This window comes from Pedobacter sp. Leaf194 (genome assembly GCF_001423945.1).
Lineage (GTDB): Bacteria > Bacteroidota > Bacteroidia > Sphingobacteriales > Sphingobacteriaceae > Pedobacter.
In genome coordinates this window covers 1-87120 of the sequence record NZ_LMPU01000002.1, presented here as the reverse complement: position 1 = coordinate 87120, position 87120 = coordinate 1, and the positions used below count along the sequence as shown (strand labels likewise).

Below are 87120 nucleotides of genomic sequence, written 5' to 3'. Positions count from 1 at the left end.
CACGTGGGAGAGTAGGTCGGTGCCAAATCTTAAACTGCATAAAATGCAGCTTAACAAGAACCCTTGCAGTAACAACTGCAGGGGTTTCTTCGTTTAAAAACTTAAACGCAAAGACTAAAGCGGAAAGACTAAAGTTGAAAGGCCGAGTATGCAAAGACTAAAGCTGAAAGACTAAAGTTAAAAGGCCAAAGCGAATTCATTGGCTGTTTTACTGGCGGGCAAGGTAGTTGGCCGTGCTGGCGGAAACAGGCGGGCTTAGGTACCACCGGAACCGGCTTCCCTAAACCCGATGGCAGCGGAAATCCTTTTTGGCTGCACAAAACTTTCACTTCCGGCAGCACACGAAGCCCAAAAAGATTGTAGCAAACAGCGGGGCTGCAGCACCTATGGAAAACCACCGTTCGTTTTCCAAAATTTTAACCTGTGTGTTTAGCTAATCGAAAGGTTAGATGAGCGCTTTTTGAGTTTAGGAAAAATGTTTACCATTATCAATTTGCAAAGTAAGAATGGTGCGGAATACAACCTGGCTTAAAATGTAAGATAAGTTGCGTTTTTTATGCGTATCAATGTACATACTCTTCACTACTTATATCATATTTAAAACTGAATTAGGCCATTTGTGTTAATATTGTAAGGTTTGCCATATTATTTGGCTATCTTTGCTAATAACAAATATATAACCACAGATAATGAGTTTTTTTGCAGATAAAAGAAGGGAAGTAATGGTGCATATTGAAAAATATATGCTTGAGATGATGGATACCTATCTTAAACCAATTGACACAAATTGGCAGCCGTCTGATTTCTTACCCGATTCTACAAGCGACACATTTTTTCAGGACATTAGAAATTTAAGAGAAAATGCTAAGGATCTTTCTTACGATTTAGTTGCAGTTTTGATTGGTGATACAATAACGGAAGAGGCTTTGCCGACATATGAATCCTGGCTTGCAATGGTTCAAGGGCCTAGTATGAAGGAAGATGGTGGTTGGATGAAGTGGAACAGGCATTGGACTGCAGAAGAAAACAGGCATGGTGATTTGTTGAACAAGTACTTATATCTTTCTGGGCGGGTTGATATGCGGCAGATGGAAATTTCTACGCAATATTTAATCGCTGACGGTTTCGATATCGGTACCGGTCATGACCCGTACAGGAACTTTATTTATACAAGTTTCCAGGAAATGGCCACGAACATTTCGCACCGTAGAGTAGCTTCTCTGGCCAAAAAGGATGGAGATACTTTACTATCAAAAATGTGTGGTGTAATTGCTTCTGATGAGGCAAGGCATGCAAAGGCTTACAAAGATTTTATGAATAAGATTTTTGAAGTTGACCCTAATGAAGCAATGATTGCTTTTGAAGACATGATGCGTAAGAAGATTGTGATGCCTGCTCATTTTTTACGTGAGGTTGGCTTGAAAATTGGGCAGACCTTTGGCCACTTTACGGATGCTGCACAAAGACTTGGTGTTTACACTGCGGTAGATTATGTAGAAATTATGCAGCAGCTTATTGAAGATTGGAAAATTGAAGGCATGCGTGACCTGGATGAGGCTGGTGAAAAAGCTAGAGATTATATTATGAATTTGCCGGCAAGGCTTTTGCGGGTAGCGGAACGAATGAAAAACCCAACTATCGATTATAAATTTACCTGGATAGCTGGTTAAATTACTGATAAACTTTTTTAAAGCCACGATTTTTTAATCGTGGCTTTTTTTGTTTTACATGTTTCTACGGTACTGTCCGCCTACCTCATATAATGCCTTGCTAATTTGTCCTAATGAACAGACTTTGCAAACCTCCATTAACTGTTCGAAAATGTTTTCGCCCGCAATGGCCGATTTTTGAAGCTTTGTGAGGAGATATGCCGACTTATCTTCATTTCTATCTTGAAAGGCTTTTAACGTTTCTATTTGATATTGCTTTTCTTCTTCAGTAGCGCGGATTACTTCGCCCGGAACAATTGTTGGAGAACCGTTTTTATTTAAGAAGGTATTAACGCCAACTATTGGGTACTCGCCGGTGTGCTTTAATGTTTCGTAATACAAACTTTCTTCCTGGATTTTGCCACGTTGATACATGGTTTCCATTGCACCTAATACGCCTCCACGATCGTTTATGCGCTTAAATTCTTGAAGAACAGCGTTTTCTACTAAATCCGTAAGTTCTTCTATAATAAATGCGCCTTGTAACGGATTTTCATTTTTTGCTAATCCTAATTCCCTGTTTATGATGAGCTGAATTGCCATTGCCCTGCGTACTGACTCTTCGGTTGGCGTGGTAATGGCTTCATCGTACGCGTTTGTATGCAATGAATTACAGTTATCATATATGGCGTACAGGGCCTGCAAAGTGGTCCGGATATCGTTAAAATCTATTTCCTGAGCGTGAAGCGAGCGCCCGGATGTTTGAATGTGGTATTTTAACTTTTGGGATCGATCGTTTCCTTTGTATTTATTTTTAATTGCTTTAGCCCAAATACGCCTGGCCACGCGGCCAATAACTGCGTATTCCGGATCGATGCCATTGGAAAAGAAAAATGATAAGTTTGGCGCAAAATCATCAATATGCATGCCCCGGCTAAGGTAATATTCTACAAATGTGAAGCCGTTGCTTAATGTGAATGCCAACTGCGAAATCGGGTTTGCGCCTGCCTCAGCAATGTGATAACCCGAAATTGATACAGAATAGAAATTCCGCACTTTTTCATCAATAAAATATTTCTGAATATCGCCCATCATCCTCAAGGCAAATTCTGTTGAGAATATACAGGTGTTTTGCGCCTGATCTTCTTTGAGTATGTCTGCCTGGACGGTTCCACGGACTGAACTGATTGCATAGGCCTTTATTTTTGAGTAGATTTCCGAAGGTAGCACCTCGTCGCCTGTAACGCCGAGTAGCATAAGCCCTAATCCGCTATTTCCTTCTGGCAGTGTGCCGTTATAGCTTGGCCTCGGGATATTTTTTGATTTGTATATCGCATCTATTTTTTCGGCTACTTCAGCTTCCAGTCCGTTTTCTACTATGTATTTTTCACATTGCTGGTCTATGGCGGCATTCATGAAAAACCCCAACAACATAGGTGCAGGACCATTTATCGTCATTGATACGGATGTAGAGGCAGCACATAAATCAAAGCCTGAATATAGTTTTTTCGCGTCGTCTAAAGTGGCAATACTCACGCCCGAGTTACCAATTTTGCCATAAATATCCGGGCGAACATGTGGATCTTCGCCATATAAGGTTACCGAATCGAACGCTGTAGACAAACGGTGGGCGGGTTGACCCAACGAAACGTAGTGAAAACGCTTATTTGTCCGTTCAGGCCCGCCTTCTCCGGCAAACATTCTTGTTGGGTCTTCTCCTTCCCGTTTCAACGGAAACACACCCGCCGCGTATGGAAATTCTCCGGGAAGATTTTCCGTAAGCAGCCAGTGCAAAATATCACCCCAGTCTTCATAACGGGGTAGGGAAACTTTTGGAATGCTAAGCTTGGATAACGACTCGTAATACAAGGGCTGTTTAATTTCTTTATCACGCACTTTGTAGATAAAAAATTCTTCTTTGTAACTGCGTTTGGTTTCAGGCCACTGGCGGAGTAATCGTCTACATTCGCCGTCCAATTGCTCTTCGAAATGCGTGTATGCTTCTTCCAGTCCGGGACCAATTGCTAAAGTTTTATTTTCATCCGCCAGGTTTATTACACCTTTAAGCTGATACATTTTTCTGGCAATCGCTACTTGTTTATCAACCCATTCGTTGTAAATCTGGCTGGATTCTGCAATCTCTGCCAAATAACGAATCCTATCCGGCGGTATAATGTAAATCTTTTCTGATTGCTCGGCCGTTAATTCCATTTTTGCATGGAAATCTGTTCCTGTTTTAACTTTTATCTGTTCCATTAAGGCCACAAACAAATTGTTCATGCCAGGGTCGTTGAACTGCGATGCCATAGTTCCATACACCGGAATTTCTTCATCTTTCGCATCAAAAATATTATGGTTGCGCTTGTACTGTTTACGAACGTCCCTTAATGCATCTAAGGCACCTCTTTTGTCAAATTTATTGATAGCGACAAGGTCGGCAAAATCAAGCATGTCAATTTTTTCCAGTTGAGTGGCAGCGCCAAATTCTGGTGTCATCACATACAAGGAAACATCACAATGTTCGGTAATTTCTGTATCAGACTGGCCGATACCGGAAGTTTCCACAATTATTAGATCATAACCAGCAGCTTTACAAATATCTATGCTTTCCTGAACATTTTTGGAAAGAGCGAGGTTTGCTTGTCGTGTTGCAAGTGAGCGCATGTAAACCCGCGGATTGTTAATGGCGTTCATGCGTATGCGGTCGCCAAGTAAAGCGCCGCCAGTTTTACGTTTGGAAGGGTCTACAGAGATAATTGCTAATGTTTTATCCTTAACCTCCACAAGAAATCTTCTAACCAACTCATCAACCAGCGATGATTTTCCGGCACCGCCGGTTCCTGTGATGCCTAAAATAGGAGCACTATTATTTTTCGAAAGCTTTTTTAGCTCGTCTACAAATGTTTGAGCGCCTTCCGGATCGTTTTCTGCCACCGTAATTGCGCCGGCAATTGCTTTAACATCTTTGCCTGGAATGGTTACTAATTCATCTGTAATGATTGATTTAGTAACAAAATCCGTTTGTATGAGCATATCATTTATCATTCCTTGAAGGCCCATTCGCCTTCCGTCATCAGGAGAATAAATTTTAGAGATGCCGTAGGCTTCCAACTCTTCAATTTCTGATGGTAAGATAACGCCACCACCGCCGGCAAATATTTTAATATGGCCCGAGCCACGTTCCTGAAGCAAATCGAACATATATTTAAAATATTCAATATGTCCGCCTTGATAAGAAGTCATTGCGATACCTTGAACATCTTCCTGAATGGCACAGTTAACAACCTCATCAACAGAGCGGTTATGCCCCAGGTGTATCACTTCAGCGCCTGATGATTGCAGAATTCGACGCATAATGTTTATCGTTGCGTCGTGCCCATCAAAAAGAGAAGCAGCGGTTACAAAACGGATTTTATTTTTTGGTTTGTATATTTCTACTTGTTGCATATTGCGGTATTTTGGAGAAAAGATAAATCTTTCCTTAAATATATTTGGTTGCGCAAATGTAAGAATTACTTATTATCTGGCAGATGATTAATAGCATTGATACTGATTATAAATAAAAATGCCCCAAAAAGCGTGTAACCTTCCGGGGCAATGAATTGCTGATGAATGGATTATTACTTGTTAGTAATCTCCGTTATGGGCTCACCAACGCAACCGCTTGGCATTTGAATGTGCAATAAAGCTGCGAGGGTCGGCGCTATATCAGTCATATAATGTGTTTTATTTGATGCACCGGGTTTTATTCCCCAACCCATAAATACTAAAGGAATGTGCGAGTCGTAAGGATTCCAGTTACCATGTGTAGTACCGGTAGCACTGCCGTTAAACCAGTTTGGATCGAGAATGTAGTAAAGGTCGCCACTTCGGCGGGCATTGTAACCATTCGTAATCATTTTCTTCTGCACTTCTGGAATTGTAGCTAATGAAATTCTTGATATATCGACAACGTTCGCAAAGCCGTCCATTCGTTTTAAGAATTCCATTGATGCTGATTTAATAACATCGAAACTAACTGTTCCATTGTCGGTTTTATCATGATCAAAAATTATCTGGTTATTCATTGATTTTAACACTACATTGTTAACCTTAAATTTATCGTTTAAAAAACTGTTTAATTTAAAAACGATATCCCTGTCGCTCACGGTGCCGCCCGGAAGCTTGTTCTCTTTCATGAAACCTGGGACGTGTGCTACGCCATGGTCTGCACTTAAAAATATAGTGTAATTCCCTTTCCCAACCTTTTTATCAAGATAGTTGAAAAACTCTTCAAAATCTTTGTCTAGGCGGAGATAGGTGTCTTCTGCCTCAATTGAATTAGGACCGTACGCGTGGCCAACATAATCTGTTGCTGAACAGCTTACTGCTAAGAAATCGGTGATGTTATCCTGTCCTAAATCTTCTGATAAAATTGCAAGCTTCGCTAAATCAAGCGTTATTGTGTTTCCATAAGGCGTACTTCTAATGGCATCGAAATTTTTGTCGATGTTTTGAGTGAGCTGATGTGGAAATGTACTTGTTTTACCTTCATAATCTTTTTGGTCGGCGGTACTGTTTACGTACGATGCTATTGGATACAGCGTTTCCCAGTTCTTTGCGTAAAATTTATTCGCTAATTTAAGTTTGTTGTAGTCAGCAATCCAGCTAGGAACTTCTTTCATATAGTATGAACTGGTAATCCAGTTTCCTGTGCTGCCCTGGTACCAATAAGCTGCGTTTGCGGCATGGCCAGCCGGCAAAATAGACCCTCTATCTTTAAGAGAAATTCCAATTACTTTTCCCCTAAAGTTTGTAGCCAATCTCAATTCGTCAGTAATTGTAGTTGCCAATAAATTTTTTGGCGACATATTTCCCTCGTTCGATGGCGTGCTGCCTACCGTAACAACGGTCGAATCCTCTGTACAATAAACGTTCTTTTTGGTTTCAGGATTGTACCAATCGTTACCCACAATTCCGTGGATGGCCGGTACAGAACCTGTGTAAATAGAGCTGTGCCCAACTGCAGTGTACGTTGGCGTGTATGGAATGAAAGTATTTTCTACCGAGAATCCTTCGTTAATTAGTCTTTTAAATCCACCGTTAGTGTACCGGTTATAGTATCGATAAAGGTAATCCCAGCGCATTTGGTCTACCACTAAACCAACAACCAATTTTGGTCTGGCAACTTCAGCGGGGAATGTTTTAACAGGAGTTGATTTTTTTGTTTGAGCTGAAACTGTTGTGAGCGATAAGATAGACAGGGAAACGATTAAGCTCGAAATTTTCTTCATTCTAATTTATTTTAAACGCTAAAAGTAATAATTTTTAGATGAAGAATTTTTGAACTTTCTGTAAAGTTTTTATAGTGCTTCGGCCACTACGAAAGTGCTGCCACCGATGAAAATCAGATCATTTTCACCCGCATGACTGATCGCAGTCGCTTTGGCGTCCGGCACTGACTGGCAAGCAATTCCCTCCAACCCAAAGGCGGCTGCCTGCTTCTGGAGTTCGCACGTTTCAAGGCCACGTTCTATGTGTGGCTTGCAAAAATAATAACTTGCGTTTTTTGGCATTAACGATAATACTTTGGTGATGTCCTTGTCTTTTACCATCCCGAAAACGATGTGGAGGCGCTCATACTGCGTCTGTTCTATATTTTTTATCACCTCCGTTATGCCAGCCTCGTTATGGCCGGTGTCGCAAATCATCAGCGGGTTTTTGCTTAAAGTTTGCCAACGCCCCTGTAGGCCTGTAAGTTTTTTAACCTGAGCGAGCCCGTCGTAAATTGATTTTTTCGCAACCTCAAGTCCGCTATGCTCATTTAAAACATCAAGTGTTTTTAATACAGTCAAAATGTTTTTTGGCTGATACAAGCCTGTTAAGTCAGTCTTTAATTTTTGATATTTAAGTGTGTTCTTTTCATAAACTGATAGTTGTAGTTTATTGTTTTTAACGGAAATATCCCGAGCTTCTAGATCATCATCTGCGAAAAATATCTGGGCGCTCTCAGCTTTTGCTTTTTCAACGAAAATGGGTTCAGATTCAGGGTGAGTTTCACCAATAACTACAGGGATTCCTTTTTTTATGATCCCGGCCTTTTCGCCCGCAATCTCCGGCAAGGTGTTTCCAAGCATATTCGTATGGTCGATACTGATGTTTGTAATCACAGAGATTTCTGGCGTGATGATATTTGTTGAATCCAAACGACCCCCAAGGCCAACTTCTATGACTGCAATATCCACCTGGTGCCTCGCAAAATGTTCAAAGGCCATTGCAACAGTAGCTTCGAAAAATGAGGGTTCGATTTCAAAAATTAGCTTCTTATTCGTTTTAACAAAAGATTTAACTTCAGCTTTGCTTATCATTTTCCCGTTTATACGAATTCGTTCGCGAAAATCTTTCAGATGGGGTGAGGTATATAATCCGGTTTTGAAACCCTGAGCCTGTAAAACAGAGGCCAGCATGTGCGATGTAGAGCCTTTGCCATTCGTACCTGCAACATGGATGCTTTTAAACTTATTTTGTGGATTGTTTAAAGCTTCACAAAAAATGATTGTATTGGTTAAGTCTTTCTTAAACGCAGCGGCACCAACCCTGGTAAACATGGGTAATTTACTGTAAAGGAAATCCAGCGTTTCTTGATAGTTCATCCTTTTTAATAAAGAAAATAGAAATGGGTAGGCTTATTTCACTTTGAAGTTAAACACGACTACACCTGTTTGGTTATCGGTGCCAACATCTGATTTACTTAACGACGAATTTAGCACGGCCTGAATACACTTGTTAACTAAATCAGTATCTGTAATAGTAGAACCTTTTAACTCCTGATTTGCCCTTGTTATGTCTCCATTTTTGTTGAAATAGATTCTGATGGCAATTTTGCCGGTTTTCTGTCCGTCATCTTTAGGTATAACGAGATTAGAAAAGCGCCTTAACTCTATTGGTTTATTTCCGAAGCCTGAACCCCCGTTACCATAATTATTAGCCAATGGGTCACCATTTACCGAGCCCTGATTCCCAGGAGTGTTTCCAGTTCCATCGCCGCCGCCCTGACCGGTATTTTTCTTGCCTTTGTATAACGCATTCTGATTAATAACCGGCTTTGAAGGTTTTTCTTCTGCTGTAGTTGTCGGGGTAGTTGTAGTTGGCTTCGTTTTTTTCGTATTTACACTGATTGCATCTTCTGTATTCTGTGTCTGAATCTCCTTATCACTTGTTTGCGATTCGGTATTTTGCGTAACCTTTTCTTCCGGCACAACTTTATCTGGCCGCTTATTGTTGGCGTTTGGATCCGCAGATGGTTCCTCGATACTTGTATAATCATCACCCATGCCGGTTTCAGCAGTCCCATAATTCACAACCATCCCGCCCATACCCAAATCTTCGGGTGGCTCGAAAGAATTAATCACAATTAAAAAGCTAATCGCAAGCAAAAGCCCCATTATTCCGGTAGAAATTGCGACGGCTTTTGGATAATTATTTTCTTCTTTGTAATTCATTATTTTTTCGGCTCAACAGCTAAAACAAGTTTTAATTTCAATTTGTTCGCTACATCGTAGGCAACCATTATATTTTCTGCAGGAACATTTTTGGCCACATATAAAATAATGGTCATATCAGGCGCCAGCTTTTGGTAAGCTTCAATAGCTGATTGCAGACTTTCTGCAGTTGCTGGTTTTTTATCAACGAAATAATTTAAATTCTCGTCTATACTAACTGTAACTGCTTTTTTAGCTGTAGACTGTTGTCCGCTGGATGATTGCGGCAATAACAACTTAACCACCTGTGGATTTACGACCGCCGATGCCAATAGAAAAAACAGCATCAGAAAGAACATTATATCATTTAATGCCGATGTATGTACTTCTACCGAGCCTTTAGTTCTTTTTCTTAAATTCATTATTTACCCGGTTCTTCTAATAAATCAATAAAGTCAATTGCATCGGTTTCCATTTTAAGAATGATTTTTTCGACCATTATGTTTAAAATGTGGTATAAAACATAAGCAATAATACCAATAATTAAACCCGTTGCCGACGTAATCATTTTGGTGTACAAACCACCAGAAATTGTACCGATTTCAATTGCTCCTTTTATTGATACCTGATGGAAAATGGTAATTACCCCAACAATTGTACCCACGAAGCCAAGCATTGGTGCAATACCAGCAACAATACCTAAAATACTTATATTTTTTTCGAGTTTTGAAACTTCTAATTTTCCAACGTTTTCAATTGCACCTTCAATATCTTTAATTGGACGCCCAATTCTTTTTAGCCCTTTTTGCAACATGCGGGATAGGGGCGAATTGTTGTTTCTTAAAAGGGCAGAAGCACCTTCCAAATTTCCAGACTGTATGTAAGATCTGATCTGAACCATTAAATTTGATTCATCCTTTGTAGATTTTTTAATTGTAAGATAACGTTCAACGAAAATAACCAATGCCAGGAAGGCTAAAAAAGCCAACGGAATCATTACCCAACCACCTTTGAATAACAGATCTATAAAATGCAATTCCGGTGCCGGTTGTGATAATGTCGGGTTTAAGGCATTTGCCGTGTCTTGAAGCGCTTGCGTGGTGTCTTGAATTAATAAAGTTATCATTATGGTTGTGTGTTGTTTTTTATTTCTTTAACGTAAAATCCTTCACCTTTTAATCTCTTTTGAAGGATATTCTTTTGTTTTTCAGCTTCATCTTTTGTGGTAAAGCTGGCAATGCTGACTTTTTTTCTTTTGCCTTCCATCTTTGCAATGGTTGCATTAAGGCCAATTTTCTTCACTTTATCGATATATCGTTGCGCAGCAGCTTCAGTTGCGTAAGAAACTGAAATTACATGAAACATCGATGTTCCCGGAGCAGCTACGGTTTGCTTTTGATTAGGCGTGATATCTTTTCTGCTAACCGTATCAGCCATTGCCGATACCTGATTTGCCCTTAAAATACTATCGGTTTTTGCGATCGAATCTTGTTTGGTTTTTGTTGCATCGGCCTTGTTTACATTTGCAGAATCTACAACTTTAGCAACCGATGGCGATGCTTCCACTGTTGCTGAATTTCCGAACCATTCCGGTTTAACAAAGTACGCGATTGCGACAAGTAAAATTAATACAAAAAGGGCAATCCATACCTTTGGCCAAACCGATTTACTTTCTTCTTCGTGGATTTCGGTATAGTCAAGCGGGTCGTTACCAAATCGATTTGGATGCTCCGCATGCTGTTCTTTTATAAACTCGGGAGCCTCGATAACTTTTTCGACTGTTGATGAATCATCCTCAAGGTTTACGTAGGTTTTAGGAAGTTCGGATTCTGGTTGATGGCCAAACCGATTTGGATGTTCCTGATGTTGCTCTTTTACAGACTCAGGCACAGCAACTTCGTCATGCTTAACATCGGCAGTTGACGCTGACTCCACATTTGAGTTGGCAAGCGTATGCTTCAAATCATCTTTAACCTCATCTAATTCTATGTTTTCGATTAGAGGATGTTTTGCTTCTTTCTGAGGCAAATTATTGGCAGTTAAATGTGTGTCCTTACCCGGAGCTTCCGCAATTTCATCATAAATTTCATGCGCTGTTTCAGGGTTGGTTTGAATTTCCTGCTCTGTCTTCTGTTGTACTGGTGGCTCTGCCGAAACTTCAGTTTCTGCTATCGCTGGTAAACCATAAAACTCAGAACCATAATTTATAGCCTTAGATGGTTCGAAACTTAAACCTTCGTGCTCAGTAAAAAATAAGCGACCTATGTTTTCAAGCTCAGCCTCGTGGTCAATCTCCAAACGCTTGTTTACATCCTCAACAAATTGAGCAATGTAATATGCTGCGCTTTCAGCTGAAATACTCCTTTTTTCGGAGATAAAGGTTTGCAGCAAGTTTTCATTCTTAACATCGCTGGTAAATTGCAGGCTATATCCCGGAGGTAAAAACGATTGTTTTTCCTTGTCGTATCTGCCAGCAAATTTCTTTTTAAAAAAGGTACCAAGGCCGGTCAAGCCAACCGAAGTATTTTGCTGTAAGAGTTCTGAAAGGTATAATAAGATATCCATTCCGGTAAAATTAGCGTTTTATTCTAAATCGACACAATAATAAATTAACGTGCTTAAAAAGAATAGGTTAGGCCACCAAACACGTTAAAGCCGTTTACCTGGTAAAATAAGTACCTGCTGTAATTGGTATTTAAGATGTTATTAGCTTTAGCGAAAACTGAGAATTTGTTGTTTATGCGATACTCTGCTCCAAGGCCCAAATCTACAAAACCTTTAACGGTTTGAATGAGTTCGATATTGGTATTTGGAACTACATACTGGCTTGCCGGAACCGGTGCGCTCGTATATATCTTTGCTTTAACATCATCCTGAATTACTACTGCTGCATTAAAGCTCAATTTTTTGTTATAAGTGTAAAGGAAATTAGAACTCACTTTTAAACCTGGTTTAAACCAGCTATAGGTTTCAGATGCTGGCTTGTAGTCGTCTATATTTAATTTACCGGTCCATTTTAAAGCGTCGCTAACCTGAACCGAAATTTCACCTTCCAAACCAGTTATTTTTGCTTTCCCAAAATCATAGATTACGTCGAATTTATTAAAATCGGTAAAGTTGTTCACAAATAAAGGCATGTCATCAATTTGTTTCATGTAGAAACGTGCTTTGTAGCCAAAACCAGGGCCGCCCGTGCCTTTTATTCCTGCACTAATGCTTAATTTTTCAACCGTGTTCTTAATCAGGATGTTGTTATTTAACCATGGATTTTCATCTGTAAAAGTTTTCATCGAATTGCGGTTTACATCTCCTTTTACTTCTCCGAAAACCTGTAAATAGTCAGGAATTAATGTAAAATCTGCGGTAACAGCTGGGAAAATCCTTGTGCTGCTGTAGGCTCCGAATTCCTGAACGAAATTAATGCCGGCGGTAACTTTTGCCCCTTTTACCTGTAAACGGATATAAGGGTTTAAACGCAAAAGATTATTTCCTACGCTTGTTGCCAGATCCTTGGTATTGCCAAATTCGGTTGATGCTGCGAGCCCTAAATTTAAAGAGTTAATCCGCTTGTTTAAATACCCGTTTAAAGTTAAATAACTTTCTTTTGCACTAAATTTGTCGTTCCATACGTAGCCATTCGCCTTCACAGCATAGCTAAAAGCATCAGTATCTTCCTTATAATTTCTTATCAACTCTCCTTCTGCCTCAAATAATGTTAGGGCTTGCTTTTGAGGATTAGGGTTTAAAGCAGGACGATCATTATCGATACCGTAAAAATACAAACCATTGCGCTCGAAATTGATTCGGCCGCTAATTGTATTTTCATCCATAATGCTCCGGCCAAAAAGGCTAAATTGCTGGTTGCTGCTGTTCTGCTTGTTCAGTTTACCTTCCTGACTGAAGTGTTTAAAATAGCCACCAACCTGTAGGGCAGGGTCGCGGCCCATATTTACATAGACCTCGCCGAGCAAAGTTGCCAGTGAGCCAAAGCCACCTTTTACGTAATTGTTTACTAACTCAGTTTGTTTTTCATCAACCAAGGCCTGCGCCTGAAGCTTCTGTATATCACTGTTAATCTCAAGTTTTCTATCCGTTACACTATAGTTAAGTTTCGCCTTATAGGTTTTAACATCATCCAAATTCGGACTTCTCCGCAGTTTAACGGCTTCAGCTAAAATTGGTTTGTAAGGACGAACAACCTCTATCTCTTCACTAACCGCCGCTTTCTCTTCCTGTTTCTTTTCCTGCGCCTCAACTGTGATAAATCCGGCAGCAAAAATGAGCGTACTGTATATATATTTATTAAACTTCATGATTTTACTTCTTCGGGGTTAGTTTTTCTAATTTTTGTTTTGCCGTAGGGATGATGTCATCTGTTTTATTATCATAATTATCGATAATGCTTAGCAGTGTACTTTTCGCCTGCAAATTGTCCTTGAGAGCAACATAATTGTCTGATAATAAGATGAATGCTTTAGCCACCCAATAATCGTATGATGCCATGTTGTTAATTAAATCGAAACAGGTTTTTGATGAAGTTTTATAATCACCTTTCGTATACTCCAGAAAAGCAAGGTTATACTTGGCTTCTGCAGCGGCAATTGTTTTTGTACTGGCCACAACATTTTTAAATTCTTTTACGGCCGTGGTTGTATCGCCCTTCAATAAATAAGCTTTACCAGCATATAAACCCGAACTGTTTTTTTCTTCCTCTGATGCTTTTTCAGACTCCTTGGTCAGCTGTGCATATTTTATCATGTCGTCAGCCGAATTTAGAGCAGTATAAGCTTTCAACAAATTATTAATTGCATAACCGTAATGTGCTTTATAATCAGTAGTAGTTTCCAGACGCTTCAAATAAACAATTGCTTCGTTATACTTTTTCTGGTCTAGAAATACTTTAGAAATACTTAATAACGAGCGCTCTGTATAATCACTTGTCCAATCATTTAATATGTATTCATAATCTGCAATAGCATCTTCTGGCCGGCCTAATTTAACCAATGATTCTGCCCTGATGAATTTTCCCTCCTTATCATGAATTGCTTTCGGGAACTTATCGAAGTAAGCATTAATAGCCTGTAAAGCACCGTTTGCATCTCCTTTAAGGTATAAATTATTGGCAGCGGCGAAAACAATGTTATCTTGTTCTGCATTAGAATAATTACCTAGTGGTGTTGTGCCGGCATAGCTGATAAAGCCATTCGCATCGCCTTTATCGATGTAGATATTTTTGATTGATTCCATTGCCTGCTTAGCTTCATCGGCACTTGGATAATCACGAATAACTTTTTTGAATGATTCTAAAGCAGCATCGTCCTGATCCTGATTGTATTGTACCAAACCAATGGTTACCAACGCTTTTGGAACATAGCTGCTACGAGGATACTTAGCAACCAAACCAACTAAATCGGTTTTAGATTTTTCTAAATCACCTTTGTTAAAATAAGTATAAGCCGTTTCAAAGCCCGCGTCGTCGGCATAATTTGAGTTTGGAAAGCGTTGCAGCAAAGTTTGCATGGTTGCAATTTTAGTATCGTACTGGTTTTCCAAACCTTGTATCATACCTTTTTGAAAAATGGCATAATCTTCAGCACTTGTTTTGCGACTAATTATCTTATTATAATTATTCATCGCATCGCCATAACTCTTATTAACAAAGTATGAATCTGCTAAACGAATTGTTGCATCATCAACCGTTTTCTGGTCTTTATCATTTCCTGCCAAAAACTTCTCGAAGTAGGTAGCCGCTTTGCTGTATTTCTCATCTTCGAAAGCGGCGTATGCCAACGCATAATTCGCAAAGTTATAAACGCCCGTTTTATCGGCATCAGGCATTTTTAAAAATTTCTCGAATGTAGCAACCGCTTCACCATATTTTCTCAGTTCGTACATCGATTCTGCTTTCCAATAGGTGTTTAAGGCATGTATCTCATTATCTTCGGGAAATTTATCAGAACGCAAGAACATAGACAAGGCATTCGGGAATGCTCTTTCATTGTAAAATTCAAGTCCGCGGAAATAGGTAACTTTCTGATAAGCCTCTTTTGCCTCTAAGTTTTTATCGGGGATTGGCTCGAGGATATCTACGGCAGCCTGATAGTTTTTTGTGGTAAGCAATACTTCACCCAAAAGAATTTTTGCTTCGTTTATTTTCTTTGATTTTGGAAAAGTTTTTAAGAAAGTTTGTGTCGCATCAAGCGCTTGCTGATGAAAGTTCAACTCATAACTTAATTTCGCATAATTTAACCATGCTTCTTCCTGTATAGCCTTGTCGAAATCTAATCGCGAAGCCCTGAAAAAAGCACTTTGGGCTTTTTCTTTATTGCCCAACTGGATAAATGCTTTTCCTAAAGTGTGCATACCATTTTGAAGGTAAACATCATCCGTGTTCAATTTTTCCAATACAGCAACCGCCTGCGTGTATTTTTTATTCTGAAACAAGGAATAGCCATACTGGTAAATAAAGAGATTGTTTTTTACTTCGCTTTTATCTTTTGCGTAAAACGATGCAAAATATTTCTCAGCATTTTTAAAATCTGATTTTGCAAAGTAAGAAGCCGCCACCAAACTCAGCATTTCGGGCTCAAATTGTTGTTTAGTTTTCGCAATGGCTGGGAGCGCATAGCTTATTACATCATCATAACGTTCATCCAGGTAATACATAGAGGTTATGTAATACGGATAACTTGCTTCATAGGTAGGCGAGCCTTTAAGTTTTTCGAAATTGGCTAAGGCTGTTTTATACTCTTTGTTTAGGTAGTTAATGTAGGCAAAATAGTAAGTAGCACTTTCCTGAAATTCACCCTCTTCTTTTTTAACTTTTTCAAAAAGGGGTTCGGCTTTCTCATAATCCTTTAACTGGAAATACGAATAGCCTTGCTTAAACTGATATTCATTTCTTTGCTTTCCGGATAGGGTGGAAGGATCGGTTTTTTCAAACCATTCTAGCGCTTTTTCATAATTCTTTTGATTGAAATAGGTCTTTCCAACATAGAAATAAGCAAGTTTTGTATTTGGATTTAAAGGGTAATCGCGAATAAAGGCTTGAAATAAACTCTCTGCATCGCTGTTTGTAAGTTCCAACGCACAAACAGCTGCGTAGAACTTTGCATTTTCTTTCAGCAGCGATAGTTCTGCATTACTTTCTGATTGCGATGCGGGTTTAATACGTTGCTGTTCTACAAGTTTAAATTGCTGCGATGCGGCTGTGTATTTTTCTTTATCTAATAATTCTAACCCCGTTTGATAGTTTTTATTGAGGTTTTGCACCGCACTAACTTGTGCATATGTGCTAAAACTTCCTGCTAAAATTAGCGGAATCAGTAAGTATTTTTTTTTCATTCGTATATCTTTTCAATGGTAATGCGCCATCATAATTTCGCTATAACAGCACTTTATCAGGTGGTGTTTGTTGCAACGGTTTCAAAAATGGTCGGTACTAAATTAGAAATAGTATCAAAGCTTATCAACAGAAGTAATTAACATCTGTTAATAACACAAATTAACGACAGGAATTTTTATTTGGTATCAGGGAAGTTAGATTGTGGAAAATTTCGCTGGTTTTAGCCCTGGCTTGCCAACAAGTAAAGAACAGCCATTCTTACGGCAACACCATTTTCAACCTGCTCGAGAATGATGGATTGCTTGCTATCTGCAACGTCGCTGGTAATTTCAACACCACGGTTTATTGGGCCAGGGTGCATTACAACAATCTCTTTGTCCAGATTATCCAGAATCTGTTTATTCAATCCGTACATCATTGCATATTCCCTTAACGATGGGAAGTATTTAATGTCTTGGCGCTCGAGCTGGATGCGAAGCATATTTGCTACGTCGCACCAGTTTAGTGCTTTTAGCAGGTTGTGTTCAACCTTTACGCCAAGTTGATGAATGTGTTTTGGTATTAACGTAGTTGGGCCGCAAACCATAACTTCGGCGCCTAAACGCTGCAGGCAGAGGATGTTGGAAATGGCAACCCTTGAGTGTAAGATATCGCCTACGATAACAACTTTTTTCCCCGCAACATCACCAAGTTTCTGGCGGATAGAAAAGGCATCGAGCAAAGCCTGGGTTGGATGTTCGTGGGCACCGTCTCCTGCGTTAACAATTTGAGCTTTAACATGTCTGCTCAAAAACTGACCCGCACCGGCGTATGGATGTCGCATCACCACCATATCAACTTTCATCGAAAGGATATTGTTAACGGTATCAATCAATGTCTCACCTTTGCTTACTGATGAAGATGATGCCGCAAAATTTACAACATCTGCAGAAAGCCTTTTCTCGGCCAGCTCGAAAGACAGTTTGGTGCGTGTTGAATTTTCAAAGAAAATATTGGCGATTGTAATGTCACGAAGTGATGGAACCTTTTTAATCGGCCGGTTAATCACTTCTTTAAAATTATCTGCAGTTTCGAAAATCAATTCGATATCATTCCGGTTAATATCTTTAATACCTAAAAGATGTCGGGTTGATAGTTTGTCTGCTGCCATTTTTTATTTATTGTTTTTCGGATAATAAAATCACTTTATCTTCTGCACCTTCGTCGGCCCAACTTACTTTAACATGTTGAGAATCCAGGCTATCTACCTGTAAGCCGATATAGTTAGGCTCGATAGGTAAGTGTCTGCTAAATCTTCTGTCAATTAGCACTAAAAGTTCAACTTTTTCAGGCCGCCCATAAGCTAAGAGGGCATCCATCGCTGCTCTTATTGTTCGTCCAGTCCAAAGCACATCATCAATAAGAATTACTTTTTTTCCTTCAATTATAAAATCAATTGAATTGCTGCTAGCCGTTACAAGACCGTCTTTGCGGCGAAAATCATCTCTGAAAAAAGTAATGTCGAGGTTTCCTTTTAAGATTTTCTTATTTTTTAAAATGCTCTGTAGTTCGGATTGAATGCGGTCTGCCAAGAAAATGCCTCGGGGTTGAATCCCGATTAAAACGGTATTTGCGAAATCGTCGTGATTTTCAATTAGCTGACGGCAAAGTCGCTTAATTGTTATCTGAATTTTTTGTCCGTCAAAGATTGTTTTCTTTTGCATTGAAGAAGGATTGGGCAAATATAGGCAAAAACACTAAAGTTGAAAGCAGAAAGTTAAAAGTTATCAGGTAAAAGGACAAAGCATTTGATTACTAAACTGTTGTATTTATATATCTTTTTAGCTAATCAATCTTCAAACATTAACAGCTAATTTACTGCGTTATACTTCCTGTAAATAAAATGCATTGCCCGCATCAGCATCATGTTAAATTACATGAAGTTGAATTCTACCGGTAGTTATACTTCGCTTAATACTTTATATTTGTATATGGAGCCAGTAATTTTTTTTGATGGTATTTGCAACCTTTGCAACGCCTCGGTGCAGTTTGCAATCAAGCGGGATTCGAAAAAAGTTTTAAGGTTTACGGCTTTACAAGGTGTTTTCGCTCAATCAGTTTTGCCTGAATACAATCTAGATTTAACGAAAATAAATTCAATTTTGTTGCTCGACGAGAACCGGATTTATACTAAGTCATCAGCCGCGTTAAGAGTAGCAAAGAAACTCGATGGATTATGGCCCCTATTATATAGTTTAATTATTATTCCGAAATTTATAAGAGACTGGCTTTATGACATCGTCGCTAAAAATCGTTATAAATGGTGGGGCAAGCAGGAGGTTTGTTGGGTGCCAACGCCGGAATTAAAGAGCCGGTTTTATGATTAATTTTCCAGGTACCTTTTAGAATAGGTTATTCCCATCAAATCGTAACGACTAAACTGCGATTTCAACCTTCTTTGAAAGTCTGGATAATTCTTTTTCTCTTTTGGGCTCCACAAAATTTCGCTTAAGGCATCGAGGCGTGGAAATAGCTGATATTGTACTTTTGCAGGATTTGTGATGTATTCAGTCCACAAACAACCCTGGCCACCCCAAATATAGCTTGTTTTTTCTGCGCTTAACGCTGCAGGAAGGGGTTCATAATTGTATACATCAATCAGTAACGACGGTTTACCTGCGGTTAAACTATCTTCTTTCACAAACTGTGCATGGTTAAAGTACATTTTGTTTTCTGGAGTCATGATGGCTTTGTGACTTTGGTTGGCTGCGTCAATTCCCCCTTTTTCCCCTTGCCAGCTCATCACTACGGCATTTGGCGCCAATCCACCTTGCAAAATTTCATTCCAGCCGATAATTGTTTTTCCTTTAGCATTCACAAATTTTTCTATCCTTCTGATGAAATAACTTTGCAGTTCGCTCTCCGTATTCAGTCCGTTTGCTTTCATTATCTGCTGGGAAACTGAGGAGCGTTTCCACCAAACTTTCGATGCCTCATCGCCACCGATGTGAATGTATGGCGATGGAAATAGGTCCATTACCTCTGTTAAAACATTCTCAAGAAACTTAAAAGTGGTATCAGATGCCTGAAGTACATTGTTGTACTTATTCATCATGCCCCAGGTTTCCGCAACGCTATACTTTTTATTGGGTTCTGTGCCCAATTCTGGATTGGCAGCAAGAAGCGCCATACTATGCGCAGGCATTTCAATTTCGGGGATAATGGTGATATAACGTTTTGCCGCATAATCTACCACATCTTTAATTTCCTCTTGTGTATAGAAACCGCCATGTTTAATGCTGTCTGTTTTTATGATGGCATCCTTCGGTGTAATTTTTATCTCGGCCGGAAACACCTGGTATTTTATGTTTTCATTTCCCTGGCCAGGCCATAAACCAATAATGCTTCCATTGCGCCATGCCCCAATTTCTGTCAGCTTTGGATATTTTTTAATTTCGATTCTCCAGCCATGGTCGTCTGTTAAATGCCAGTGAAAATAGTTCATTTTATGCAGGGCCAGATAATCAATGTATTGTTTTACAAAGGCCACATCAAAAAAATGCCTGCTAACATCAAGATGCATTCCGCGGTAATCGAAACGAGGATAATCAGTAATGGAAACGGCCGGAATTTGAAGTGCGGCAGCTTTTGCATTTGGCAATAACTGAATTAAGGTTTGTATAGCATAGAATACGCCTTGAGCAGACGATGCGGAAATCTGAATTTGCTTATTGTTGCAATTGAACTCATAAGTATCCGGATTGGTTGGATTTAAATTACCGATAGCCAGCTTGATTACATTTGTATTCATGCCGGATGTTGTATCTCTGCTTATTGCAATTCCATAATACTTTGTTAAATAATCATTTAAGAAATTAATGCTGTTTAACAGTGAATCAGGGGCAATTATTTTTGTACCGCTGTTTATTGTAAAAGGAGGTGTAGCAGGATTTAAACTAACTTGCACCGGCTGCGGAATGATATTCACTTCCTGTGCAGAGAGTTTCCAGCAAAAGCCAATAAAAAAAAACAAAAAGATAATTTTTTTCATAACGAGTCGGTTTTCCTTTTCAAAAGTAATAATTATAGGCGTTTGAAATGAAAGCCTTTGGTAAAACGAACTACTTATGTTACATAAACCCGATGGGAGGGAAATCCTTTTTGGTTGTGCGATTAAACAGGTTTAGCACAAAAGTAGCCCAAAAAGATTGTACAAACAGCGGGACTGGCCTTTCCGAAGCGTGCTTGCATTCGTTTCCAAATTATTTGTGCTGTATATAACATTTTAAAGTGTTAAATACATTTCGCCTTCTCTTAAATGCGTCAATCGGTGCTAAGTGTTTCTACCTTTTGCGGATTTTTGGGTAAAAAAAATCCCGATAACTTTCGCTATCGGGATTAATATTATCAGTTAAAAAGAACTAGCCTTTTTTAGCTTTGCTTTCTTCGCCTTCTAATTGCGATTTCAATTGAGCCAATACGTCTAAATCTCCTAAAGTAGATTTCTCTACAGAATCTTTAACTTTTTTAACTGCAGTTACAGCAGCTTTAGCTTCTTTTTTCTTAGCATTTCTTTCTTCTGCTACTGCTTCAGCTTTAACTTCTTCCCAAATACGAGCGTGAGAAACAACGATGCGTTTAGCTTCTTTGTTAAACTCGATAATTTTGAAATCGTTAGTTTCTTCTGCTTTAACTGAAGTACCATCTTCTTTAACCATGTGTTTAGTTGGTACGAAACCTTCTACACCGTATGGTAAAGCAATAACAGCACCTTTATCAGTTACTTTAACAACAGTACCTTGGTGAACCGAATCTAAAGTAAAGATAGTTTCGAAAGTATCCCAAGGGTTTTCTTCTAATTGTTTGTGACCAAGGCTTAATTTGCGGTTGTCAACATCAAGTTCTAAAACAACAACGTCTAATACATCACCAACTTTAGTGAATTCGTTAGGGTGGTTTACTTTTTTAGACCAAGATAAATCAGAGATGTGGATTAAACCATCAATTCCTTCTTCGATTTCAACGAAAACGCCGAAGTTAGTCATGTTTTTAACCGTTGCTTTGTGCTTGCTTCCAACCGGGAATTTAGCAGCAACTTCTTGCCATGGGTCGTTAGATAATTGTTTAATACCTAAGCTCATTTTGCGTTCGTCTCTATCTAAAGTTAAAACTTCAGCTTCGATCTCATCACCAACTTTTAAGAATTCCTGAGGGTTTCTTAAGTTTTGTGACCAGCTCATTTCAGAAACGTGAATTAAGCCTTCAACACCTGGGATAATTTCTAAGAAAGCACCGTAATCTGCAACAGTAACGATTTTTCCTTTTACTTTAGAACCAACCTGAATGTCTGCACTTAGGTTTTCCCAAGGGTGTGGAGTTAATTGTTTTAAGCCTAAAGCGATACGTTTTTTCTCATCATCGAAATCTAAAACAACTACGTTGATTTTTTCATCTAATGATAATACTTCTTTTGGATGCTCTATGCGGCCCCAAGAAATATCGGTAATGTGAAGTAAACCATCAACACCACCTAAATCGATGAACACACCGAAATCAGTAATGTTTTTAACAGTACCTTCTAATACCTGTCCTTTTTCTAATTTAGAAACGATTTCTACTTTTTGGCTTTCTAAATCGTCTTCAATTAACACTTTATGAGAAACAACTACGTTTTTAAACTCATGGTTAATTTTAACAACTTTAAATTCCATTGTTTTACCCACGTACACATCGTAATCGCGGATAGGTTTAATATCAATTTGAGAACCTGGTAAGAAAGCTTCAACGCCCATGATATCAACAATTAAACCACCTTTAGTACGGCTCTTAACGAAACCATTGATGATTCTATCATTTTCAAGAGCCTCGTTAATCGCTTCCCAAGATCTTTGGGTTTTTGCTCTTTTGCGAGAAAGGATCAACTGACCGTTAGCATCTTCTGGTGCTTCAACGAAAACGTCAACTGAATCGCCGATTTTTAGATCTGGTGTATCACGGAATTCTGAAGTAGAAACTAAACCGTCTGATTTAAAACCAACGTTTAATACTACATCTTTGTTGTTAATTGAAACAACGATACCGCTAATAATTTCACCTTTAGTGATCTGATTAAACGTTCCGGCGTACATATCTTCAAACTTTTTACGGTCTGCATCATTGTAATTACCGAAAACTTTTTCATCTGCATCCCAGTCGAAATCTTCGGTTGGTGTTGCTAATGATGATTTGATCGATTCGATCGAAACTGAATCAGCTTCTGATTCAATAGTTTCTTTTTCAGTCAGGCGTCCGCCTTCTCCCTGAAGTTCAGCTGTTTTTGCTGCTAATTCTTTTTCTGCTACTTGTTTTTTAGCCATTAATTAATTATCTCCTTTTTTCCCTATTTAGGGACTGCAAAGGTAAAACTTTTTTAATAAATAGAAAAGATTTTTTTAATAAATGTTGCTGATTTTAAGGTTATTAGAAAAGGAGTAGCAACTATTTAGCATCAACTATCAAGATTGGATGCAGAAAATAGACATTTGTAATTTCACGCCCGCAGACAGATTTTAGCAAACCGGAGAATTTTATTTATAGATTGAGCTTAATGATTTGGAAATGAGCGTCAAGTATTTCTTCGCATACAGCGGCCCCGTTATTCGCTATAGCCCCGGAAAAAAATCGGGGCTGCCGCTGCTACCGGGTTTAAAAACAACAGATAGTACCACAAATTGCAGCAGGCAATTACTTTTTGGTAAATGTACCTCTTGTAAAACCTTCGCCAATTAAGGTGTTTTCATCCCTAATCAAAAGCATTATTGTGTTTTGCTGGTCGTATAACTTTATCATTTCTCCGTCTATTACATATTTCGATGTAAAAACAGAATCGGTATAAGCATCAGTAACGGTAACAGAATCTTTCGATTTAAAGTTGAAAGTTTTGTACTGAATATCTTCGTTGCTGGAAAAAGTGCCAGAAACAACCTTCGCCTGTATAAAAGTAATGAAACAAAAATAACCGATTACAAGGATTACAATTACAGAAAACGCAACCAAAACCTTGTTTCCACTCGCATATCTAATGGAGAAATACAGAACAGTAAATAAAATTAAGGCAACAATTACAAAGAAAACAATGCTGGCATAATCTTTAGTTTCTTTTGGTACCGAAGCCGCAATGGTTGATGCTGATGCTGCTGGTTTATTGACAGGAGAAACCCTAACCAAAAATTCTTTACTAGCCCAGCCTTCGCCATTGGTAACTTTTATTTTAAAGTAACTTGCATTGCTCGAATCCAGAACCGCAACATTTTCACTTTCGGGCAAGTAGCCAATAACTTTACTTTTTGGGTCTGCCTGTGCTCTTACCCTTAAGTTATCGGTTGTAACCCGGTAAATTACATCTGCCGTTGCTGTGCTTTGAGTTTGCTGCGGCGTTTTGGATTCAGTTTCACTGGCATGGGCTACTGGCGTCGCCGTAATTTTTTCTACGAAATCTTTGCTCACCCAACCTTCGCCATTTCTTAATTTTACTTTATAAAATTTATCATTGGAAGCATCTAAAACAACAATCTTTTCATTCTGTGAAATATTTGCGATAACCTTGCTCTTCGGGTCGCTGGTTTGCCTAACGCGAAGCTTGTCTGCTTTCACACGATAAGTATCCTGTGCGATTGCAAGATTTGAAAATATAGAAAGCGCAATTAGTAAAAAGAAAGTTTTAAGCATAATGTTTGGATTTCTTCAGGCAGGTTTATAACAAAATTTCATCGACGCTTGGAACAAACATCGTGCTAAGCGTTCCAAAATTATGAAATACTTTTAAATTGAGGGTAGAAAAGCCGTAGATATTGGTTCGATATGGTTACCAACTCCCGCCGGTTCCGCCACCGCTACTGCTTCCACCTCCCCAACTACTGGATGATGATGACGATGATGAGCTGCTGCTCGAAGATGAAGAACCCGAAGATGAGCTAGACTGGACAAGCATTGGCAAAGCCACCCAACTAATAAATTCGGTTTTTTTGCAGAAACTACATTCATTTACCACTTTCGCTTTACCAGCGTGGCTGTAAGTTGCGGTTGTTACGGGAACTTGCTTGTCTAACTGGTAAGTTCTAAAGCTGCAGTCAGGGCACTGGATAAACGTATCGTATTCTTCAGCTGGCCATTGTTTAATAACATGTTGCTTTCCGTCACTGCTTTCCCAGATATCGTAATCATAAACCTTAACCATTTCTTCTTTACGTTGCCCCGCACTTAAAAATGGTTTGCCTTCTACATTCACATCCCTATCCACCCGAATCATTTCCTTTTGCTTCTCATCTAAAATGGGCTTAAAACGATAGATATTTTTGCTGCGCTTAAACAGGTAATTCAATAGTAGAATTAAAATCAGCGGTGAAAAAATAATCAGCCAAAAATTCTTTCTATTAAAAGAAGTTACCGCTTCAAAGAAATTTTCGTCATCATTATGATTTTTTCTCAATGAGGATAGGTAATATAGATATCGAAAAAATAATGCAATGGCCAATATACCGTACAATATGAACGGTGCATGTACCAACTTAATATTTTGGAGAAAACGAAAGCCATCGAAAAAAACGACAATAAAAATGCAGGCGAAAACCACAATAAAAAGGCCCACACATCCATTTGCTATTTTCTTTTCGAGATTGTAGTTATCGCCAGCTTGTTTGCCAACATTGCCTTTCGCCTGGCGGTTAATTAAAGTAAACACGCCAAAAAATAGAACGGCAATTGCAGCTATGTAGAGCCAACTTTTATCTGATGAGTTTCCGCCAGCCTCCGGTTGTGTAAATAACTGATTCAATTCGGCCTCATTATCCGGATTGAGAATAACCTTGCCGATGGCCTGGATGGTATTAATAATTCCGGTACCGAAATCATTTTCTCTAAAGGCGGGCAGTAGATTTTGCTCAGCAATATGCTTTAACTTAACATCAGGCAATACTCCTTCCGTTCCTGTGCCGGTTATAAATCGATATTTCCGGCGGTCTTTAGCGATGAACAGCAGCAAACCATTGTTGCTGGTTTTCTGCCCAATTCCCCAGGTGTTAAAAAGTTCGTATGCAAAATCAAAATCCTCTTTATCCTTTTCAAAATCGTTCACAATTACTACTGCAACCTGAACATTTGTTTTTTGCTCAAAATCGGAAATTGCGCTGTTGATTTGGTTTACAACATCTAAAGTTAAAATTCCATCAGGGTTACTTACCCAACCACCACCATCTTTTTTAGGGTCTGGAATTTCGTTTACCCGATAAGGCTTTTGGGCGTATGTTGTTACAGCAAGGGTAGTGAAAAGAAATAATAGAAAAGCTTTAAGCAGGCGAGTTCTAAGCATTATATAGATAATTTTCCGGTTACGAAGCTTTTTTAAAATTTACGTTACCCTTTTAAAATTCTGGCGAGAACGTTGTCCAGTTTAGACTTATCTTTTACATAAGGTGCTAAATCGAAAAGTTTAACGCCTTTAAATTCTATCGGATGACTCTCGCTTTGGAGCGAAATATACCCAGATCTTAAAGGTGTTCCATCAACTTTTACTTTTGGGTCGTAGTTAGAAACATTTCCGCCACCAATTTGAGGCTTTGTGTATTCTAAAACCACTTCTCCATCGATGATGTGTTTAATAACAGAATCGCCCAGCACCAGGAATTCTGCCGTAACCCATTGGTCGCCAGCGTATGTTTTAGATTTGGAATCCAAACAATGTTGCGTAAATAGTTTCCCCTGAAAATCGATTTGTGTACCAGGCGTACAAACATTGCTCGTGTGCCTGTCGTGCTGCCCATCGCCACCCAGAATTTGGCCTTCAATTGAAATTGGGAAATCCTGGTCCTTAAGCATCGTTGCAGGATTTTGGCAATGTAACATGGCGCCACTATTTCTCAATGCCCATCCTTCGCCGCCCTTGGCCTGCTCACCAACAAACCTGTATGTTACCTTTAATAAGTAAGCCGAAAATGGTTTTTTGTAAAATATGTGCCCATACTGCTGGTCAAAGGTATTATAGCCATCATAGCTTACCTTCATTAACCCATCTTCAACGCGAAACGTGTTTGCGTAGTTGTCTTTATATTCGTGCTTGGAAATTTTTACATTCCAGTCTTTTAAATCTTTTCCGTTAAAAAGGTTAATCCAGCCTTTTTGAGCATTTGCATTTAACGATAGTATTGCAAGAAGAAAAAGTAGGAGGGTGGTCTGTTTAAATTTCATATTAGCAAATGGGTTAAGTGCTAAAAATATGAAAAAATAAAATGATGTGTTGTTAATTAGTCATTAATGGTGTAACTTTTTCAAGTGCAAAATCGAGTTGCTCCTCTTGGGTTAAATCGGTATTATCCAGAATAATGGCATCTTCAGCTCTAACCAGCGGACTTGCTTTTCTGGTTGTATCGGCATAATCGCGGTGGGCCAGGTTTTCAAAAACCTCTTCTAAAGTTGTTGTATTATTGCCTTTATGCTCAAGTTCTTTAAATCTTCGCTCTGCTCGGATTTTCGGGTCTGCCGTCATGAAAAATTTTAACGGTGCATTTGGGAAAACGGTAGTGCCAATATCTCGGCCATCCATAACAATGTTCTTCGATTTGCCCATACGTTGCTGCTGTTTTACCATTTCGTGCCGAACAATTTTGTGAGCAGAAACCTCGCTTACATTTTCAGAAACAGGCATTAATCGAATCTCGTCAGAAACCTCTTCGCCATTTAAAGTGATGTGGGATTCATAATCGCGGGAATGAAAGTTCAATTCAATATGTTGCAATGCGTCTGCTACCAAATCATCATTAGAGATATCAACGCTGTTTCTTAAAAAGAATAACGTAACGGCACGGTACATTGCGCCGCTATCGACATAAATAAAGCCTAATTTTTTTGCTAACGCCTTCGCTAATGTACTTTTTCCGCAAGATGAATAGCCATCAATAGCGATTACAAGGTTTTTTTTCATCGTGCAACAAAGGTAAAAAATAGAAACACAATCATGAATTTTTTGCTATTGAGGAATAGCTATTTTTTGAATTTTGCGATCCAGACAGAAGTGTAAGGGTGTAGCCAACCCTCGTGTTGCAAATACCAAAACAGACCTTCATCTATTCTAAAAGCGAACAAACCGTATAGAAAGTGATTAGCATTATGGGTTGTGTAGTTTTTACGGTAATGAAAATAGGTTACCAGTGTTGCCTTTTTCTGGTCGCCCTCATCCGTAATTTCCAATGTTGATGGATCGAAAGCTGCTGCAAATCGAAAATTTCCATTAAAACGCTCGCCCCATTTGTTCCAGGCAACTTCGTTTTTGCCCTTACGGTTTAGCATTGCCTGAATATCCGGAGCACTCAGGTAGTCATCATCATAAAAAATTCTGGTTTTGCTTTTCTTTGGAAAAAGAAGGTAAAAATTTTGAATACTAGCCTCAGGAAAAGGGATAATGTCTCCGACGGTTATAATTAGTAAGGTACCGTAAATGGCACACTTTTCTTTGAATCTTAAGTGGTAGCCACTGTTTATCTGCGCTTGAAATGCTGCTGCATTCCGGTTGTACTGGCGCAGATTATAAGGTGTAGAGAAAGCAAATATCGCTAAACCGGCAAGCAAAGTTATGGTTACAAAGCGGCGGCTTTTCCCCTTAAAAAAGGCTATTGAGGCTAGAATAAGCGTAATTACAAAGAAATAAAAAACATGCAGAGAATAGCAGAACGTCCAAAGTGTGAGGAAAAGAAAAATTAAACAAATAGTGATAAAGGCTATTGTACGTAAGACATAACCAAGTTTTTGACCGAAAGTTTTTAATGTCATGGGGCGTTTTAGCTAAGCGCTTGTTGGAATGATTTTTTGAAGTTAAAATTTCTTGCTGAATAAACAAAATTACTAAAAAGCCTTAACTTTTATTTAAAGGTTATTGAGCGGTTACTTTGACTTATATTTGGGCGATTATTGTAAGAATTTTTGCAAGATATGCAACCAGATAGAGAGGCAATTTTAAAAATCGCGACCTTTAAAACATCCAGAAGTGGGGGCAAAGGTGGGCAAAATGTAAACAAGGTATCGAGTAAGGTTGAACTAATTTTCAATCCAAATCAAGCTGATTTTTTTACTGAGCAAGAAAAAGCACTAATCGCTATAAAGTTGGAAAACAGGATAGACGCAGAAGGTTTTATCCACATCGTTTCGCAGGAAGACAGAAGTCAGCTTCTAAATAAAGAGAAAACAATTGTAAAACTGATTGAAGTTATTAAAAAGGCGTTACACGTTTCAAAACCAAGAAAGCCGACGAAAACACCCAAATCTGTGATCGAGAACAGACTAAAAAACAAAACGGTTAAAGCCCTTAAAAAAGAAAGCCGGAAAAAACCCGGTATATACTAATCTCAACTTCCGAATCTGTAATACAAACTTAGTCCGCCATAGTTTTGCGCCTTTGCTACACTTTTAACTTCTTTAGTTTTGAAGATGATGTTAAAATCTGCGGTAAACCTTTTGGAGCTGTAGTTTACACCAAATTGTTGCTCAAATACAATTGGTTTAACTTCAAAAGTAACAGGACTATTGTTGTTAAAAAGACTTCCCTGTATGGTTGCATCGTAAGCAACAATATTTAATTGTGGCTTAGCATAAAAGAAAAACTCCGAATTATTTAAACTTTTGGTTTTTGAATCGCCGATAACGGCATTGTGGTAAGCACTGTTGAAAAGCTGATTTAGTTTGCCTGCACGAAAAAGGAGGGATGTGCCGAGGCCGCTGAAAGTGGTCCCTAAATTTACATAACCCTGGCCGCTAAAATCGACCGCATTATCGCTTGAGCGATGGATTAACTTGCTGTAATTGCCGGATAAGTTAACTGCAAGTTCATTTTTTACCTGGTATTCCCAGCCAGCAGGTGTGTAAAACCCCACTGTTTTATGAAGGAACTTTTGTGCGTCTTCTGCGAGCGAGTTTGGGCCTACAGTACCAATCTCAATACTGGTTTTCAATACGCTCTCTTTTACATAAAAAATTGAATAAGCCGCTCCTGCGTACAAATAGCCGGCAAAAGGTCTATCCTGATCTTCTTTTTTTGCAACCTGCCCCCAATATGGCGTATACATTTTTTGGCCGCCAGAAATTTCGTAAGTTTTCTTCTCTATCTTTTCATTGACTTTGTCTGGATTAATTGCCCTTCGGAAATAAATAAAAAGTCCATTGGTGTAATATCTATCATTTAATGTGGCCAAGTATGCATCATTCTCTGTTTTAAAACCGAACTCGTTTTTAAAGTTTTGAGCTCTTGCAGCATCTGCAACAAACAAAATTGTAAGAAAAGCTAAAATCAATTTCATAAAAAAGTCCCGATGAATTATCGGGACTATAAATGTATCTATTGTAAACGACTTTCTTATTTAAGAGATTTAAATAAATAAAGAATATTACAAACTAGTTAACTATCGGTGCAAGTTTGATACTCAAATCAATCGGCTTTTTGACCTTATTTTTAAGTAAAGCGAGTTCTATTACTTCACTCATCTCCGAAACATAATGAAATTTCAAATCCTTAATATAGCTTTCTTTAATCTCCAGAATATCTTTACGATTGCTTTTGCAGAGAATAATTTCCTTAATGTTTGCTCTTTTAGCAGCTAGTATTTTTTCCTTGATTCCACCAACCGGCAATACTTTTCCTCGAAGCGTGATTTCACCAGTCATCGCTAAATGCTGTTTAACCTTACGTTGTGTAAACGCCGAGGTTAGTGCTGTTAGCATGGTAACCCCTGCTGACGGGCCATCTTTTGGTGTTGCCCCTGCAGGCACGTGTACATGGACATCCCAGTTATCGAATAAAGTGTAGTCTATGCCAAACTCGTTTGCATGTGCACGCAGATAAGCGAGTGCTATCACTGCAGATTCTTTCATAACATCGCCCAAATTGCCGGTTAATGTTAATTTTCCTTTGCCAGGACTTAAACTCGATTCAATGAACAAAATGTCGCCGCCAACGCTGGTCCATGCCAAGCCTGTAACTACACCAGCCACTTCGTTGCCTTCGTACAAGTCTTTGTCGTAAATTGGAGCGCCAAGTATGCGTTCTACATCATCCTCTGTTAGCGTAACATTGTATGCTTCTTCCATTGCAATTTTAGTTGCAACGCCACGCACCAGTGAACCAACTTTTTTCTCCAAACCCCTAACACCACTCTCGCGCGTATAGTCTTCAATAACCTTTTCTATTAAAGCAGGTTTAAACGTAATATCTTTTAGCTTTAAGCCATGATTTTCTTTCTGCTTTGGCAATAAAAATTTCTTGGCAATCTCTATTTTCTCTTCAATTGTGTAGCCGTTTACTTCAATAATCTCCATACGATCTAACAACGCAGGCTGGATGGTGCTTAAAGAGTTCGCCGTTGCGATGAACAGGATATTGGATAAATCATAGTCCATTTCCACATAATGGTCGTAAAAAGCATTGTTTTGCTCAGGATCTAGAACTTCAAGCAAAGCCGATGAGGGGTCGCCTCTGTGGTCGGTACCAACTTTATCAATCTCATCCAAAACAAAAACCGGATTATCGGCACCTGCTTTCTTGATTGATGAAATAATGCGCCCAGGCATCGCACCAATGTAAGTTTTCCGGTGTCCCCGAATTTCTGCCTCATCACGGATACCGCCTAATGCCATGCGCACATATTTGCGTCCTAGAGCTTTCGCGATTGATTTTCCCAATGATGTTTTACCAACTCCCGGAGGGCCAACAAGACACAAAATTGGTGCCTTCATGTCCCTTTTAAGTTTTAGTACAGCCAGGTATTCAATAATCCTTTGTTTAACTTTTTCAAGACCGAAGTGGTCTTTATCTAAAATCCGTTGCGCCCTTTTAAGGTCGAAGTTATCTTTTGTAAACTCGCTCCATGGAAGGTCAAGCAGTAATTCCAGGTAATTAAGCTGAACAGAGTAATCTGGCGCTGCTGGGTTCATCCGGCCAAGTTTATCCAATTCCTTATCGAAATGTGCATAAACCTCTTTAGACCATTTTTTCTTTTTCGCTCTTTCCTGTAACGCATCAAATTCCAGGTCTGCAGAGTTGCCACCCAATTCTTCCTGAATGGTTTTTAGCTGCTGGTTTAGGAAATAATCCCGTTGTTGCTTATCTAAATCGGTACGAACTTTTGACTGGATCTGATTTCTTAACTCCAGCATCTGAAGTTCGACCATTAAAAGTTCCATAACTTTTTGCGCACGTTCCAGCAAGTTATCCATTTCAAGGATTTTTTGCTTATCCGCCATTTCGGCATTCATGTTTGATGAGATGAAGTTTATCAAAAACGAATTGCTCTCAATGTTTTTTAATGCAATGCTGGCTTCGCTTGGAATATTAGGCGAAAGCTGAATGATCTGAGCAGACATTTCCCTGATGGAAGCGATAAGCGTTTTAAACTCCTTATCGGTTTTAGTTTTTTGCTCTTCAAATTTCTTAACAGATGCTTTAATATAAGGCTCGTTTTGCACTTCGCCTAAAAGGCTGAAACGCTGCTTGCCCTGAATAATAACCGTCGTGTTGCCATCTGGCATTTGCAACAACTTTATAATATTTGCAACTGTACCAACAGTATTTAACTGCTCAAAAGTTGGGTCTTCTATCGAAACATCTTTTTGAGATACAACACCAATAATCTTGTTTCCCTTGTAGGCTTCTTTAATTAATTTAATAGATTTATCTCTTCCAACGGTAATAGGAATAACCACACCTGGAAATAAAACGGTATTACGCAAAGGCAGTATCGCTAAAATTTCGGGTGTTTCCTCATTATTCATGTCTTCCTCATCTTGCTGAGACATTAATGGAAAAAACTCTGTATCCTCGTTAATAATTGGCATCGCGTTATTAAAATCAAATATATCTTGTTTACTCATTCTCATTTTATGAAACGACAAACTGGCAGTTTTATCGCAGGTAATTTGTGTGTGTTTACTTTGGATATAGTAAATTCAACTCTTGTGCCAAAGTTGTTTTAAGTTGATGTTATCTTAAAATTGATGTGATGTTATGATAAAAAGGCAGTTGAATTTAAATTATTCGCCAAATATCATATATCAGAATTTTTAGCGTTAAAGCTATTGTTTAATTGATTTAGTGAATGTAAAAAAATTAAACCATTTTATTTTCTAAGAATTGAATTATATTGCGTGACTATTTTATTCAATTATTTGTAATGAAATTTTAGATTTGTTAACTTATTATCAGTACATGAATTATATTAAACAAACCATTTTAGGTTTAATCATTTTTTCTTCCAGCAGCAGTTTTGCACAAAATGGCAATGATAAAAAGGTGATGGATGCGATGCTAAAGGGAGACTACAAAACAGCTGTAACCCAGTTGGAAAAGGCTGATACTAAAGATCCAAATAATGTTAATACCCTAAAAATGTTGGGTTATTCTTATTTTCAAAATGGCGATTATGAAAATTCGATTAACACTTACAGCCGTTTAGTCTTATTGAAACCAGCTGAAGTTTCGGCTTATTATTACCGCGGAAAGGCTCGTTTGAATATTGCTAACGACCCGAAGGAATCTTTAAACAGCATGCGTGAAAATTTCTATGTGGCCGCGATTAAAGATTTTACAAAAGCGAGTGAACTAAGTGGGGAAGAAGATACTCAGATGCTTCAAAACAGAGGCCTGGCTTACAAAGATTATGCAATTTTCAGATCATATAAAGCTAAAAAAGCAATAGAAAAAACAGCTTGTGTAACGTTGTTCAATAATTCTATAGCCGATTTTCAAAAGGTGCTTACGCTGCAACCGTCAAGAAAAGACATTTTGGATTGGATTGCTTATGATAAAGCGCAGATTGCCAGTTTAAAATGAATTAAACCAACCGCAAAGAAAAAGGCTTGAAATTAATTTCAAGCCTTTTTTTATTTAAGCTTACCTGTAATTTGATAGGTTTTTTGCGCTAAAAGTTTTATTTTTTGATGCTTCCGAATTTCGTATAAACTATCGGGGTAATAAACCAGTGTATCACCCGAAGAGTACAAAATGTTCTTATTTGATATCACAATTTCCACACGGTTAACCTTGTTGCCCGTTTTGCCAATGCTAACGTTTTTTACGGGAATTTTTTTATTGTCAGAAGTATAACGCTCAAGCAAGTTCGATTTTTCTATTTTGAAACTGCCTTTCCACGATGCTTTATTAATATCTGCATTGCTAAAAATGGCAAGCTCTTTAGTCCAATCCTTAATTTTAATTGTTTTCTCTTCAATTTTGCCATTAACCGAAACTGCCTTAGTTACATCAGGGTTGAGCTTTTTTAGCCTTACAGCCTCTTTTTTAAAATAACCTGAAACATCAAAATATAAAAAGTCAGTATTCGCCTTCGATTCTTCACGCTGGTTACAGCCCGCCAAAGCGAAAGCAAATACTGCAAGTATCATTTGTTTCCTCATTATACCAAAACATTGCCCGTCATTTCTTCAGGAATTGCTACACCAAGAATTTTTAAAACTGTAGGTGCAATATCGCCAAGTTTTCCATCGGCAATAGTTTTATAGTCATCATCAATCAAAATACAAGGCACCAGGTTGGTAGTGTGTGCGGTGTTCGGAGAGCCATCGCCGTTAACCATAAATTCTGAGTTACCATGGTCTGCCAGTAAAATGAAAGAGTAACCGTTCTCTAAACCTTTTTTAACAACAATTTCGGCACATTTATCGGCTGTTTCAACCGCTTTAATTACGGCAGAAAATACACCTGTATGGCCTACCATATCCGGGTTGGCAAAGTTTAGGCAAATAAAATCGGCCCAACCCGTTTCCATTTCTTTGGTAATTGCATCTGTAATTCCTGCGGCGCTCATCTCAGGTTGTAAATCATATGTTGCCACTTTCGGAGAAGGAACTAAAATGCGCTTTTCATTTTCAAACTCAGTTTCCCTTCCTCCCGAGAAAAAGAAAGTAACATGAGGATATTTCTCTGTTTCAGCTATTCGAATTTGATTCTTACCGTTTCTGCCCAAAACTTCGCCTATGGTTTGCGATAAATCATCCTTAGTGAAAATTACATTTACCTTTTCGAAGCTCTCATCATAAGTGGTCATTGTAACATAATACAATGGCAATTTATGCATTTGTTGTTCAGGAAAATCTTTTTGTGTTAGTGCCGTTGTAATTTCGCGGCCTCTATCCGTACGGAAGTTGAAACAAATAACAACGTCATCGGCTTTAATGGTGGCCGTTGGTTCTCCATCTGGGTTTGTAAGCACAATCGGTTTGAGAAATTCGTCGGTAACACCATTTTCATACGATTTTTGTATTGCAGCCAAAGCATCGTTGGTTTTTTCTCCAATGCCGTTAACCATCACATCGTAGGCTTGTTTAACGCGTTCCCAACGGTTATCTCTATCCATCGCATAATAACGGCCAACCATTGTTGCTAACTTAGCATTGCTGTTTTGAATGTGGTTTTCAAGGTTTGTAATAAAACCTAAACCAGAATTTGGATCGGTATCGCGTCCATCGAGAAAAGCATGTATAAATGTATTTTGAACGTTCGATTCATTAGCAGCATCACATAAAGCCTTCAGGTGTTCGATATGTGCGTGTACACCACCGTTTGACACGAGGCCAATTAAATGTACGGCCTTATTATTAGTTTTTGCGTACTCGAAAGCCGCCACTAAAACCGGATTATTATGCAGTTCTCTATCTTGAATCGCTTTATTTATTCTTCCTAACTCCTGGTAAACTACGCGGCCCGCACCTAAATTCATGTGGCCAACCTCAGAGTTTCCCATTTGCCCGGCAGGTAAGCCAACCGCTTCGCCCGACGCTTCTAATTTCGAGTTTGGGTATTTTTCAATTAAAGAGTCGAAAAAAGGTGTATTTGCCGCAAAAGCCGCGTCAGAATTATCGTGTTTTCCATAACCCCAACCATCAAGAATTATAAGCGCAAGTTTTTTGTTTTTCATTCGAATTGTATTTAATCTGAAAGGATTTGTTGTAATCTTCGTTGTGTTCTTCTTTAACTAATTAAATAATTTTAAAACATTTTGATAAGGGCTATGTTTTAATATTTCTTTACGAGCGCAAATATAGCTTTATTGAAGCTTAAACAAATTAAGAAATCCTTTTTTGATAAGCTAATGGCATAATTTTAGCTATAGGGTCATTATAAAATACAGAAATGATCCGGAGCTTATTTTTATTTTTCATAGCGCTAACACCAATATATCGTTCTATTGCCTTCCAGGCTGATATTATTGATGATTTATCTTCTTATTTCAAAGCCGGAAATTCTAAAGAAATTGCTAAAAACTTTGCACCAACCATCGAACTGATTATTATCGATGAAGAAGATGTATATTCTAAAGCACAGGGTGAACAAATTCTGAAAGATTTTTTTAGTAAACATAATCCTGTAAAAACAAGCATTTTCCATAGGATTAATAACAGTCAAAACTATAGGTTTGGTGTTATTTTAGTGAGCACATCAAAAGAAACTTACCGGGTTTCCATTACGATGAAAAAGTTTAACACAGCTTTTTTAATTACCGAATTGCGGATAGAGCCTTCTAAAGAATAGCTTTGCGCAATTATTCATTTCCATTCTTACTAAAATTGGCTTCTGCTAAATAATTCTTACTTTTGGGGCTTAATTATCGAATTTTGGATAGGGAACTTATAGCTCAATTTATAAAAAATGCACTCGCCGAAGATGTCGGAGATGGCGATCACACGTCACTTTCAACCATTCCCGAAGGTACACAAGGCAAAGCTAAGTTATTGATTAAAGAAGACGGCATTTTAGCTGGCGTAGAACTTGCCCTGCAAATTTTTGCACAGGTCAACCCATCGCTTGAAGTTGCGGTTTTCATAAACGATGGTGCTCATGTTAAAGTGGGGGATATTGCCTTAACTGTTTCAGGAAGCACACATTCTATATTAATTGCCGAGCGATTGGTGTTAAACTGCATGCAGCGAATGAGTGGTATAGCCACGAAAACCAGTAAAATTGTGCAGTTGCTTAGCGATACAAAAACCAAACTTTTAGATACACGCAAAACCACACCCGGTTTACGCTACCTCGAAAAATGGGCAGTAAGAATTGGTGGGGGAGTAAACCACCGGATTGGCTTGTATGATATGATTCTGATCAAAGACAATCATGTAGATTATGCTGGCGGGATACAAAATGCACTTGCTGCGGCAAGGAAATACCTTCAGGAAAAAAACAAATCATTACAGATTGAAATCGAAGTTAGAAATCTATCAGAACTTAATCAGGTAATTGCAGCGGGTGGCGCAGACCGCATTATGCTTGATAACTTTAATTTCGACGATTTGAGAGCGGCAGTTGCCCTTATAAATGGGCGTTTCATTACCGAAGCTTCTGGCGGAATTACTGAAGAAAACGTAGTCGATTATGCAGACTGCGGTGTTGATTACATCTCGATGGGCGCACTTACGCATTCGGTAAAAAGCCTCGATATGAGTTTAAAAGCATACTAATCTGTGAATTCATATAAAAAGAAAAGCTTATTTTTTGTATCATTGTAGGCTATGGTTACGGTTTATTCTCTCACAGCTCTATTAGTTGCTTACCTGTTTGGGTCTATTCCAACTGCGGTTTGGCTGGGGCAGGCTTTTTATGGTGTTGATGTAAGGGAATATGGAAGTGGCAATGCAGGTGCTACCAATACTTTCAGGGTATTGGGTAAAAAAGCGGGTATCGCTGTAATGATAATTGATATTGCCAAAGGTTACACCGCAACCAATCTCGCCTATCTAATTGGCATGTCCGTAACGGGTCCCCAAAATTCTGTTGTATTTGTAAATTACCAGTTGGCGCTCGGTGTAACGGCTGTTATGGGGCATTTATTTCCTGTATTTGCTGGTTTTAGAGGTGGTAAAGGCGTGGCAACACTTTTTGGAATGATTTTAGCAGTGAACTTCGAAGCATCTATGCTTTGTGTTCTGGTTTTCGTGGTGGTATTGCTTGCAACAAAATATGTTTCTCTAAGTTCGATTTGTGCCGGTTTCACTTTTCCTTTAAGCGTAGTCTTCCTGTTTCAGGTATCTATAAAATCGGAAGTTTTGTACGGAATGGTTGTGTGTATTCTGATTCTAGTAACCCATCAAAAAAATCTCGAAAGATTGCTGAAAGGCAAAGAGTCTAAAGTGTATTTGTTTAAGAAAAAGGCTAACTAAAACTTACAAAACACAATTATGAAACATAATTTAAGCTTGCCTGTTATATGGGTAACGCTTATGATTCTGTTCATAGTCACTTATCATTAACTTATGAAAAAAATATTTTTAACGGCCTTTGCTGCCGCTACACTCTTGTTCAATTCTTGTTCTACGGTGCCTTTAACTGGCAGAAGCCGTTTAGATTTGGTTAGCAATGACCAGGTTCTTCCTATGGCGTTCCAAGCCTATGGCGAATTTTTAAATGAGAACAAATCCACTGTTTTGCCAGCATCGAATGCTCAAACCTTAAGAGTAAAAACAATTGGAAGCAGGCTGATAACTGCCGTTCAAAGTTACATGAACAACAACAATTACGGCAATTTGATTAAGGATTATAAGTGGGAAGTGAATGTTGTACAAAATAATGAGAAAAATGCATGGTGTATGCCGGGAGGTAAAATTGTAGTTTATACCGGAATTTTGCCAATTACACAAGATGATGCAGGTTTGGCGACCGTAATGGGGCATGAGATTGCCCATGCCATTGCAGGCCACTCGGCAGAGCGTATGTCTCAGGAGCTAGCTGCACAGGGTTTAGGTGCCGCCGCAGGTGCTGCATTATCAAAAAATCCGCAGGCGCAATCTATATTTAATGCAGGTTACGGTATTGGCGGACAAGTTGCGATGTTGAAATTTAGCCGCAACCAGGAGTTAGAAGCCGATAGATTGGGTTTAATATTTATGGCAATGGCCGGATATAATCCTCAAAGTGCAACCACATTTTGGAATAGAATGGCATCTGCATCGCAGAGCGGACAAAAACCACCAGAGTTTTTAAGCACGCACCCAAGCGATGCAACACGAATTGCACAGATTCAAAAATATTTACCTGAAGCACAACAGTATTACAAAAAATAATATTGAATGCTGATAAAGGAAAGCGGAAAGTTGGTGAAAACCGATTTTCCGCTTTTTTATTTATTAAAAAGCCAACCCTCAATATTGAATTTTTAGAAGTTATTAGTATCGTTGCCCAAAACTTTTAATATTGCGCTTGCTTTCAGTAAGCATTCGTCATATTCTTTTTCCGCATCCGATTCGTAGGTAATTGCGCCTCCAACCTGAAACGACAAGTACATTTTTTGTTCATTATAGAGAATGCTTCTTATGATTACATTAAAATCAAATGCCCCATCGGGATTAATACAGCCAAATGATCCTGAATAAACACCTCTTCTTGTTTCTTCATATTGCTCAATAAGCTTCATCGCCATCACTTTGGGCGCTCCAGTCATTGAGCCCATTGGAAAAGCATTTTTTATCGCATCAATAAAATGGACTTTTGGGTCGAGTTCACAGCTTATTGTAGATATCATTTGATGAACCTGGGGAAAAGTGTAGATTCCAAACAGTTCATCTACTTTTACGCTGCCTTTTACAGCCGACTTTGTCAGGTCGTGACGGACGAGATCAACAATCATTACATTTTCCGCCTGTTCCTTTGCGTCGTGCTTAAGCCGTTCTTTTATTTGTTGGTCTTCGGCAAAATCAGTACTTCTTCTCGCTGTTCCTTTTATGGGTTGAGAAATAAGTCTGGATCCTCTTTTCGAAAGAAACCGCTCTGGCGTTGCCGATAAAATATAGCGTTCGTAAAGTTTGAAATAACCTGAAAACGGCGTTGGCGAAATTTTATTTAAAAGGGTGAAGGTTTCAACCGGATTGATTTTAGCATTTTCTGAGAAAAACTCCTGACAAAAATTGACCTCGTAAATGTCACCTTGCAGAATATGTTTTTTCAAGGCATTTACTTTCGTAATGTACTCGTTTTTAGAAATCCGCTTTTGTATGGATAATTCAGGCATATCCTCAACTTGAAAAAGCTTGATATTTTCAATTTGCCCCAGCACAGCCTCATCGCCAAGAATAACTTCAAGTTGGTTATTTCTACTTACAATTAAATATTGAGGCACGAAAAAGTAAAGTTCAGGAAATGTGAGCCTATCTGCATTTTCTGATTTCAAATCTTCAAGCTCATTTTTTAAATCGTAGCCGAAAAATCCAAAAAGCCATTGTTTGTGCGTTTCATAAAACTGTTTCAGCAGCTCAAAACCATTCCCTTCCGCCGATTTTAGCTCGGCCTTACATCCAGCAGCTAAAACAAACTCGTACTCAGAATAATCATCTTTGTAGTTGTTAGAATCCAAAAAGCAGCATACATCGAATTGATTTGCCCAATGCAATGCCTTTTGTTTAAAATTGGCAGTTATTAATTGTTTTTTCAAGTGGGTACAAAGGTAAATTATTCTAAACCTCAAACAAACAAAGCAACCCATATGGATTGCTTTGTCATTTCTGTTTTCAAAATATTTGAATGGGCCACATTATGGCGCCAATTGTGTGTTCTTAACGTAATTCTAATGTTTGAGCCCTATCTGGTCCAACGGAAAGAAACTTAATTGGTACTTCAAGTTCTTTCTCTAAAAATGCGATGTAATCATTTAATTTATCGGGAATTTCCTCTACGGTTGTAATCTTTGTCACATCGGTAGCCCAGCCGTCGATAGCCTTCAAAACTGGTTTTGGTTCAATCGAAATGATGTCGTAAGGCATATAATCGATTGTTTCGCCATTGTATTCGTAATGCGTACAAGCATAAATCGTATCGAAGGTATCCAATACATCTGCCTTCATCATTATTAATTCGGTAACACCGTTTAACATAATGGCATATTTTAAAGCAGGTAAATCTATCCATCCACAACGGCGGGCACGGCCTGTAGTTGCACCGAACTCGTGACCTAACGCACGTAAGTTTTCGCCAACTTCGTTATCCAGTTCTGTAGGGAAAGGGCCGCCACCAACACGTGTACAATAGGCTTTGAAAATGCCGTACACAGCGCCAACTTTGTTTGGTGCAATGCCTAAACCAGTACAAGCACCGGCAGTTGTTGTATTGCTGGAGGTAACGAACGGATATGAGCCGAAATCAACGTCGAGTAACGTTCCCTGCGCACCTTCCGCTAAAACAGCTTTTCCCTGTTTTAAATAACCATTTACGAAATGTTCGCTATCTACATGCGGGATGGATTTCAAGAATTCAATCGCCTCGAAGAACGATGCTTCTTTCTCTGCAAGCTCATATTCAAATCCTTCGTAATGAGAAAGTATTTCGGTATGCTTTTCTACCAATTTTTGGTAGCGTTCTTTAAAATCAGGAAGGGTAGTATCGCCAACACGCAAACCATTACGGCCGGTTTTGTCCATGTAGGTTGGGCCAATCCCTTTTAATGTTGAGCCAATTTTATTTTTGCCCATCCTTGCTTCGTTTGCAGCATCTAATAACTGATGGGTTGGTAAAATTAAGTGTGCTTTTCTGGCGATTACTAATTTGCCCTGGGCAACAGGATCATGCCCGGCCTTTTTTAAGTTATCTAGCTCTCTTTTCAAAATAATCGGGTCGATAACAACACCATTGCCGATAAGGTTCATGGTTTTTTCGTTAAAGATTCCTGATGGAATAGTGTTTAAAACGAATTTTTTGCCATCGAATTCCAATGTATGTCCGGCGTTTGGACCACCCTGAAAACGGGCAATAAGGTCATATTTCGGACTTAGAACATCAACGATTTTTCCCTTTCCTTCATCGCCCCATTGCAGGCCGAGAAGTACATCTACTTGCGTCATTATTTAAAAATTAAGCTGGTTTTATTTTTTTTTAATTGATTTAATTTGCTGCAACTTTTGCCACAGAAGCGGCATTTTCGCTCACTTTTCTGGCCATACTGCAATCAGAACAGAAACCATAAAGATTTAATGAATGGTGTTTTACATCGAACTTTAACAAATCGCCAACCATGGTTTGTATCTGATGGATTCGGGGATCGCAAAACTCTACCACTTTACCACATTCAATGCAAATTACATGGTCGTGCTGGCGATAACCATAAGATTTTTCGAACTGAGCCATGTTCTTTCCAAACTGATGCTTGGTAACCAAATCACAGGAAACTAAAAGTTCTAATGTATTGTAAACAGTAGCACGGCTAACGCGGTACTTTTGGTTTTTCATGTGGATGTAGAGGGTTTCGACATCAAAATGGTCATTTCGCGAATAAATCTCTTCTAATATTGCGAAACGTTCCGGTGTTTTACGCAGATTTTTGTTCTCTAGATAAGCCTCAAAAATCTTGCGAACCAGCTCATTTGTTTTTTGTTCAGACATAGTTTTTAAACTCCTCTCAAAGGTATGTAAATTGTTTGATTGTTCAACTGTTAGATTGTTGAAATGTTGTAATAAGTAGGGTAGAACTGGTTTCAGCGTATCCGTCAAAATTGTTGGTTAGTAGGCAAATTCAAGGCTGATAAAAAAATGATTGGTTATTGTTGAATAAGTTCAACAATAACCAGTAACTATTTAATAATAACGGATAATCGATAATTTATTAAGCATCAAACCTGGTTACCCCGGTTACACCTTTAACCTCAAGTAAATTTTTAATCAGGTTTTCGAGGTGCTCCGTGTCATTAACAAAAATCATAATCGAACCATCAAAAATTCCTTCATTTGTATCAACAGTAATGGAGCGCATATTCACTTTAAAATCATTAGAAATTACTTTAGTGATGTTATTAATCAGTCCAACATCATCAATTCCAACAATGCGAAGCCCTGTTAAAAATGTGAGTTCCTGCTGTTTGTTCCATTTAGCTTTAACGATTCTGTAGCCATAATTCGCCATGAGCTGGGCTGCATTAGGGCAGTTTGTTCTGTGTATTTTTATGCCTTCGCTAACGGTAACGAATCCAAAAACATCATCTCCGGGAATAGGATTACAGCAAGCCGCCAAGGTATAATCTATTTTCTGCAGGTCCTCTCCAATAAGCAAAATATCGTTTTCCGAACCCTTCATTTTGGTTTTTACCATGTCTACCGTAAGGTTTTCAGGGCGTTCGGGACCGCGGTTTTCTACTTCTTTTTCGCTCGAGAGGTATTCCTTAATATCCTTAAGTTCTATCTTTCCTAAAGCTACGTTAACAAACAATTCTTGTGTAGAAGGCAGCTTGAAAAAGTAGCTGATTTTCTGTAAATTATCGGTGTTGTATGTTATTTTTAATGATTTCAGCTTTCGTTCCAGAATCTCTTTTCCGGCTTCGGCAATTTTTCTTTTTTCCTCTTTTAATGAAGATTTAATTTTTGATTTTGCCTTGGCGGTAACTACGACATTAAGCCAGTCTTCTTTAGGTGTTTGCTTGCTCGAGGTAATAATTTCTACCTGGTCGCCATTTTGCAGTTTATAAGAAATCGGAACCAGCTTATGATTCACTTTGGCTCCAATGCAGGTTGCGCCAACATCTGTGTGTATTTCGAAAGCAAAATCCAAAGCCGTTGCACCCAGCGGTAATTGGATAAGAGCACCTTTCGGCGTAAAAATAAAAATCTCATCCGAGAACAGGTTCATCTTAAAATCGTCCAAAAAGTCGAGCGCATTCGCCTCCGGATTATTCAGCATTTCCCTTACTTTCTGAATCCATTGATCCAAACCGTTGTCGTTACTCGATTCTTTATACTTCCAGTGTGCCGCAAAACCTTTTTCGGCAATTTCGTTCATCCTTTGCGTTCTGATTTGGACCTCAACCCATTGCCCACGCGGCCCCATCACTGTGGTATGAAGCGATTCGTATCCGTTCCCTTTCGGCGAGGAAACCCAATCACGTAACCTGTCAGGATTGGGGCGATACAAATCGGTTACAATTGAGTATGCTTTCCAGCAATCTGCCTTTTCGTTTTCATAAGCGCTGTCTAGAATAATTCTAATGGCGAATAGATCATAAACCTCCTCAAAAGGAATGTTCTTTTTCTTCATTTTATTCCAAATGGAATGGATAGATTTCGGTCTGCCGTAAACATCAGCCACCAAACCTTGCTCGTGCACAATTTCATCAATTGGTTCTACGAACTTTTTAATGAACATGTTGCGTTCTGCTTTTTTCTCGTTTAACTTTTTCGCTATGAACTTGTAAGTTTCGGGCTCCAGATATTTCATAGAAAGATCTTCAAGCTCTGATTTTATAGCGTATAAGCCTAAGCGGTGGGCAAGCGGTGCATAGAGATAAATGGTTTCTGATGCAATTTTAAGTTGTTTATGCCTTGGCATGAAATCCATGGTACGCATGTTATGCAACCTGTCTGCCAGTTTTATTAAAATCACCCTAACATCGTCGGCCAGGGTCAGCAGCATTTTTCTGAAATTTTCGGCTTGGAGAGAGCTGTTTGTATCAAAAACCCCCGAAATTTTAGTTAACCCATCTATAATTTTCGCCGTCTTCTTCCCAAATTCCCGCTCAATGTCTTCAAGCGTAATGTCTGTGTCTTCAACTACATCATGCAATAGCGCACATACAATAGAAGTTGTACCCAAGCCAATTTCTTCGGCTGCAATTTGTGCCACAGCAATTGGATGATAAATGTAAGGTTCGCCAGATTTTCGGCGCATATCTTTATGGCTTTCAAGGGCCATATCAAACGCTTTTCTAATTTCCTTTTTATCTCCTTTTTGCAAGGTTGATTTGCTGGCACGGAGCAGTGCCCTATATCGTTTTAATATTTCCTGTTTCTCTGCCTCTAAATCAATCACTAACTCTGTTTTCATTTGTATTTTTTGCGTAAAAATTGCGTCTTATTCTCGAATAAAACTTATATTAGTTTTCTAAAACTCCTAATATATGAAATAACACCTAACTTTGTTGAGGTATAAATTTATGAAATTTAAAGGGCTAATCATTCTGTTTATTGTCATGATTTTTAGTGTTTCACTAAAAGCCCAGGATAATAGCGCACCCGTGTTTCCCAAACTGGGGAAAACAGATACGATACGTGTAGCATCAACAAATGATAATGGAATCATGATTCCGTGGATGCAGCTTAATGATGTTTCCATTTTTGCGGCAAGGATTTGGAAGTCGCCGCAGGAGCAGGCTGCTTTTAACCGGTTACGATACAATGTTTTAAAGGTAATGCCTTACGCTTTATTTGCAAAAAGAAGGTATGAACAGCTGGAGCGTGATTTGCTCACGGCGCCAGAGAAAAAAGATCAGAAAGTATTGGTTAAACAATGCGATAAAGAAATTAAAGATATGTTTAATCGTGAAATCAAAGATTTAACGATAACTCAAGGCCAGATTTTAACAAAACTAATTGATAGGGAGGTTGGCCGTACCACTTATGATATTATTAAACAAACAAAGGGTGGTTTTGCAGCATTTTCATATCAGATTATTGCCCGCGTTGTTGGTCATAATCTAAAAAGTACTTACGATAAAAATGAGGATAGGGACATCGAATCCATTATCAGGTCTTCAGGCTTTTATCAATAACCGCAAAAAATGAAGGAAAATATTCCGAATATCTATTCATTTAAGGTGAAAAAGATTACAGGCGAAGATCAGCTTTTATCAGCCTATAGAAATAAGGTGGTACTCATTGTAAACACGGCATCAGAATGTGGTTTTACACCCCAGCTGGGCGAATTACAGCAATTAAAAGATGAAATTAACAATCCTGATTTTGAAATTCTAGGTTTTCCAACAAATGATTTCGGGAAGCAAGAGCCATTAAACGGGAACGAGATAAGTTCTTTTTGTGAGATAAATCATGGTGTAAAATTTCCCGTTTTCGATAAAATTATGGTTCGTGGCGCACAGGCGCATCCATTATATCAGTTTCTGAGTGATAAGAAGTTAAATAGCAAGTTAAGTTCAACACCGAGGTGGAATTTCCACAAATATCTTGTTAATCAGAAAGGCGAAGTTGAAGATTATTTTTTCCCTTTTACAAAGCCGTTAAGTTCTAAAATTAAAAAGAAAATTCAGCGCCTGCTGGAAAACAATACCAGGTAAATTAGATGAAGTTAGATATTTTAGTAATAGCAGTTCACCCGGATGATGCAGAACTCTGTTGTTCGGGAACAATTTTAAAGCATATAGCGTTAGGTAAAAAAGTTGGAATTGTCGATTTAACCAGAGGCGAATTAGGAACAAGGGGAACAGCAGAAACCCGCGATGAAGAAGCAGCAGATTCTGCAAAGATTTTAGGCTTGCATGCCCGGGAAAATTTGCGGTTCAGAGATGGCTTTTTTCAAAATGACGAGCATCACAGACTGGAAGTAATCAAGATAATCAGAAAATATCAGCCAGAAATTATCTTAAGTAATGCGCTGGAAGACCGGCATCCCGACCATGGAAGGGCTGGTGACCTCGTTTATGATTCAGTTTTTTTATCGGGCTTGCCGAAGATAGAAACTTCATTTAACGGGGAAATACAGGAAGCTCACCGCCCCCGTTTGCTGTTACAATTTATTCAAGACAGGTATTTAAAACCTGATATTATTGTTGATATCACCGAACATATGGATACCAAAATCAAATCTATTCAGGCTTTTAAAACTCAGTTTTTTAACCCCGAAGTTGATGGATTGGACACTTATATTTCTTCTCCCGAATTTTTTGAAACCGTTATCGGACGTTCAAGAGAATTTGGGAAAAGCATCGGCGCAACCTTTGGCGAAGGCTTTACATCCCGAAAGCTGCTTGGCGTTAATAATCTCTTTGATTTGAAGTAACTCCAGGTATCGCTTTAATACAGCTTTAAAACGCGGATTAAGCGCTGGTAATCTGTCAGGCTCATATAGCATTATTTTTTTTGTTGATGATGCTAGCCGGCTTATTTTTTCAATGCGCTTGATAATCTGCCGTCTATTGCGAAGGTTTTCTCGCAAAACTTAAACAGGTTGAAAATCCTGCTATTTAACGTCCCTTCAACAAAATCGCTGCTTGTTTGTTAGTTTTAAAACGACACTAATGGCGAATATAATCTCAAATCTAAAAAACGCGTATAATCTTTTTAAGCACATAGATTTCGAAAAGCTCGGATCACTGTCGAAAAAAATTGATCTGCCTAAAATGGTTGAAACCATTTCCAGTTTAGATGAAAAGCAACTGTCTGGAATGATGAAAATGATGGGCGGAGATAGGAAAACAAAGGAACTTCCTCCTGTTGAGGGGGATTTTTACCACCTTGGTGACGAGGCGCTTAAAGATGAAGACCGAGCATTACAACTTAGGGTTAGAGCTTTTTTAGAAAAGGAAGTGAAGCCCATCGTAAACGAGTACTGGAATAGGGCAGAGTTTCCTTTCGAAATTATACCAAAACTGGCAGAACTTAATATCTGTGGTTTAACCTATAAAGGCTATGGATGCCCGGGAAAATCCAATTTGATGGAAGGCATTTTGGCCATGGAAATGGCAAGAATAGATACATCGATTTCAACTTTTTTTGGCGTGCAAAGTGGTTTGGCTATGGGTTCAATTTACCTTTGTGGTTCAGAAGAACAGAAACAAAAATGGTTGCCATTAATGCAGCAATTTAAAATAATTGGTGCTTTTGGTTTAACAGAACCCGAGGTAGGCTCAGCTGCAGCTGGTGGCTTAACAACAACCTGTAAAAGGCAAGGCGATAAGTGGGTGTTAAACGGCCAAAAAAAGTGGATAGGCAATGCAACATTTGCCGATATTTTGGTTATTTGGGCTAGAGACGAAGATGACGACCAGGTAAAGGGATTCATCGTAAAAAAAGATAATCCAGGTTTCGCAGTCGAGAAGATGAAAGATAAAATGGCGCTTCGCATTGTGCAAAACGGTATAATTACTTTAACCAACTGCGAAATAGACGAAGCCGACAGGCTTCAGAATGCAAATTCATTTAAAGACACGGCCAAAGTTCTGCAAATGACCAGAGCCGGCGTAGCCTGGCAGGCTGTAGGTTGCGCAAGAGGTGCCTACGAGAATGCGCTGGAATACACCAGAACGCGAAAGCAGTTTGGTAAGCCAATCGCTTCATTTCAACTCATTCAAAACCATTTGGTGGAGATGCTCTCGAACCTCACAGCCATGCAAACTTTATGTTTCAGGCTATCTCAATTGCAGGATCAAGGTTTGCTTAAAGATGAACATGCATCGCTTGCAAAGGTTTTTTGCTCGCTGAGAACGCGTGATGTGGTTAGCAAAGCGAGAGAGGTGATGGGTGGAAATGGAATTTTGCTTGAGTATAATGTTGCCCGTTTTGTTGCCGATGCGGAAGCAATCTACTCGTACGAAGGAACAAAGGAAATAAATACGCTGATTGTTGGGCGGGCAATAACCGGATTTTCGGCTTTCGTTTAACGAAGAATACGAAGTCTGTCCATGAAATCGAACAGACCTCGCAAAGCTAGAAAGGGTACTTATTAAAAATTACCTGGCTCATTGCACTTTTTTCAAATAGTGCGATGCAGGATTTATTAAACGCGGGGTCAAAATTCACGTCGCCGGGTTGCAATTTTTCTGGCACCTTATTGCCAGCCAAAAAGTAATAAACTTTGGTATTGCCATATTTTGTGTGTGGCATTAAGTTGCCGTATTCTTCAAGCTCCTGCCAAATTGTGTCTTTTACCGTTACTATGTAAATTCGCTGAACGGGGCCGGTGTTATTGGCATTTCTGAATTTAGCGATCTCTTTAAAGCCCGCTTTCATGTCATCGATGCCGGGTTGGCTAAGCGTGTCCTTCACCATGAAAAACACCAATATAAGTGCTAGCGCAGCTATAACATAGGCAATTACTTTGTTATTCATGTTTACAATAAAGGCAATATTTTTTCCATTACCGTCAAGCCCTGGTCAATATGTTGTTTCTCGATACACAGCGCCGGCCTAAAACGGATTGTGCGATCACCGCAACCTAAAAACATTACATTGTTTGCTAAGCCCTCCTTAATAAACAAATTTCGGATCTCTTTATCGGGAAAATCGAAAGCGCACAGCAAACCCTTTCCACGAACATTACTTATCGAGTCAAATTTTTGCGCAAGTTTTTCAAGGTTTTGTTTAAGATAATTGCCAATGTTTGTCGCATTATCGCACAAATTGTCTTCCTCAACAATTTGCAAAATTTGAGTTGAACGAACCATATCTACAAGGTTTCCGCCCCAGGTGGAGTTTATCCTGCTTGGAACTTTAAAAACATTAGTTTCAATTTCATCCACTTTATTTCCCACTAAAATGCCACATACCTGCATTTTCTTTCCAAATGCAACGATGTCGGGTCTGGCTTTCTCGCTAAAATGCTGATGACACCAAAATTTCCCGGTTAAACCAACGCCGGTTTGTACCTCGTCGTAAATTAAAAAGGCATCATTTTCATCGGCGATTTCTCGCAGTGTAACGAGAAATTCTTCCCTTAAATGGTTGTCGCCACCTTCAGATTGAATTGGCTCAATAATGATTGCACATATGTCATCTTTAAAGTCGAGAAATGCCTGCTTAACCTGTGCTATCGACAATTCTTCAGACTGGATAGCATGATTTAAATTGCCGGCTTCTAAAGGAAATTTAACAATTGGGGTTGTTACCCGTGGCCAGTCGAACTTGGCGTACCACTTGGTTTTATCCGGCAAAGTGTTCGTTAAGCTCAATGTATAGCCGGTTCTCCCATGAAATGCTTTTTCAAAATGCAAAACCTTAAAGCCCTTTTCTTCAGTATAACCTTTAGCAAAGTTCTTTTGCACTTTCCAATCCATAGCTACCTTAATTGCATTCTCTACTGCTAAAGCGCCACCGGCGATAAAAAATGCATGGGGCAAATAATCGGGGATACCTACCCGGGAGAATGTTTCTACAAACTGGGCATATTGCTGTGTGTATACATCAGAATTAGAAGGATTCGCCATTGCAGCGAGCAGCAGGTTTTTTTTAAATTCCTCATCGTTAATCATCTTTGGATGGTTGTAGCCGAGGGGCACAGAAGCAAAACAGGTAAAGAAATCTAATAAAGTTCTGTTGTACTTTGAGTCGTAAATATAAGCACCATTACTTTTTTCCATATCGTAGGTTAGGTCGAACCCATCTGCTAGGATATGCTTATTTAATGATTCGTTAACCTGGTTGGCTGGCACTGTTAATTTATACATAAACGGAGATATTGGTGTATCTCAAATTTACAAAAATGTGTCTGAATAGCAATTTTAAGGGCTTTTTGAACCCCGGTACAAAAAATAGCTTTAAACAGTTTAAAGTTGGTTTATAGACAAAAAGCAGTTTCGGACTTAAGCATTGTGGAAAACTTTTTCGTTGAATTTAGCAAAGGATGGCTTTTTACGACTGACACGAGCTAATTTTTCTCGTACCATTTTGGAACAGGAATGTAATTATCCTCCCAGATTATCTGATCGTCATCGTCATTGTATCCTGCTGAAATAAAGTCGATTCTTGGAGCTTCTTCAGAAATTTCGCTTTTAAACTTATATGCGTCGACAGACAAATAGTGATATAGTTTTTCCTGTTCGCTTTTATTTTCTGCGAGTAAAATCAGCGCCTTCTCGCCAGTTTCCAAGGTAATAACCAATGTGCCCTTAACTTTCATAACTTCCGCTTTTTTATGAATACGTTTTTTTATGCCTAAAAGTTTTATTTTTAAGAATTGAATTTATCCTTCATTCCAAAAATACCCAGCAAGCCGCCAGTATGAATAGCTAAAATTCTTTCATCAGCAGAAATAGTACCTTTCTTTTGAAGATCTGTTATCGCAAAAAACATCTTCGAGGTATACACAGGGTCGATGAGCAAGCCCGTTTTGGAAATAAAATCTTTAATGAAAGTAATCAGCTCAGGCGTTGTTTTCGCATATCCACCAAAATGATAATCGTTGTGGAGTACTAAATTGGGGCAGTCTGCCGTGTACTTAGTTATTTCATCTCTAATAAAAAAGCCATTCTTTAGAACGGGAACAACGTGTACTTTTGTTTTGAGATTGTGTTTTTTTACCCCTTCTAAAAGGCCTGCTGCGGTTGTACCGGTTCCGGCAGCACAAAAGATATGGTCGTATTCACCGTCAAGTTCGTCTATTATTTCTGCACAACCTTTCACCGCTTCGGCAGATGCCCCACCTTCATCAATGAAAAAAGCATTCTCATCATTTAGAAAGCGGGTGTTGAACAAGGCAGCTTTGTTCCTGTAACTTTCCCTGCTAACAAAAATAAGTTCCATTCCATAGAGCGTACAAAGCAGCAACATGTCATTTTTAACTTCTTCGCCACGAACAAAGGCGGTAGCTTTTAAACCGCTTCTCGATGCAGCGGCCGCAGTTGCCACTAAATGATTGGAAAAAGCTCCTCCAAATGTTACCAAATGATTTTTATGCTCCGCTTTAGCTTTTTCCAGGATGTACTTCAGTTTTCTCCATTTGTTTCCGGAAATGTAAGGATCTATTAAATCATCCCGTTTAACATTTAAATCATTAAATGCCATTAATTTTATTTTATCTACAGGACTGTATATTTTTTCAAACACGTGTAAAAATAAAAAACACCTGCAATTTGCAGGTGTTTTTTTGTTACTTATTCAAATAATTAGTTATTTGAAATATATTTTCCTTACTAGATAAGGAAAAAAATTAAGAACGATCTTTACATTCTGAGTAAAATTTTTCATAGATAAAATGATTAGGTATGCATTAGTCAGCAAATAGCAAGCCAACTTTTTTCTGGTGGGGTAGATTATATTAAATTTAACTTATTTTTAATGATATGTTGATTTGAAATTTAAGCCATTAAAAATTCTCTGAGTTTGTTTTGCTAAAAGCGCAACACCTGTTATAAAGGTGGTTGATTTCGGTTTGTTTTGCTGTTAAGATTTTCATTTTGAGGGCGTTTTACTTTTTTTTGATTATTCAAAGATACGGTATCATTGTTAATTCCATGTTACCTAACCATCATTTTGTGCTTAAAGTATATATAAAGCTCACTTTCTTCTTAATCCTATGGCTAAAAAAAATCACGTTTCTATGAAAGTTTTACGGGCTTAGTAATTCATCCGAAGCGTGGTTCTTTGTCCTTATTATAAAATGAATCGAAAATCTTGGGTTTAAAAGATTATTTTTGCGGGATGGAAAAAGTGGTTGAATTGCAGGAATCGGAAGAGCAGGAATTATATGAACATTTAAAAATAATTGTTGATAAGGGGCAATCGCTTCTTCGAATTGATAAATTTTTGATGGTTCGTGTGGAAAATGCTTCACGAAACCGAATACAGAATGCAATTGATGCTGGAAATGTCCTGGTGAATCAGAAGCAAATTAAGGCCAGTTATAAAGTAAAACCTGCCGACGAGATTTCCATAGTCTTACCACATCCTCCCCGTGATACCGAAGTTTACCCGGAAGATTTGCCGCTTGATATTATTTATGAAGACAGCGATTTGCTTGTTGTAAACAAGGCAGCAGGAATGGTCGTGCATCCTGGTTTTAACAATTATACCGGCACACTTGTAAATGCACTGGCCTTTCATTTTGAGCAACTGCCTCAACTGCCGGGAAATGATGGAAGACCTGGTTTAGTGCACCGGATTGATAAAGACACGTCGGGTTTACTGCTTATCAGTAAAAATGAAAAATCTATAACGCATTTAGCGAGGCAGTTTTTCGATCACAGCATTACCAGAAAGTACATCGCTCTAGCTTGGGGCGATATTGAAAGCGATGGATCGGTGAGCGGATACATCGGAAGAAGTGTTAAAGATCGCCGTGTCATGGATATTTATGATGATGAAGAAAAAGGGAAGTGGTCTGTAACGCATTATAAAGTTTTGAAGCGCTTAGGCTACGTTACGCTTATTAGTTGCGAACTGGAAACCGGGAGAACACATCAAATCCGAGCACATATGCAACACATTGGCCATCCATTATTTAATGACGCGATGTATGGTGGCGATAAGATTTTGAAAGGAACTACGTTTAACAAGTACAAACAATTTGTGGATAACTGTTTTGAATTACTACCCAGACAAGCGTTGCATGCGCAAAGTTTGGGTTTCATTCATCCAAATACAAAAGAATACATGTACTTTGAATCGCCACTTCCTACCGATTTTAAGGCCGCATTAAATAAGTGGGAAAATTATATAGCTGCCTCTTAATTATGTCGCAACCTTACCTTTTATTTAATGATGAATTTCAATTAGTTGATACGCCTGTTTTAACCGCTTCAAACAGAGGTTTCAAATTTGGAGATGGACTGTTTGAGAGCATGCGCATGATTAAGGGAAAACTGCAATTTGCAGATTTACATGCCGACAGGCTTGTTGCGGGCATGAAAACCCTTAAAATGGAAGGACATGCTTTGATGGATGATTACTTCATCAGGCAGAAAACAGCAGACCTCGTTAAAAAAAACCGGTGGAGCGGGAATGTGCGTTTCCGACTTTCTGTTTACCGGCAGGGCGCCGGCGTGTACACACCAGAAATTAATAAAGCAGGTTATGTTTTGGAAGGCGTAACATTAAAAAGCGATGCTTACGAGTTAAACAATAAAGGTCTAATCATAGATGTTTTTGATGAATTAACTAAACCTGTTAACAAGCTTTCTAACTTCAAAACCTCGAATGCATTGTTGTATGTAATGGCCGGTATATTCAAAAGCCAAAATCGCTTAGATGAAGCTATAATTTTGAACCAGCACGGCTTTTTATGTGAAAGCATAAGCGCAAACGTTTTTGTTGTTTATGATAATAAAATTTACACACCCGCTTTAACCGAAGGTTGTGTTAGTGGCGTTATGCGCACAGCGATTATGCAGCTGGCTAAAATGAACGATTTAGATTTAATTGAAGCGCAGATTAATCCAGAAATTTTAAGGGAAGCCGAAGAGGTTTTTATTACAAACGCAACACAAGGCATTCAATGGGTAATGGGTTATGGCAGGAAACGATACTTTAATGAAGTTTCTAAATTTCTTATCGAAAAATTAAATGCGCTTTAGCTGATTGCAGTTACCAGTTTTAATTCTTCAAATTCCTAAATTCGCGGACTTAAGTGAATTACACAAGTAAGCTGCCAAGCAAAAAAATCCGTCCTCAACCGCCTGTTAGGTCAGCCTCATTCCTCTTAAAAAGTCTTCAATAAGCATTCTCTTTTTTCCTTCATATTGAATATCCAGAAGTTTAATGAAGCCGTCTTTGGTGGCAAACTTTAGAAATGTCTTTCCATCGGTCAAAAATCCGCCAGCAGCAATACCGGGTTCTTTATCTTCTATTTCTGCTTTGAAAATTTTCAATACCTTATCGTTTAATATTGTAAATGCAGTTGGGTAAGGACTTAAACCTCTGATAAGATTGTGTACTTGTTTAGCGGAATTATTCCAGTCTATTTTGCAATCCTCTTTAAATATTTTAGGCGCATGCTTTAACACATCGATTTGTGGCTGCGGTTGTTCTGTAAAATTGCCACCTTCAATTGCTTTTACTGTTTTAACTAACAGGTTTGCACCGATAATCATTAATTTATCGTGCAACTCTCCGGCAGTTTCATCATCCGCAATTGGCGTGCTGTCGCTCAAAATGATATCGCCGGTATCGATTTCGTGTGTTAGAAAAAAAGTAGTTACACCGCTTTCCTGTTCTCCGTTAATTATTGCATGATTTATTGGTGCGGCACCCCGATATTGCGGCAACAAGGAGCCGTGTAAATTGATAGTTCCTTTCGGTGGCATATTCCAAACCACTTCGGGCAACATTCTAAATGCTACCACAACTTGTAAATCAGCCTCATAAGATTTCAGCGTTTCGAGGAACTCCGGATTTTTAAGTTTCTCGGGTTGCAACACTGGAATTCCTTTTTCAACAGCATATTTTTTTACTGCACTTTCATTTAGTTTTTGGCCTCGTCCTGCTGGCTTATCAGGAGCAGTAATTACTGCTACAATATCGAATTCGGCTTTAACCAGGGCATCTAAAGAGGCTACCGCGAAATCAGGCGTGCCCATAAAAACTATTTTCATGAGAAAGGTGTTGTGTGTTTGTAAATAACGAGAAGCGTTAGATTAAGTTTTGCAAAATAACTAAAAAAAATCATCCTTAAAGGTAAAAATGGTACAAGGCAAAGATGTTGTAAAGGCTAGTGGATTGGTTTACGTAACTGATTCTATGCCTGGATTTTACAGAAAGGGTAAACCTGGCAAGTTTTACTACGAAGACAAAAATGGCCACAAAATTACCGATGAAAAACATCTTGACAGGATAAAATCATTAGTTATTCCTCCTGCCTGGCAAAATGTTTGGATTGCCAACAAGCCAAATGCATACCTGCAGGTAACCGGTACCGATGCGGCCGGAAGGAAACAGTACAAATATCATCCAAAATGGACAAGCAGACGTTCCGAAGATAAGTATTTTAGGTTGTACGAGTTTGGTAAGGCACTACCTGAAGCCAGAAAGAGGTTGATGAAGGATTTGAACCGAAAGGAGCTCGACGAACGCAAGGTTTTGGCCATATCGGTAGATGTACTGCAAAAAACATTAATTAGGGTTGGTAATGAGAGTTATAAGCAGCTTTATGGCTCTTTCGGACTTACAACCTTAAGAGATAAGCATGTAAAAATTAACGGCAGCAAAATTAATATCGATTTTATCGGCAAAAAAGGCGTGCGCCAAAACGTTGAGTTGAACGATAGAACATTGGCCAAACTGGTTAAAAAATGTCGCGATATTCCTGGTCAGGACTTGTTCCAATTTTACTCTAACGGGAAAGAACATCGGGGAATCGACTCCGGAAAAATCAATAACTATATTAAAGAAATTACGGGCAGCGATTTTACAGCTAAGGATTTTAGAACCTGGGGCGGCACCCTCGAGGCATTAAGGCAATTTTCGAAATGTAGTGCCGATGAAAATTTTAACCTCAACAGTAAAAAAACAGTTGTTAGTGTTCTAGATTGTGTGGCCAAAAAGTTAGGCAACACACGGGCCGTGTGCAAAAGTTCTTACGTATACCCTTTGTTGATTTCGGCCTACGAGAATAATGAACTCGAGAAATACATGAAGAAGATGAATAACAAAAAAGCCATCGGAAAACTTAGCCTCGAGCACGATGAGAAAGTGCTGTTATCTTTTTTAAAATCGACGGGAAGCAAATAAAAACATTTTATATTTGTTTCCCTTTATGCACATAAATTTTCAAGCTAAAAACGATTTATTTAATATTCTGATAGAAGAATCAGAGATGCCGATTGGCTTATATGTTGGTCGGGATATGATTATCTCTGTTGCGAATAAAGCCATGCTAAACGCCTGGGGTAAAGATGACTCCGTAAAAGGGATGGAGCTGGCAGCTGCATTGCCTGAATTAGAAGGTCAGCCTTTTATTCAGATTCTCAAAGACGTTTTCGAAACCGGAACCCCTTACGAAGCTAAAGAAGATAAAGTAGAACTAATGAACAATGGTGTTTTACAAACGTTCTATTTCGACTTTATTTATAAGCCACTAAAAGACGACAAAGGCAATGTTTGGGCAATTTTGAACAACGCAACCGATGTTACCGAACTTGTAAATGCGAAGCAACAAGTTAAGGAAAGCGAAGCACTTTTTCGCCAGATGATTTACGATGCGCCAGTGGCAATTGGTATTTTGCGGGGAACAGACCTCATTATTGAGGATGTAAATGATGAGCTGCTAAAGATTTGGGGTAAGAATAAAGACATAATTGGTTTAAAACTTATTGAAGGATTGCCAGAAATAATTAATCAGCCCTTTCCTAGGTTGTTAAAAGATGTTCTGGAGAGTGGGGTTGCTCATTACGGCTACGAAACCCTGGCAAGACTTGAACGTAACGGAGTTTTAGGAGATTACTATTTCAACTTTGTTTATGACCCAATACGTGATAAGAATGGAGCAGTAAGTGGTATAATGGTTGTAGCAAATGAAATTACTACACAGGTTATTTCCAAAAATGCCTTTAAAGAAAGTGAAGCAAGATTTCGAAATCTGGTGCTCGAAAACCCAATGCCTACTGCGCTATACGAAACGGAAAACATCGTCATTAAGATTGCTAATAATGAAATGTTAAAGCTGTGGGATAAAGATATTAGTATCATCGGAAAAACGATGGCTGAAGGCATTCCAGAACTTGTTGGTCAGCCATTTATTCCGCTTCTGCAAGAGGTATTCCGTTCTGGAATTGCCTACCATGCAGACCAGCAAGCGGCCAATTTAATGGTTAATGGAGAACTTAAAGAGCGATGGTTTAACTTTACCTACAAACCTCTTCGCGATGCTGAAGGCAGCGTTTACGCGATTTTACACGCAGCCATTGATGTTACCAAGCAGGTACAGTTACAAAAGCAAAAAGACGAATTTTTAGGCATAGCAAGTCACGAATTGAAAACGCCTGTTACCAGCATTAAAGCTTATGCCCAGGTGCTGGAAAGGATGATAAGGAGCGAGGGCGACGAAAAGAAGGCGAATATGGTGAAGCGTATGGATTTACAGTTGAACAGGCTAACAGGTTTAATTGGCGATTTGCTGGACGTGACCAAAATTCAATCTGGTAAAATGACTTTCAATCCCGTAAAATTTGAATTTGATTTTCTTGTACAGGATATTGTTGATGATGTACAGCATACCACTTCCCAGCACAAAATGAACGTTGAACTGGCTAGTAATGCTACAGTTTTTGCCGATAAGGAGCGGATTGGACAGGTGATTATCAACTTCTTATCTAACGCAATTAAATATTCTACAGATGCGAACGAGATTTTGGTAAGGAGTTATGTAAAAGAGGGCGAGGTTATTCTTAGCGTTCGAGATTATGGAATTGGTATATCTGAAGAACTACAGCATTTAGTGTTTGACCAGTTTTATCGCGTCAGCGGAAACTTGCAGCACACTTATCCTGGATTAGGATTAGGTTTATATATCTCTTCAGAAATTGTGAAAGGTGAACGCGGAAAGATATGGCTGGATAGCATTGAAAACGAAGGTTCTACTTTCTATTTTGCGCTAAAAGTTGATTACACCAATTAGTAAATCAGTGTAATCAAACTCGAGTTATTCTTTAGGCGCTTTTTTGATGGAGTGAACTGGCTGTTCCTCATTTTCTCTCCGCTCAGCCGGGTTTGGCGTTTTAACAGGTTTGTTTGGCGTACTGTCGTTAGGTTTTCTAACCGTTTTCTTATCAACAGGCGCTCTCCCCTTCGGTACTTCCTCTTCGTAGTTGCTTCCGGGTTTATCACTTTTAACTTTTGGTCCGCTCATAATATTGATGATTGAATTTAAACTAACAACTGCTTTAAAACTTACTTATTGCGAGTTATTCAGTTGTTTCAACATTAGAACAACTTACTGTTAAACATTGTTTGAATTCTGTTAGCGGTAAATCTTTTAGTTGTAAAGCAAATATTTTTTGCGCATGGTTTTATAGGCGGAAAGTCCCGGTTCCCAGCTTGCCCTGATTTCCTGCTCACTTTTGCCGGCAATTACCTGCTTTCTAAAATCTGCCACGCCAACCAGGCGCTCAATTGGCATGGTTTGGTTACTTAATGTCGAATTAAAGAAATCTTCTTTTCTCGGTGATGCCTTGTACAGGTCTATTAACCAGGTGATGTTGATTTTCTTTTCTTTCCTTAAAATGTTTGTGTCGTAGTTTCTCAAATCAATTCCATAACAAACCTGATCCTTAAAAATTGGTGTTTCTGCCATCCCTTTTATCCCGGTAGGTGTATATGAAAAGTTATAAATTCCTTTTAAATAAGGCGCACCAATTACGGTAAACGGAAATTGTGTACCACGACCATGATTCAGGTAAATTCCTTCGAACAGGCAGGTGCTTGGGTATAATAAAATGGATTGTTGTGTGTTTAAGTTTGGAGATGGTTTCACAGGAAGCGTGTATTCCATATCGTGATTGTAGTTGGCGTTTTTTATAATCGTAATCTTACATTTCACCTTGTCTCTTAGCCAGCCCTCGCCATTTAGCATTTGCGCATACTCCGCAATTGTTAGGCCATGCGCCATTGGAATAGGTTGGATGCCTATCCCTGATTTAAACTGAGGATCTAAAATAGGTCCATCAATCAAATACCCGTTTGGATTTGGCCGGTCTAAAATTAAAAGTTCTTTATTATTTGCTGCGCAAGCCTCCATAACATGTTGCAGGGTGTTTATGTATGTGTAAAAACGAACGCCCACATCTTGAATGTCAAAAATCATGATGTCGATATCAGCCAAGTCCTCTTTTGTCGGCGTACTGTGCTTTCCATAAAGAGAAACAGCTTTTATTCCGGTTTTTGCGTCTACAGCATCGTTAACAACAACACCTGCACTTGCGTCGCCCCGGAAACCATGCTCAGGACCAAATATTTTTTGAATTTTTACGCCGCGTTTTAATAAACTATCAACCGAAGTAGCGGCTCCAATTATTGAAGTTGGGTTTACCACCATGCCAACACGTTTTCCTTTTAATAAAGGCAAATACTTTTCAGTTTGTTCTGCGCCGGTTTTAATGGTTTGATTAGCCTTTATTGGATGCAAATTTACATGGTCGCCTTTAGTTGTAGCATGCGGGTTTTGCCCACAAGCAGAAAGCGCAATTAAACTGGCAAGCGCAAAGCTGATACTGGTTTTCATATTCGATAGGTTTAGTCATTTTTAATCAACAATAAAACAATTTAGCACTTTTTTGATTATTGTTGTAAGCGTAGTGAATTTTTTACCAACGCTTATTTATTTTCAAAAGTGCCATTTTTAAAAAGGATTTGAGCATTTTTGCCACAACAAATTTATCACCTTGAATTTCGAATATTTTATAGCCGGGCGAATCGCCATAAAATCAGAACGAACCTTTTCCAAGCTCATCGTTCGTATCGCAATAGCAGGCGTTATGCTGAGTTTGGCGGTAATGATCCTCTCGATAGCGATAATTAAAGGGTTTAAAACTGAAATTCAGGATAAAGTTCGCGGGTTTTTGGGTGATATTCAAATTACGCGGTACGACTTAAACAGTTCCTTTGAAAATTCACCTTTCGTGTTGGATAAGAAAACCCGCAAGCAACTGGAAAGCAATCCAAATACACAATATTTCTATCCTTATGCTACAAAACCTGCAATTATTTCTGCTAATGATGAGATAGAAGGAATAAACTTTAAAGGTGTTGATAGCACTTACAATTGGGAATATATCAAGCAACATATCATCAGCGGAACGATAATAGATTTTTCTGATAGCACCGCTGCAATGCAGGAGTTACTGGTTTCTAATTACACAGCAAACCGGCTGAAACTTGAAACAGGCGATGATTTTATCATGTATTTCGTTCAGAATCAACTTCGTCCACGCAAATTTAAAATTGTAGGGATTTATGATATTGGCGTTGAAGACATTGATAAAGGCTTTGTTTTAGGAAACCTGAACATCGTAAAGCGCTTAAACAACTGGAAACCTGAAGAAATTGGCGGCATAGAAATCAGAATTAAAGACTTTAATAAACTTAAACCGGTTGCCGATCATGTTTTTGAAGAGTTGCCGCAAAGTTTACGCTCTTATTCCATCAAAGAAAACTTTCCAAACATTTTTACCTGGCTGGGTTTGCTCGATGTAAATACAAATGTGTTGCTGATTTTGATGCTTATCGTTGGAGTTATTAATATGATTACGGCTTTGCTGATAATGATTTTGGAGCGAACAAACATGATAGGAATGTTGAAATCTTTTGGCGCCAGCAACTGGAGCATTATGAAAATCTTTCTTTACAATGCGGCTTACTTAATTGGAATCGGATTATTGCTTGGAAATATTTTAGGCGTTGGTTTAGGCCTGATTCAGCAGTCTACCCATATTTTTAAATTAGATCAATCTTCATATTTTCTTGCCTACGCCCCAATAGAGCTTCATTTTATCGACGTACTGGGCTTAAACGTTATAACGGTTGTTGTTTGCCTTACGGTGCTAATTATTCCGTCATTGCTAATAAGTAAGGTTTCTCCATTAAAAGCAATTCGATTTAAATAGGCTTAACCTTTAGTAATTTCCAACGTAACAACCTTCGGGAGATCTGGTTTCGCTTCGTCGGTTTGCGATACTTGTTTTAGTTTTACCCAATATTTAGCGTTACCGGTAGTAAAGGTAATGTTATCAGTTGATCCGATTTCGGTACAATTGCCAATACAAAGGCTAAAATTTTGTATGTTAAAATCAGTTTGAACCTTAAGCGAAACCACTGCATTGCCTTCACGCACACAAATTGCCTCTTTAGGGCAGCGACTATCGACTATGTTTGTAATTGTAAAGGTAGAGGAGCCAATTTGCTTTTTGCTTTCGCCAATAAACGCGACAGTCTGATTGAGCGATTCGCCCTTTTTCTTACACCCGGAGCTGAGTATAAGCAGCGTGATGAAGCAAAAGTAAAAAACTTTCATTAATTATTTTTCTTGATAAGATTGTATTGATAAATTGTGGTGAGGCAGTTCTGAGCAGGGTCTTTGCAAAGTGAAATGGTTTTTTTCAATATCAAACTATCTCCTTTTATTTGATAGCTGTAGTTTCCGTTTAAAATCCTGTTCCAGTCGAAATCTGCGGTGTAAATATTTGCATCAGAGAAAACCAGCAAATTGTTTTCCAATTTAAAATTTCCTGAACCGCTGGTTGGCTTATCACCTGCCTTTACAATAAAATTGCCGCTGTTGAAACTAATCTCGGTAGGGCTGTTGGGTATCAATTGATAGGTTGAGGGCCTTACAATGAGTTCGCCGATGTAAGTTCCCTGAAGGGGTAAATTTTTATCAGCAGACTTTTTACAACCAAAAAATAGTACGGTTAAAATGGCTAAAGCCGCCAGATGTTTCTTCATTCTCTAAAATTTACACTAAAACGTTCAGCGAGGTGAAAACGCTACAATTAAAGCAAAATCCAATCGTTATTCCCCTGAACGGCATCAATAATTTCGGTTCTGGGCTCAAGGTTTAAGTATGGATAGCTGACTTTTGATAGGTATAAGCCTGTTGGGTGCGCAGGCAAAGATAGCTTTGATGCTTTTAGATTTATGAGCTCACTTTCAAATTCATCCACGCTTAATTCGCCTTTGCCTACCATCAAAATTTTCCCCATTGTAATGCGAATCATTTTACCCAGAAACCGGTTGCTCGCAATATGGAACCGAAACCTGTCGCCCTTTGGGTTTACAAATAATTTTGCCTCCATTACATTGCAAATGGTGTGTTCATACTTATCCGGATGGGTGCAAAAGGCTCTGTAATCTTTATATTTTGGCAGAAGCGCTACCACAGCTTTCATTTTTTCAAAGTCGAGGTTTTTCAATTGATAAAAAGAGCTCTGGTTACTTAAAAACGGGTCTTTATAGGTGTGAATAAAGTAATCATATTTCCGTTGAACGGCATCAAAACGGGCATGGGGTTTTCCCTCCATTTTAGTAATATTAAAAACCGCAATGTTATATGGGAGTGCCTTATTTAATATGTAAAGAAGGTCGAACTCAAACGCCTGTTCTATATCTGCGTGAAAGAAAAACTGACTGGCATGTACGTGTGCATCGGTTCGGCCGCAACCAATAATCGGGATTGGCGTTTTCAAAATCTTGAAAAGTGTTTGTTCTATAACCTCCTGAACGCTTTTAACGCCTGGCTGTTTTTGCCAGCCACTAAAATGTTGCCCCTGATACGCAATGTGAAAGAAATACCTCATTTTTCGAGTGCAATTTTACACAAATTTTAGCTGAGGAAATATTAAATCCTAATTTTGCTTAATAAATCATAAAATGAATCCTAAAAACTGTCCTTGCGGTACCGGGTTGCTCTATAAAGATTGTTGCGAGCCTTATCATTTAAAAGTGAAAACCGCAGCAACAGCTGAAGCTTTAATGCGTTCGAGATATTCGGCATTTGTTGTAGCACACGGAGATTATTTATTTGAAACCACACATTTAAGCAAGCGAAAACGAAACTCAAAGGCCGACTACCAGAAGAGCGCAAAAGGTATCAAGTGGCTTAAACTGGAAATTGTTTCTGCAGAGTTTGACAAAGTAGAGTTTAAAGCATTTTACTTAAACAACAAATTCGGAACAGAGGTGCTGCACGAAAAATCAAATTTTAAATTCGAAAACAACAAATGGTATTACGTCGATGGCCAGTTTTACCCTTGAAAATAACTATTTCGAAAACTCAGATTAATGCAACTGAGCCAGGCTTTAAAAGTCTTAAAGTCGAGGTTTACCCGCTGATTTACTAAAAAAATTCAGTTAATTATCTATTTCCAGGGTGAGTTCAATTTTGCCTAAATTGGTTTTGTATACATCTAAAGACACCAGGTCTAGCCCATAAATGTCGAACTGATTTTGTTCTGAAGCAGAGAATGATAAAAATCTTTCCCTGATTTCAATTAAAACCAGTTTTCGTGAAAAACCAATCGAGGAGAATAAATGAAATGATGTTGGCTCTGCCAGAGGATAGTCTACAGCAACTGTAATCTCGTGTTCCGGAATCACAATTTCATCGGCATCAATCAAATTTAATATTTCCTCATTAGCCCTTCCAATATTCACCCATGGAATAACGCCACCGTCAACGGTTTGGGTTGCGATAACATTAAAGGTAACAATACTTATCAGGTTTTTTGGGCCTGCATTATCATTTGTTGCTGCATTCATATCAGAGTTTCTTTGCCTCATTCCAGTAAATATCCATTTCCGCAAGGGTCATGTCTGCCAGGGCTTTACCATTTTCTTTGGCTTTATTTTCGAGATATTGAAAACGTTTGATGAACTTTTTATTCGTTTTCTCCAGTGCATTTTCCGGATTTATGTTGATGAACCTGGCGTAATTAATTAAGGAAAAAAGAACATCGCCAAATTCAGACTCCGCTTTTTCTACATCAATTGCGGTATTGTCTGTAACGTTAAATTCTGCTTTAAACTCTTGCAGTTCTTCTTCAACTTTCTCCCAAACCTGATTTTTATCTTCCCAGTCAAAACCAACTCCTCGGGCCTTTTCCTGTATGCGGGAGGCTTTTACCAAGGCTGGCAGCGAACCGGGAACGCCTGCAAGCACCGATTTATTCCCTTCTTTAAGTTTAATTTGCTCCCAGTTTCTCTTTACATCTTCTTCGTTTTGTACCTCAACATCACCGTAAATATGTGGATGACGGTTTACCAGCTTATCGCAAACGCCATTTAATACATCAACAATATCGAAATGGTTGGTTTCTGAAGCAATTTTGGAGTAGAAAACCAAATGCATCATTACATCGCCTAATTCCTTTTTTATCTCATTCAAATCGCCTTCCAAAATTGCATCGCTGAGTTCGTAAGTTTCCTCAATGGTAAGGTGACGCAATGTTTCCATGGTCTGCTTTTTATCCCAGGGGCACTGAGTACGCAGCGTATCCAAAACGGTAAGCAAACGGGTAAATGCATCGGCAGGATTGTGCGCAACGGCAGGAATCGGATTATTCGGCATGTTGTAAAATTTATCGAACGCTAAAATACCAAACCCAGGCGATTAAGAAAAATTGAAATGGTATTCTGAACCACAAATATTTTATTCCAGGACCAGGTTTATATAAATCTTCGTAATTAATTTGATGTTTCGCAGCATAAATATTTGCTGGCAGAATTGCTAGAAAGAACAAAATTAACGCAATACCAGCATAAAACCGGGTTTCTTCTATACATAAGCAAATGCCTAGGAGTATTTCGAGAACACCTGTGAGCACGACGATTTCTACTTTTTTTGGTATGAAAAGCGGAATCATAGCAGCCATTGATGTTCTAAACTTGAAATGGCCAATTGCAGTAAATAATAACATTACAGCCATGGCAATATTTCCTGCGAAGATACTGCCTTTATCAAATGCGGTATGATTACCAAAGCCGAGCAAGGCAACGTAAACGAGAAGTAAAACAAAAAGGGGTTTCATCTACCGAATCTACAATGATTTTCTGAATTTGTTTTATGCATTTGAATCTGCCCGGCGAATTTCCGACAAGTCTTTTGCCTGCCTTCTGTGTTTTAGAGATTCGCATCGAGTCACTAATTTTTAAGCAATTCAGATTAATTGCAATTTTATTTTTAAAGGCTCCCTGCAGTTGCGTTTTCTGGCGGAGAGGCTACTTTATCAAATTAAATGCAATTAAGATTGTAGCTACAAAAAGAACCACCAAACCTGATAGAAACACGAAGTCGGCAACTTGTTCGAGCTTTTTACTTTCCTGGCGTTCTCTGCGCATGGAGATAAAAGATAGGATGCAACTCGTCATAAAAAACATCACTGCCGCTACCGCAAATTCATCAATTAAAGAACCATCGGTTAGGTTTAGTTTTCTCAGTGAGGTTAGTACGATAAAACAAATCCCTAATAAATTGGCTGATGTGCTTAGAATATGTGGCGATCTGTTTTCGGGCATCGTTAATCTTTTTCCTCTAATTTAATCTTTTTTGTAATGCGGTAAACACGTTTCTTTTTATCGGGCTTATGCTCTTCACCCATCAAAATTCCCCATGGTTTAAGCGTGTCTACCCGGTCGAAAATAATTTTTAACATAGCCAGATAAGGTATGCATAGGAACATGCCCGAAATACCCCAAATCATTTCGCCCACCACTATTCCTATAAAAGCAAATAAAGCGTTGATCTTAACTTTTGAACCCACAACTAAAGGCATGAGCACATTACCATCAATGGCGTGTACACCAACAAACGCTACTAAAACCAATAAAACTTTACCCGCTCCGGCTGTTGCAAATGTAATTAGACAGCTAACCAGCAATGCGAAAAATATGCCCAGATAAGGAACGACATTAAAAATCCCTGCCACTAAACCCAACAGAACTGCATATTTAACACCTAGCAAACTTAAAATCGCTATCATTAAAACGGTAACGATTAGCATTTGCAAAAATAAGCCGATAATGTATTTTTTAATGATGTATTGAATCTGACTGACAATTTCAGTTACTTTCTCTTTATGTTCCGCTGCAAAAACAGATGTTAAAAAGGTGAATAAAATTCTTCGGTAGTTTAAGATGAAGAAAGTAAATAATAGCGTGAAACCAAGGAACAGCAGGGTAGAGGATAGCGTTGCTAACGTAGTAGCCACAATTGCGGCGCTTGTAGCCAGGGCTTTTTCAGTGCTGTCGTTTAAATATGCCAGTTGTTTCTGCGAATCTACATGGAAGGTTTTGGATATCCAGTTTTGCAATTCATGGTAAGAAACATTTGCTTTTTCTTTTAAAAGCGGCCAATCTTTCCACAAATCACTGAGTTGATTTCCAAAGAAATATATAATTCCACCAATTACGGCAATCATCAAGATAACGGAAACTATGGTTGATAAGCTGCGTTTGAATTTAAAGCGTTGTTCTAAAAAGTTTCCAACGGGAAGCAGCAAAATCGCCATTAAGAAAGAAAAAAGCAGCGGTGCCAGCAACGAATGGCCGAGAATGGCGATGTATGTTAAACTAATTAAACAGAAAAGAACGAGGGCGAGTTTTGGTAGAAAAGATAGTTTTTCTTTCATAATGTTTTAAAATCCTGTTTAATACAAAATGCCCGACTAATTGTTTCATTACTCGGGCATTTAAATATAGCAGAATATTTGCTAATCGCTACTCGCTTTATCTAATAGTGAAATATCTTCAGCCGATAAACTTAAATTTGCGGCTTGGGTAAATGATTTCAATTGATTTAAATCGGTTACACTTGCAATTGGCGCAGTAATAGATGGATGTTGAATAAGCCAGCCGAGCGCAACCGCGGCTGGTTCGACGCTATGTTTATCAGCAACTTTATCTAAGGCATCTAAAATTCTGAACCCTCTTTCATTCAGGAATTTTGTAATACCGCCACCTCTTTTACTTTTGTCTAAGTCGTTTTCGCTGCGGTATTTTCCTGTTAAGAAACCACTCGCAAGCGAATAATAAGTCACCACGCCTAGTCCGTGCTCCACACAGATTTTTTCGTGTTCCTGTTCAAACTCCTGTCTGCCGTACAAATTATAACCTGGTTGATAAACTTCGTATCGGGGCAAATTATTCTTGGCAGAAAATGCCAGTGATTCTTTCAGCCGCCCGGCAGAAAAGTTCGATGCGCCAATCCAACGTACTTTACCCGCTTTAATTAAGCTTTCGTATGCGGTTAGCGTTTCCTCAACAGGAGTTGTTTCATCATCGAAATGTGAAAAATAAAGATCGATGTAATCCGTTTGCAATCGGGAGAGTGAATGCTCAACTTGGTTTATGATGTAATCTTTCCTGAGCGATTTTCCACTGCCCATATCCGAACCAACTTTTGTTGCAATAATAACCTCTTGCCGCTTGTTGTTCTTTTTCAGCCAGTTACCGATTATGGTTTCCGATTCGCCGCCATTATTTCCTGGTACCCAACGGGAGTATACATCAGCAGTATCTATAAAATTGAAACCGCTGTCTATAAACTGGTCTAAAATTTCAAATGATTTGTTTTCATCGATAGTCCAACCGAAAACGTTTCCTCCGAATACAATGGGCGCTATATTTAAATCTGTTTTTCCTAACGTTCTTTTTTCCATAACATAAAGTTTGATTTTAAATTAACACATGAAGCATGTTGTGGTTTGAACCGGAGGTCGGAATTGTGTCAGAATTGGTAAGCAGGCCGTGTTAAAAATACCTCTTTTGGCTTGTGACAGGTTTAGTATTTTGCTTAAGCAACGTAACTAATCAGTAACTTTAATAATTCCAATTCCTTTTAAAGCCCGCAACATTTCGCGTTTGCCTGGTGCGCCGGGGAGTTTCTGTATCGTAAAGCCACATGCTTTTACCGCCCGTTTTAGCTTCCCTGTTATTGCATAGGTTACAAAGGTTCCGCCGGGTTTTAAGAAACTGCATGCTTTGGCAATGATTTCATCGCTCCACATCTCGGGTTGGTGCTGCACCGAAAACGCATCGTAATAAATTACATCGAACCGTTTTTCTGTGTTGAATTGTGCCAGCGTAGTGTGCGCAATTTCAAGTGTGCAAAGCGAAGTTAGTGATTGTTCAGACTTCAAACTCTCCTCATAATTTGATAGAAAATTTGTCCATATTTCTGCCGGAACATATGCGGAATAGCCCGTTTGGTTAAGCACTTCAGTTGTTAAGGGAAAAGCTTCAATACTGGTATAATTTAGTTTAATGTTATTATCTGTGGAATACTCAAAACTCAAAATGAAGTTTAACCCCGTTCCGAAACCCACTTCTAAGATCGATATCTCCGACTTTCCTTCAGCCGTAAACTCTAGCCCGGCTTCGATAAAAACATGCTTACTTTCTTGCAGTGCACCGTGCTTGCTATGATAATGTTCGCCGATCGTTTCATTGTAGAGCGTATTCGAACCGTCTGCGGTTTGGGTTATAATATTCATAGTCAGTTTGTTGGAGTTATAATGTCTTTATGGTGAAATTGCAAATATAGCATCAAGCTAAGTTTGTGCGGTGTTAAAACACGGATTTTATAAACTCTTTTCGATTTAAGCTTTTATCTTTGGAGTTTCAGCTTAATATGGATATTGAATCTTTCAGAGAATATTGCTTAAGTCTGCCGGGTACAACCGAAGGAATGAAGTGGGAACATCTTTGTTTCATGATTGAAGAGAAAATCTTCGTTATTGTTGCAATTGATGAAGGCAATAGTTTTTCAATTAAATGTAATCCTGACGACTTTGACGGCCTTACCGCAAGAGCAGGCATTGCTCAGGCTTTTCATATGGCAAAACGCCAATGGATTCAAATTGCAAACCTCAATGTTTTAAACCACAACGAACTCAAAACCCGCGTTGCCGATTCAAGAGCACTGGTTTTGGCAAAGCTACCTAAGAAAACACAAGCCAGGTACCTTTAAAATTTGCGCCAAACCTTACTGTTTGCTATTGTCTTTTTTGATGCCTTTATCTGCATTTATTTCTTTCGATTTCATAATGTTGAAACGGTACATCTCTTCAATGCCAACAAGCTTTCGGCTGCATTTATCTATATCGGTTCCTTCTTCCCATAAATAAGGGCGAAAGCTGTATGTTTTTGTGCCATCTAAATTTCCGATAAATTGGTCCCAGCTGTTCCAGCGCAAGCCTTTGTAAAATTTAGATAAGTCGCTATCGAAACAGAAGACAAGAAATTCGCCATAGCCGGCGCCTAGTGGTTGCCAGGTTAAACTGTTGGGCTCCAGATAGTAAACGTTTTTAATGTCTTTTCCTAAACCGCCATAATTAATCGCAAAAAAACCACCAACGGCATCATCAGCAATCAACAGGTACGGTATTTTGTCGCCATACTCTTTTATCGTTTTACCTTTATTCCACTCTGCGATGTTTCTATTTAAGCGTTCACTTCCTGAACCTAAAATCCTGATCCAGCCATTGTCTACCATGATTCCTCCGGTATTAAAAATAACCGAGCCCAAAGTGGCATAAGTAGAAACCTGTGCGTTGTGTAGTGTTTCCCTGGCTTTGGCCGAATCAACAGGCAAAACTTCAACTTTATTTTTTGCAGAATCAATCCACTTTTTAACAAGTGGCCAGGCCGGGTCCGTTTTGTTAATTAATGCATCCAAACTAATCAGGTTATCTTGTGCTAAAACAATTCCTGAATTCAGCATTAAAGCAACAACAAATACTATTTTAGATAAGACTTTCATTTTTATGCTTAAGTTTTTTCAAAGATATGATGATAATCAGGATTTTCTGAACGAACTCCGTTTTAAATTAGCTGTGCAAGTTTATGGAAAGCTTATTTTATCCAATGCGCCCTTTTAATGTACATTATCCAAACTAACTAAATACCACAAAATAAAACGTCCCGAATAAATCGGGACGTTCGCATTATAGGTTTGATATTCCTCTCCGGGATGAAAATCTTGATGGAGTTGCTAAGCGTCTATCCGATGAGCATAAGCTTGGAAATATTCGCTAGCGTGAAATTACCACATTCTAATTCTATCTTCTGGTTTTTTGTATAGTTTATCTCCAGGTTTAACATCGAAAGCGGTGTACCATGCATCCATATTAATAGGCGCACCAATTGTACGGTACGGACCTGGAGAATGTGGATCGGTTTTAATTAGCTGCGCAGCACTTTCAGGTAAAATGTTGCCTCTCCAAACTTGTGCCCAGGCCAAAAAGAAACGCTGATCTGGTGTAAAACCGTCAATTTTCTCTGTGCTTTTTCCTTGCTTGGTCATTTTAAAAGCAGTATAAGCTGCGTTTAAACCACCCAAATCGCCAATGTTTTCGCCCATTGTTAGTTTACCAATTACATGTACGGTATCCAAAACCGTATAAGCATCGAATTGCTCGCCTAAAGCTTTGGTTTTTGCATCGAACTTTGCTTTATCTTCTGCAGTCCACCAGTTTTTTAGGTTTCCTTCTGCATCATACTGGCTACCACTATCATCAAATCCGTGGCTCATTTCGTGGCCAATAACTGCACCGATACCGCCATAGTTAACTGCATCGTCAGCATTCGGGTCGAAGAAAGGGAACTGTAAAATCCCGGCAGGGAAAACAATTTCGTTTAAAGTTGGTGAGTAATAAGCGTTAACAGTTGGTGGTGTCATGCCGAAACGAGTACGATCTACCGGTTTACCCAATTGGCCAACTGATTCATTATAGCCCCAAATGCTTGCATTACGCAGGTTTTGGAAGTATGTATCTTTATTTATCGCTAAACCATCGTAATTTTTCCATTTGTCAGGATAACCAACTTTTGGCGTAAAGGCATTTAGTTTTGCCAAAGCTTTTTGTTTGGTTTCAGCACTCATCCATTCCAAACCATTAATTCTGATTTCGAAAGCTTTACGTAAATTCACAATCATCTGGTTCATGCGGGCTTTAGCTTCTGGCTTAAAATATTTTGCCACATAAAGCTGACCCAATAATTCGCCAATAGTGCCATCAGTTAATGATGACATGCGTTGCCAGCGTGGTGTTTGAACTTTTTGGCCTGTTTGTGCCTGCGTGAAAGCAAAACTCGCTTTTACGAATGGAGAACTCAAGCTTGACGCAGAACTTTTAATTAAGTTCCACTCTAAATAAGTTTTCCAGTCCGCTACCGGAACCGATTTTAGCATCCCATCTAAGCTAGCCATGAATTTTGGTGATGAGACTAGAACAGTATCCTGACCTTTAATTTTAAATTTAGGCAAGTAGGTTGCCCAGTTAATATCCGGCGTTTTTTTATTTAATTCGGCCACCGTAAGCTTATTGTAAGTAGCATAAGGGTCACGCATCTCTAAACGGCTCATTTGTGCCTCAGCGAATTGCTTTTCAATTTTAAAAACCGTTTCTGCTTTTTGCTTTGCTGCTTCGGGCGTACTTCCAGTTAATGTAAAAAGCGTGGTCATGTACGTATTGTAAGCCTCGCGGATTTTCACACTACGCGTATCGTCTTTCAGGTAATAGTCGCGATCTGGCAAAGTTGTGCCGCCCTGACTAATATTTACCATGTATTTGTTCACGTTTTTACGATCCTGGCCAACGCCTATTCCAAACATACCGCCGCCTAAACCATTGGTACGCATGTAAGCAACCTGGTCTAAAACGCCCTGAACATCTTTAATTTGCTGAATTTTTGCCAAATCGGCTTTGATAGGCGTGTAACCTAGCTTTTCGATGGTTGCGCTATCCATTGCTGCAGTGTAAAAATCGCCAACGCGACGTTTTATAGAACCTGCGGGAGCAGATTTATCAGCAGCAGCGTCTTCAACCAAAGATTTTACAGCGTTGATATTAAAATCGCGAAGCTCGTTAAATGAGCCCCAACGCGTTTCTTTAGCAGGAACAGGATTGTTTTTTACCCATGCACCACTCGCATAGGTATAGAAATCATCGCCAGGCTTAACGGATAAATCCATGTTCGCAGGGTCGATAAATTTTTTAGTGGTTTGTGCGTTAGCAGAAAAGCCAGCAGCGACTATACCGAGTGCTGCAAAATATCTTTTCAAATTTTGGTATTTCATTCGCTTATTAAGTTAGTTTAACAGCGAAATTTATAAAATACTAAGCAATATTGAAACAATATACCAAGAATATTACTTGTTAAACCAGTAGTAAATTTTTGTCAAGCCAAACCTTCTCAGGAATTCGGCAGGCGAAAAGTGGAATTTAAGGGATTTCATGACTTTAATTCTTTTATACACTATTAACATTTTTTAACATAATTTATTGTGCGCTTATAAAAATTTTCGCTATTAAGAATGAATCAGAATAAACTTATAAATTTGAGTTATTGCATGCGTAGCGTTACAGGATTTCCTGAAAGCAGTTAAAATTTAAATTGGATATCGCCCTGCTGGCATTGAGGACATTTGAAAACCGTGTTGCAGGCGGTAGAAATAATTCGGGGCGTAAAATATTTCGTATCTAAACCTAACACATCAGCCTCGATTGCTGAACAAATTTTTTGCCCCGTGATGGTTTAATGTTGATAATGCTACAGCCCGGGCCACTTAAACACGACAAAGCGAAAAACCCGGAGGCCATTTTTTCTTTGGCCGAGGATTTGCAGCGATGGCGGGAACAAAGCGTCCGAAACGAACTGGTGTTGCTTTTCAGAAAAGAAAACAGTAAATAAATGAGTCAATCCAACCACAAAGACGATAGCTGTTGCGCTACCAAAGCCAGCCAACATAGCCACGAACATAACCATAACCATGAAGGAGGCGAAGAACATGACCACGATCATGGTGGAGACCCTTCTGCTTTTAAGACCTATTTGCCCGCAATTGTAACCTTGGCAATGTTGCTTATCGGTATAGCTTTCGATAATATTTTCAAGCTAGAGGCTTTTCAAGTCATTCGGCCTTATTGGTACATTGTTGCCTATTTACCTGTTGGTGTTCCGGTTTTAAAGGAAGTTTGGGAAACCTTTAAAGCCAAAGATTTTTTCACGGAGTTTTCGCTAATGTCTATCGCTACTATTGGTGCATTCGCAATTGGCGAATATCCGGAAGGGGTAACTGTAATGCTCTTTTACACCATTGGAGAACTTTTTCAAATGGCTGCGGTTAACCGGGCAAAGCGAAATATTTCTGCTTTATTAGATGTTCGTGCAGATGTTGCCAGCGTATTGCGCAACGGAAGATATGAAACCATAAAACCTGAAGGCGTTGAAATTGGGGAAACCATACAGATTAAAGCGGGTGAAAAAATTCCGCTCGATGGCGAGATGCTTTCGGATGGAAGTAGTTTTAATACCGCGGCGCTTACTGGAGAAAGCAAACCGAAAACCATTGCTAAAGGCGGTAGTGTTTTAGCAGGAATGCTTAATCTCGATAAGGTTATCGAAATAAAAGTAACAAAGCTTTTTGCCGATAGCGCCTTATCCCGTATTTTGGAAATGGTTCAGAACGCCACCACACGCAAAGCGAAAACTGAACTATTTATCAGGAAGTTTGCCAAGGTTTACACCCCGATTGTCTTTTTTTTAGCACTCGCTTTGGTTGCGATACCGTTTTTAATTTTAGGTAAGGATTATCATTTTCAAACCTGGCTATATCGTTCTCTGGTTTTTTTGGTTATTTCCTGCCCTTGTGCACTGGTTATTTCTATCCCGCTCGGCTATTTTGGTGGTATTGGCGCCGCCTCGGCGCATGGCATTTTATTTAAAGGCTCTAACTTTTTAGATTTAATTACCAAGCTAAATACCGTTATTATGGACAAAACCGGAACACTTACGAAAGGTGTTTTTCGGGTTCAAAAAGTGGAAAGTGCTATTGATAAAGAGGAATTTTTAAGTTTGCTTACCGCATTAGAGGCAAAATCTACGCATCCAATTGCGAAGGCAATTGTTGAGTATGCTGGCGAAAAGGAAATTTACCCGGCAGAACACATTGAGGAAATTAGCGGAATGGGCCTTAAGGGAAGTGTGAACGGTAAGCAAGTGCTGGCCGGAAATGCTAAGCTTTTAAGTAAATTTAATATCAGTTTCGATTCAAAAATTGCAGATATTGAGGAAAGCATTGTTGTTGTAGCGGTAAATGGTGCCTACACAGGCTACGTTTTAGTTGCCGATGAAATTAAAGAAGACGCTGCTGAGGCGATTAAACAATTGCAATTAAATGGCGTACAAGATGTGGTGATGTTAAGCGGCGACAAAACATCTATTGTTAAAAAAGTTGCAGGTATGCTGGGCATAAATTCCTATTTCGGCGATTTGTTGCCAGAGGATAAGGTGGCCAAACTCGAAGAGATTAAAAAGGACAAAACAAGGGTGGTTGCCTTTGTTGGCGATGGTATAAATGACACACCGGTTTTAGCAATTAGTGATATTGGCATAGCGATGGGCGCTATGGGAAGCGATGCTGCTATTGAGACGGCCGATGTGGTTATTCAAACGGATCAACCTTCGAAAATTGCGACCGCGATAAAAATTGGTAAAGCGACCAAAAACGTGGTCGTACAAAATATTGTATTGGCTTTTGCTGTTAAAGCATTGGTTCTAATTTTGGGTGCAGGTGGTTTGGCCACCATGTGGGAGGCCGTTTTTGCTGATGTTGGCGTTGCGTTATTCGCAATTCTCAATGCAGTCAGAATTCAAAAAATGAAGTTTTAATCATCGGAAAATTAGTTAAATGATTCGTTATGAATTAGCAGGCGTTTTAAAAGGAATTAGCGGAAACGGCTAACTTTGCGATGAAATATTGTTTTTGCTTTTTCAAATCAAAAGAAACAGCTCACATTTCTGGCGCCTCGGGTAAAGCAACATACTGAAATGAGCCAAACTTTTGGCTTTATGCTTTAGTCTTTCAGCTTAATTAGCTATTTTTGGGGCTTTTACTATAATTCATGAGCATTTCCACGCATTACAATCCTGCAGAAACAGAAGATAAATGGTATAGCTATTGGCTATCCAAAAAGTTTTTCCATTCCGAACCCGATGAACGCGAGCCTTACACAATCGTAATTCCGCCGCCGAATGTTACCGGAGTGCTGCACATGGGGCATATGTTAAACAATACGATTCAGGATGTATTAATTCGTAAGGCTCGCATGCAAGGCAAAAATGCTTGCTGGGTTCCTGGAACCGACCACGCATCTATTGCTACCGAAGCAAAGGTTGTTGCCATGTTAAAGGAGCAGGGCATCAATAAAAAAGACCTTTCACGCGAAGAATTTTTAAAGTATGCCGGGGAATGGAAGGAAAAATACGGTGGTATTATTTTAGAACAGTTAAAGAAACTTGGTGCAAGTTGCGACTGGGACCGCACCCGTTTTACGATGGAGGAAGATCTGTCTGCTGCGGTAATCGATTCGTTTATTCACTTGTATAAAAAAGGTTGGATTTACCGCGGAATCCGCATGGTCAACTGGGATCCGGCTGGCAAAACAGCAGTTTCTGATGAAGAAGTAATCCGTAAGGAAGTAAACCAGAAACTGTACTACATTCGTTATAATATTGTTAGTGGCGATAATGCGAACTACGGAAACCAGTCTGCGGATTATCTGGTTGTTGCAACAACCCGGCCGGAAACAATTATGGCAGATGCCGCAATTTGTATAAACCCGAACGATGAACGCTTTACGCACTTAAGAGGTAAAAAAGTTTTCGTGCCTTTGGTTAACCATGAAATACCGGTAATTGAAGATGAATATGTTGATATTGAATTTGGTACAGGTTGTTTAAAAGTTACGCCTGCACACGATTTGAACGATTATGAGCTTGGCGTTAAACACAATTTGCCGGTTACCGATATTTTAAATGACGACGGCACATTGAACGAACTGGCGGTTATTTTAGTTGGCGAAGACAGGTTTGTAGCCCGAAAAAAAATCGCCAAAATGTTGGAAGAAGCCGGTCATCTGGATAAGGTTGAAGATTATAAATCGCAGGTGGGTTTTTCTGAGCGAACCGATGCAGCCATTGAGCCAAAACTCTCTATGCAATGGTTTGTGAAAATGAAAGAAATGGCGCAGCCTGCTTTGGAAGATGTTTTAAATGGTGAAGTAAACCTGATTCCGAATAAATTTGAAAACACTTACCGCTACTGGATGGAAAACGTTCGCGACTGGAATATTTCCCGCCAGCTCTGGTGGGGACAGCGCATTCCGGCTTGGTATGATGATAAAGGGAACTGGGTAGTTGCTAAGACTAAAGATGAGGCTTTAGAGGAGTTCTGGAAGAAAAAACATTTGGATGAAAGCTATTCGGAAACCGAGAAAGCTGGATTTAAGCATCAATTGGAACCTTTTCTAAAACAAGATGAGGATGTGATGGATACCTGGTTTTCGTCATGGCTTTGGCCGATTTCTGTTTTCGACGGTTTTAAAGATCCAGGTAATAAAGACATTAACTACTATTACCCAACAAATGATCTGGTTACAGCACCCGAAATTTTGTTTTTCTGGGTGGCCCGTATGATTATGGCTGGACATGAGTTTATGGGCAAAAAGCCATTTACCAATGTTTATTTAACAGGAATTGTCCGCGATAAATTAGGGCGTAAAATGTCTAAATCTTTAGGTAATTCGCCCGATCCTATTGGCTTAATTGAAAAATATGGTGCTGATGCGGTTCGCGTAGGGATGTTGATGTCGTCTCCGGCAGGAAACGATTTAATGTTTGACGAAAGCTACTGCGAACAAGGTCGTAATTTTGCCTCGAAAATATGGAATGCATTTCGCCTGGTTAAGGGATGGAAAATAGACGAAAACCTGGAAAATCCGAACACACAAGCGATAAACTGGTTTGAAAACCGTTTTAATGAGGCCTTAGTTGAGATTGAAGCTAACTTTAAACAATATCGCCTGTCGGAAGCGTTGATGATAACCTATAAACTGGTGTGGGATGATTTCTGCGCATGGTATTTGGAAATGGTTAAGCCGGCTTACCAACAGCCAATTGATGCAGAAAGTTACAAAATAACAATCGCCTTTTTTGAGAACATCATAAAGTTACTGCATCCAAATATGCCATTTTTAACAGAAGAATTATGGCATGATGATTTGTTTGCGGCACGTGACGAAATGGATTGCTGCATTGTAGCCGAATTTCCGAAAGGAGGCTCAATAGACGATAAATTATTGAAGGATGCTGAGGTGATCAAAACCGTGGTTGCAGAAATTAGAAATGTTCGTAACCAAAAGCAGATTTCGCCAAAAGAAGCTCTGCCACTGAGTTTGAAAGTAAATTCTGATATCGATTACGAAAAATGGTTAAACATCGTTTTCAAGCTGGCTAACGTTTCTGAAGCTGAAATTGTAAATGATAAAATCGCAGGTGCTACCGCTTTTATGGCTGGTAAAGACGAATTTTTTATTTCCTTAACAGAAAACATTGATGTTGATGCAGAGCGCATCCGCTTAAACGCAGATTTAGTTTATTTAAAAGGTTTCTTAAAATCTGTGGAGGCAAAACTCAGCAATGAGCGTTTTGTTCAAAATGCAAAGCCAGAAATTATTGCCAACGAACGCAACAAAAAGGCCGATGCCGAAGCTAAAATCAACATAATTGAAGAAAGCCTCGCAATGTTAGGATAATTTTTGTGCTAAACCGTAAAATTTAGTAAAGCCCTTTAGAAAAATATTCTGGAGGGCTTTTCTGTTATGCATTTTGTTTCTTTGGATTGTTTTGCCCTCCTTGCGTTTTGCAACATTAAAGAATTTTGGCAAAACGGCCGCCTTTCCAAGCGTTTCTAAATTGTTACCAAACTCATTCTGTTCTGTTGAGTTAAACTCTTATTTTGGCATTGTATAAGGCTTACGGGTTTTCTAACCATCATTTCTATAAAAAAACATAATGAAACTACAGATTTCTATTGTTGCAATTTTACTTTCATTATTCTTATCTGGGTTTCAAAGAGAACCAAAACATTTCATTGCTCTGGGGATTGTGGCTCCGATAGAAAAAGATAGTTTAGTAAGCGCCTCAGGATTCGGTTTGATCGGAGAATCTGTTGGGAGAATGATAGCTCCATCGTTATCGGAAGAAAAGTTTAAACTAAACCTTAAAGCCATATCAAAACTCAAAACGAAACTCTACATGTGTAACGTCATGTTTCCTGGGCAGATGAAAATAGCTGGCCCGAATGTTAAGGAAAATGTGGTTTTGGACTATGTTGATAGTTTATTTCAACGTGCGCAGCAGGCAAAAATTACGCTTATCGTACTTGGCAGTGGCACAGCAAGGCGTTTGCCAGATGACTACGATGTTAAAAAAGCTACGCTGGAGTTTGCTTCGCTCTGCAGGAAAATTGCAGGCGTTGCTGCAAAATATAAAGTGAAAATTGCTTTGGAGAACCTTCAAAGTAAAGAAACCAATTTTCTTAATACTGTGAAAGCTGCAGCAGAAGTGGTAAGACTGGTTGACCATCCTAACTTTAAGCTGAATGCAGACATTTTTCATATGCGTAGAGAACATGAATCTCCGGAAAGCATTGTCAATGCCAAAGATTTGCTTATTCACTGCGAAATTGCGGAAGATGAGGAACGGACATTGCCTGGCATTAAAGGTGATGACTTTACAGATTACTTCAAAGCGTTGAAAACGGCAAATTATCGCGGGCCGGTTTTTGTTGAAGCAGGAAGCAGTTATTCGGATGCGCAGCTAAAATACTGCGCTCAGTTTTTAAATCAACAGATTGATAAAGTCTACAAAAATTAATAACATTAGTCAATTGCTATTATCCACATTATGGAAAACTCCAGGAGAACATTTATTAAGCAGTCTGCAATTTTTGCAGCGGCCACGTACGCGGGTACGATGGGTATGAGTGCAAAAAGTTACGGCCGGATAATTGGCGCCAACGATAGGGTTCGGGTTGGCGTGGTTGGCTTTTCCGACCGCTTCAAAGATACCTTGCTGCCATGCTTTTTAAACCATAACAAAGAACTTAACTTCGATATCGTCGGACTTTCAGATTTGTGGAATTACCGCAGAGATTTAGGTATTACGCATTTGAAGCAAAAATTTGGACACGATATTAAGGCTTGCAGAAATAATGAAGAGCTTTACGCTACCAAAGATTTAGACGCGGTAATCATCAGTACGGCCGATTTTCAACATGCATTGCACACCATTGAGGCCGTAAAAGCCAATTGCGATGCCTATGTAGAAAAGCCTTTTGCCGAAACAATGGATGATGCAAAGGCAGCGCTAAAAGCCGTGAAAGCTACGGATAGAATTGTTCAGATCGGGTCGCAAAGAAGGAGTGGCGAGAACTATGCTAATGCTGCCAAATATATTCAGGATGGAAAATTCGGACCGATTACAGCAGTGGATTTGGTTTGGAATGTAAATCAACCTGGCCGCTGGCGCAGGCCGGATTTGGTTGCCAGGCTTAAAGAGGAAGATATCGACTGGAAGAGATTTCTTTTAAATCGTCCAAATGAAGCCTTTGATCCAAGAAAGTATTTAGAATATCGTTTGTTCTGGCCATATTCTTCAGGGATGCCGGGCCAATGGATGTCGCACCAGATTGATACCGTGCACTGGTTTACCGGTTTAAAACATCCAAGAAGCGTTGTTGCAAACGGCGGAATTTACACCTGGAAAGATGGTCGCAGAAACTGGGATTCGATGGTGGCTGTTTTCGATTATGGTATGCCTGAGGCTGAAGATGGTTTTCAGGTAACTTTTACTTCCCGCATGCAAAATAGCGTTGGCGACGTGGGTGAAGTATATTATTCAAATGGCGGCGAACTAAACCTGATTACCAATAAAGTTTCACCAAAAGGTGGATTGAGGCAGCAGGAAGCCGCTGCGATGGGCATGAAAGCCAATTTGTTGCCCGAATTTGATTTAAGTAAAACAGAAATTAAAGCGGCAACCGGTGCTAATATGGGCGGCGACATGCTTACTTCCGGGCACATGAGAAACTGGATGGAATGTGTTCGTAGTCGGAAAACGCCGAATGCACCTGTAGAAGCCGGCTATTCACATTCAATTGCTAACATCATGACAAATGCTGCCGTTCGTACCGGCGCTAAATCCGTTTTCGATGAGAAGCGCCAGGAAGTAATAGCAAATGGAAAAGTTTTTAAATATTGATACTCAAAGCCTCGCAAACACGATAAAAAGATAGAACACGATCATCATGATAAAAATCAAAAAATATAGTATCCTAGCCCTTTCCTTAATCAGCTTATCGGCTGCTGCGCAAAAAGTAAAGCCACTTTTTGATGGTAAGACATTAACCGGCTGGAAAGCCGTAGCCGGTGCTGCCCCTTACAAGGTCGAAGATGGCGCAATTGTAGGCACCATGACCAAAGGAACGCCAAATTCATTCTTGATTACCGAAAAGGAATACGGTGATTTTATTCTTGAACTGGATGTAAAGCTCGAGGGGGAAACCACGAATTCTGGTGTTCAAACCCGTAGTCACCTTAAGCCGGAGGGCAATAACGGCAAAGGATTGGTTTTCGGCAGGCAGGTAGAAATAGACCCAACACCAAGAGCGTGGACAGGCGGCGTTTATGATGAAGCGAGAAGATTATGGTTGTATCCGCTCGAGCTAAATCCATCAGCAAAACCCTTGTACAAGAAAAATGAATTTAATCATTACCGGATTGAAAACATTGGCAATGAGCTGAGAACCTGGGTAAATGGAACACCCGTTGCCTACGTGATTGACACGCTCGACAAAGCTGGGTTTATTGGCTTACAGGTGCATGGAATTGGCAATGAATTAGGCAATGATGGTAAAAAGGTTTACTTTAAAAATATCAATATTCAAACAGAAGGTTTAAAATTTAAATCTCTCCCGAAGGGGATTTATGCCGTGAATTTAACGCCAAATAATTTATCAGCTTACGAAAAATCGGAAGGTTACAAGCTTCTGTTCGATGGTAAAAGCAATGCCGGCTGGGTTGGCGCTTATAAAACTGCTTTTCCGGCAAAGGGTTGGAAAATCGAAAACGGCGTAATCAGCGTAGAGCCATCAGGCGGAGCAGAATCTACGAACGGTGGCGATATTGTTACCAGGGAGGAGTTTGCAGCTTTTGATATGTCGTTCGAATTTAAACTGACACCCGGCGCAAACAGCGGTGTAAAATATTTTGTTACCCTGAGCGAAAAAAATACCGGTTCTGCAATTGGTTTGGAATACCAGGTTTTGGACGATGTGCTGCATCCGGATGCAAAACTAGGTAGGGATGGGAACCGCACTTTGGCATCGTTATACGATTTAATTACGGCAAAAAAGGAACCTCGTTACCTAAGGCCGATTGGCAGCTGGAATAATGCCAGATTGGTCGTTTATCCAGATAACAAAGTTGAACACTACCTTAACGGCGTGAAAGTTTTAGAATATGTTCGTGGCTCGGAAGCGTTTAAGCAACTCGTAGCCATTAGCAAATACAAAGACTGGAAAAATTTCGGTGAGGCGTCAAAAGGACATATTTTACTTCAGGATCATGGTAATAAAGTAGATTTCAGAACCATTAAAATTAAGCCATTGTAAATGCATCGTCGTTCCTTCATAAAAAAGTCGGCATTGTTTGGTACCGGTATTTTAGCAACTGAAACTGTATTGGCTAACCTGAATTTGAACCGTGAAAAAATCATCAATATTGCGATGATTGGTTGCGGAGATAGAGGTAAAGGTGTGCTTTCTGTTATCGCATCAATGCCTGCAAAATTTAACATTGTAGCCTATTGCGACGTTTTGGATTTTCGCCTGGAAGAAACAAAAAAGTATGTTCCGGCGGCTGCGAGGCGGGTTAAAGATTATCATAACGTTTTGGATGATAAATCAATCGATGCAGTTTTTATTGCGACGCCTTTGAGCGAACATTTTAAAATTGCAAAAGATGCTGTGCTGGCGGGTAAGCATGTGTACGTAGAAAAAACCATGACTTATAACATTGCAGAGGCTTTAGAACTGAGGAGTTTGGTTTTGAAATTTCCAAAACAGGTTTACCAGGTTGGTTATCAATATCGGTATTCGCCTTTATATTTCCGCGTTAAGGATATGATTAAAACTGGCTATCTGGGTAAAGTTTCGCAGGTAGATTGCCGCTGGGACCGGAATGGGAATTGGAGGCGAAAAATTGCCGACCCAAAATTAGAGCGACAAATAAACTGGCGCATGTACAAACAATATTCCGGCGGTTTAGCGGCAGAGCTGCTCTCGCATCAAATAGATTTTATTAACTGGGCGTTTGAAACGCAGCCAGATGAAATTACAGGCACCGGTGGAATCGATGTTTTTAAGGATGGACGCGAGACTTATGATAACATTCAATCGGTGCTTCGGTATAACAAAGCCGGGATGATTGGTAATTTCGGCGCCACTTGCGGAAATGCTCATGACGGTTATCTTTTTAAAATAAAAGGGACTAAAGGCTCCGTTTCTCTGCTTACAAATACAGGGATTTTTTATCCGGAGCAGGAAACAAAAAAAGAATTGGGCATTGTAGATGGCGTAACCGGCGCCAGTAAAATTGTTGTAAACCAGGATGGTGGCATCCCGATTCTCGATAAACCAACAATGGATGGCACAAACTATGCACTCGAGGAATTTTATGAATCGATTATCTCCGGAAAAGTTCCTGCATCAAATGTAAAAACGGGTACGCAAGCGGCCATTTGTGTAGCCATGTGCAATGAGGCAATTTATTCTGGCAACAAACAGCTTTGGAAAGCCGGGTACAGCATCTAAATTAGGGGGTGATTATTAAGGGAAAATTGTAGTTACAAATCTGCGTATTCAGGCATTTCCGGCGTAAAAGCAAAGCTTCCTTTGGCTAAATCCATTTTGGCATACACGTGTTGAAGTCCGTTCGTAAGTACAATCCATTTAGCTTGGTGGATGGAATTGTACCGCGAAGCCTGCTCAAAAACAGCCTGTGTAATTTTAACTTTTGGCGCTTTGCACTCTATCAGCATCAGCTTTTCTCCTGCGCTGTTATAAACCAAAATATCACTCCGTTTTTGAAGTTGATTTAAAATTAATCCACCCTCAATTTGAATAAGCGTTTTTGGAAACTTTTTGCCTGCAATTAAATTTTGGATAAAATGCTGCCGAACCCATTCTTCCGGCGTTAACACCAAGTGCTTCTTCCTTAATTCATCAAAAATAAAAACAACATCATCTTTCCGGGTTATTTTAAATGGATATGGCGGAAGATTTAGTGGGGTCGGGGTAAACATTTTTCAGTTGGCGGTTCTCAGCAGAAAGAATCTCGTTAACAGTTTAGCAATAAACTAATTCAAACAAATTAAGGAAACAAAGTTAATATTGTTTGCAAACATTTAATAAATCCTAAAAGCTAAATTGTAATTTTACGGCAATGACTGCTGCCGAAATTATTAAAGACCTCAAAAGCCGGAAATTTAAACCGGTGTATTTACTGCATGGCGAAGAATCGTATTACATAGATCAGGTAACTGATTATATTGAAGATAAGTTGCTTAGCGACGCTGAAAAGGGTTTTAATCAAACTGTTTTGTATGGCAAAGATACCGACATGGCAACTGTTTTAGGTGCCGCAAAGCGATATCCTATGATGTCTGATTATCAGGTTGTTATCGTGAAAGAAGCTCAGGATTTGAAATGGGGAAAAGAAGATGCCAGCAGTAAAGAGGCAGAATTTGTATTAAACTATTTTGAGAAACCTTTGTCAAGCACAATTCTGGTTTTGGCGTTCAAATACGCAAATTTTGATAAGCGTAAAAAGATTTACAAAGCAATTGCTAAAAGCGGATTAATTTTCCAGTCAGACCCGGTTAGGGATTATAAACTGGTGCCCTGGATTGAGGAATTTGTAAAAGATAAAGGTTATAAAATCGACCAACAGGCATCTGTACTGATGGCTGAATATTTAGGAACGGATCTTTCTAAAATTGCGAATGAGATAGAAAAACTGATGCTAAATGTTGCTAAAGACGTTACAATCAATAGCGATTTGGTTCAGAAAAATATTGGCATCAGCAAAGAATACAATGTGTTCGAACTCCAAAAGGCCCTGGCCATTCGCGATGTTTTAAAATGCAATAAAATCATTAACTATTTTGCAAGCAACCCGAAAGCAAATCCAACGGTTATGGTAATGGCTAATCTGGGCGGCTATTTTACCAAGCTGTTAAAATATCATTACATTCCAAACAAAGCTGATGCCGCATCTGCACTTGGTGTGCCTCCGTTTTTTGTGAAGGATTACGAATCGGCAGCCAGAAACTACAATACAGGCAAAGTTTTTCAGGTCATTAGTCTGCTTAGGGAATACGATTTAAAAAGTAAAGGCTTAGACAGTTCAGGAAATGTGAATGATGGCGAACTTTTAAAGGAACTCGTTTTTAAAATTATACATTGATGTTAGCTTAGTTGTTAAGGTGGTGAATTTATCAATAGTGAAGCTGATTTAGCAGCCATGAAAAGCCCCGATTTACGGGTTTAAGAATTAACATTACTAACCGACAAAGTAAATAACCCATTAAAATAAATAACCGATATGCTACAGGGATTAAGAACAATAGTTTATTACGTTGGCGATTTAGAGGCTGCAAAAGAATGGTATAAAAAAGTATTTGAAATTGAGCCGTATTTTGATGAATCTTTTTATGTAGGTTATAACGTTGGTGGTTTCGAATTGGGATTAAATCCTGATGATACGGGTTACAGTAACGGCAACCATTCCATTACCTATTGGGGTGTTGCAGATATTAAGCAAACATTTACCCGCTTTAAAGAACTGGAAGTAGAAATACATGAGCAACCAAATAATGTTGGCGGCACGGTTTGGGTTGGAAGCATTTTCGACCCCTTTGGAAACGTTATCGGACTTATAGAAAATCCGGAATTCTCCCATTAGATTTCTTTTTGAGGCGAAATTCTTAAAATAAAGCCTTTGTAACTTAAAAGTTATTTCAAATACCGTATCAAAACCTGTCGGCAGACTATATTTACGGTTAAATCAACTAATTTGTTATGAAGAAAAATTTACTCAGCATTTTATTTGCTGTTTCTGCCATTGCTTGCGTTCAGGCGCAGGTGAGACAAGGCGGAGGTGCTGCAACAACCGACTCCACGCGGAGAGCGCCGGGCGCAGCCCTGGGTTCGGGTGTTAGAGCGCAGCCTAAACCTTACGATCAGGTTATTACAAGCAAAACATCAACCAGAAGGGGAATGATAACAACGCATAAACTGGAAGATAAATTCTTCTTTGAAATTGCGGATTCCACTTTGGGAAGAGATATTTTGGTTGTTAGCCGTATTTCAAAGTCTGGCGCCGAAGTTAGAGCGGCACAGGGGTATGCCGGCGACCAAATCGGAAGCTCGGTTATCCGTTTCGAGAAAGGACCGAACAATCGCATTTTCATGCGGAAAATAAGTTACAGAACTTACGGTCCTGATAGCACCACGTCAATGTATCAATCATTGAAAAATTCAAACATTCAAGCCATTGCGGCTTCGTTTAACATTGCCGCATATACTCCTGATAAAAAAGGAAGCGTAATTGATGTTACCGAATATCTTAACAGTGATAACGATATTTTTTATTTCAGTTCTCCGGCTGCGAAAACCCGTTTCAGGTTAGGTGCGCAACTTGCTGATAGAAGTTATGTTGTTGCTTTGAGAAGTTTCCCGATGAATGTGGAAATTAATACAGTAAAAACTTACAGCTTAACTGCAGCCCCAAACCCATTTGGTGGTGCTGCTCCGGCTGGGATGGGCGGTGGTGCCTCTGCAGGTTCATCAACTATCGAACTAAATACGTCACTGGTTATTCTGCCTAAAGTACCAATGAAAGCCCGCTACTTCGATCCTCGTGTAGGTTATTTTGCTGTTGGTTATACCGACTTCGACTTAAATCCACAGGGTGTTAAAGAAATCGAGTTAATTAAAAGATGGAGACTGGAGCCGAAACCACAGGATTTAGCCAAGTATAAACGTGGCGAACTGGTAGAGCCGGTTAAACCAATTATTTTTTACATCGACCCGGCAACCCCGAAAAAGTGGGTTCCATACTTAAAAGCTGGAGTTGATGATTGGGCAAAGGCGTTCGAAAAAGCAGGTTTCAAGAATGCAATTATGGCCAAAGAAGCGCCAACTGCAAAGCAGGATTCTACCTGGAGTATTGATGATGCTAGCCATTCGGCAATCGTTTACAAACCTTCTGAAATTGCAAATGCAAGCGGTCCAAGTATTTCAGATCCACGAAGTGGTGAGATTATGGAAAGTCATATAAACTGGTTCCATAACGTACAAAAACTGGTTCACGACTGGTACATGATTCAAACTGCAGCTGTAGATCCAAGGGCTCGCAAAATGACTTTCAGCGACGAATTGATGGGCGATTTGATTCGTTTTGTATCATCTCACGAGGTTGGTCACACTTTGGGCTTACGCCACAACTATGGCTCAAGCTCTACTGTTCCTACAGAAATGTTGAGAGATAAAAAATGGGTTGAAGCAAACGGCCATACACCATCTATTATGGATTATGCCCGTTTTAATTATGTGGCTCAGCCTGAAGATAACATCTCATCCAAGGGCTTGTATCCACGTATTGGTGATTACGACAAATGGGCGATTGAGTGGGGCTACAAATATTTCCCTGAAACCAAAAATGCACAGCAGGAAGTTCCGATTTTGAACAAGATGACAATCGAATCTGCTAAAAACCGCAGGTTATGGTTCGGTACTGAAACCAATCCTGATGATCCACATTCGCAGAACGAAGATTTATCAGATAATGCAATGAAAGCGAGTTCTTATGGCATTAAAAACCTAAAAGTAATCTTAAGTAATTTACCTGTGTGGACTAAAGAACCTGCTGACGGATACGACAATTTAGCAAACATGTACGGTCAGTTGACTACCCAATTCGGTCGTTATATGGGCCATGTGACCAAAAATATCGGCGGTGTTTATGAAAATCCAAAAACAGTTGAGCAGGCTGGAGCAGTTTACGAACGTACGCCGGCCGCAACACAAAAAGAGGCGATGAACTTCTTAGATGTGCAGTTGTTTAAAACACCAATGTGGATGATTGATAAACCGATTTTAGATAATATTGATCAAGACGGTTTAGAGGTTGTTGGTAGATTGCAAAACACAACAATTAACAGGTTGTTGGGTACAAATACGTTAACAAAGTTGATTTCTGCAGAAGCTGCGGATGGCGCAAGTGCCTACAAAATTACCGATTTGTTTGGTGATTTAAACGCTTCGATTTTTACCGAATTGAAAACTAGTCAGCCTATAGATGTGTATAGAAGAAATCTTCAAAAAATGTATGTTGATAAATTGATTTCAATCGTTAAACCTGGACCAGCGCCTACCGCTATTAACGCGATATTAGCTGGTGGGGGTAGAGGTGGAGCTGCTCAGGGTGGTATCACAGCTTCGCAAAGCGATGTGCTTTCTGTTGTAAAAGGCGAATTGAAATCCTTAGACGCTACGATTAAAACTGCTGCAAACTCTGCAACTGGTTTAAGCAAATATCATTTAGAAGATCTAGCGGGCAGAATCGACGATGCGCTTGATGCTAAAAGCAAATAACAAATAATTCGACTATTTAAAAAGGCTTCCTGAATTTTGAAGTGCACCCGAAAAGTTAGACAAATTTAATTTAATTAATAATATGATGAGCTCGGTATTTAACCGGGCTCATTCCTTTTAGATTAAGTTTGATTCTGTCATTGTTATAATACCTGATATACTCTTGATGTCTTTTCTAAGTTCTTCGATATCGTCATATTTATTCAGGT

74 protein-coding genes and 1 pseudogene are annotated in these 87120 nt (G+C 39.1%); 28 read left to right on the top strand and 47 right to left on the bottom strand.

Features of this window, described 5'->3' with window-relative positions:
• Positions 1 to 689 precede the first annotated feature (689 nt).
• Positions 690 to 1670 (top strand): acyl-ACP desaturase, encoded by a 981-nt coding sequence (locus ASG14_RS06920; RefSeq protein ID WP_056870346.1) that lies wholly within the window; start codon positions 690 to 692, stop codon positions 1668 to 1670.
• Positions 1671 to 1724: 54 nt separating this feature from the next.
• On the opposite strand, the gene ASG14_RS06915 is transcribed toward ASG14_RS06920, so the two are convergent.
• The 11 genes from ASG14_RS06915 to pyrR all read right to left on the bottom strand — a co-directional run bounded on the left by ASG14_RS06915 (position 1725) and on the right by pyrR (position 18157).
• Entirely contained in the window at positions 1725 to 5096 is a 3372-nt protein-coding gene (locus tag ASG14_RS06915) for a methylmalonyl-CoA mutase family protein (RefSeq protein WP_056870345.1), read from the bottom strand.
• Between the two features lie 173 nt (positions 5097 to 5269).
• A complete protein-coding gene (gene pafA / locus ASG14_RS06910; RefSeq protein WP_056870344.1) occupies positions 5270 to 6922 on the bottom strand; it encodes an alkaline phosphatase PafA in 1653 nt (550 codons plus the stop codon).
• A gap of 69 nt (positions 6923 to 6991) precedes the next feature.
• On the bottom strand, positions 6992 to 8281 hold the full coding sequence (locus ASG14_RS06905; RefSeq protein WP_056870343.1) for a folylpolyglutamate synthase/dihydrofolate synthase family protein: 1290 nt from the start codon (positions 8279 to 8281) through the stop codon (positions 6992 to 6994).
• 33 nt (positions 8282 to 8314) lie between these two features.
• Positions 8315 to 9130: a hypothetical protein gene (locus ASG14_RS06900; protein WP_056870342.1), complete on the bottom strand. Its 816-nt coding sequence runs from the start codon at positions 9128 to 9130 to the stop codon at positions 8315 to 8317.
• Positions 9130 to 9531 (bottom strand): biopolymer transporter ExbD, encoded by a 402-nt coding sequence (locus ASG14_RS06895; RefSeq protein WP_056870341.1) that lies wholly within the window; start codon positions 9529 to 9531, stop codon positions 9130 to 9132. Before ASG14_RS06895 ends, ASG14_RS06900 begins: the two co-directional genes overlap by 1 nt.
• On the bottom strand, positions 9531 to 10235 hold the full coding sequence (locus ASG14_RS06890; protein ID WP_056870340.1) for a MotA/TolQ/ExbB proton channel family protein: 705 nt from the start codon (positions 10233 to 10235) through the stop codon (positions 9531 to 9533). The genes ASG14_RS06895 and ASG14_RS06890 overlap by 1 nt, the downstream gene beginning before the upstream one ends.
• Complete coding sequence (locus tag ASG14_RS06885) at positions 10235 to 11674, bottom strand: SPOR domain-containing protein (RefSeq protein ID WP_056870339.1); 1440 nt, start codon at positions 11672 to 11674, stop codon at positions 10235 to 10237. The genes ASG14_RS06890 and ASG14_RS06885 overlap by 1 nt, the downstream gene beginning before the upstream one ends.
• A 53-nt stretch (positions 11675 to 11727) precedes the next feature.
• Positions 11728 to 13422, bottom strand: coding sequence for a TonB-dependent receptor (locus ASG14_RS06880; protein WP_056870338.1), 1695 nt, complete (start codon positions 13420 to 13422; stop codon positions 11728 to 11730).
• 4 nt (positions 13423 to 13426) lie between these two features.
• A complete protein-coding gene (locus ASG14_RS06875) occupies positions 13427 to 16453 on the bottom strand; it encodes a tetratricopeptide repeat protein (RefSeq protein WP_056870337.1) in 3027 nt (1008 codons plus the stop codon).
• A 221-nt stretch (positions 16454 to 16674) separates the two neighbouring features.
• A complete protein-coding gene (locus tag ASG14_RS06870; RefSeq protein ID WP_056870336.1) occupies positions 16675 to 17604 on the bottom strand; it encodes an aspartate carbamoyltransferase catalytic subunit in 930 nt (309 codons plus the stop codon).
• Between the two features lie 7 nt (positions 17605 to 17611).
• The gene (gene pyrR, locus ASG14_RS06865) at positions 17612 to 18157 is read right to left on the bottom strand and encodes a bifunctional pyr operon transcriptional regulator/uracil phosphoribosyltransferase PyrR (RefSeq protein ID WP_056870335.1); all 546 of its coding nucleotides are present in this window, start codon (positions 18155 to 18157) and stop codon (positions 17612 to 17614) included.
• 213 nt (positions 18158 to 18370) lie between these two features.
• On the opposite strand from pyrR, the gene ASG14_RS06860 reads away from it, so the two are divergent.
• Entirely contained in the window at positions 18371 to 18820 is a 450-nt protein-coding gene (locus tag ASG14_RS06860; protein WP_235528534.1) for a thiol-disulfide oxidoreductase DCC family protein, read from the top strand.
• Here the strand turns inward: ASG14_RS06860 and ASG14_RS06855 are convergent.
• The 7 genes from ASG14_RS06855 to ASG14_RS06825 form a co-directional block, all read right to left on the bottom strand.
• Positions 18817 to 20484: a beta-N-acetylhexosaminidase gene (locus tag ASG14_RS06855; protein ID WP_056870334.1), complete on the bottom strand. Its 1668-nt coding sequence runs from the start codon at positions 20482 to 20484 to the stop codon at positions 18817 to 18819. The genes ASG14_RS06860 and ASG14_RS06855 overlap by 4 nt on opposite strands.
• A gap of 370 nt (positions 20485 to 20854) precedes the next feature.
• On the bottom strand, positions 20855 to 22789 hold the full coding sequence (gene rpsA / locus ASG14_RS06850) for a 30S ribosomal protein S1 (protein ID WP_056851431.1): 1935 nt from the start codon (positions 22787 to 22789) through the stop codon (positions 20855 to 20857).
• Between the two features lie 367 nt (positions 22790 to 23156).
• Positions 23157 to 24140, bottom strand: coding sequence for an SH3 domain-containing protein (locus ASG14_RS06845; protein ID WP_056870333.1), 984 nt, complete (start codon positions 24138 to 24140; stop codon positions 23157 to 23159).
• A 136-nt stretch (positions 24141 to 24276) separates the two neighbouring features.
• Complete coding sequence (locus tag ASG14_RS06840) at positions 24277 to 25779, bottom strand: YgcG family protein (protein WP_056870332.1); 1503 nt, start codon at positions 25777 to 25779, stop codon at positions 24277 to 24279.
• Between the two features lie 44 nt (positions 25780 to 25823).
• On the bottom strand, positions 25824 to 26654 hold the full coding sequence (locus ASG14_RS06835; RefSeq protein WP_056870331.1) for a DUF1080 domain-containing protein: 831 nt from the start codon (positions 26652 to 26654) through the stop codon (positions 25824 to 25826).
• A 52-nt stretch (positions 26655 to 26706) separates the two neighbouring features.
• Positions 26707 to 27387 carry a (d)CMP kinase gene (gene cmk / locus ASG14_RS06830; RefSeq protein WP_056870330.1) on the bottom strand — a complete coding sequence of 227 codons (681 nt, stop codon included), beginning with the start codon at positions 27385 to 27387 and terminating at the stop codon, positions 26707 to 26709.
• 59 nt (positions 27388 to 27446) lie between these two features.
• On the bottom strand, positions 27447 to 28232 hold the full coding sequence (locus ASG14_RS06825) for a hypothetical protein (protein ID WP_056870329.1): 786 nt from the start codon (positions 28230 to 28232) through the stop codon (positions 27447 to 27449).
• A gap of 159 nt (positions 28233 to 28391) precedes the next feature.
• On the opposite strand from ASG14_RS06825, the gene arfB reads away from it, so the two are divergent.
• Positions 28392 to 28802, top strand: coding sequence for an alternative ribosome rescue aminoacyl-tRNA hydrolase ArfB (arfB, locus tag ASG14_RS06820; RefSeq protein WP_056870328.1), 411 nt, complete (start codon positions 28392 to 28394; stop codon positions 28800 to 28802).
• A gap of 2 nt (positions 28803 to 28804) precedes the next feature.
• On the opposite strand, the gene ASG14_RS06815 is transcribed toward arfB, so the two are convergent.
• Together ASG14_RS06815 and lon are read right to left on the bottom strand one after the other, a co-directional pair.
• Positions 28805 to 29752: a lipid A deacylase LpxR family protein gene (locus ASG14_RS06815; RefSeq protein WP_056870327.1), complete on the bottom strand. Its 948-nt coding sequence runs from the start codon at positions 29750 to 29752 to the stop codon at positions 28805 to 28807.
• Between the two features lie 94 nt (positions 29753 to 29846).
• Positions 29847 to 32318 carry an endopeptidase La gene (lon, locus tag ASG14_RS06810; protein ID WP_056870326.1) on the bottom strand — a complete coding sequence of 824 codons (2472 nt, stop codon included), beginning with the start codon at positions 32316 to 32318 and terminating at the stop codon, positions 29847 to 29849.
• A gap of 334 nt (positions 32319 to 32652) precedes the next feature.
• Here lon and ASG14_RS06805 point away from each other — a divergent pair, with 334 nt between their 5' ends.
• Complete coding sequence (locus tag ASG14_RS06805) at positions 32653 to 33276, top strand: tetratricopeptide repeat protein (protein WP_056870325.1); 624 nt, start codon at positions 32653 to 32655, stop codon at positions 33274 to 33276.
• A 50-nt stretch (positions 33277 to 33326) separates the two neighbouring features.
• Here the strand turns inward: ASG14_RS06805 and ASG14_RS06800 are convergent, their stop codons facing one another.
• On the bottom strand, positions 33327 to 33845 hold the full coding sequence (locus tag ASG14_RS06800; RefSeq protein ID WP_235528533.1) for a hypothetical protein: 519 nt from the start codon (positions 33843 to 33845) through the stop codon (positions 33327 to 33329).
• An 11-nt stretch (positions 33846 to 33856) separates the two neighbouring features.
• Positions 33857 to 35377: a 2,3-bisphosphoglycerate-independent phosphoglycerate mutase gene (gpmI, locus tag ASG14_RS06795; protein WP_056870323.1), complete on the bottom strand. Its 1521-nt coding sequence runs from the start codon at positions 35375 to 35377 to the stop codon at positions 33857 to 33859.
• 215 nt (positions 35378 to 35592) lie between these two features.
• Here gpmI and ASG14_RS06790 point away from each other — a divergent pair, with 215 nt between their 5' ends.
• The 4 genes from ASG14_RS06790 (at position 35593) to ASG14_RS06775 (ending at position 38516) form a co-directional block, all read left to right on the top strand.
• Positions 35593 to 35991 carry a DUF4783 domain-containing protein gene (locus tag ASG14_RS06790; protein ID WP_056870322.1) on the top strand — a complete coding sequence of 133 codons (399 nt, stop codon included), beginning with the start codon at positions 35593 to 35595 and terminating at the stop codon, positions 35989 to 35991.
• 83 nt (positions 35992 to 36074) lie between these two features.
• Positions 36075 to 36917: a carboxylating nicotinate-nucleotide diphosphorylase gene (gene nadC / locus ASG14_RS06785; protein WP_056870321.1), complete on the top strand. Its 843-nt coding sequence runs from the start codon at positions 36075 to 36077 to the stop codon at positions 36915 to 36917.
• Positions 36918 to 36968: 51 nt separating this feature from the next.
• On the top strand, positions 36969 to 37616 hold the full coding sequence (gene plsY / locus ASG14_RS06780) for a glycerol-3-phosphate 1-O-acyltransferase PlsY (RefSeq protein ID WP_056870320.1): 648 nt from the start codon (positions 36969 to 36971) through the stop codon (positions 37614 to 37616).
• Positions 37617 to 37709: 93 nt separating this feature from the next.
• Positions 37710 to 38516 (top strand): M48 family metallopeptidase, encoded by an 807-nt coding sequence (locus tag ASG14_RS06775; RefSeq protein WP_056870319.1) that lies wholly within the window; start codon positions 37710 to 37712, stop codon positions 38514 to 38516.
• A 92-nt stretch (positions 38517 to 38608) separates the two neighbouring features.
• Here ASG14_RS06775 and ASG14_RS06770 read toward each other — a convergent pair whose 3' ends face one another.
• From ASG14_RS06770 to ASG14_RS06755, 4 genes are all read right to left on the bottom strand, one after another.
• Positions 38609 to 39880, bottom strand: a complete 1272-nt coding sequence (locus ASG14_RS06770) for an anthranilate synthase component I family protein (protein WP_056870318.1) — start codon at positions 39878 to 39880, stop codon at positions 38609 to 38611.
• Between the two features lie 121 nt (positions 39881 to 40001).
• Positions 40002 to 41282: an adenylosuccinate synthase gene (locus ASG14_RS06765; protein ID WP_056870317.1), complete on the bottom strand. Its 1281-nt coding sequence runs from the start codon at positions 41280 to 41282 to the stop codon at positions 40002 to 40004.
• A 40-nt stretch (positions 41283 to 41322) separates the two neighbouring features.
• Positions 41323 to 41820, bottom strand: coding sequence for a Fur family transcriptional regulator (locus ASG14_RS06760; protein ID WP_056870316.1), 498 nt, complete (start codon positions 41818 to 41820; stop codon positions 41323 to 41325).
• Positions 41821 to 42040: 220 nt separating this feature from the next.
• Positions 42041 to 44248, bottom strand: a complete 2208-nt coding sequence (locus tag ASG14_RS06755) for a bifunctional (p)ppGpp synthetase/guanosine-3',5'-bis(diphosphate) 3'-pyrophosphohydrolase (protein WP_056870315.1) — start codon at positions 44246 to 44248, stop codon at positions 42041 to 42043.
• A gap of 109 nt (positions 44249 to 44357) precedes the next feature.
• On the opposite strand from ASG14_RS06755, the gene ASG14_RS06750 reads away from it, so the two are divergent.
• The 4 genes from ASG14_RS06750 (at position 44358) to ASG14_RS06735 (ending at position 47816) form a co-directional block, all read left to right on the top strand.
• Positions 44358 to 44972, top strand: a complete 615-nt coding sequence (locus tag ASG14_RS06750; protein WP_056870314.1) for a DUF4294 domain-containing protein — start codon at positions 44358 to 44360, stop codon at positions 44970 to 44972.
• 9 nt (positions 44973 to 44981) lie between these two features.
• Entirely contained in the window at positions 44982 to 45494 is a 513-nt protein-coding gene (locus tag ASG14_RS06745) for a glutathione peroxidase (RefSeq protein ID WP_056870313.1), read from the top strand.
• A 5-nt stretch (positions 45495 to 45499) separates the two neighbouring features.
• Positions 45500 to 46216, top strand: coding sequence for a bacillithiol biosynthesis deacetylase BshB1 (gene bshB1, locus ASG14_RS06740; protein WP_056870312.1), 717 nt, complete (start codon positions 45500 to 45502; stop codon positions 46214 to 46216).
• Between the two features lie 238 nt (positions 46217 to 46454).
• Positions 46455 to 47816, top strand: a complete 1362-nt coding sequence (locus ASG14_RS06735; RefSeq protein ID WP_056870311.1) for an acyl-CoA dehydrogenase family protein — start codon at positions 46455 to 46457, stop codon at positions 47814 to 47816.
• A 46-nt stretch (positions 47817 to 47862) separates the two neighbouring features.
• On the opposite strand, the gene ASG14_RS06730 is transcribed toward ASG14_RS06735, so the two are convergent.
• The 4 genes from ASG14_RS06730 to ASG14_RS06715 form a co-directional block, all read right to left on the bottom strand.
• Positions 47863 to 48264, bottom strand: coding sequence for a hypothetical protein (locus ASG14_RS06730; protein WP_056870310.1), 402 nt, complete (start codon positions 48262 to 48264; stop codon positions 47863 to 47865).
• A 2-nt stretch (positions 48265 to 48266) separates the two neighbouring features.
• On the bottom strand, positions 48267 to 49598 hold the full coding sequence (lat, locus tag ASG14_RS06725; RefSeq protein ID WP_056870309.1) for an L-lysine 6-transaminase: 1332 nt from the start codon (positions 49596 to 49598) through the stop codon (positions 48267 to 48269).
• Positions 49599 to 49798: 200 nt separating this feature from the next.
• Entirely contained in the window at positions 49799 to 50050 is a 252-nt protein-coding gene (locus tag ASG14_RS06720) for a hypothetical protein (protein ID WP_056870308.1), read from the bottom strand.
• A 50-nt stretch (positions 50051 to 50100) separates the two neighbouring features.
• A complete protein-coding gene (locus ASG14_RS06715) occupies positions 50101 to 50934 on the bottom strand; it encodes a 1-aminocyclopropane-1-carboxylate deaminase/D-cysteine desulfhydrase (RefSeq protein WP_056870307.1) in 834 nt (277 codons plus the stop codon).
• 636 nt (positions 50935 to 51570) lie between these two features.
• Between ASG14_RS06715 and ASG14_RS06710 the strand changes: the two genes are divergently transcribed.
• Both ASG14_RS06710 and ASG14_RS06705 read left to right on the top strand, forming a co-directional pair.
• Positions 51571 to 52599, top strand: a complete 1029-nt coding sequence (locus ASG14_RS06710) for an RluA family pseudouridine synthase (RefSeq protein WP_056870306.1) — start codon at positions 51571 to 51573, stop codon at positions 52597 to 52599.
• Between the two features lie 2 nt (positions 52600 to 52601).
• Positions 52602 to 53441 (top strand): aminotransferase class IV, encoded by an 840-nt coding sequence (locus ASG14_RS06705; protein ID WP_056870305.1) that lies wholly within the window; start codon positions 52602 to 52604, stop codon positions 53439 to 53441.
• Positions 53442 to 53546: 105 nt separating this feature from the next.
• Here ASG14_RS06705 and fmt read toward each other — a convergent pair whose 3' ends face one another.
• Entirely contained in the window at positions 53547 to 54458 is a 912-nt protein-coding gene (fmt, locus tag ASG14_RS06700; RefSeq protein ID WP_056870304.1) for a methionyl-tRNA formyltransferase, read from the bottom strand.
• Positions 54459 to 54546: 88 nt separating this feature from the next.
• On the opposite strand from fmt, the gene ASG14_RS06695 reads away from it, so the two are divergent.
• Positions 54547 to 55593 carry a DNA topoisomerase IB gene (locus tag ASG14_RS06695; protein WP_056870303.1) on the top strand — a complete coding sequence of 349 codons (1047 nt, stop codon included), beginning with the start codon at positions 54547 to 54549 and terminating at the stop codon, positions 55591 to 55593.
• Between the two features lie 25 nt (positions 55594 to 55618).
• On the top strand, positions 55619 to 57478 hold the full coding sequence (locus ASG14_RS06690) for a PAS domain-containing sensor histidine kinase (protein ID WP_056870302.1): 1860 nt from the start codon (positions 55619 to 55621) through the stop codon (positions 57476 to 57478).
• Between the two features lie 24 nt (positions 57479 to 57502).
• Here the strand turns inward: ASG14_RS06690 and ASG14_RS06685 are convergent, their stop codons facing one another.
• On the bottom strand, positions 57503 to 57709 hold the full coding sequence (locus ASG14_RS06685; protein ID WP_056870301.1) for a hypothetical protein: 207 nt from the start codon (positions 57707 to 57709) through the stop codon (positions 57503 to 57505).
• Between the two features lie 126 nt (positions 57710 to 57835).
• Positions 57836 to 59080: an exo-beta-N-acetylmuramidase NamZ domain-containing protein gene (locus ASG14_RS06680; RefSeq protein ID WP_056870300.1), complete on the bottom strand. Its 1245-nt coding sequence runs from the start codon at positions 59078 to 59080 to the stop codon at positions 57836 to 57838.
• A 160-nt stretch (positions 59081 to 59240) separates the two neighbouring features.
• Here ASG14_RS06680 and ASG14_RS06675 point away from each other — a divergent pair, with 160 nt between their 5' ends.
• Positions 59241 to 60461, top strand: a complete 1221-nt coding sequence (locus tag ASG14_RS06675; protein ID WP_056870299.1) for an FtsX-like permease family protein — start codon at positions 59241 to 59243, stop codon at positions 60459 to 60461.
• A 2-nt stretch (positions 60462 to 60463) separates the two neighbouring features.
• Here ASG14_RS06675 and ASG14_RS06670 read toward each other — a convergent pair whose 3' ends face one another.
• From ASG14_RS06670 to ASG14_RS06660, 3 genes are read right to left on the bottom strand one after another with little or no spacing between them, the layout of a single operon-like run.
• Entirely contained in the window at positions 60464 to 60868 is a 405-nt protein-coding gene (locus ASG14_RS06670) for a hypothetical protein (RefSeq protein ID WP_056870298.1), read from the bottom strand.
• Positions 60868 to 61299, bottom strand: a complete 432-nt coding sequence (locus ASG14_RS06665) for a hypothetical protein (protein WP_056870297.1) — start codon at positions 61297 to 61299, stop codon at positions 60868 to 60870. The genes ASG14_RS06670 and ASG14_RS06665 overlap by 1 nt, the downstream gene beginning before the upstream one ends.
• Positions 61300 to 61346: 47 nt before the next feature.
• Positions 61347 to 62150: a tRNA pseudouridine(38-40) synthase TruA gene (locus ASG14_RS06660; protein WP_056870296.1), complete on the bottom strand. Its 804-nt coding sequence runs from the start codon at positions 62148 to 62150 to the stop codon at positions 61347 to 61349.
• Positions 62151 to 62223: 73 nt separating this feature from the next.
• Between ASG14_RS06660 and ASG14_RS06655 the strand changes: the two genes are divergently transcribed.
• Entirely contained in the window at positions 62224 to 62607 is a 384-nt protein-coding gene (locus ASG14_RS06655; protein ID WP_056870295.1) for a YchJ family protein, read from the top strand.
• 96 nt (positions 62608 to 62703) lie between these two features.
• Here ASG14_RS06655 and ASG14_RS06650 read toward each other — a convergent pair whose 3' ends face one another.
• From ASG14_RS06650 to mnmD, 7 genes are all read right to left on the bottom strand, one after another.
• Positions 62704 to 63132, bottom strand: coding sequence for a hypothetical protein (locus tag ASG14_RS06650; protein WP_157274857.1), 429 nt, complete (start codon positions 63130 to 63132; stop codon positions 62704 to 62706).
• Positions 63113 to 63919 (bottom strand): nucleoside triphosphate pyrophosphohydrolase, encoded by an 807-nt coding sequence (gene mazG, locus ASG14_RS06645; RefSeq protein WP_056870293.1) that lies wholly within the window; start codon positions 63917 to 63919, stop codon positions 63113 to 63115. The genes ASG14_RS06650 and mazG overlap by 20 nt, the downstream gene beginning before the upstream one ends.
• Positions 63920 to 63929: 10 nt before the next feature.
• On the bottom strand, positions 63930 to 64379 hold the full coding sequence (locus tag ASG14_RS06640) for a hypothetical protein (RefSeq protein WP_056870292.1): 450 nt from the start codon (positions 64377 to 64379) through the stop codon (positions 63930 to 63932).
• Positions 64380 to 64569: 190 nt separating this feature from the next.
• Entirely contained in the window at positions 64570 to 64866 is a 297-nt protein-coding gene (locus tag ASG14_RS20010; protein ID WP_082491430.1) for a hypothetical protein, read from the bottom strand.
• A gap of 2 nt (positions 64867 to 64868) precedes the next feature.
• Positions 64869 to 65978, bottom strand: a complete 1110-nt coding sequence (locus ASG14_RS06630; RefSeq protein ID WP_056870290.1) for an AI-2E family transporter — start codon at positions 65976 to 65978, stop codon at positions 64869 to 64871.
• 81 nt (positions 65979 to 66059) lie between these two features.
• Positions 66060 to 67007, bottom strand: coding sequence for an aldo/keto reductase (locus ASG14_RS06625; RefSeq protein ID WP_056870289.1), 948 nt, complete (start codon positions 67005 to 67007; stop codon positions 66060 to 66062).
• Positions 67008 to 67154: 147 nt separating this feature from the next.
• Positions 67155 to 67841, bottom strand: coding sequence for a tRNA (5-methylaminomethyl-2-thiouridine)(34)-methyltransferase MnmD (mnmD, locus tag ASG14_RS06620; RefSeq protein ID WP_056870288.1), 687 nt, complete (start codon positions 67839 to 67841; stop codon positions 67155 to 67157).
• Between the two features lie 137 nt (positions 67842 to 67978).
• On the opposite strand from mnmD, the gene ASG14_RS06615 reads away from it, so the two are divergent.
• Positions 67979 to 68317 (top strand): MmcQ/YjbR family DNA-binding protein, encoded by a 339-nt coding sequence (locus tag ASG14_RS06615; protein ID WP_056870287.1) that lies wholly within the window; start codon positions 67979 to 67981, stop codon positions 68315 to 68317.
• A 15-nt stretch (positions 68318 to 68332) separates the two neighbouring features.
• Here the strand turns inward: ASG14_RS06615 and ASG14_RS06610 are convergent, their stop codons facing one another.
• Both ASG14_RS06610 and ASG14_RS06605 read right to left on the bottom strand, forming a co-directional pair.
• The gene (locus tag ASG14_RS06610) at positions 68333 to 69109 is read right to left on the bottom strand and encodes a DUF2625 family protein (RefSeq protein WP_200940328.1); all 777 of its coding nucleotides are present in this window, start codon (positions 69107 to 69109) and stop codon (positions 68333 to 68335) included.
• 282 nt (positions 69110 to 69391) lie between these two features.
• Positions 69392 to 71428 carry a M13 family metallopeptidase gene (locus tag ASG14_RS06605; RefSeq protein ID WP_056870286.1) on the bottom strand — a complete coding sequence of 679 codons (2037 nt, stop codon included), beginning with the start codon at positions 71426 to 71428 and terminating at the stop codon, positions 69392 to 69394.
• A gap of 614 nt (positions 71429 to 72042) precedes the next feature.
• Here ASG14_RS06605 and ASG14_RS06600 point away from each other — a divergent pair.
• The 6 genes from ASG14_RS06600 to ASG14_RS06575 all read left to right on the top strand — a co-directional run bounded on the left by ASG14_RS06600 (position 72043) and on the right by ASG14_RS06575 (position 82066).
• Complete coding sequence (locus tag ASG14_RS06600) at positions 72043 to 74022, top strand: heavy metal translocating P-type ATPase (protein WP_056870285.1); 1980 nt, start codon at positions 72043 to 72045, stop codon at positions 74020 to 74022.
• A 233-nt stretch (positions 74023 to 74255) separates the two neighbouring features.
• Positions 74256 to 76946: a valine--tRNA ligase gene (locus ASG14_RS06595; RefSeq protein ID WP_056870284.1), complete on the top strand. Its 2691-nt coding sequence runs from the start codon at positions 74256 to 74258 to the stop codon at positions 76944 to 76946.
• 259 nt (positions 76947 to 77205) lie between these two features.
• A complete protein-coding gene (locus tag ASG14_RS06590) occupies positions 77206 to 78069 on the top strand; it encodes a sugar phosphate isomerase/epimerase (RefSeq protein ID WP_056870283.1) in 864 nt (287 codons plus the stop codon).
• A 30-nt stretch (positions 78070 to 78099) separates the two neighbouring features.
• Entirely contained in the window at positions 78100 to 79455 is a 1356-nt protein-coding gene (locus ASG14_RS06585; RefSeq protein ID WP_056870282.1) for a Gfo/Idh/MocA family protein, read from the top strand.
• A 46-nt stretch (positions 79456 to 79501) separates the two neighbouring features.
• Entirely contained in the window at positions 79502 to 80866 is a 1365-nt protein-coding gene (locus ASG14_RS06580) for a DUF1080 domain-containing protein (RefSeq protein ID WP_056870281.1), read from the top strand.
• Positions 80867 to 82066 (top strand): Gfo/Idh/MocA family protein, encoded by a 1200-nt coding sequence (locus ASG14_RS06575; RefSeq protein WP_056870280.1) that lies wholly within the window; start codon positions 80867 to 80869, stop codon positions 82064 to 82066.
• A 32-nt stretch (positions 82067 to 82098) separates the two neighbouring features.
• Here the strand turns inward: ASG14_RS06575 and ASG14_RS06570 are convergent, their stop codons facing one another.
• Complete coding sequence (locus ASG14_RS06570) at positions 82099 to 82557, bottom strand: type I restriction enzyme HsdR N-terminal domain-containing protein (protein ID WP_056870279.1); 459 nt, start codon at positions 82555 to 82557, stop codon at positions 82099 to 82101.
• A gap of 140 nt (positions 82558 to 82697) precedes the next feature.
• Here ASG14_RS06570 and holA point away from each other — a divergent pair, with 140 nt between their 5' ends.
• From holA to ASG14_RS06555, 3 genes are all read left to right on the top strand, one after another.
• Entirely contained in the window at positions 82698 to 83720 is a 1023-nt protein-coding gene (holA, locus tag ASG14_RS06565; RefSeq protein ID WP_056870278.1) for a DNA polymerase III subunit delta, read from the top strand.
• 138 nt (positions 83721 to 83858) lie between these two features.
• Complete coding sequence (locus ASG14_RS06560; RefSeq protein WP_056870277.1) at positions 83859 to 84218, top strand: VOC family protein; 360 nt, start codon at positions 83859 to 83861, stop codon at positions 84216 to 84218.
• A gap of 116 nt (positions 84219 to 84334) precedes the next feature.
• A complete protein-coding gene (locus ASG14_RS06555; RefSeq protein WP_056870276.1) occupies positions 84335 to 86911 on the top strand; it encodes a zinc-dependent metalloprotease in 2577 nt (858 codons plus the stop codon).
• Positions 86912 to 86981: 70 nt separating this feature from the next.
• On the opposite strand, the pseudogene ASG14_RS20210 reads toward ASG14_RS06555, so the two are convergent.
• Positions 86982 to 87120 (bottom strand): annotated as a pseudogene (locus ASG14_RS20210) (IS3 family transposase); the annotation flags it as partial.

What these genes read in the sequence shown, in the direction of transcription:
- ASG14_RS06555 (WP_056870276.1), top strand. Translation starts at nt 84,335, where the DNA reads ATGAAGAAAAATTTACTCAGCATTTTATTTGCTGTTTCTGCCATTGCT.
- ASG14_RS06880 (WP_056870338.1), bottom strand. Translation starts at nt 13,422, where the DNA reads ATGAAGTTTAATAAATATATATACAGTACGCTCATTTTTGCTGCCGGA.
- ASG14_RS06705 (WP_056870305.1), top strand. Translation starts at nt 52,602, where the DNA reads ATGTCGCAACCTTACCTTTTATTTAATGATGAATTTCAATTAGTTGAT.
- ASG14_RS06585 (WP_056870282.1), top strand. Translation starts at nt 78,100, where the DNA reads ATGGAAAACTCCAGGAGAACATTTATTAAGCAGTCTGCAATTTTTGCA.
- lat (WP_056870309.1), bottom strand. Translation starts at nt 49,598, where the DNA reads ATGTATAAATTAACAGTGCCAGCCAACCAGGTTAACGAATCATTAAAT.
- ASG14_RS06800 (WP_235528533.1), bottom strand. Translation starts at nt 33,845, where the DNA reads ATGATACTTGCAGTATTTGCTTTCGCTTTGGCGGGCTGTAACCAGCGT.
- holA (WP_056870278.1), top strand. Translation starts at nt 82,698, where the DNA reads ATGACTGCTGCCGAAATTATTAAAGACCTCAAAAGCCGGAAATTTAAA.
- ASG14_RS06765 (WP_056870317.1), bottom strand. Translation starts at nt 41,282, where the DNA reads ATGACGCAAGTAGATGTACTTCTCGGCCTGCAATGGGGCGATGAAGGA.
- ASG14_RS06625 (WP_056870289.1), bottom strand. Translation starts at nt 67,007, where the DNA reads ATGGAAAAAAGAACGTTAGGAAAAACAGATTTAAATATAGCGCCCATT.
- ASG14_RS06920 (WP_056870346.1), top strand. Translation starts at nt 690, where the DNA reads ATGAGTTTTTTTGCAGATAAAAGAAGGGAAGTAATGGTGCATATTGAA.
- ASG14_RS06890 (WP_056870340.1), bottom strand. Translation starts at nt 10,235, where the DNA reads ATGATAACTTTATTAATTCAAGACACCACGCAAGCGCTTCAAGACACG.
- ASG14_RS06755 (WP_056870315.1), bottom strand. Translation starts at nt 44,248, where the DNA reads ATGAAAACAGAGTTAGTGATTGATTTAGAGGCAGAGAAACAGGAAATA.
- ASG14_RS06730 (WP_056870310.1), bottom strand. Translation starts at nt 48,264, where the DNA reads ATGAATAACAAAGTAATTGCCTATGTTATAGCTGCGCTAGCACTTATA.
- ASG14_RS06670 (WP_056870298.1), bottom strand. Translation starts at nt 60,868, where the DNA reads ATGAAAGTTTTTTACTTTTGCTTCATCACGCTGCTTATACTCAGCTCC.
- mazG (WP_056870293.1), bottom strand. Translation starts at nt 63,919, where the DNA reads ATGCCGAATAATCCGATTCCTGCCGTTGCGCACAATCCTGCCGATGCA.
- plsY (WP_056870320.1), top strand. Translation starts at nt 36,969, where the DNA reads ATGGTTACGGTTTATTCTCTCACAGCTCTATTAGTTGCTTACCTGTTT.
- ASG14_RS06750 (WP_056870314.1), top strand. Translation starts at nt 44,358, where the DNA reads ATGAAATTTAAAGGGCTAATCATTCTGTTTATTGTCATGATTTTTAGT.
- ASG14_RS06590 (WP_056870283.1), top strand. Translation starts at nt 77,206, where the DNA reads ATGAAACTACAGATTTCTATTGTTGCAATTTTACTTTCATTATTCTTA.
- ASG14_RS06915 (WP_056870345.1), bottom strand. Translation starts at nt 5,096, where the DNA reads ATGCAACAAGTAGAAATATACAAACCAAAAAATAAAATCCGTTTTGTA.
- ASG14_RS06690 (WP_056870302.1), top strand. Translation starts at nt 55,619, where the DNA reads ATGCACATAAATTTTCAAGCTAAAAACGATTTATTTAATATTCTGATA.
- ASG14_RS06600 (WP_056870285.1), top strand. Translation starts at nt 72,043, where the DNA reads ATGAGTCAATCCAACCACAAAGACGATAGCTGTTGCGCTACCAAAGCC.
- ASG14_RS06905 (WP_056870343.1), bottom strand. Translation starts at nt 8,281, where the DNA reads ATGAACTATCAAGAAACGCTGGATTTCCTTTACAGTAAATTACCCATG.
- ASG14_RS06735 (WP_056870311.1), top strand. Translation starts at nt 46,455, where the DNA reads ATGGCGAATATAATCTCAAATCTAAAAAACGCGTATAATCTTTTTAAG.
- ASG14_RS06660 (WP_056870296.1), bottom strand. Translation starts at nt 62,150, where the DNA reads ATGAGGTATTTCTTTCACATTGCGTATCAGGGGCAACATTTTAGTGGC.
- bshB1 (WP_056870312.1), top strand. Translation starts at nt 45,500, where the DNA reads ATGAAGTTAGATATTTTAGTAATAGCAGTTCACCCGGATGATGCAGAA.
- ASG14_RS06640 (WP_056870292.1), bottom strand. Translation starts at nt 64,379, where the DNA reads ATGAAACCCCTTTTTGTTTTACTTCTCGTTTACGTTGCCTTGCTCGGC.
- ASG14_RS06605 (WP_056870286.1), bottom strand. Translation starts at nt 71,428, where the DNA reads ATGAAATACCAAAATTTGAAAAGATATTTTGCAGCACTCGGTATAGTC.
- ASG14_RS06655 (WP_056870295.1), top strand. Translation starts at nt 62,224, where the DNA reads ATGAATCCTAAAAACTGTCCTTGCGGTACCGGGTTGCTCTATAAAGAT.
- ASG14_RS06710 (WP_056870306.1), top strand. Translation starts at nt 51,571, where the DNA reads ATGGAAAAAGTGGTTGAATTGCAGGAATCGGAAGAGCAGGAATTATAT.
- ASG14_RS06595 (WP_056870284.1), top strand. Translation starts at nt 74,256, where the DNA reads ATGAGCATTTCCACGCATTACAATCCTGCAGAAACAGAAGATAAATGG.
- pyrR (WP_056870335.1), bottom strand. Translation starts at nt 18,157, where the DNA reads ATGCAAAAGAAAACAATCTTTGACGGACAAAAAATTCAGATAACAATT.
- ASG14_RS06610 (WP_200940328.1), bottom strand. Translation starts at nt 69,109, where the DNA reads ATGAAAGTCTTATCTAAAATAGTATTTGTTGTTGCTTTAATGCTGAAT.
- ASG14_RS06560 (WP_056870277.1), top strand. Translation starts at nt 83,859, where the DNA reads ATGCTACAGGGATTAAGAACAATAGTTTATTACGTTGGCGATTTAGAG.
- ASG14_RS06840 (WP_056870332.1), bottom strand. Translation starts at nt 25,779, where the DNA reads ATGCTTAGAACTCGCCTGCTTAAAGCTTTTCTATTATTTCTTTTCACT.
- ASG14_RS06685 (WP_056870301.1), bottom strand. Translation starts at nt 57,709, where the DNA reads ATGAGCGGACCAAAAGTTAAAAGTGATAAACCCGGAAGCAACTACGAA.
- ASG14_RS06630 (WP_056870290.1), bottom strand. Translation starts at nt 65,978, where the DNA reads ATGAAAGAAAAACTATCTTTTCTACCAAAACTCGCCCTCGTTCTTTTC.
- ASG14_RS06665 (WP_056870297.1), bottom strand. Translation starts at nt 61,299, where the DNA reads ATGAAGAAACATCTGGCGGCTTTAGCCATTTTAACCGTACTATTTTTT.
- ASG14_RS06760 (WP_056870316.1), bottom strand. Translation starts at nt 41,820, where the DNA reads ATGTCTGAACAAAAAACAAATGAGCTGGTTCGCAAGATTTTTGAGGCT.
- ASG14_RS06895 (WP_056870341.1), bottom strand. Translation starts at nt 9,531, where the DNA reads ATGAATTTAAGAAAAAGAACTAAAGGCTCGGTAGAAGTACATACATCG.
- mnmD (WP_056870288.1), bottom strand. Translation starts at nt 67,841, where the DNA reads ATGAATATTATAACCCAAACCGCAGACGGTTCGAATACGCTCTACAAT.
- ASG14_RS06745 (WP_056870313.1), top strand. Translation starts at nt 44,982, where the DNA reads ATGAAGGAAAATATTCCGAATATCTATTCATTTAAGGTGAAAAAGATT.
- ASG14_RS06570 (WP_056870279.1), bottom strand. Translation starts at nt 82,557, where the DNA reads ATGTTTACCCCGACCCCACTAAATCTTCCGCCATATCCATTTAAAATA.
- ASG14_RS06860 (WP_235528534.1), top strand. Translation starts at nt 18,371, where the DNA reads ATGAAGTTGAATTCTACCGGTAGTTATACTTCGCTTAATACTTTATAT.
- ASG14_RS06885 (WP_056870339.1), bottom strand. Translation starts at nt 11,674, where the DNA reads ATGGATATCTTATTATACCTTTCAGAACTCTTACAGCAAAATACTTCG.
- ASG14_RS06720 (WP_056870308.1), bottom strand. Translation starts at nt 50,050, where the DNA reads ATGAAAGTTAAGGGCACATTGGTTATTACCTTGGAAACTGGCGAGAAG.
- lon (WP_056870326.1), bottom strand. Translation starts at nt 32,318, where the DNA reads ATGAGTAAACAAGATATATTTGATTTTAATAACGCGATGCCAATTATT.
- ASG14_RS06715 (WP_056870307.1), bottom strand. Translation starts at nt 50,934, where the DNA reads ATGGCATTTAATGATTTAAATGTTAAACGGGATGATTTAATAGATCCT.
- ASG14_RS06790 (WP_056870322.1), top strand. Translation starts at nt 35,593, where the DNA reads ATGATCCGGAGCTTATTTTTATTTTTCATAGCGCTAACACCAATATAT.
- rpsA (WP_056851431.1), bottom strand. Translation starts at nt 22,789, where the DNA reads ATGGCTAAAAAACAAGTAGCAGAAAAAGAATTAGCAGCAAAAACAGCT.
- ASG14_RS06845 (WP_056870333.1), bottom strand. Translation starts at nt 24,140, where the DNA reads ATGCTTAAAACTTTCTTTTTACTAATTGCGCTTTCTATATTTTCAAAT.
- gpmI (WP_056870323.1), bottom strand. Translation starts at nt 35,377, where the DNA reads ATGAAAAACAAAAAACTTGCGCTTATAATTCTTGATGGTTGGGGTTAT.
- ASG14_RS06775 (WP_056870319.1), top strand. Translation starts at nt 37,710, where the DNA reads ATGAAAAAAATATTTTTAACGGCCTTTGCTGCCGCTACACTCTTGTTC.
- ASG14_RS06855 (WP_056870334.1), bottom strand. Translation starts at nt 20,484, where the DNA reads ATGAAAAAAATTATCTTTTTGTTTTTTTTTATTGGCTTTTGCTGGAAA.
- ASG14_RS06580 (WP_056870281.1), top strand. Translation starts at nt 79,502, where the DNA reads ATGATAAAAATCAAAAAATATAGTATCCTAGCCCTTTCCTTAATCAGC.
- arfB (WP_056870328.1), top strand. Translation starts at nt 28,392, where the DNA reads ATGCAACCAGATAGAGAGGCAATTTTAAAAATCGCGACCTTTAAAACA.
- ASG14_RS06815 (WP_056870327.1), bottom strand. Translation starts at nt 29,752, where the DNA reads ATGAAATTGATTTTAGCTTTTCTTACAATTTTGTTTGTTGCAGATGCT.
- pafA (WP_056870344.1), bottom strand. Translation starts at nt 6,922, where the DNA reads ATGAAGAAAATTTCGAGCTTAATCGTTTCCCTGTCTATCTTATCGCTC.
- ASG14_RS06650 (WP_157274857.1), bottom strand. Translation starts at nt 63,132, where the DNA reads ATGAGGCAAAGAAACTCTGATATGAATGCAGCAACAAATGATAATGCA.
- ASG14_RS06695 (WP_056870303.1), top strand. Translation starts at nt 54,547, where the DNA reads ATGGTACAAGGCAAAGATGTTGTAAAGGCTAGTGGATTGGTTTACGTA.
- ASG14_RS06835 (WP_056870331.1), bottom strand. Translation starts at nt 26,654, where the DNA reads ATGAAATTTAAACAGACCACCCTCCTACTTTTTCTTCTTGCAATACTA.
- ASG14_RS06680 (WP_056870300.1), bottom strand. Translation starts at nt 59,080, where the DNA reads ATGAAAACCAGTATCAGCTTTGCGCTTGCCAGTTTAATTGCGCTTTCT.
- ASG14_RS06805 (WP_056870325.1), top strand. Translation starts at nt 32,653, where the DNA reads ATGAATTATATTAAACAAACCATTTTAGGTTTAATCATTTTTTCTTCC.
- ASG14_RS06875 (WP_056870337.1), bottom strand. Translation starts at nt 16,453, where the DNA reads ATGAAAAAAAAATACTTACTGATTCCGCTAATTTTAGCAGGAAGTTTT.
- cmk (WP_056870330.1), bottom strand. Translation starts at nt 27,387, where the DNA reads ATGAAAAAAAACCTTGTAATCGCTATTGATGGCTATTCATCTTGCGGA.
- fmt (WP_056870304.1), bottom strand. Translation starts at nt 54,458, where the DNA reads ATGAAAATAGTTTTTATGGGCACGCCTGATTTCGCGGTAGCCTCTTTA.
- ASG14_RS06900 (WP_056870342.1), bottom strand. Translation starts at nt 9,130, where the DNA reads ATGAATTACAAAGAAGAAAATAATTATCCAAAAGCCGTCGCAATTTCT.
- ASG14_RS06615 (WP_056870287.1), top strand. Translation starts at nt 67,979, where the DNA reads ATGGATATTGAATCTTTCAGAGAATATTGCTTAAGTCTGCCGGGTACA.
- ASG14_RS06870 (WP_056870336.1), bottom strand. Translation starts at nt 17,604, where the DNA reads ATGGCAGCAGACAAACTATCAACCCGACATCTTTTAGGTATTAAAGAT.
- ASG14_RS06575 (WP_056870280.1), top strand. Translation starts at nt 80,867, where the DNA reads ATGCATCGTCGTTCCTTCATAAAAAAGTCGGCATTGTTTGGTACCGGT.
- ASG14_RS06825 (WP_056870329.1), bottom strand. Translation starts at nt 28,232, where the DNA reads ATGACATTAAAAACTTTCGGTCAAAAACTTGGTTATGTCTTACGTACA.
- ASG14_RS20010 (WP_082491430.1), bottom strand. Translation starts at nt 64,866, where the DNA reads ATGCCCGAAAACAGATCGCCACATATTCTAAGCACATCAGCCAATTTA.